The organism is Bartonella sp. B1098, from assembly GCF_944896145.1.
In the GTDB taxonomy this organism is placed as follows: Bacteria; Pseudomonadota; Alphaproteobacteria; order Rhizobiales; family Rhizobiaceae; genus Bartonella.
On the sequence record NZ_CALYLP010000003.1, the window covers coordinates 115,343 to 230,685 of the forward strand.

General features: G+C 37.0%; 85 protein-coding genes, 3 tRNA genes and 2 pseudogenes (1 of these 90 cut by a window edge). 40 read left to right on the top strand and 50 right to left on the bottom strand.

Going from position 1 to position 115,343, the window contains the following annotated elements; genetic code table 11:
* Positions 1–160 carry the end of a tyrosine-type recombinase/integrase gene (locus NNJ85_RS04900; protein WP_254472631.1) on the top strand. The gene continues 878 nt to the left of window position 1, outside the view, so the window shows 160 of its 1,038 coding nt (coding positions 879–1,038); its start codon lies off the left edge, out of view; it ends in the stop codon at positions 158–160.
* Positions 161–1,339: 1,179 nt separating this feature from the next.
* Here NNJ85_RS04900 and NNJ85_RS04905 read toward each other — a convergent pair.
* From NNJ85_RS04905 to NNJ85_RS04925, 5 genes are all read right to left on the bottom strand, one after another.
* Positions 1,340–1,416, bottom strand: a tRNA-Arg gene (locus tag NNJ85_RS04905).
* A gap of 46 nt (positions 1,417–1,462) precedes the next feature.
* Entirely contained in the window at positions 1,463–1,768 is a 306-nt protein-coding gene (locus NNJ85_RS04910) for an ETC complex I subunit (protein WP_254474868.1), read from the bottom strand.
* 88 nt (positions 1,769–1,856) lie between these two features.
* Positions 1,857–1,933: transfer RNA gene (locus tag NNJ85_RS04915), tRNA-Pro, on the bottom strand.
* Positions 1,934–2,369: 436 nt separating this feature from the next.
* Positions 2,370–3,059, bottom strand: a complete 690-nt coding sequence (hdaA, locus tag NNJ85_RS04920; RefSeq protein ID WP_254474098.1) for a DnaA regulatory inactivator HdaA — start codon at positions 3,057–3,059, stop codon at positions 2,370–2,372.
* Positions 3,056–4,267 carry an AI-2E family transporter gene (locus NNJ85_RS04925; RefSeq protein ID WP_254474099.1) on the bottom strand — a complete coding sequence of 404 codons (1,212 nt, stop codon included), beginning with the start codon at positions 4,265–4,267 and terminating at the stop codon, positions 3,056–3,058. Before NNJ85_RS04925 ends, hdaA begins: the two co-directional genes overlap by 4 nt.
* A 158-nt stretch (positions 4,268–4,425) precedes the next feature.
* Here NNJ85_RS04925 and purM point away from each other — a divergent pair, with 158 nt between their 5' ends.
* Together purM and purN are read left to right on the top strand one after the other, a co-directional pair.
* Entirely contained in the window at positions 4,426–5,517 is a 1,092-nt protein-coding gene (gene purM / locus NNJ85_RS04930) for a phosphoribosylformylglycinamidine cyclo-ligase (RefSeq protein WP_254474109.1), read from the top strand.
* On the top strand, positions 5,514–6,125 hold the full coding sequence (purN, locus tag NNJ85_RS04935; RefSeq protein ID WP_254474110.1) for a phosphoribosylglycinamide formyltransferase: 612 nt from the start codon (positions 5,514–5,516) through the stop codon (positions 6,123–6,125). The genes purM and purN overlap by 4 nt, the downstream gene beginning before the upstream one ends.
* 278 nt (positions 6,126–6,403) lie before the next feature.
* Here purN and NNJ85_RS04940 read toward each other — a convergent pair whose 3' ends face one another.
* Positions 6,404–8,941: a response regulator gene (locus tag NNJ85_RS04940; RefSeq protein ID WP_254474112.1), complete on the bottom strand. Its 2,538-nt coding sequence runs from the start codon at positions 8,939–8,941 to the stop codon at positions 6,404–6,406.
* A 214-nt stretch (positions 8,942–9,155) separates the two neighbouring features.
* Here NNJ85_RS04940 and NNJ85_RS04945 point away from each other — a divergent pair, with 214 nt between their 5' ends.
* Positions 9,156–9,632, top strand: coding sequence for a flagellar biosynthetic protein FliO (locus tag NNJ85_RS04945; RefSeq protein WP_254474113.1), 477 nt, complete (start codon positions 9,156–9,158; stop codon positions 9,630–9,632).
* A gap of 52 nt (positions 9,633–9,684) precedes the next feature.
* Here the strand turns inward: NNJ85_RS04945 and dksA are convergent, their stop codons facing one another.
* A complete protein-coding gene (gene dksA, locus NNJ85_RS04950; protein ID WP_139413328.1) occupies positions 9,685–10,101 on the bottom strand; it encodes an RNA polymerase-binding protein DksA in 417 nt (138 codons plus the stop codon).
* A 304-nt stretch (positions 10,102–10,405) separates the two neighbouring features.
* The gene (locus NNJ85_RS04955) at positions 10,406–10,939 is read right to left on the bottom strand and encodes a flavin reductase (RefSeq protein WP_254474114.1); all 534 of its coding nucleotides are present in this window, start codon (positions 10,937–10,939) and stop codon (positions 10,406–10,408) included.
* Positions 10,940–11,082: 143 nt separating this feature from the next.
* On the opposite strand from NNJ85_RS04955, the gene rpe reads away from it, so the two are divergent.
* The 10 genes from rpe to NNJ85_RS05005 all read left to right on the top strand — a co-directional run bounded on the left by rpe (position 11,083) and on the right by NNJ85_RS05005 (position 20,207).
* Entirely contained in the window at positions 11,083–11,769 is a 687-nt protein-coding gene (rpe, locus tag NNJ85_RS04960; RefSeq protein WP_254474121.1) for a ribulose-phosphate 3-epimerase, read from the top strand.
* Positions 11,769–13,076, top strand: a complete 1,308-nt coding sequence (gene purB / locus NNJ85_RS04965) for an adenylosuccinate lyase (protein ID WP_254474869.1) — start codon at positions 11,769–11,771, stop codon at positions 13,074–13,076. Before rpe ends, purB begins: the two co-directional genes overlap by 1 nt.
* Positions 13,077–13,144: 68 nt before the next feature.
* Complete coding sequence (locus NNJ85_RS04970; protein ID WP_254474123.1) at positions 13,145–13,693, top strand: alpha/beta hydrolase; 549 nt, start codon at positions 13,145–13,147, stop codon at positions 13,691–13,693.
* 171 nt (positions 13,694–13,864) lie between these two features.
* Complete coding sequence (gene purC / locus NNJ85_RS04975) at positions 13,865–14,629, top strand: phosphoribosylaminoimidazolesuccinocarboxamide synthase (protein WP_254474125.1); 765 nt, start codon at positions 13,865–13,867, stop codon at positions 14,627–14,629.
* Positions 14,630–14,734: 105 nt separating this feature from the next.
* A complete protein-coding gene (purS, locus tag NNJ85_RS04980) occupies positions 14,735–14,974 on the top strand; it encodes a phosphoribosylformylglycinamidine synthase subunit PurS (RefSeq protein ID WP_254474127.1) in 240 nt (79 codons plus the stop codon).
* A gap of 11 nt (positions 14,975–14,985) precedes the next feature.
* Positions 14,986–15,657 carry a phosphoribosylformylglycinamidine synthase subunit PurQ gene (gene purQ / locus NNJ85_RS04985; protein WP_254474129.1) on the top strand — a complete coding sequence of 224 codons (672 nt, stop codon included), beginning with the start codon at positions 14,986–14,988 and terminating at the stop codon, positions 15,655–15,657.
* Between the two features lie 289 nt (positions 15,658–15,946).
* Entirely contained in the window at positions 15,947–18,157 is a 2,211-nt protein-coding gene (gene purL, locus NNJ85_RS04990; RefSeq protein ID WP_254474131.1) for a phosphoribosylformylglycinamidine synthase subunit PurL, read from the top strand.
* Positions 18,158–18,218: 61 nt separating this feature from the next.
* On the top strand, positions 18,219–18,452 hold the full coding sequence (locus NNJ85_RS04995) for a BolA/IbaG family iron-sulfur metabolism protein (protein WP_254474870.1): 234 nt from the start codon (positions 18,219–18,221) through the stop codon (positions 18,450–18,452).
* Positions 18,453–18,546: 94 nt separating this feature from the next.
* Positions 18,547–18,879, top strand: a complete 333-nt coding sequence (gene grxD / locus NNJ85_RS05000) for a Grx4 family monothiol glutaredoxin (protein WP_254474133.1) — start codon at positions 18,547–18,549, stop codon at positions 18,877–18,879.
* A gap of 71 nt (positions 18,880–18,950) precedes the next feature.
* Entirely contained in the window at positions 18,951–20,207 is a 1,257-nt protein-coding gene (locus tag NNJ85_RS05005) for a multidrug effflux MFS transporter (RefSeq protein ID WP_254474135.1), read from the top strand.
* Positions 20,208–20,727: 520 nt separating this feature from the next.
* On the opposite strand, the gene parC is transcribed toward NNJ85_RS05005, so the two are convergent.
* Positions 20,728–22,977 carry a DNA topoisomerase IV subunit A gene (parC, locus tag NNJ85_RS05010; RefSeq protein WP_254474137.1) on the bottom strand — a complete coding sequence of 750 codons (2,250 nt, stop codon included), beginning with the start codon at positions 22,975–22,977 and terminating at the stop codon, positions 20,728–20,730.
* A gap of 1,060 nt (positions 22,978–24,037) precedes the next feature.
* Complete coding sequence (aspS, locus tag NNJ85_RS05015; RefSeq protein ID WP_254474139.1) at positions 24,038–25,831, bottom strand: aspartate--tRNA ligase; 1,794 nt, start codon at positions 25,829–25,831, stop codon at positions 24,038–24,040.
* A gap of 132 nt (positions 25,832–25,963) precedes the next feature.
* Here aspS and rnd point away from each other — a divergent pair, with 132 nt between their 5' ends.
* A complete protein-coding gene (gene rnd, locus NNJ85_RS05020; protein ID WP_254474140.1) occupies positions 25,964–27,118 on the top strand; it encodes a ribonuclease D in 1,155 nt (384 codons plus the stop codon).
* A 498-nt stretch (positions 27,119–27,616) separates the two neighbouring features.
* On the opposite strand, the gene NNJ85_RS05025 is transcribed toward rnd, so the two are convergent.
* Complete coding sequence (locus tag NNJ85_RS05025; protein ID WP_254474142.1) at positions 27,617–29,134, bottom strand: Ppx/GppA family phosphatase; 1,518 nt, start codon at positions 29,132–29,134, stop codon at positions 27,617–27,619.
* 6 nt (positions 29,135–29,140) lie between these two features.
* Entirely contained in the window at positions 29,141–31,321 is a 2,181-nt protein-coding gene (locus tag NNJ85_RS05030) for an RNA degradosome polyphosphate kinase (RefSeq protein ID WP_254474144.1), read from the bottom strand.
* Between the two features lie 325 nt (positions 31,322–31,646).
* On the opposite strand from NNJ85_RS05030, the gene NNJ85_RS05035 reads away from it, so the two are divergent.
* Together NNJ85_RS05035 and NNJ85_RS05040 are read left to right on the top strand one after the other, a co-directional pair.
* Positions 31,647–31,895, top strand: coding sequence for a zinc-finger domain-containing protein (locus NNJ85_RS05035; RefSeq protein WP_254474146.1), 249 nt, complete (start codon positions 31,647–31,649; stop codon positions 31,893–31,895).
* 46 nt (positions 31,896–31,941) lie between these two features.
* Positions 31,942–33,189 (top strand): FAD-binding protein, encoded by a 1,248-nt coding sequence (locus NNJ85_RS05040; protein ID WP_254474148.1) that lies wholly within the window; start codon positions 31,942–31,944, stop codon positions 33,187–33,189.
* A gap of 179 nt (positions 33,190–33,368) precedes the next feature.
* Here the strand turns inward: NNJ85_RS05040 and dnaE are convergent, their stop codons facing one another.
* Positions 33,369–36,857: a DNA polymerase III subunit alpha gene (gene dnaE / locus NNJ85_RS05045; RefSeq protein ID WP_254474149.1), complete on the bottom strand. Its 3,489-nt coding sequence runs from the start codon at positions 36,855–36,857 to the stop codon at positions 33,369–33,371.
* Positions 36,858–37,233: 376 nt separating this feature from the next.
* Here dnaE and recG point away from each other — a divergent pair, with 376 nt between their 5' ends.
* Positions 37,234–39,342, top strand: coding sequence for an ATP-dependent DNA helicase RecG (recG, locus tag NNJ85_RS05050; RefSeq protein WP_254474150.1), 2,109 nt, complete (start codon positions 37,234–37,236; stop codon positions 39,340–39,342).
* 400 nt (positions 39,343–39,742) lie between these two features.
* On the opposite strand, the gene glmS is transcribed toward recG, so the two are convergent.
* The 5 genes from glmS to NNJ85_RS05075 all read right to left on the bottom strand — a co-directional run bounded on the left by glmS (position 39,743) and on the right by NNJ85_RS05075 (position 45,299).
* On the bottom strand, positions 39,743–41,566 hold the full coding sequence (gene glmS / locus NNJ85_RS05055; protein WP_254474151.1) for a glutamine--fructose-6-phosphate transaminase (isomerizing): 1,824 nt from the start codon (positions 41,564–41,566) through the stop codon (positions 39,743–39,745).
* Between the two features lie 174 nt (positions 41,567–41,740).
* Positions 41,741–43,105, bottom strand: coding sequence for a bifunctional UDP-N-acetylglucosamine diphosphorylase/glucosamine-1-phosphate N-acetyltransferase GlmU (glmU, locus tag NNJ85_RS05060; protein ID WP_254474152.1), 1,365 nt, complete (start codon positions 43,103–43,105; stop codon positions 41,741–41,743).
* A 14-nt stretch (positions 43,106–43,119) separates the two neighbouring features.
* Entirely contained in the window at positions 43,120–43,914 is a 795-nt protein-coding gene (locus tag NNJ85_RS05065) for a cytochrome c biogenesis CcdA family protein (protein WP_254474153.1), read from the bottom strand.
* Between the two features lie 37 nt (positions 43,915–43,951).
* Complete coding sequence (locus NNJ85_RS05070) at positions 43,952–44,914, bottom strand: carboxypeptidase regulatory-like domain-containing protein (RefSeq protein ID WP_254474154.1); 963 nt, start codon at positions 44,912–44,914, stop codon at positions 43,952–43,954.
* A gap of 61 nt (positions 44,915–44,975) precedes the next feature.
* On the bottom strand, positions 44,976–45,299 hold the full coding sequence (locus NNJ85_RS05075) for an iron-sulfur cluster assembly accessory protein (RefSeq protein ID WP_254474156.1): 324 nt from the start codon (positions 45,297–45,299) through the stop codon (positions 44,976–44,978).
* 110 nt (positions 45,300–45,409) lie between these two features.
* On the opposite strand from NNJ85_RS05075, the gene NNJ85_RS05080 reads away from it, so the two are divergent.
* The 3 genes from NNJ85_RS05080 to NNJ85_RS05090 all read left to right on the top strand — a co-directional run bounded on the left by NNJ85_RS05080 (position 45,410) and on the right by NNJ85_RS05090 (position 51,061).
* Positions 45,410–46,612, top strand: coding sequence for a deoxyguanosinetriphosphate triphosphohydrolase (locus NNJ85_RS05080; RefSeq protein WP_254474158.1), 1,203 nt, complete (start codon positions 45,410–45,412; stop codon positions 46,610–46,612).
* Between the two features lie 30 nt (positions 46,613–46,642).
* Entirely contained in the window at positions 46,643–48,400 is a 1,758-nt protein-coding gene (gene argS, locus NNJ85_RS05085; RefSeq protein WP_254474160.1) for an arginine--tRNA ligase, read from the top strand.
* A 150-nt stretch (positions 48,401–48,550) separates the two neighbouring features.
* Complete coding sequence (locus tag NNJ85_RS05090) at positions 48,551–51,061, top strand: SPOR domain-containing protein (protein ID WP_254474161.1); 2,511 nt, start codon at positions 48,551–48,553, stop codon at positions 51,059–51,061.
* A gap of 195 nt (positions 51,062–51,256) precedes the next feature.
* Here NNJ85_RS05090 and NNJ85_RS05095 read toward each other — a convergent pair whose 3' ends face one another.
* Entirely contained in the window at positions 51,257–51,532 is a 276-nt protein-coding gene (locus tag NNJ85_RS05095; RefSeq protein ID WP_254474162.1) for a hypothetical protein, read from the bottom strand.
* A gap of 309 nt (positions 51,533–51,841) precedes the next feature.
* On the opposite strand from NNJ85_RS05095, the gene NNJ85_RS05100 reads away from it, so the two are divergent.
* The gene (locus tag NNJ85_RS05100; RefSeq protein WP_254474164.1) at positions 51,842–52,948 is read left to right on the top strand and encodes a branched-chain amino acid aminotransferase; all 1,107 of its coding nucleotides are present in this window, start codon (positions 51,842–51,844) and stop codon (positions 52,946–52,948) included.
* A 115-nt stretch (positions 52,949–53,063) separates the two neighbouring features.
* On the opposite strand, the gene glpX is transcribed toward NNJ85_RS05100, so the two are convergent.
* Positions 53,064–54,050, bottom strand: a complete 987-nt coding sequence (glpX, locus tag NNJ85_RS05105; RefSeq protein ID WP_254474166.1) for a class II fructose-bisphosphatase — start codon at positions 54,048–54,050, stop codon at positions 53,064–53,066.
* A gap of 133 nt (positions 54,051–54,183) precedes the next feature.
* Complete coding sequence (locus NNJ85_RS05110; protein ID WP_254474168.1) at positions 54,184–55,500, bottom strand: homoserine dehydrogenase; 1,317 nt, start codon at positions 55,498–55,500, stop codon at positions 54,184–54,186.
* 1,424 nt (positions 55,501–56,924) lie between these two features.
* Here NNJ85_RS05110 and NNJ85_RS05115 point away from each other — a divergent pair.
* The 3 genes from NNJ85_RS05115 (at position 56,925) to NNJ85_RS05125 (ending at position 60,530) form a co-directional block, all read left to right on the top strand.
* Positions 56,925–56,999 (top strand) — tRNA-Glu (locus NNJ85_RS05115).
* 769 nt (positions 57,000–57,768) lie between these two features.
* Entirely contained in the window at positions 57,769–58,983 is a 1,215-nt protein-coding gene (locus NNJ85_RS05120; RefSeq protein WP_254474171.1) for an NADP-dependent isocitrate dehydrogenase, read from the top strand.
* Between the two features lie 116 nt (positions 58,984–59,099).
* On the top strand, positions 59,100–60,530 hold the full coding sequence (locus NNJ85_RS05125) for an MFS transporter (RefSeq protein ID WP_254474173.1): 1,431 nt from the start codon (positions 59,100–59,102) through the stop codon (positions 60,528–60,530).
* 43 nt (positions 60,531–60,573) lie between these two features.
* Here the strand turns inward: NNJ85_RS05125 and NNJ85_RS05130 are convergent, their stop codons facing one another.
* From NNJ85_RS05130 to ssb, 7 genes are all read right to left on the bottom strand, one after another.
* Positions 60,574–61,773 carry an MFS transporter gene (locus NNJ85_RS05130; protein WP_254474175.1) on the bottom strand — a complete coding sequence of 400 codons (1,200 nt, stop codon included), beginning with the start codon at positions 61,771–61,773 and terminating at the stop codon, positions 60,574–60,576.
* A 1,228-nt stretch (positions 61,774–63,001) separates the two neighbouring features.
* Entirely contained in the window at positions 63,002–64,120 is a 1,119-nt protein-coding gene (tgt, locus tag NNJ85_RS05135) for a tRNA guanosine(34) transglycosylase Tgt (protein WP_254474871.1), read from the bottom strand.
* 1,444 nt (positions 64,121–65,564) lie between these two features.
* The gene (locus tag NNJ85_RS05140; protein ID WP_254474176.1) at positions 65,565–66,077 is read right to left on the bottom strand and encodes a peptidylprolyl isomerase; all 513 of its coding nucleotides are present in this window, start codon (positions 66,075–66,077) and stop codon (positions 65,565–65,567) included.
* A 17-nt stretch (positions 66,078–66,094) separates the two neighbouring features.
* Positions 66,095–66,697: a peptidylprolyl isomerase gene (locus NNJ85_RS05145; protein ID WP_254474177.1), complete on the bottom strand. Its 603-nt coding sequence runs from the start codon at positions 66,695–66,697 to the stop codon at positions 66,095–66,097.
* On the bottom strand, positions 66,687–67,205 hold the full coding sequence (gene coaD, locus NNJ85_RS05150) for a pantetheine-phosphate adenylyltransferase (RefSeq protein ID WP_254474178.1): 519 nt from the start codon (positions 67,203–67,205) through the stop codon (positions 66,687–66,689). Before coaD ends, NNJ85_RS05145 begins: the two co-directional genes overlap by 11 nt.
* A 24-nt stretch (positions 67,206–67,229) precedes the next feature.
* Entirely contained in the window at positions 67,230–70,013 is a 2,784-nt protein-coding gene (gyrA, locus tag NNJ85_RS05155; RefSeq protein WP_254474179.1) for a DNA gyrase subunit A, read from the bottom strand.
* 231 nt (positions 70,014–70,244) lie between these two features.
* On the bottom strand, positions 70,245–70,751 hold the full coding sequence (gene ssb / locus NNJ85_RS05160; protein WP_254474180.1) for a single-stranded DNA-binding protein: 507 nt from the start codon (positions 70,749–70,751) through the stop codon (positions 70,245–70,247).
* Between the two features lie 331 nt (positions 70,752–71,082).
* Between ssb and uvrA the strand changes: the two genes are divergently transcribed.
* The 4 genes from uvrA to NNJ85_RS05180 all read left to right on the top strand — a co-directional run bounded on the left by uvrA (position 71,083) and on the right by NNJ85_RS05180 (position 77,578).
* Positions 71,083–73,998 (top strand): excinuclease ABC subunit UvrA, encoded by a 2,916-nt coding sequence (gene uvrA / locus NNJ85_RS05165; protein ID WP_254474181.1) that lies wholly within the window; start codon positions 71,083–71,085, stop codon positions 73,996–73,998.
* Positions 73,999–75,074: 1,076 nt separating this feature from the next.
* A complete protein-coding gene (locus NNJ85_RS05170) occupies positions 75,075–75,413 on the top strand; it encodes a P-II family nitrogen regulator (protein WP_139413363.1) in 339 nt (112 codons plus the stop codon).
* Positions 75,414–75,469: 56 nt separating this feature from the next.
* Entirely contained in the window at positions 75,470–76,879 is a 1,410-nt protein-coding gene (glnA, locus tag NNJ85_RS05175) for a type I glutamate--ammonia ligase (RefSeq protein ID WP_254474182.1), read from the top strand.
* 228 nt (positions 76,880–77,107) lie between these two features.
* Positions 77,108–77,578 carry a hypothetical protein gene (locus NNJ85_RS05180; RefSeq protein WP_254474184.1) on the top strand — a complete coding sequence of 157 codons (471 nt, stop codon included), beginning with the start codon at positions 77,108–77,110 and terminating at the stop codon, positions 77,576–77,578.
* Between the two features lie 28 nt (positions 77,579–77,606).
* Here the strand turns inward: NNJ85_RS05180 and NNJ85_RS05185 are convergent, their stop codons facing one another.
* Entirely contained in the window at positions 77,607–78,389 is a 783-nt protein-coding gene (locus NNJ85_RS05185) for an ATP12 family chaperone protein (protein WP_254474186.1), read from the bottom strand.
* A gap of 265 nt (positions 78,390–78,654) precedes the next feature.
* On the opposite strand from NNJ85_RS05185, the gene NNJ85_RS05190 reads away from it, so the two are divergent.
* From NNJ85_RS05190 to NNJ85_RS05205, 4 genes are all read left to right on the top strand, one after another.
* On the top strand, positions 78,655–78,888 hold the full coding sequence (locus NNJ85_RS05190) for a hypothetical protein (RefSeq protein ID WP_254474188.1): 234 nt from the start codon (positions 78,655–78,657) through the stop codon (positions 78,886–78,888).
* A gap of 83 nt (positions 78,889–78,971) precedes the next feature.
* A complete protein-coding gene (locus tag NNJ85_RS05195) occupies positions 78,972–79,832 on the top strand; it encodes a DMT family transporter (RefSeq protein WP_254474873.1) in 861 nt (286 codons plus the stop codon).
* On the top strand, positions 79,829–80,152 hold the full coding sequence (locus NNJ85_RS05200; RefSeq protein WP_254474190.1) for a hypothetical protein: 324 nt from the start codon (positions 79,829–79,831) through the stop codon (positions 80,150–80,152). The genes NNJ85_RS05195 and NNJ85_RS05200 overlap by 4 nt, the downstream gene beginning before the upstream one ends.
* Positions 80,153–80,169: 17 nt before the next feature.
* Positions 80,170–81,069, top strand: coding sequence for an acetyl-CoA carboxylase biotin carboxylase subunit family protein (locus tag NNJ85_RS05205; RefSeq protein ID WP_254474193.1), 900 nt, complete (start codon positions 80,170–80,172; stop codon positions 81,067–81,069).
* Between the two features lie 531 nt (positions 81,070–81,600).
* On the opposite strand, the gene NNJ85_RS05210 is transcribed toward NNJ85_RS05205, so the two are convergent.
* From NNJ85_RS05210 to NNJ85_RS05255, 11 genes and pseudogenes are all read right to left on the bottom strand, one after another.
* Positions 81,601–84,351 (bottom strand): autotransporter outer membrane beta-barrel domain-containing protein, encoded by a 2,751-nt coding sequence (locus NNJ85_RS05210; protein WP_254474195.1) that lies wholly within the window; start codon positions 84,349–84,351, stop codon positions 81,601–81,603.
* A gap of 737 nt (positions 84,352–85,088) precedes the next feature.
* On the bottom strand, positions 85,089–85,400 hold the full coding sequence (locus NNJ85_RS05215) for a hypothetical protein (protein WP_371923327.1): 312 nt from the start codon (positions 85,398–85,400) through the stop codon (positions 85,089–85,091).
* A gap of 241 nt (positions 85,401–85,641) precedes the next feature.
* On the bottom strand, positions 85,642–86,049 hold the full coding sequence (locus NNJ85_RS05220) for a hypothetical protein (RefSeq protein ID WP_254474196.1): 408 nt from the start codon (positions 86,047–86,049) through the stop codon (positions 85,642–85,644).
* Between the two features lie 365 nt (positions 86,050–86,414).
* Positions 86,415–86,827 (bottom strand): annotated as a pseudogene (locus NNJ85_RS05225) (hypothetical protein).
* Positions 86,828–86,847: 20 nt separating this feature from the next.
* The gene (locus NNJ85_RS05230) at positions 86,848–87,081 is read right to left on the bottom strand and encodes a hypothetical protein (RefSeq protein WP_254474198.1); all 234 of its coding nucleotides are present in this window, start codon (positions 87,079–87,081) and stop codon (positions 86,848–86,850) included.
* On the bottom strand, positions 87,082–87,210 hold the full coding sequence (locus tag NNJ85_RS09660; protein WP_256481025.1) for a hypothetical protein: 129 nt from the start codon (positions 87,208–87,210) through the stop codon (positions 87,082–87,084). It lies immediately after the preceding gene.
* Between the two features lie 96 nt (positions 87,211–87,306).
* The gene (locus NNJ85_RS05235) at positions 87,307–87,663 is read right to left on the bottom strand and encodes a hypothetical protein (RefSeq protein WP_254474206.1); all 357 of its coding nucleotides are present in this window, start codon (positions 87,661–87,663) and stop codon (positions 87,307–87,309) included.
* Positions 87,664–88,213: 550 nt separating this feature from the next.
* The gene (locus NNJ85_RS05240) at positions 88,214–89,608 is read right to left on the bottom strand and encodes an amino acid permease (RefSeq protein ID WP_254474208.1); all 1,395 of its coding nucleotides are present in this window, start codon (positions 89,606–89,608) and stop codon (positions 88,214–88,216) included.
* Between the two features lie 452 nt (positions 89,609–90,060).
* Positions 90,061–90,423, bottom strand: a complete 363-nt coding sequence (locus NNJ85_RS05245; protein WP_254474216.1) for a hypothetical protein — start codon at positions 90,421–90,423, stop codon at positions 90,061–90,063.
* Between the two features lie 408 nt (positions 90,424–90,831).
* Positions 90,832–92,370, bottom strand: coding sequence for a histidine ammonia-lyase (gene hutH, locus NNJ85_RS05250; protein ID WP_254474217.1), 1,539 nt, complete (start codon positions 92,368–92,370; stop codon positions 90,832–90,834).
* A gap of 176 nt (positions 92,371–92,546) precedes the next feature.
* A pseudogene (locus NNJ85_RS05255) lies at positions 92,547–92,734 on the bottom strand (class I SAM-dependent methyltransferase); the annotation flags it as partial.
* A 394-nt stretch (positions 92,735–93,128) separates the two neighbouring features.
* Between NNJ85_RS05255 and NNJ85_RS05260 the strand changes: the two are divergent.
* The 4 genes from NNJ85_RS05260 to parE all read left to right on the top strand — a co-directional run bounded on the left by NNJ85_RS05260 (position 93,129) and on the right by parE (position 97,639).
* Positions 93,129–93,755: a LemA family protein gene (locus NNJ85_RS05260; RefSeq protein WP_254474218.1), complete on the top strand. Its 627-nt coding sequence runs from the start codon at positions 93,129–93,131 to the stop codon at positions 93,753–93,755.
* Entirely contained in the window at positions 93,755–94,606 is an 852-nt protein-coding gene (locus NNJ85_RS05265) for a YgcG family protein (protein WP_254474219.1), read from the top strand. Before NNJ85_RS05260 ends, NNJ85_RS05265 begins: the two co-directional genes overlap by 1 nt.
* Before the next feature lie 146 nt (positions 94,607–94,752).
* A complete protein-coding gene (gene lipB, locus NNJ85_RS05270) occupies positions 94,753–95,490 on the top strand; it encodes a lipoyl(octanoyl) transferase LipB (RefSeq protein WP_254474220.1) in 738 nt (245 codons plus the stop codon).
* Between the two features lie 82 nt (positions 95,491–95,572).
* Positions 95,573–97,639 (top strand): DNA topoisomerase IV subunit B, encoded by a 2,067-nt coding sequence (gene parE / locus NNJ85_RS05275; RefSeq protein ID WP_254474221.1) that lies wholly within the window; start codon positions 95,573–95,575, stop codon positions 97,637–97,639.
* A gap of 17 nt (positions 97,640–97,656) precedes the next feature.
* Here the strand turns inward: parE and recJ are convergent, their stop codons facing one another.
* Positions 97,657–99,441, bottom strand: a complete 1,785-nt coding sequence (gene recJ, locus NNJ85_RS05280) for a single-stranded-DNA-specific exonuclease RecJ (RefSeq protein ID WP_254474222.1) — start codon at positions 99,439–99,441, stop codon at positions 97,657–97,659.
* A 295-nt stretch (positions 99,442–99,736) separates the two neighbouring features.
* Between recJ and rplM the strand changes: the two genes are divergently transcribed.
* Both rplM and rpsI read left to right on the top strand, forming a co-directional pair.
* Positions 99,737–100,201 carry a 50S ribosomal protein L13 gene (rplM, locus tag NNJ85_RS05285; protein ID WP_254474224.1) on the top strand — a complete coding sequence of 155 codons (465 nt, stop codon included), beginning with the start codon at positions 99,737–99,739 and terminating at the stop codon, positions 100,199–100,201.
* A 2-nt stretch (positions 100,202–100,203) separates the two neighbouring features.
* Positions 100,204–100,689: a 30S ribosomal protein S9 gene (rpsI, locus tag NNJ85_RS05290; protein WP_254474226.1), complete on the top strand. Its 486-nt coding sequence runs from the start codon at positions 100,204–100,206 to the stop codon at positions 100,687–100,689.
* Between the two features lie 313 nt (positions 100,690–101,002).
* Here the strand turns inward: rpsI and NNJ85_RS05295 are convergent, their stop codons facing one another.
* From NNJ85_RS05295 to NNJ85_RS05325, 7 genes are all read right to left on the bottom strand, one after another.
* Complete coding sequence (locus NNJ85_RS05295) at positions 101,003–101,368, bottom strand: response regulator (protein WP_005773308.1); 366 nt, start codon at positions 101,366–101,368, stop codon at positions 101,003–101,005.
* A gap of 744 nt (positions 101,369–102,112) precedes the next feature.
* Positions 102,113–102,286: a hypothetical protein gene (locus NNJ85_RS05300; RefSeq protein ID WP_254474228.1), complete on the bottom strand. Its 174-nt coding sequence runs from the start codon at positions 102,284–102,286 to the stop codon at positions 102,113–102,115.
* Positions 102,287–103,675: 1,389 nt separating this feature from the next.
* Positions 103,676–104,461, bottom strand: coding sequence for an ABC-2 family transporter protein (locus NNJ85_RS05305; RefSeq protein ID WP_254474237.1), 786 nt, complete (start codon positions 104,459–104,461; stop codon positions 103,676–103,678).
* Complete coding sequence (locus NNJ85_RS05310; protein ID WP_254474239.1) at positions 104,445–104,897, bottom strand: hypothetical protein; 453 nt, start codon at positions 104,895–104,897, stop codon at positions 104,445–104,447. Before NNJ85_RS05310 ends, NNJ85_RS05305 begins: the two co-directional genes overlap by 17 nt.
* Entirely contained in the window at positions 104,858–105,034 is a 177-nt protein-coding gene (locus NNJ85_RS05315) for an ABC-2 family transporter protein (RefSeq protein WP_371923334.1), read from the bottom strand. Before NNJ85_RS05315 ends, NNJ85_RS05310 begins: the two co-directional genes overlap by 40 nt.
* Before the next feature lie 209 nt (positions 105,035–105,243).
* A complete protein-coding gene (locus NNJ85_RS05320; RefSeq protein ID WP_256481103.1) occupies positions 105,244–106,095 on the bottom strand; it encodes an ATP-binding cassette domain-containing protein in 852 nt (283 codons plus the stop codon).
* A gap of 954 nt (positions 106,096–107,049) precedes the next feature.
* The gene (locus NNJ85_RS05325; protein ID WP_254474242.1) at positions 107,050–108,033 is read right to left on the bottom strand and encodes an RluA family pseudouridine synthase; all 984 of its coding nucleotides are present in this window, start codon (positions 108,031–108,033) and stop codon (positions 107,050–107,052) included.
* Between the two features lie 203 nt (positions 108,034–108,236).
* Here NNJ85_RS05325 and NNJ85_RS05330 point away from each other — a divergent pair, with 203 nt between their 5' ends.
* Entirely contained in the window at positions 108,237–110,024 is a 1,788-nt protein-coding gene (locus NNJ85_RS05330) for a glucan ABC transporter ATP-binding protein/ permease (RefSeq protein ID WP_254474243.1), read from the top strand.
* A gap of 665 nt (positions 110,025–110,689) precedes the next feature.
* Here the strand turns inward: NNJ85_RS05330 and alaS are convergent.
* Positions 110,690–113,362, bottom strand: a complete 2,673-nt coding sequence (alaS, locus tag NNJ85_RS05335; RefSeq protein WP_254474877.1) for an alanine--tRNA ligase — start codon at positions 113,360–113,362, stop codon at positions 110,690–110,692.
* Between the two features lie 208 nt (positions 113,363–113,570).
* Positions 113,571–114,614: a recombinase RecA gene (gene recA / locus NNJ85_RS05340; protein WP_254474244.1), complete on the bottom strand. Its 1,044-nt coding sequence runs from the start codon at positions 114,612–114,614 to the stop codon at positions 113,571–113,573.
* Positions 114,615–115,343 lie beyond the last annotated feature (729 nt).

Genomic DNA, 115,343 nt, shown 5'->3' on the forward strand with positions numbered 1-115,343 from the left:
AAAATTAGCAGCAACACGCGCAGCTAATTCTGGGGCAACAGTATCACAACTGAAAGCACTCTTTGGCTGGACAAATGATGCTATGGCATCTCTTTACACAAAGAGCGCAGATCGTAAAAGATTAGCTCTTGAAGCTATAAAAAAGCTCCAAAAAAGTTAGGGATAGAGGAAAAAAAACGTAATAGAATCAAGATTCACCTATTCCCTTATATTAGACATAACTATTTTATTTTACTTGCTTTTTATATACATCATTCATGAGAGTCGGTGTGAAATAGGCTTTTAGGAGTTTTAAGGGCTGTCTCTTTAAAACCAACGCAATAAATATACCATACAATGGTGCTCTGTTCTTCACATGGTATTCCTAAAACAATGATCACCTTAAATTGTATGCGTTTGAGAACATTAGATCTTATCGCATAACATTTTAGTGTAATCGTTATTCAAGACTAAAATAGCTCTCGCATGAGGTACAAACGAGAAAAAACGTTTGAAAATATAAATGCGAAATCTAATAACTTAAATCTAAGATACCATTCATCTTCATTCATAATTCAAACGAATATCTACAAGATAACCTATAAATACGCAGCATAGATTCTTAAACCGATAAAACTAAGTAAACCATAAATTGCTGAAATCTATAGCCTTACCTTGAGAAAAAATGATAACCACACTCAACCAGATTGGCAATAAATGTATCGCATTGAAAAAATATCTTATCTGCGTAGCACCCACAGCCTCTTTTTATACCAAAAGACTCTAAATCGTAATGCGCTATAAGGTACAGCTTTCAATATAAGAAGACACCCTTCATCCCTAAGAATAGGTCTCTAAACTTCATCATAAACAGATAGCATTTTTATTCTTCAATATCCCATAAAATATTTCCAAATAGAATCGACCATGCCTTGAAAACCAATCTTACCAAAGATCATACTGAAAAACGTCATAATATTATTCATAAAAAAATTTAAAGTAGATATTTTTGCGCAATTTTACCGGTATTAGCCGCAACGCTTAAACCTCATCTAAGGAAAATAGTGCATTCATTTTTAGAAAAATGGAAAGAAGCCCATAAAAAGAAAGTTTTAGTAATCTGTTTTCTAAAGCATGGAATGCGGCTGTATTAAAAAAAAATCGGCAATGGGTAAAAAATGACCAGCAATACGTGGTAAGCAAATACAGGAGCTACTATATCACAGCTTAAAGTACTTTTGGTAGTCCATAAAATAGCATTAATAAAAAACATGAAAAAGGTTCAAGGTGTACAGAAAAATAAATTAAGAGAATTAAAGGAAAACTCCCAAACTTTTTTATCTATTAATTTTCTTAAACATGGTGATCCCGACAGGATTCGAACCTGTGACCCACGGCTTAGAAGGCCGTTGCTCTATCCAGCTGAGCTACGGGACCCAACACCCAACTGATTATTTTCTCAATTCAAAATAGCATCTTTAACTCAATGTGTCCAAGATTGCTGCCGATCACTGCGAAAATTATCAGAATAAGAAACAGCACGCCGAATCGACATATGTGTCTTTTCTACACGATAAGGGATAGCATTCTTGCGTGCAAAAGCAATCGCTTCTTCCTTTCTATTAAATCGGATTCTTACCTGACTATTCATATCAGATGTTGCTGTGTAACCCATAAGAGGCTCCAGCATTTTTGCTTTTATCGGCTCATACTGCAGAATCCAAAAGCCTGTATTCCCCTTCCCTGACTGCATAGCTGTTTTAGCAGGACTATAAATACGTGCGATCATGCCTTTTCCCTTCAAATTACATAATTCTTGAATGATCGTTTTCACCACACGTACCCAACTGGGTCATTTTCATACACCTTATCAAATATGGTCGGAGCGATAGGATTCGAACCTACGACCCCCTGATCCCAAATCAGGTGCGCTACCAGGCTGCGCTACGCTCCGCCATTTAACATTTATTTGATGCACATTTCCTAAAATTTTCACAACAGAAGTGCAAGAGAAAAACACACTTTTTTTCAATTTTGTTGCATTTCTTTACAAAAAAGAACGTTTTTAAATTTTTTCCTCCCCCCCATAACATATTTATTGACGAAAATAGAAAATAGCATCCGTATCAAAATTCCATCAATATAAAAAATAATAAGCCTCTTTTTAGAAACATTTTCAAACACAAAAATATATAAGCTTGTAAAAGTGATGAAAAGAATACTTCATCCAATAAAATCTCAAAGCCATTTCTGACACGCATAAAAAAGTAAAAATAATATCTTTCACTTTTAACAGATATTAAGAAAGCAGAAAATTTAAATGACGTATCCTTCCTTATATTCAAACAATAATAAAAAGAAATATCATGTGAAGTCATGATAAGAAGTGTTTACGTTTTTTTTCTATTCAAAACTTCAGCAATCACAGCACGCGTTATTTTTCTTTTTCTTTGTAACGCCAACTGATCAACAGAATCAATGACATGCTTCAATGAAAACAAAGAACGTTCACAACGGCTGATAAGATAATAAACTGTATCTGGATGTACAATAAGCTGTCTATCGGAAAAAAGCTTAAAGGCAACAGCTGTTAACAATGCATCATCAGGCTGATTAATTTCAACAAACATCACCGAATTAAGACGACTTTTTAGATCATTTAACTTTAAATTCCAAGTAGAAGGTAGTGTTCGTGCCGTCATCAATAAAGTAGCTTGTCGTGCATCAACATTTGCTTGCTTAACACTGTTAATTAGATGAAAAAGTTCTGTTTCACTAATTTCACCAGCATCAATATTTTCTATTAAAAATGATCTGCCTAAAGAAGCCATAGCAACAGCCTGATCAATTTTATTATGCTGAACCCTGAATGCATTTGCTTTTTGCAGCCATATACTCGAAAAGTGCGTTTTTCCAGATCCTTCTTTTCCAACCAAAACGGCAATAGGTAAGCTCCAATTGGGCCAATGATCAATAAGCTGAAAAGCCATACGATTGCTATCCGTCACAACTAAATCATCAAATTGAAAAATCGCTTCATAAGGAAAATTTAAAGATAATTGCGTTTCTCGCCCATTCATTTTAGTGGCTCCGACTTTCCGCTTCGCGAATACATTTGAGAACTAAGATAAGTATGAAGGGCAAAACGAACTAAAACGCCTACAGCCGCCGCGGCAGGAACAGCCACAAGCATACCAGTAAAACCAAAAAGTGAAGAAAAAGCAAAAAGCGAAAACATCAACCACACAGGATGTAATCCCACGGATGAACCAACAAGTTTTGGTTGAAGAATATAACCTTCAATAAATTGGCCAATTAAAAAAAGTATCATCACAATGATGATTCCCCCCCAATTATTGGGATAAAACTGAACCCATGCAATCCCAACAGAAAGAACCAAACCACTCATTGTTCCAATATAAGGAATAAAACTAATAAGGCCAATAAACATACCAACCAAAAGACCAAAATTGAGTCCTGCAATTGTTAAACCAATCGCATAATAGCCCCCCAATATGAGGCAAACGGTTCCTTGTCCACGAACAAAGCCTGCGATAGCTCTATCCATTTCATGAAAAATACTTCGAACGGTTTCAAGATGATCACGTGGTATTAACGAATCAATTGTTGTCACCATACGTGGCCAATCTAATAACATATAAAATGTCACCACAGGCGCCACAACAAATAAGCTAACAATATTAACAATAGACTTTCCTGATTTCAAAAGTGAATTCAAAAGAGATGTAATAAAATCAGAACCTTCTCCCAAAAGCCCTTTAATATTACTCCGTAATTCATTTGGATCACTTCCAAAATAGTGCCTTATCCAATCAAAATCATGCTCAACGAAAAAAGTTTGAATACGATTAATATAAACAGGTAAGCCATCACTCACAAATTGCTGTATTTGCGAACTAATAATAGGAATCAGAATAACTAAAGCAGCAACAAAGATAATAACAATAAATAAGGTAATAAGGACAGTACCAAAAACACGGCGAATACCAAACTTTTCAAGGAGTTGAACAATGGGATTAAGAAAATAAGCCAACACAATTCCTGCCACAAAAGGAAGCAAAATTGATCCAAAAACAAACATAAAAAAAATGAAAAAAATCAGCGTCCCCAGCCAAAAAAAGATTTGTCTTTTCATATTATTTGGCAACGGTAATTGTGTATATGCTGGCGTATAAGTTTTATAACGATCACGGGATGTACTCTCACTCACTTTCTTTTTCATAAGTTGCCAAGAAGACTGTCCGTGATTATCTGATATCTTGCTCATAAAATATCCTAAAAAAATTCTTCACAAAAATTATAAACATCTTCAAAATAAGGTACAAGTAAAGTTGCTTATTTTGTTATCAATATCTCTTGCAGAGAAAACTCTATCATGGCATTGCATAACGTCAAAACTCGATTTCCCACTAAAGGAAGGCTCCAATGAGCAATCAAGATCTTACAAATACTAAATCCAAGGCTGGTCTTACCTACGCAAAATCCGGTGTAAACATTGATATGGGTAATGCTATGGTAGAAAAAATTAAACCCTTTATACGCGCAACAAAACGAGCCGGAGCAGATGCAGAAATTGGCGGTTTTGGTGGCCTTTTTGATTTAAAAGCAGCCGGATTTACAAATCCTATCTTAGTCGCAGCCAATGATGGTGTGGGAACAAAACTAAAAATTGCCATTGAAGTAGGCTATCATCACACTATAGGAATTGATCTGGTTGCTATGTGTGTCAATGATTTACTTGTACAAGGAGCGGAACCTCTTTTCTTTCTGGATTATTTTGCAACTGGAAAACTTGACCCTGAACAAGGTGCTGCAATTGTTTCTGGCATTGCAGAAGGATGTAAACAAGCCGGCGCTGCTCTTATTGGGGGAGAAACTGCAGAAATGCCAGGAATCTATGCAGAAGGAGATTATGATCTAGCAGGTTTTGCGGTAGGCGCATGTGAACGCAGCGCGCTTCTCCCTTCAAAAGATCTAACAGAAGGCGATATTATCTTAGGTCTAAGCGCCTCTGGAATTCATTCCAACGGCTTTTCGCTTGTTCGACGAATCATTCAAGAAAGTCATCTCAAATGGAATGACCCTGCCCCTTTTTCCCCTAAAAACAGCCTTGGTACAGCACTCCTAACACCAACACGCATTTACGTGAAATCGCTTCTTCTTATCATGCGAAAATATGAAGGAATTAAAGCTCTAGCACATATTACAGGTGGAGGCTTTCCTGAAAATATTCCACGTGTCATTCCTTCTTCTCTCTGTGCTGAAATTAATCTTTCTACCATCAATGTTCCCTCCGTCTTTTCATGGATTGCCAAACAAGGTAAAATAGAAAAAACAGAAATGTTACGAACGTTCAATTGTGGTATTGGCATGATCATTATCGTCGCACAGCATGCAGCTGGAACAATTACGCAAGCTCTTGAAAAAAATGGAGAGACTGTGACTCCTCTTGGTATTTTAATAAAACGCCAAGATCAAAATAAAGGAATACTTTATAAAGGGGAACTGTATTTATGAAAAAACAAATCGTTGTTTTCATTTCTGGTAATGGATCCAATATGGTCGCCCTTGCTCAAGCAAGCCAGCAAAAGGAATATCCTGCTGAAATCACCGCAGTTATTTGCGATAATTCACGTGCAAACGGTATTGAAAAGGCACAGAATCACAACCTACCTATTCATATTGTTGATCGCAAAATTTACAAAACAAAAGAAGAACATGAAGAAGATATTTTCATGATTTTAGATCAATATAAACCGGATTTTATCTGCTTTGCGGGGTATATGCGCCTTATCTCATCGCATTTCGTAAAACGTTATGAGGGACGAATTTTAAACATTCACCCTTCTCTTTTACCCTCATTTAAAGGCTTAAATACGCATGAAAGAGTTTTACAAGCAGGCGTAAAAATCACGGGGTGCACTGTTCATCTTGTTACAGAAGACATGGATGCAGGCAAAATCCTTGCCCAAGCAGCCGTTCCAGTCTATCCTGATGATACCGCTGAGTGCTTAGCACAAAGAGTTCTTAAAGCAGAGCATAAACTCTATCCCGAAGCCCTAAAAGTATTTATTGAAGGAAAGAGCAGAATAGCCGATACGCAACAACAGCTCTTATCCTTTTGAATGTATCAGCAATCTTATAGCATTTTTTAACGTTGTAGATACAGTTTATCTTTAGAATCTATGATTAAAAAAAACTCTAAAGTTGACAGGGTAAAGCTATTTCTTCATAAATTTTTGCATAGAATGTGCAATTGTTTTGAATTTTAGTTAAATTTCCAAATCGTTCTTCTTCATTTCGTTTTCTGGACATTGCCACGAGCTCTATTGATTAAAATGCTCTCGTATTTCCCCTAAAAAATCTTAAAACACGCAATTTTTCTATTGCATCTATTTTTGTGTCATGACGCAAGTGTTTCTTTAACTGTTAGAGCTAACTGTTTGAGTGTAAAAGGTTTAGATAAAAAACCAAAAACAGCATCTTGTGGAAGATTCTTAGCAAAAGCATCTTTTGCATATCCAGAAACGAAAAGAAATTTGATATCAGGATAGTTTTTACGGACTTCCTTCAATAAAGTGGGCCCATCCATTTCTGGCATCACCACATCGGAAACAATAATATCAACAACGCCTTTTTTTTCCTCAAGAATAGAAAGGGCTTCCACCCCACTAGCTGCCTCCAAAACCGTATATCCTCTCATTTGAAGAGCTCTTACCCCCCCCATTCTGACCGCATCCTCATCTTCAACCAATAAAACAGTCGCAGATCCTGTTAAGTCTATATTTTTATCTTTCTCTTCCTCTTTTTCAATTTTTTGAGAAATTTCTCCTTTTATATCTGGGATATAACGGGGCAGAAAAATATGAAATGTTGCTCCTTCTCCCTCTTTACTTTCACAATAAATATACCCACCACTCTGCTTGATAATTCCATAAACCATTGATAAACCAAGGCCTGTTCCTTTTCCAACTTCTTTGGTTGTAAAAAAAGGCTCAAACATTTTTTCTTGTACAGCAGTAGATATCCCAGTTCCTGTATCTGAAATAGTCAATTGCACATATTCACCAATTGCTAAACCAAGATGATTAAAGTCAGCACTTTGTTGTTTTGTAATATTGTTTGTCGCAATCGTAACAATACCTCCATCAAACATAGCATCACGCGCATTAATAACCAAATTCATAATCACACGCTGAAAAGAGGCTTGATCGACTTCAACGCTCCACAAATCTCTTCCATGAATAATTTTTAACTGAATATTATTTCCCAAAAGGGGTAAAATAAGATTGCGGATATCTGATAAAAATTCAGTGAAATCAACCTCTTCAGGTCGAAGGGTTTGCTTTCTAGAAAAAGCGAGTAATTGCTGTACAAGAGCAGCTGCACGATTAGCATTATTTTTAATATTGATCAGATCAGCATGAGCAGGATCAGAGCTACGATGCGTATTTAAAAGAAGATCACATGACATTAAAATTGCTGTCAAAACATTATTAAAATCATGCGCAATGCCACCTGCCAATTGTCCAACAGCTTGCATCTTCTGGCTTTGCATCATTTTATCTTCAAGTGTTTTTTGTTCTGTTGTTTCAATGACAGAGATAATAATCAAATCTTGTAGTGTATCACCATGATAGGGTGGTACAGACATCACATGGAGGCGTAAATAGCGTTCTTCATTCTTTTCTAAAACCGTTTCCAGAGAAACAAAATAATTTTTATTGGTCGCAATTTTCTGAAAAGCACGCTCTAACTGCATACAATCACGACGAGAAATAATATCATAAAAGCTGATAGTCTTATCCATACATGCCGTAAGTGATGAAAAAACATTATTCATATGAATCAATTGCCCTTCCTGATTTACCACGGCTATTGCAAAAGGACTCGCATCAAAATATTCTTCTAATATACTTGGTAATTTTGATTGATCATCCTCTTCTTTTTGTATTTGTTGTGGAATAATCACAATACGATAAACGGCTTCCTCCTCTAAGAGAGAAGAAGCAGAAATAAAACAATGAAATATTTTCTCACCTATCGTCTGTGAATTTAAATACAATGAAAATCTATAAGGTAAAGAGTAACCTGAGTTTTGATATCTATTAGTTTGTAAACAAATATCACTCCATGAGCTTTTAGCGCCAGCGCTCTCAAATAATGAATCAAAATGATATTGACCAACCAAAAAATTTGCTAAATCAATAGAGAACCATTCGGCAAAAACCGCATTGGCATAAAGAAGTGTACCTTGTGTATTAACGGATACAAAACCAATAGGCGCTTGATCTAAGTGATTAATCGCCTCTTGAAGGTTAGAGAAAAAAACTTCTCGGTTTTGTTGTAAATGCGAAACATCGCTAATACGCCAAAATAAAAGCTTTTTTTTCCGTTTTGTAATAGGTTGAACAGAGATATTATACCAAACAGATTTTTTTTGTGTAGAATCGGTAAAGATTGGTTGCTCTACTCTTAGCTCTTCTTGCGCAGCAAAATTATTATAGGCTGCAACTTTTAAGCGATAAGAAAGTGCACCAGCTCCTGGAAGATCAGCAATAACTCTATAACAAGACTCTTCAGGCTTATAGGTTAGAATTTTTTGATAATTTTGATTAGAATAATAAACAAAACCAGAAAGATCAGAGATTACAATTGTATCATCGCTCCTATTAAAGATGCTAAAATCAAAATCTTCATGTAGCCACAATGCGTGGCATCTTAACATTCCCATTCCACTTAAAATGAGTGTTGCAACACCGATAGTTGCTAGAATCAAAAAAGAGGCTACCACAGCCTTTTGCAAATAACTTTGTGGATAAAAAAAATCTAAAATGCCCACAGTGAAAAGGAAAACAAAGATAAAAACAACACCTAAAATAACAACTCTCCGACGAACAGAAGACGCTGATCTTTCATTATTCTCAAAACCTTTATCCATCTTTCTTTGCCTTAGATTTAGCTGTCTCTTATGCTAAGAAACTTCCTTTATATTCATTGTTATAAAATATATACTATGATATCACCTTTCTAAGAAAGCTCACTTAATGTTAAAAAGTTTATTTCTTTGTCTTTAAGTGAAACTTTTAAGGGGATGTTTATAAATTTATCTCAATAAAAAACGATAGTTTCCATACCAAAATGGGAGAAAATCTATGGTTATCTGGTTATCAGACCAAATAGGTACATCTGCTGCAAACATAACGATAAGTTTTTTGCTTTTTATAATAACAATCACAGCTATTACCATAATTATCTTTTTTTTACGCCGTTTAAATATGGGAAGATTCAACACGAATAGAAAAAAAAATCTATCACGGTTAGCATTATGTGAAGCAATTTCTCTAGATCGAACACGCCGCCTTGTTTTAGTCCGTTGTGATAATAAAGAACATTTACTCCTTATTGGCGGATTAACAGATGTAGTTGTAGAATCCGATATTACCAGCACATCCAGAACACAAAAGAGAGAAATGCCCCCCCACTCCACCTCCTCCCTTCCAGAAAGAAACGAGACGACAAATAAAACCTCCTTTTCTTTTACGAATCAAACGGTACAAGATTCAGCCATCACAGCCGAAATTGAAGGGAGACAAGAACCATCTTTGTTTATTCCCACTCCTCCAAAATAAAATATACAATTTGATCACTTACGAACTTCGTTTGTTTATCGTTCTCATGACTTTAATCATCACGATAAACTTTTTCACGTCGTTCGTGACGTTCTTGTGCTTCCAGTGACAAAACGGCAATCGGCCGAGCCTCAAGACGCTTTATACTAATAGGTTCGCCAGTTTCTTCACAAAAACCATATGTCCCATTATCAATTCGCTCCAAGGCAGCATCTATTTTTGCAATAAGTTTCCTTTGACGATCACGAGCACGTAATTCAATTGTACGATCAGTTTCACAAGATGCCCGATCGGTCAAATCTGGTTGACCAACATTCTCTTCCTGCAAATTTTCCAAAGTCTCACGCGCTTCTTTTAAGATATCATTTTTCCAAGAAATCAATTTAGCACGAAAATACGCCTTTTGCCGTTCATTCATAAAAGGCTCATCTTCACTAGGGCGATATTGACCATCAATCTCTTCGCTCATGCAATAAAAAACCTCCACATCTGCTCTGTGGGGTCTATATATTGTGCAATACCCATCAACACAAGAATAAAATGTTCTTTCATAACAATCTACAAATATGTCTAAATACGCTGTTTGATCCTGATCGCTTTTTTGACTAAGTTGAAATTTTGATCAAAGATCACCCCAAAATCACCTTTCTCATTTATTAAGGAACCTCAAAAAGAAGAAAGTTCCAAGCAATCTCCCTCCTCCTTTTTCAGTGCACTAAAATTTAAATGGAACACCAATAAATCATTTCACCAATGCCAAAAAATAAAAATCTTTATAAAGGTAAAGTGTGATATCCACGATTTAAATACATCAAAGCATCTTTTTCTTGACTACGGTTGATCGCAACAACTTCACCAATCAAGACACAATGGGTTGCATGATCGTGCCAACAAATTAAACGACAATCAAAAGAGGCTAAAGCATCTGAAAGACTAGGCGCTCCCGTCTGCAAAGTTCCCCATTGAGTCCTATCAAAACGCTCATTTTGTGTGACATTGCAACGCCTTGAAAAGGCATCCGCTAATGGACGATGTTTTCCTGCTAAGCTATTAACACAAAAAATTCCATTCTCCATAAACACATGATTCTTCAGATTATGGCGCATAAGACAAACAAGAAGCGTTGGAGGATCATCTGATAAAGAACAACACGCTGAAACGGTTACCCCGCGCTTTCCTTTAATGCCATCTGTTGTCACAATATGCACAGCGCCTGCAAAATGGCTCATAGCATCTCGATATTCTTGCGAAGAAACGGTAATATTATCTTGAAGTTCAGGCTTCAAACATGTTTTATGATTCGACATATCTTTCACTTATCAAACTTTAAAATTTCAAGCGATCTTTGTATAAAAAATTTATAATACGTATTTTTCTTTTTCGTCATAACACAAAAGATATTTGTGTATACACAGCGACATGATAAAAACAGCCAATCAAGGAGATTTTTATGCCCCATTCTCATCTCATTTCACCTTCTCTCTTAGCATCTGATTTTTCCAAACTTGGGCAAGAAATATTAGATGTTGTTGACGCTGGTGCAGATTGGCTCCATCTTGATATTATGGATGGGCACTTTGTTCCGAACATCACCTTTGGCCCTGAAATCATCAAGGCTCTGCGTCCATTAACCAAAGCAATATTTGATGTCCACCTGATGATCAAACCAGTTGATCCTTATTTGGAAGCTTTTGCAAAAGCGGGTGCAGATATTATAACTATTCATGCTGAAGCAAGTCCCCATCTTCATCGCTCACTCCAAACAATCAAAGCAATGGGTAAAAAAGCAGGAATTGCACTCAATCCAAGCACCCCTGAACATGTCCTTGAATATTTGCTTGATCAATTAGATCTCATCCTCATCATGACGGTCAATCCAGGTTTTGGTGGACAAAATTTTATTCCAGAAATAAAAGATAAAATTAAGCGCGTTAAAAGCATGATTGCAAACCGCCCTATTGATCTTGAAGTTGATGGTGGTATCACCGTTGATACAATTGGAATAACTGCAAAAGCTGGTGCAAATGTATTTGTTGCAGGCTCTGCAATTTATAAAAACGGAAACAAAGAGCTTTACAAAGCACGCATGAGTGCATTGCGCCAAGCAGCACTCCTCTCACAACAAGGAACAAAATGATGATCGCACGTTATTCCCGCCCTGAAATGGTAGCAATTTGGTCACCCGAAACGAAATATCGTATTTGGTTTGAAATTGAAGCCCATGCCTGTGATGCTCTTGCTCAACTGGGAGTTATTCCGAAAGAAGCCGCCAAAGTCATTTGGAAAAAAGGGGCAGCCGCTAAATTTGATGTCAATCGTATTGATGAAATTGAAACCATTACCAAACATGATGTTATTGCTTTTCTAACCCACCTCGCTGAATTCATTGGACCAGAAGCACGTTTTATCCACCAAGGTATGACATCATCTGATGTTCTTGATACAACGCTGAGCATTCAATTGATGCGTGCGAGTGATATTTTGCTCAAAGATATAGACCAACTTCTTGAAGCCTTAAAAAAACGTGCTTTTGAACATAAAGAAACCATCACTATTGGGCGGAGTCATGGCATTCATGCTGAACCAACGACATTTGGAGTCAAATTCGCTCTCGCATACGCTGAGTTTTCCCGTTGTCGCAAACGTCTTCTAGCTGCACGCGAAGAAATTTCTACTTGCGCAATTTCGGGCGCTGTAGGAACTTTTGCCAATATCGATCCACGCGTTGAAGAACACGTCGCAAAAGCCTTGAGGATGCATGCTGAACCCGTTTCCACCCAAGTTATACCACGGGATCGTCATGCGATGTTTTTTGCAACGCTTGGTGTTATTGCGTCCTCTATTGAAAGGCTCGCGATAGAAATACGCCATTTACAGCGAACGGAAGTTCTCGAAGCAGAAGAACATTTCTCACCAGGGCAAAAAGGTTCATCAGCAATGCCTCATAAACGTAATCCAGTTTTAACAGAAAATTTAACGGGGTTAGCCCGTATGGTCCGTGCATTTGCACTCCCTGCCATGGAAAACGTAGCACTTTGGCATGAACGCGATATTTCTCACTCATCTGTCGAGCGTTATATTGGCCCTGATGCAACGATTACACTTGATTTTGCTCTTTCTCGCCTCACATCTGTCATTGAAAATTTAATTGTCTATCCAGAAAACATGCGAAAAAATCTCAATAAATTCCGAGGTCTTGTTCACTCACAACGGGTACTTTTAGCACTCACACAAGCAGGAATCAGTCGCGAAGATGCGTATCGAATTGTACAACGAAATGCGATGAAGGTTTGGGAACAAGGAAAAGATTTTTTAGAAGAACTGCTCAATGACAAAGATGTTAGCAAAGCTTTAAGTGAATCAGAGCTTCGAGAAAAATTTGATCTTTCTTATCACACCAAACATATCAATACGATTTTTAAACGTGTTTTTGAACAACAATAGAACAACATAGAAAGCCTAAATCTATTCCCTCTATGATCAAAAAACTATTGTAACAAAGAAAACAATTCATGAAAGCAAATCAACTCGATATTCTTATTGTTCCTGGCTACAAAGGATCTGGCCCTGATCATTGGCAAACACGTTGGGAGAAAAAACTGTCGACAGCCCGCCGCATAGAACAAGCCCATTGGTCAAAACCTGTTTGTGATGAGTGGGTTAATGAAGTTAAAACCGCCATCGCACAAGCTCAAAGGCCTGTTATGATTATCGCTCATTCATTAGGGGTTCCTACCGCACTTCATGCAACGGTACAAAATGCAGAAAAAATTTGTGGCGCTTTCTTTGTTGCGCCTCCGGATGTCGCTAATGAGAAAATACGTCCCAAACATTTAATGACATTTGGCCCCTATCATCGTCAAAAGTTGCCTTTTCCTTCTATTGTCATAGCCAGCCGCAACGATGAATTTTGTCAATTTTCAGTAGCAGAAAAAATCGCTCATGACTGGGGTTCACTCCTTGTTGATGCTGGGTGTTCCGGCCATATTAACGCAGAATCTGGACATGGACCTTGGCCTGAAGGACTTATGGTTCTCTCTCATTTTCTTGCAAAAATTTGATCCAAAGAGAGGGTCTTTTTCTCATTACCTCTGTATCTTTTCCTTTAGGCAGATGTATCATGACAAAAATTATAAAAGTATCATAGCAATATCATTGAGAATTTCGATCAATTAGGATAGTATCATTGACTAATGTTATTTAAAACCTCTCAAGCTAAATAGAGAATTATAATGAATCGTCGTCACCGTATTTATGAAGGCAAGGCCAAAATTTTATATGAAGGTCCTGAACCAGGAACGTATATTCAATTTTTTAAAGATGATGCCACAGCCTTTAATGCAAAAAAACATGAAATTATCGACGGAAAAGGGGTTTTAAACAACCGAATTTCGGAACATATCTTTAGCCATCTTGGGCGTCTGGGTATCCCAACACATTTCATCAAACGCATAAATATGCGCGAACAGCTTATTAAAGCGGTAGAAATTATTCCATTGGAAGTTGTTGTTCGCAATGTCGCAGCTGGCTCTCTTGCAAAACGTTTAGGACTAGAAGAAGGAACCCCACTTCCGCAATCCATCATAGAGTTCTACTATAAGAATGATTCTCTTGATGATCCGATGGTGACAGAAGAACATATCACTGCTTTTGGGTGGGCTGCCCCACAAGAGCTAGAAGATATCATGCAACTTTCAATTCGTATTAACGATTTTCTTTCTGGGCTTTTTGCCGGTGTTAATATCCAGTTAATTGATTTTAAAATGGAGTTTGGTCGCCTGTGGGAAGATGAAACAATGCGCATTGTTCTTGCTGATGAAATTTCACCTGATTCTGCGCGACTATGGGATATGCAAACACGAGAAAAAATGGATAAAGATCGTTTTCGTCGTGATATGGGGGGGCTTATTAATGCCTATCAAGAGGTTGCCAAACGCCTTGGTATTATGAATGAAAATGAACCAACTCGGCCAAGTGGTCCTGTCCTGGTAAAATAAAAATGTCCTGATAAAATAAAAACACGTCAAGGTAAAGTAATTACACCCTTCTATCAATACATCTCTCTTCAAAGGAGAGGTTCTTTAAAAAACAGGAAGCAAAAAATGAAAGCACGCATTACAGTTACTTTAAAAGAAAGCGTCCTTGATCCACAAGGAGAAGCAATTGTCAGTGCTTTAAAAAGTTTAGCTTTCGAAGGTATTCACTCCATTCGTCAAGGAAAAGTTTTTGATATTGTTCTTGATGATCAACCCTCTGAAACAGCAAAGAAAAAACTTGCGCAGATGTGTGAAGAATTACTCGCAAATACTGTCATTGAAAATTATACTATCGAACTTCTTTAAGTGAAACACCCATGAAAACTGCCATCATTCAACTTCCTGGATTAAATCGCGACCGAGATATGGTTGCAGCATTGCATCATATAACAGGAGTTGAGCCACTCAAAATTTGGCAAACAGAAACAACAATTCCCGATGTAGATGTTATTATTATTCCGGGTGGTTTTTCTTATGGCGACTATTTGCGATGTGGGGCTATTGGAGCACGAACCCCCGTCTTAAAAGCTATTCGTGAAAAAGCACAAAAAGGGGTTACGATAATAGGTATTTGTAATGGATTTCAAATTTTATTGGAAGCTGGATTGCTCCCTGGGGCTTTAATGCGTAACGCCTCCTTAAAATTTGTTTGTCGTGAAGTCAAACTTGAAGTCGTTAACGCCAAAACAAAATTTTCTCGATATTATTCTAAAGGACAAATTATTTGTTGTCCTGTTGCCCACCACGATGGAAATTACTTTGCTGACAGTGAAACATTAAAACAGATGGAAGATAATGAACAAATTGTTTTTCGCTATGCAGAAAATACAAACCCTAACGGCTCAATAAAAGATATTGCTGGTATTGTTAATAAAGCTGGTAATATTCTTGGTATGATGCCCCATCCTGAAAACTTTATTGAACCTGCTCATGGAGGAATTGACGGTCGTTTACTTTTTCAAAGCACTTTAGAATTAGTTAATAGGTGATGCTACAAAAATCCCTATACGCAATAACTTTAAAAACAAAAGTTTATATCATTTCTCACGTTGTAAATTTATAAACGGGAATTTTATACAAATAACAATGGATATTATTAAATACATAATTATTTCAGATTGTTTTTGGTCTTGAAATCCACCCAACCTAACAAACAAAATCTGCCACCTTACAGATGAATATTTTTTTATTAAACCACATACTTTTCCACAATCTAAACTGCTAGATTAAAAAAAAATTAAAATGCTGAATTTCGATTAATTTGACGGATAAATGCTCATGAATCCTTGCAATAACATTACGATTACACCAGAGCTCATTGCACAACACGGCCTAAAAGAGGATGAATATCAACGTATCCTAACGTTAATTGGGAGAGAACCAACATTTACTGAATTGGGAATTTTTTCTGCAATGTGGAACGAACATTGTTCCTATAAATCCTCTAAAAAATGGCTCAAAACACTTCCAACAGAAGGAAAGTGCGTCATTCAAGGTCCTGGTGAAAATGCTGGTGTTATTGATATTGGTGAAGGGCAATGTGTTGTTTTCAAAATGGAAAGTCATAACCATCCTTCTTATATTGAACCGTATCAAGGAGCCGCAACAGGTGTTGGTGGTATTTTACGTGATGTCTTTACAATGGGTGCCCGTCCTGTTGCAGCGATGAATGCATTGCGTTTTGGTGCTCCAGATCACCCCCGAACACGTCATCTTGTCTCTGGTGTTGTCTCTGGAATAGGTAGTTACAGCAATTCTTTTGGTGTTCCAACGGTTGGTGGAGAAGTCAATTTTGATGAGCGTTATAATGGCAATATCCTCGTTAACGCTTTTGTCGCCGGTATTGCAAAGACAGATGCCATTTTTTATTCTAAAGCACAAGGCATCGGACTGCCTGTTGTTTACCTTGGTGCCAAAACAGGGCGTGATGGTGTTGGTGGAGCAACAATGGCTTCTGCTGAATTTGATGATTCAATCAGTGAAAAACGCCCAACTGTTCAAGTTGGTGATCCTTTTACAGAAAAATGTCTTCTTGAAGCGTGTTTAGAGCTCATGGAACTTGGAGCCGTGGTTGCTATTCAAGATATGGGGGCTGCAGGCCTTACCTCTTCTGCCGTTGAAATGGGTGCAAAAGGAAATCTAGGAATACAGCTTAATCTCGATAAAGTTCCTGTTCGTGAAGAAAACATGACAGCCTATGAAATGATGCTTTCTGAAAGTCAAGAGCGTATGCTCATGGTCCTTAAACCAGAGCTAGAAAAACAAGCCGCAGCAATTTTTCATAAGTGGGGGCTCCATTTTTCCATTATTGGAAAAACAACTGATGATTTACGTTTCCGTGTCTTTCATCAAGGAAAAGAAGTTGTTAATCTTCCCATCAAAGAACTTGGTGATGAAGCACCTGTTTATGATCGTCCTTGGAGTGAGCCTGCAAAAAAAACACTTCTGAAAGCAGAAGACATCAAAAAAGTTGAAAATCTTGGTGATGTGCTTTTGACCTTATTGAATTCTGCTAATCACAGTTCACGACGGTGGGTTTATGAACAATATGATACGCTTATCCAAGGAAATAGCCTCATTTGTCCAGGAAGTGATGCAGGCGTTATCCGCGTCAACAATAAGAGTAGACGAGCTCTTGCTTTTTCTTCTGATGTAACCCCGCGCTATTGTGAAGCAGACCCTTATGAGGGAGGAAAACAAGCTGTCGCAGAATGCTGGAGAAATATTAGTACGACAGGTGCAATACCACTAGCTGCGACAGATAATCTCAATTTTGGAAACCCTGAAAAACCTGAAATCATGGGACAACTGGTTTTTGCAATTAAAGGCATCGGAGAAGCTTGCAGAATCCTCGACTTCCCTATCGTTTCAGGCAATGTTTCTCTTTACAACGAAACAAATGGAGAAGCTATTCTTCCTACCCCTACAATTGCTGGTGTAGGGCTTCTGAGTGATTGGTCTAAAATGGTAACAATAAGTGGTATGCAAAATGGAGATAGTATCATTTTAGTAGGGGATTGCGGCTCTCATTTAGGACAATCAATCTATGCACGTGACATTTTAAATATTGATGCAGGTGCCCCTCCCCCTGTAGATTTGCAACTTGAAAAAAAGCATGGTCAATTTGTCCGAGATGTTATTCATAACGGTTTTGTTCATGCCGCTCATGACATCTCTGATGGGGGATTAGCGATTGCACTTGCCGAAATGGTCATTAAAGCAGGGAAGGGAATCAAGGTAAAATTAAGCAATAAATCTTCCCACCATGCAGAACTTTTTGGAGAAGACCAAGGACGTTATCTCTTAGCCGTCAAACCTAATGCTCTCAACAGTTTTAAAAAGCATGCGCAAACCCATGCCGTTTCTTTAATAGAGCTAGGACAAGTTGAGGGAGATTCCCTTCATATAGATGGGATATTCGCACTTTCAGTAGAAAATCTCACACAAGCCTATGAGAGCTGGTTTCCACAATTTATGGGTAAAGAATAAAAAATTTATTCTTTCTCTTAAAACAACTCTTATAAAAAGTGAACGACATAGGAGAATAATGATGGCAATGAGTGCCCAAGCAATTGAAACACTTATTCGTGAAGGTATTCCCGATGCGACTGTAACAATTCGTGATCTTGCTGGCGATGGAGAACATTATGCTGCAGAAGTTATTTCTGAAAGTTTTCGTGGTAAAACCCGTGTTCAGCAACATAAAATGGTCTATGATGCCCTTAAAGGCAATATGGGGAATGATCTTCACGCCTTAATGTTACAAACAAATATCCCCAAATAGTCTAAAATTTCTTCTTGCATTCATTCATTCAATACGATTAGAAATAGTACGAACATTACACACTTATAAAAATCTGAGATATCGAGGAATGAAAATGACCACTGTTCATGATTTTATTGACAACGAGATTAAAACAAACGACGTCATTTTATTCATGAAAGGAACACCTGACGCTCCACAATGCGGTTTTTCAGGGCAAGTTGTTCAGATCCTCAACTATTTAGGATTGGACTATAAAGGGATTAATATTCTGACTTCTGACGAATTGCGTCAAGGGATTAAAGATTACTCAAATTGGCCAACAATTCCACAGCTTTATGTCAAAGGTGAATTTATTGGAGGGTGTGATATTGTTAAAGAAATGTTTCAAAACAATGAGTTACAGGAACTTTTGAAAGAAAAGAATATTCCCTGTAATCAATCATAGGTATCTTTCATTTTATTCAGACTCTTAAAGAGAGCTGTTTTTAGACGAAATTTTTATTTCAAGGATGCCATATGTCATATTCATTTGATGAACAAACGCATAGTGATGCGATTAGGAAAAAAATTGGCTATAAAGAATTTGTTATTCTAATTGCTTCACTCATGGCTATTAATGCTATAGCGGTAGATATTATGTTACCAGCTATGCCCAATATTTTGGAAGGATTAAATGTTCTCAACGAGAATGATCAACATTATATCATTTCGAGTTATCTTATTAGCTATGGTATTGCTCAAATATTTTTTGGTCCAATAAGCGATCGGTATGGACGACGCAAACTTATGCTTATTGGGCTTGCTTTTTATTCATTTACGGCGATTGGTTGTGTCTTTGTAACTGATTTTTCTCTCTTGCTTATTTTGCGTGTCTTGCAAGGGATTGGAGGAGCGTCTATGCGCGTTCTTACAGTTTCTGTCGTCCGTGATCTCTACAGTGGTCGGAAAATGGCAGAGGTTATGTCTATTGTTATGATGGTCTTTCTTGTTGCACCCATGGTTGGTCCCGCAACAGGACAGATCATTTTACTGCTCGGGCACTGGCAATTTATTTTTGTTTTCATGGCAATGATTGGTTTTGGGCTAATGATTTGGATTCTATTTCGCTTGCCTGAAACACTTCATGAACAACGCCCTCTTTCCTTTTCTTCCATTAAACACAACTTATGGGTTGTTGTGACAAATCGTACAACACTTTGCTACACACTCGCAACGTCCATTATTTTAGGCTGCATTTTTATTGCTGTTAATACATCACAACAAACCTATGAAGGAATTTATAACTTAGGCTTTTGGTTTCCGATAGCATTTGCCATCGGTGCTGCATTTCAGGCTTTCTCATCATTCATGAATTCTCAACTTGTTGGACGTCTTGGAATGCGGCGTATTGCCCATACGATGCTTTTGCTTTTTTGTGCCACTTCATGCATTTGGTTTATTGGATCCGTCTTAGCAGGTGGCGTTATCCCTTTCCCCTTTTATATGACATTATATTGTATATTAATGTTTACCTGTGGTGGTATAATGGCCAACTTCAATACACTCGCTCTCGAATCTGTGGGCGAAATTGCTGGTACAGGCTCTTCTGTCTCCGGATTTCTCCAAACATCTATCGGTGCAGGGCTGAGCTTTTTTGTAGCGCAACAATTTGATGAAACAACCATTCCAAACTCAGCAGGATTTTTCTTTCTCAGTCTCGTTGCCATCCTTCTTGTTTTATGGGCTGAACGCGGTCATCTCTTTAGGCAGTATCATCATAATCCTAACGAATAAGCATACTTAAAAGAAAATTAATAACATCTCTCTTGAGCAAGAAAGATATGCCTTTCACACAAAACAAAATACCTCCTAATAGGACACCCTTGACTTTAAAATTCATATCTCTTTTTTAAAGATAATACACTTCTCAAAGAATCAAATCAATTTATGACCGCACCCATGAAATAATATAATGGTAAAACAAAAAAAGTGTATAAGCCTATTATATTTAAGTTCCCAATGTTACAACAGCTCTTGGCACTTGAGGCAGCTCATAAAAGAAATTTTTAATTCTTTTCTTTATAAATTTCTACCTACAACACCACCCCACTTATAATGTGCAAGCAGACCATTTTAATTGTTTCAACATAAACAAGATTGAAATAAAAAAAACTATGGATATTAGAGCCTCTTATTTAACATAAGAATGATATTGAAAAACTATTCTTATAAATTGATATCTTATCGTAGAATAAAAATACGTAAGCAATTTCTTTTACGTTTTTATAGGCTTAAAATAAAAACGTTCTATTATTTAATTAGTAAGTTTTCCTGATTTTGGAAATCCTTTTGGAACCAGACGCCCGACACCCGCACGTGTTCCCATCCATTCAATAAGATCATCAGCTTGACGGTTAAAAATTCGTTCAGCGGTATCTTGCCAACTTAAGCCTTCTGATAAATTAAAAGTCTTGGCATCAACAATGCCTCCCTCTTTGTAACGTTGTAAACGAACCCCTTTACCACGATTCATTTCTGGTATTTGTTCAATAGAAAAAATAAGCATTTTGCGGTTTTCACCAACCACGGCAACATGATCACCATTGACTGGAACACAAAGCTTTACCTTATCAGGAGATTTCACATTCATCACCTGCTTTCCTTTTCGTGTATTGGCAATCACTTCTGCAGCAGGAACGATAAAGCCATTGCCCTGAGATGAAACCAGGAGCAATTTTTCTTCTGCATGATGCACAAAAGCTGTAAGAACATCATGCTCATCATCCATATCAACTAAAAGACGAATGGGCTCACCCTGTCCTCGTCCTCCAGGCAAACTATTTGCACCAAGTGCGAAAAACTTTCCACCATTACTTATCAGCACAATCTTGTCGGTCGTAAATGCCGGAAATGCCAACTTCAAACTGTCTCCTTCTTTAAAAGAAAGCGCTTTGTAATCGTGCAAATGCCCCTTCAAAGCACGCACCCACCCTTTTTCAGAAATAACAACAGTCACCGGTTCTTTTTCGATCATTGCTTGTTGAATATCATCAAGATCATGTCTTGGTGCTTCTTCAAATGTCGTACGCCTTTTCCCTAAGAGCGTTTCAGGACCAAAAGTGTTGCGAACTTTTTTAATTTCTTCTGAAATTATTTTCCATTGTTTTATAGGGGAGGCTAACAAATTCTGTAGTTTTTCTTTTTCAGCTTTAAGCGTTTCAAATTCCTTACGAATTTCAAATTCTTCAAGCTTACGTAAAGAACGCAAGCGCATATTAAGAATAGCTTCAGCTTGATTTTCTGTTAATTCAAAACGCTTAATCAACTCCTTTTTCGGTTCATCTTCTTCACGAATAATCTGTATAACCTCATCAAGATTCAAATAGGCAATAAGATACCCATGAAGAATTTCCAATCTGCTATCAATTTGATCAAGCCGATAGTGAGAACGTCGAATAAGCACTTCTTGACGATGTTCAAGCCATTGTTGCAAACTTTCTCGCAGCGAGAGAACATTGGGTCTTTTTCCCAAAGATAAAACATTAAGATTAAGAGGAAATCTGACTTCAAAATCAGTCAATTTAAAAAGGGATTCCATAAGAAGTTCAGGATCAACCGACCGGTTTTTAGGAACAAGCACAATGCGGATATCTTCTGCTGATTCATCTTGAATATCCTCAAACATTGGTAAGCGCCGCGCAAGCAACAATTCCGCAGTTTTTTCAATAAGGCGTGACTTTTGAACTTGATAGGGAATTTCGGTCACAACAATCACATAAGAACCACGGCTACCAGTTTCTTGATGCCAACGTGAACGTAATCGAAAAAAACCCCGCCCTATACGATAAGATTCCTCAATACTCTTTTTAGGTTCAACTAAAATACCACCGGTTGGGAAATCAGGTCCCAGCACAAATTGGTTTAAATCCTCATCACGCGTATCAGGGTGTGCAATCAAATGCAACGCCGCATCACAAAGCTCAGCAACATTGTGGGGCGGAATAGATGTTGCCATACCAACAGCAATACCTGAAGAACCATTGGCTAAAAGATTAGGGAAAGCACCTGGGAGAACAACAGGCTCTTCATCTTCTTCATTATAGGTCAAACGAAAATCAATAGCATTTTCATTAATTCCCTCAAGCAACAACGCAGCCACTTCAGTCATGCGTGCTTCGGTATAACGCATAGCCGCAGCATTATCGCCATCAATATTACCAAAATTGCCTTGTCCATCAACCAACGGATAACGAACCGAAAAACTTTGAGCCAAACGCACCAAAGCATCATAAATAGAGGCATCTCCATGAGGATGAAATTTTCCCATGACATCACCAACAATCCGCGCACATTTCGCATAAGATTGTCCAGGGTTCAGTTTGAGCAGGCGCATTGCATGAACAATCCGACGATGGACAGGTTTCAATCCATCACGCACATCAGGCAATGCACGATGCGTAATCGTAGAAAGTGCATAAGCCAAATAGCGTTCCTGTAAAGCAGAACGTAACTCTATTGGCTCAATATGTTCTTTATCAAAAGGTAAATTCATTTTATCAAACATAATATTAGAACAAAAATTCCCACAATAATAAGAAATTATTATGTAGGATTTATTTAATGCAAACTCTTATGAGTAAACTTTTTTATTAAAAGTCAACGACATAAAAATAAACATTGTAATTAGAACATGAACAGAAAATTATATCAATTTGAAAAATTTATATATGTTCTTCTCTCTTGTTCTAAACAATATATGAAAATCTTTAATAAATTATCGAAAACTTCTTTCAATATCCTCTTTAAAAGGTAAAAAACAAAATAAACTAAAAGAAGTAGAATATATTTTCATTGTTAAGGAAAGAAACAAGTATTTTTAAACAAATAAAAATCTCAAAAACAACGCTATTATTACTAAGCAAACTGGAGTTACGATATAACTTTTCGAAACAATGTAAAATAAATTTTTATCGTTTTTTCAACAACAACAATTTCCCCCAAAACATATTTTGAAAAAAGCACCTTTCAAACATCATCTTTTAGTATAAAGGTAAATTGTATAACAACTTCATCCTGTTTTTCTATGAAAAACTTAAAAAATATTCAAAGCTTATAGAATTCCCCAAGGTTCAGCCTATAGGAAGAAAAAATACATTATTTTCATAAACGCGAAAAGAGATAATTATCTTTTACAATGTTGTAAGAACTTCAACAAAATATAAATAACATATTGATATATATAACTTAAATAAAAACCCCCAGTATTCTAAAGTTTTATCATTTCCAATTTATTCATGATAAATCAATCACAATCATTTTCCTGCTTATCACAAAGGGAAGAGCAACTATCTAAGAAAGGAAAATGACAGCTTACTCTTTATTCAATAAAGATGGCAATGGTTTTCATAGCACTCATGAGGTTTTAAGTTATATCCTTCATGAGTGAGCATCATAACACGAGATAGACTACATTGAGAGATATTTTTTTATAAACAATGCCTCTGGAAGGATTAATACAATAGTATTCTTCACCTCTCTAAGTCGATAAACAACAGATATGCTCTTGAGAGGCATCAAAAACTTCACACTATGGAGAAAGAGACGACAACAATCTATAAATCACTTTATGAACTATTTTTGTGCGTAGGAGCCATACGGATTCCTAACTCACGTAATTGTGTAGAAGAAACATCAGATGGCGCACTCATTAAAAGATCAAGTGCCTGTTGATTCATAGGAAATAAAGCAACTTCACGTAAATTTTTAACACCTTGCAACAGCATAATAATGCGGTCAATTCCCGCAGCCATACCGCCATGGGGGGGAGCTCCATAATGGAATGCGCGATAAAGAGCACCAAAACGCTCTTTCACAACTTCCTTAGAAAATCCTACGAGTTCAAAAACTTTAAGCATCATTTCAGGCAAGTGATTACGAATTCCACCGGATGCAATCTCATAACCATTACAAACAAGATCATATTGAAAAGCTTTAAGCGTAAGAGGATCTTGACACTCAAGAGCATTTTCTCCCCCTTGAGGCATAGAAAAGGGATTATGGGCAAAATCAATCTTTTTTTCATCTTCATTCCATTCAAAAAATGGAAAATCAACAATCCACGCTAAATAAAAACCCTCTTTATCGACAAGGCCTAATTCTTCTCCTATCCGCGTGCGGGCTGCTCCAGCAAAAGATGCGAATTTTTTTGGATCTCCAGCCACAAAAAAACAAGCATCCCCATTTTCAAGTTCAAGTTGTCTACGAAGGGCTTCAGTTCGCTGCTCACCAATATTTTTGGCGATAGGCCCTGCTCCTTCAAATTTTCTTTCTTCTTCACGCCAGAAAATATAACCGAGCCCTGGTTGCCCCTCACCTTGTGCCCATCCATTCATACGATCACAAAAAGCACGACTTCCACCCGTTTTAGCCGGAATAGCCCACACTTGCGCATTTTCATCATTCGCTAAAATCTCAGCAAAAACTTTGAAACCAGAATTGTAAAAATGCTGAGAAACATCTTCCATAATGATCGGATTACGCAGATCAGGCTTATCAGAACCATATTTCCGCATTGCTTCATCATAAGAAATGCGAGGAAAGTTTTGTGTCACCGTTTTCCCATCTGCAAATTCTTCAAAAATAGAACGCACAATGGGTTCCATCGTTGCTAAAACATCTTCCTGCTCAACAAAACTCATTTCAATATCTAATTGATAAAATTCACCAGGAAGACGGTCAGCCCGCGGATCTTCATCTCTAAAACATGGCGCAATTTGAAAATAACGATCAAAACCTGACATCATCAACAACTGCTTATATTGCTGTGGTGCTTGTGGTAGTGCATAAAATTTTCCCTGATGAACACGACTTGGAACCAAAAAATCACGTGCACCTTCCGGCGATGAGGCTGTCAAAAGCGGCGTTGTAAATTCCGTAAAACCATTATTTTGCATAGCCCGTCTCATAGCCGCAATAATTTTAGTCCGACGCATGATATTTTTGTGCATAGTCTCCCGGCGCAAATCAAGAAAACGATATTTTAATCGGATATCTTCAGGATAATCAGGCTCACCAAAAACCGGTAAAGGAAGCTCTTCAGATTTTGAAAGAATTTCTACTTCTTGTGCAAAAATTTCAATCTCACCTGTTGGAAGCGTTGCATTGATAACCTCATCAGACCGTGCACATACCTCCCCATCCACACGAATGACCCATTCAGAACGCACTTTTTCAATAACTTTAAAAGCTGGCGAAGCAGGATCCGCAACAATTTGTGTGATTCCAAAATGATCACGCAAGTCCACAAAAAGAATTCCTCCATGATCACGAACACGATGAACCCATCCCGAAAGACGAACTTGTGTTCCTACATCACATCTACGAAGAGCCGCACAATGATGACTGCGATAACGGTGCATGTTTTTTGCCTTTGATTATAATATTCACATGCGCTACAAACGCTTTTTAATAACCATTTGTCAAGATATGAGAATAAAAACGCGAAAATAAAGTCAATAAAAGACAAATTTAATGTATAGAATGATAATAAAATGATGAATCTTATTACACAAACAACAGATCTTGAAATTGCACTTAACGCTCTACGGACCTCTGATTTTGTAACAGTTGATACTGAGTTTATCCGCGAAACAACTTTTTGGCCTCAACTGTGTTTAATCCAGCTCGCATCACCAGATGTTACAGTCCTGATTGATCCCATAGCACCAGATATTGATTTACAAGCATTTTTTGACCTCATGATCGATAAAAAAATTGTCAAAGTTTTTCACTCTGCTCGCCAAGATATTGAAACGATTTATTATCTTGGAGGCGTTATTCCTTCCCCTCTCTTCGACACACAAATAGCCGGATCAATTTGCGGATTTGGTGATTCGATCTCCTATGATCAAATTGTACAGCGCTGCACGGGGCATCATCTTGATAAATCTTCCCGCTTTACAGATTGGAGTTGTCGCCCCCTGTCTGAAAAACAACTACTCTATGCCCTTGCCGATGTCACTCATCTAAGAGATGTCTATCTCCTCTTGAAAAAAAGATTAGAAAAAAAACAACGGACTCACTGGATGGATGATGAAATAACTATCCTCTTAAATCCTAAAACCTATGATATGCCAGAAGATGAAGCATGGAAAAAAGTGAAAGGAAAAGTTAAAAAACCGCGTGAACTTGCTGTATTACAAAAGATAGCCGCTTGGCGTGAACGTGAAGCAAGAAAATACAATATGCCCCGTCGTCATATCATGAAAGATGAATGTCTCATAGAAATAGCAACCCAACAACCAAAAGATGAATCTGCGTTAAAACGGTTGCGCAGCCTTAATAAGAATTGGGATAAACGTTCAATGACGTCATCATTAATCAAGGCTGTCCACGAAGGCTTAGAGGCCGATCTTTCTACTTTACCCCCCATTCCTAAATATAACCCACTCCATGATACGACAGCCGCTGCTATCGATCTGCTCAAAGTATTATTAAAACTTGTTGCAGACGAAAACAGCATTGCCCCCAAAATTATTGCGACATCTAGTGATTTAGAAAAAATCGCCAATGGAGGAATAAAGAAAAATATCCCCGCTATGAATGGCTGGCGCTATGAAATATTTGGTCAAAAAGCTGAGCAACTGCTAAAGGGACAGATAGGTTTTTACTTTAACGATGGAAAAATAAGCACAAAACAGCTTTAATGTACATTTCTTCTACATCCTGAGATTCCCATAAATGCTTTTAAAGAGAAACTTGTGTTATGTCAAAATGAGTAGCAAATCAAAAGAGAAAAATTTTGTAATCGCACCTCATTAAATCAATTTTATTTGAAAAATATAAAAGAACTTCTGAGTAAATTTAAAACATTCTCATTTTTTAAAGATCCATTATGCTCCTTATATCTACATCAATTGGTATCGCTATAAGACAATACAAATAGGATAAATAAAATCTGCTGCTGACAAATTAAAAAAAACTTAAATCATAAACGCTTATTAAAGAGAACAGCTCAATCTTTTTCAGGTCAATCAACTAACAATTTTGTTAAAAAAATCTAAAAAACACGAAGCTTTTCATAAAAGTTTTAAAAGAAAAATTCTTAATCAAAATTGCAATGCAATCATTAAAAATGAATGAGCATAAAAACTAAAACATCTAATCTTTTAAGATCTGAAACGCGAATAAATGAGCAGGAAAAATCAAGAAATTTCAAAAGCAAGAGGTTGTTTTATTATTTTTGATAACTTCTTTAATCGCCCAAGAGGACGTTCTCCTAATAATCCAGCATAATTTTTTGGAATCTGCAAAACAATATGATCTTCTTTTTTAAGCCACAATAAATGAGGTAAAATCCCTGCAACAGAAGCGCTAAACAGATGAGCAATACACATGGTTTCACCAAGAATACGTGCTTTCTCAATGATATTTGGCGTTGCTAATTGAAAAATGGGAAGAGATTCTTTATCAACCAATACACTTGTATTGCGAAAAAAAACCGCAAGCGCTGCATAAAGGCGCCCCTCATGAGAAATTCCTGGATAAGATCCTAATGCTATCTGATTGGCTGCTTCATTGCCTCGATAATCTGGATGTATACGCCAACCAATATCTGCAAGAAGACAAGCCGCTTGACGATAACGGCATTCATTTTCAGTTTCTGAAATTCCAAAAACATCAAAGGCATTTGCCGTAAAATCAATAAGTTCTTCTGCTTGTTTTGGTGAACGTGCCCGTAAAATAGCCATTTCTGTACAGGCAGCAATGAGAGGGTCTGAAAGTCGAATCGCCTGCGGCAAACGCGAATAAAGAAAACCTTCACGAACACCAGCACCAGAAAAGATTATTTTTTCAAACTCCATACACTGAATGAGTTCAATAAGGACTATTGCCCCATACGATAAAAGTTTCCGACGATTCTGTGAAACCGCCGCAATCCCTCTCATATTATCAATATTACCACCTGCGACAAGACGTAAAAAACTCTCCATTTCCACGGCATCAACTTCATAGCCATGCATAACAGGAAGTCGATAGTGTTTCATTGCCATATGGAGTTTTGCCAAATTACGCCATGTTCCCCCTACGGCATAAAAATAACGTGCCATACCTCTACGTGTACGTGCAACAGAAGATTTATAAAATTGCTCATGTACAATTTTTGCAGCAACAGCACTATCATTATTTGACATATACTGTAGTCGTAAACCACCCAATGGAAGCGTTATCCCTTCATCAACATCAGAATGATCAATACCAATGAGTTCTAGACTTCCACCACCAAGATCTCCAGAAAGTCCCTTTGGTTGATAAAAAGTAGAAACAACCCCATAGGCTGAATACATCGCTTCTTCACTTCCTGAAAGCAGATATATTTTATTTTGTAAAATATCTTCAGCACTTTGAATAAACGCGACGCCATTTTTTGCATCTCGTGCTGCTGCCGTTGCTAAAGTATAGATCTCATCGGCCCCAATCTGGCGACAAAGCGTACGAAATCGCTTAAGCGTTTGCAACACCATTTTCATCGCTTTTTCTTCTAAAAATCCCGTTTTTGCCACACCATGACCGAGACCACACAGAATCTTTTCATTAAACAAAACCGTTGGTGAGCGAACAAGCCCCTCATAAATAACCAACCGAACAGAATTTGATCCAATATCAATAACAGCAACAGGCTTACGCCCTTTTAACCGGCCTTGAGCATCTCTATATGTCATTGGAATTCAGTCTTTATGCACTTCAGTTTGTTGCCGATGCAACGCAACCAAGCGCGAAATAGAAGATTCAAAAGACTCATTTTTCCCCGCAAAACCTGTATTGGCCATAAAATACTCCTGCGCATTAAACGGACTTTCACCTCTCTGCGGTATGATACGTTTTGATGTTCCATCCTTGAGTATATCAAAGCTTTGTTGATTATCAATGAGATTAGCCAGCATAATTTGTAAAAGAATCTTCCGCCGCACCATTTCATTAAAAACTGGAACTAATATTTCAATACGGTAGTCTAAATTACGAGGCATCATATCAGCAGAACCTAAATAAACAAGTGCATTTTCATTAGGCAAATCTTGACCATTCCCAAAACAAAAAATGCGACTATGTTCAAGAAAACGTCCTACGATTGACTTTACACGAATATTATCCGAAATTCCTGGAATACGAGGACGTAAACAACATATTCCCCGCACAACCAAATCAATCTGTACCCCTACTTGACTAGCACGATATAAAGCATCAATAATTTCAGGATCAACTAATGCATTTACTTTCATCCAAATAGCAGCAAGCTTTCCTTGTTGTGCATGAACGATTTCTTCTTCAATATGCTGAAGAATACGACCACGCAATGTTAAGGGCGAAAAAGCAATCTTCATTGTTTCATGTGGGCGCTCATATTGCACAATATAATTGAACAATAACACAACATCATGAGCGATATCATCGTCCGTGGAAAAAAAAGAAAGATCCGTATAAGTTTTAGCGTTAACAGGATGATAATTTCCTGTTCCAAGATGAACATAAGAACAAAGACGTTTCCCTTCACGTCTCATAACCAGAGACATCTTGGCATGTGTTTTTAAGGTAATAAAACCAAAAATAACTTGAACACCAGCACATTCAAGATCCCGTGCCCAACGAATATTTGCTTCCTCATCAAAACGTGCTTTAAGTTCTACCAAAGCCGTTACAGACTTTCCCCGTTTAGCAGCTTCAATCAAAGCGTTAACAATTGGGCTATCATTTGATGTACGATAAAGTGTTTGTTTAATTTCTACAACATCAGGGTCGCAAGCAGCTTGACGTAAAAATTGGACAACAACATCAAATGTCTCATAAGGGTGATGAATTACGATATCATTTTCACGAATAGCCGCAAAACAATCCCCATTATGTTTACGAATAGATTCGGGAATACGAGGAATATAAGGAATAAATTTGAGGTCATTACGGGGAATAGAAACAATTTCTGAAACCATATTAAGTGCCAAAGGCCCATCAAGAACATGAATACAATTATCAGGAACGGCAAGACAATTCGCTATAAATTGGCGTAAATTCTCTGGCATTTTTGCATCAAATTCAATGCGAATAACCTGCCCACGCCGCCGCCTTTTAAGCGCCTTTTCAAAAAAATGTACAAGATCCTCAGCTTCCTCTTCTACTTCAATATCACTATCCCGAATCACTCTAAATGTACCAATTCCATTAACTTCATAATGAGGAAAAAGATATTTGATAAAAAGGTAAATAACATCTTCCAATGCAATAAAACGAAAATGATTGCCCTCTTGAGGAAAAAGAATAAAACGCCTCAAAAGCATTGAAATGGGCAATAACACTGTACGTGCGTGTTGACCGGTTCCCTCAGACAATTGAAACGCAAGAGAAAGCCCTAAATTAGGGATAAAGGGAAAAGGATATGTAGGATCAACAAACAAAGGTTTGAGAACAGGTAAAATTGTATCAAGAAAATATTTTTCAAGCCACGATTTTTCAATGTCTGAAAGATCATCAGAACAAATAATTTCAATATTATTCTTTTTTAATTCGCCACGTAAAATATTCAATTCACGTAGTTGCTGAACCTGCAACTTTGAAATTTCAGCTAATACAATATCAAGTTGCTCCTGTGGAGTATACCCATCTGCACTGCGTGCTGTAACATGAGCACGAATTTGAGCCGCAAGGCCAGCAATACGAACCATAAAAAATTCATCAAGATTTGTTGCTGAAATCGAAAGAAATTGTAACCGTTCTAATAAAGGATGTTTCGAATTAGCCGCTTCCATCAAAACACGATTATTAAATTGTAGCCATGAAAACTCTCGATTAATAAACCGCACCGGATTTTTCATTGTTATATCCGATAGAGAAATTTTATCTGCCACCCTCTGTTCCATATATGCTCATTAATCTTCTTTTATACTGTCTAAAATCCTTGACGAAATACCTCACATAACATTCTATAATATGTTATCTTCCTCATAATACATCAATGTCTCATTTTTATTATTATGTTTCCATTTAATATTTAAAAATACTTAGAAAAAAGTTCCATATGCAAAGTGCTAAACACATGCCAATTATTCTATATAGCATAATAGAAGAGCATTTTGTCTTAAAAAGCATCTTGCATTATTATAAGCATTATTACAAACTCATGCTTGTAAAATGGAAGAGCCTCATCATAGTGGATGAGACAATTTTATTCTGGAGTTTATACCCATGGCTGATCATAACATTCCCCATTTCCAAAATGACCTTGGATATAAAACAATCGAAATTGGTGTGAAAGAGTTTATGTGCGTAGGCGCAACACAACCATTCGATCATCCTCATATCTTTATCGATATGGGAGCAACTGATGAGAAAATCTGCCCTTATTGCTCAACCCTTTATCGTTATGTTCCCTCACTCTCGTATGATCAAACAAACCCAACAGGGTGTTTATACCATCCAGACAAGCGAGTATAATGCGTTATCCGGCTTTCTACCACTCTTTTAATACTGCTTATTGAATATGAAATCATTTGTGGAGCAATCACCCATCATCGTTGGAGGAGGAATTGCGGGTTTAAGCACCGCTTTAGCGCTCGCTCATAAAGGAATTGCAAGCACCATTATCGAAAAATGTAAGCAACTTGAAACGATAGGTGCTGGTATTCAACTCACTCCAAATGCAACATCTATTCTTGCTCACTGGAAACTTCTTAACAAACTCACTGAAGTCGCAATAATCCCAGATTTTCTTGAGTTAAAAGATGGAATATCTTTAAAAACACGTCTACATGCTCATCTTATCAATCTAACAGAAAAATATTGGAAAGCCCCTTATATGACCATTCATCGTGCGGCTTTACAAAAAATTTTATATAATGCAGTGATTGAAAATCCCCTGATTAAATACAAAGCAGGCGAAACAATCATATCTTCTACCCACTCCGCAACCAACATTAAAATAAAGACAACAAAAACAGATACAGCAACAAAACAGCTTTATTCAACGTCCCTCCTGATCGTATGTGATGGCGTTTGGTCAACATTACGGCAACAATCTCCTTTTCATGAAAAAGCAAATTTTAGTGGCTTTATTGCTTGGCGTGCAACAACAGCATGTGATAATCTTCCTCAAAGCTTTCGTTCTTCGTTGCAAAATATGAAGACAATCACAGCGTGGATGGGACCAAACAATCATCTTGTTGTCTATCCCCTTCAGTCGTCAGAAAAAATTTTTAACTTTGTCGCTATTACGCATGGAGAAAATTTAAAAGAAGGATGGGCACATAAAGGAGATAAAGAAAAACTGAAATCTCTTTTTAAGGATTGGAATTCAAAAATCTTACAAATCTTTGATCATATTGATGAATGGAAATATTGGCCGCTCTTTCACATGAAACAAAATCGTTTTCTAGGCTTAGAGAGACAAGTATTTGTTGGCGATTGTGCGCATGCAGCTTTACCTTTTGCAGCGCAAGGTGCTGCTATGGCAATTGAAGATGCTGCCACATTAGCAGAAGCACTTTCATTGAAAGATCTTTCATTAACAAAAGCACTTTCGCTTTACGAAACAACACGCATCCCCCGTATCGCATCAGTCAAAAAACGTGGAGATTTCAACAGATTAGCTTATCATGCAACCGGTCCCATAGCCATTGCACGTAATCTCATGATGAAAATTCGCACACCTGAGAGCATTATGTCAAATCTTAATTGGCTTTATAGGTATGATGCGATGAATTCCATAAAAAGTAATGATAAAAGCTTATAAAATTCTTTCAGTACTTTGAATATCACCAAAGAAAGAAATTTTTTTGACTTTATGATACTAAAAGCCCGTCAATAATTTAACAAGATCTTTCAAAATCCCCTATCTGATTTTTAAAGCTCAACTTTTAACTTTTCCAAAAGCAAAAATCCCCCCAAATAGCCTCTATCTTTAATCTCGTTTTAACTCAATTCCACTTCGACAATACCCTGAATTAATTTCATAGCATTTGCAACATGTGAATTGACCTTATATCGCTTTGGAAGTGCAATTTCGACTTCTCGCAATCCCTCTTTTTGAATTAAAATAAGCCCAACCTCTCCATTTCCCCCAAGCTTTAAATTTTGTTCAATTTGTGGAAGCATATCAACTGTTTTTATAAAAAGACGCATCATTTTATGCTGCTGTAATGCTTCCTTTTCCAAAGACTGAATTGTCTCAATTCGCAAATTAACTCCTTCAGAGCGATTTTCTGCGCTCACTGTAATAATAAAAGATTTTCCAGGTTCTAGCATCTCCTCATAATCCGAAAGTGCTTCAGAAAAGAGAACGGCCTCATATTGTCCGCTTGTATCAGAAAAATGAATAATTCCCATTTTTTTACCGGACTTTGTTTTACGTACATTTTTTGCTACAACGGTTCCAGCAAGACGCGCAGCTGTTGCTCCCCCTTTAACGGCATTGGCAAAATGACTCCAAGTCTGAACGCGTTTTTTGGCAAGAATAACCTGATACTCATCCAATGGATGAGCCGAAAAGTAAAAGCCTATTGCTTGAAATTCTCGATAAAGTTTCTCAGCTGGCAACCAAGGAGTCGTTTGGGATAAAATCAATGGTTCTTTTAATCCACCTTCCATTCCAAATATATCAACCTGCCCGCTAGAGTTGTCATCGAGAATACGAAGTGCCCGCGCATGAAGTGTTCCAAGATTGGCTAATAAAACCTCACGCGCAATATTAAAACAATCAAAAGCGCCAGCACAAACTAAACTTTCCATTGCACGCTTATTAACAATACGAAGATCAACGCGTGCACAAAAATCTTCCAGATCCTTAAAAATCTTATTTCCACGACAAGCGACGATATGATCGACAACTGTTTCTCCTACCCCCTTAATGGCAGCAAGAGAATAATAAATACAGTTATCACCAACTTCAAAAACACGATGAGATGTTTGTATAGAAGGTGCAATAACTTCAATACCCAGCCTTAATGCCTCACGCCGAAAATCATTGAGCTTATCGGTATTCGTCATATCATGCGTCATTGAAGCAGCTAAAAACTCAACGGGATAATTGGCTTTCATATAAGCTGTTTGATAAGAAACAATTGCATAAGCAGCAGCATGAGATTTATTAAATCCATAATCGGCAAATTTTGCTAAAAGATCAAAGATAATATCAGCCTGTTCTTTATCAACACCACCAGCAACGGCTCCATTGACAAAACGTGTACGCTGTTTTTGCATTTCTGCATGAATTTTTTTCCCCATAGCACGACGTAATAAATCAGCTTCTCCAAGCGAATAACCAGCCAGCACCTGAGCAATCTGCATCACCTGTTCTTGATAGACTATAACACCTTGTGTTTCTTTAATCAGATGATCTATTTTAGGATGAATAGAAGCTATTTCCTCTTCCCCGTGTTTGCGTGCATTATAGGTTGGAATATTCTCCATTGGACCAGGACGATAAAGCGCAACCAGCGCAATAATATCTTCAATACGGTCTGGCTTCATTCCAATCAGCGCCTTGCGCATACCAGAACTTTCCACCTGAAATACGCCAACCGTTTCACCACGTGCCATCATAGCGTAGGTTGCTTCATCATTCAGAGGAATATTTGACAAATCTATTTTGATCCCTTGTCTAGCAACAAAATCAACAGCCATTTTCAAAACAGTAAGCGTTTTTAATCCAAGAAAATCAAACTTTACCAGCCCGGCCTGTTCAACATATTTCATATTAAATTGCGTAACAGGCATATCAGAACGAGGATCACGATACATCGGGACAAGCTCCCAAAGTGGACGATCTCCGATAACAATCCCAGCAGCATGAGTGGAAGCGTGACGATAAAGTCCCTCCAACTGAAGTGCTATATCTAATGTGCGTCCAACAACGGGATCTTTTTTCTTTTCTTCTTCAAATTTAGGTTCATCCTTAATCGCATCCGCTAATTCTACCTGACTTCCTGGTGTGGCAGGAATTAATTTTGTAAGATAATCCACCTGACGATAAGGAACTTCTAAAACACGCCCTACATCACGCAAAACCGCACGAGCTTGTAACTTACCAAAGGTAATAATTTGAGCAACTTGATCACGTCCATATTTTTTTTGAACATATTGAATAACTTCTTCACGCCGCTCTTGACAAAAGTCGATATCAAAATCTGGCATCGAAACACGGTCTGGATTGAGAAAACGTTCAAAGAGAAGAGAAAAACGCAATGGATCAACATCGGTAATCGTCAATGCATAAGCAACAAGTGAACCAGCACCAGAACCCCGCCCTGGACCAACAGGAATATCATGAATTTTCGCCCATTTTATGAAATCTGAAACGATAAGAAAATATCCAGAAAATTGCATACGCGTAATAACCGAGACCTCATAATCAAGCCGCTGTTCATAATCTGCGATCGTATAGCCTTCAGCCAATCCAATCGTTTTAAGTCGCATCTCTAAACCAGCTTTAGCTTGATTTAACAATTCACTATCTTCTGCTTCTAAAGTAGTTTCTGAATTAACAGATTGTTCTATAAAACGAGGTAATATCGGTTTTCGAAGAGGCGTGGCAATATGACAACGCAATGCAATTTCAACGCTATTTTCTAAAGCTTCTGGAAGATCAGAAAACAGTGCAACCATTTCATCTTGTGACTTCAAGTAATGATCTGGCGTCACCCTTTTGCGATCAGGGTTAGAGACGATCTGCCCTTCTGAAACAGCCATTAATGCATCATGCGCTTCATACCCTTCTCTCTTCAGGAAAAAAGCTTCATTCGTTGCAACAAGAGGAACTTCATGCGTATAAGCCAATTCAATAAGATCTGCTTCTACTCCTCGGTCATAAGAGCCATGCCGTTGTAATTCCATATAAAGACGATCAGCAAAAATTTTTTTTAAATAAATTAAGCGCTCAACAGCGCGTTCTTTTTTTTCTTCTGCCAAGGAAAGATTAATAGGTCCTCCCTTGCCCCCCGTTAAAGCAATTATGCCTTCACTGTGTGTCGACAACCAATCAGCTTTAATATGAGGAGGATCAGTATCACATTTATCAAGATAAGCACAGCTTACAAGACGAACCAAATGAGCATAACCAGTTTCACTCGCAGCCAACAGAATGACAGAGCAGAAATCAGAAGCATGACGTCCTTTAACCAAACGTGAATGATCATTTTCATCACAAAAATCAACAGTAAGCTGACAACCAATAATAGGTTGAACTCCATGAGAAAGACAATACTGCGAAAATTCCAAAGCCCCAAATAAATTATTGGTATCGGTAATAGCAACCGCTGGTGCATGATCTGAAATCGCCTGTTGAATAATTTGTGGGATTTTTAAAGCCCCTTCAAGCAAGGAATAAGCAGAATGCACTCTCAAATGAATAAAGCGAGGAAGAGAATTTTTGTCCTCTTGTAGTTTATTTTTATCTTTGATCACTCTCACAATTTCCCACTAAAAACTAAATGCTAAACAACACCCTTTAAAGAAAAAATTCCACGCTAACATAACTTTAAAGCTATAAATTTATCATCCTACATAGGAAAATATCCCAATTTTATTGATATTTATAAGAGAGTTCCATCAAGAAAATGCTTCTATTCACAGCAAATAAACGCCTAAAATAAAAAGAAACCAAATATAGCTCATATAAGCCCTTTAATTTTAGTATTCTTTTATTGTATTTCTCTTTAAATATTCATTTTTCTTCCTAACACTCAATAAGTTAATAAAACAATTTCCTCTTTATGAATTTATCCCCAAAAAGCTCTTCTAAAGGTCTAGAAAAAACAAAAAGAGCAGGTTAAATTTCCTCATGCTTCCAAGTCTTCTTACTCCTCTTTTTAATTCTATTCGAACCCTTTCTGGCATTACACCTAAAGTCTATGGTTTACTGACAAAACTTTTAAATGTGAACCCTACACAACGTGAAGCAACCCTTATTGATCTTCTTCAATTAATGCCTCATTCTGTTATAGACCGCAGAATGCGTCCCAGCATTGCTTATGCAAAAGAAGGAGAGACTGTTACGCTAGAAATTGTCATCGATCAACATCAACCACCCCCTCGTGGTCATAACAAGATCCCCTATCGTGTTATCGCCCATGATCAAACAGGAAAAATAAATTTAGTCTTTTTTCACGCTCAACCTCTTTGGCTCAAAAAACAGCTCTCTGAGGGAAAAAAAGTCATTGTATCAGGGAAAGTTGAATGGTTTAATGGGCAACTTTCAATGGCGCATCCTGACCATATTATCCCGAGTGAACAATCAAATCAGATTCCTCTCATCGAACCTGTTTATCCCTCTACCGCCGGACTCGCTTCAAAGACGTTAAGACGTGCTATACAAAACGCTCTCGATTTTATTCCTCTCCTCCCAGAATGGATAAATGAAAATGTTAAAAAGCAACAAAATTTTTCTTCCTTTTCTGTTGCTTTACGCCGTATCCATGCCCCTATTAATCCCGAAGATCTATCCTTAGAAAGTACAGCACGTAAACGTCTTGCCTATGATGAACTGCTCGCTTGTCAATTGGCGCTAGGTCTTGTGCGTTTGAAAACCAAATCTCTTGTTGGGACTTCTCGACCATCAACGGGAATTTATACGAAAAAATTGCTTAATATTCTTCCCTTTCAGCTCACAAAGGGACAGATAAAAGCGCTAGAGGATATCGCCAATGATCTTGCTTCACCAGAACCGATGCTAAGACTGCTCCAAGGTGATGTAGGCGCAGGAAAAACAATCGTGGCACTGATGGCAATGGCACAAATTGCTGAAAATTCAGGACAATCAGCTTTAATGGCCCCCACAGAAGTGCTTGCTCGGCAACATTTTGCAACCATCACTCCTCTTGCCGAAAAGATAGGCTTACAAACAACGCTTTTAACAGGACGAGAAAAAGGAAAATTTCGGACAAATATTTTGAATGATATTTTATCAGGCCAAGTTTCTATCGTCATTGGAACCCATGCTCTTATACAAGACAGCGTTACTTATAACAATCTCGCTTTAACCATTATCGATGAACAACACCGTTTTGGTGTGCATCAACGTATTGCCCTTACAGAAAAAGGCAATAAACCGGATATGCTGGTCATGACCGCCACACCCATTCCCCGCACACTTGTCTTAACAGCTTTTGGTGACATGGATGTATCTAAAATTACAGAAAAACCAATGGGACGACAACCCATTACAACCGCAATGCTTTCTTTGAAACGTATGCATGAGCTTATAGAACGAATCGCAATTGCACTCGAAAAAGGAGAAAAACTCTATTGGATTTGTCCTTTAGTGGAGGAATCGACAGCTCTTGATCTTACTTCAATTGAAAATCGTTTTGCGTTTCTCCATGAACGCTTTGGAGCTCGCGTTGGGATGATCCATGGCAAAATGTCTACAGCAGAAAAAGACGCTGCTATGGCATCTTTTAAATGCGGAAATACACGTATTTTAGTTGCAACGACCGTCATTGAAGTCGGCGTGGATATCCCAGACGCTTCAATTATTATCATCGAACATGCAGAACATTTTGGTCTTTCACAATTGCACCAATTGCGTGGACGTGTAGGACGAGGTGATAAAAAATCTTCCTGCATTTTGCTCTATAAAGATCCACTCACCAAAACAGCAGCAAAACGCCTAAATATTATCCGTAATACAGAAGATGGTTTTGAAATTGCCGAAGAAGATTGGCGCTTGCGAGGCGAAGGAGAACTTTTGGGAACAAAACAGTCCGGCGTCCCTGAATTTCATATAGCAAATCTTGCTGTTCACAGTGATCTTTTGTCAATAGCAAGAAAGGATGCACGCTTATTTTTACAACGCGATCCTCATCTTTCTTCTGAGCAAGGACAAGCTTTACGGTTGCTCCTTTATCTTTTCGGACACGACAATGCTACACGTCTCTTACGAGCAGGATAATGATAGAAAAGAACCTTTGATAAAAAATAAAAATATCTCCTCTATGCAAATAAGCTATTCTTTCTTGGGATCACTCATAAATGATCTAACACACTCCCTACACCATTTATGCTTCATGAAAGAATAAACCAACAGCAGCATCTTTTCTCTCGATCTGAATTACTCTTGCATTAAAAGAGGAAAAGCATAATGCGTTTTTTTTACCCTTATCTTCATAGATCTGATCCATTTTTTGATCGCTTAAGAGAATATTTTTTATTCTGTCATTAAGGATTTGGAATGAAAAATTCTATCTTTGATATTCTCATTCAACAGAAAAAATGAGAAAACAAACTATCATTATAAATCAATTTGTTATACCTTATTATTCTCCTAAAATTCAGAAATATACAATCTATTTTTATTCAACGGTGACTGATTTTGCTAAATTACGCGGTTGATCAACATCTGTTCCTAATAAAACAGCCGTATGATAAGCGATTAACTGAATAGGGAGTGCATAAATAATAGGAGCAATAAATTCTGGAACAACGGGCAAAGTAATCGTTGATAAAGTCTTAAGACAAGCTGCTTCTGCTCCTTTTTTATCGGTTATCAAAATAATACGACCATTGCGCGCTCCTACTTCTTGCATATTAGACAAAGTTTTTTCAAACCACCGATCATAAGGAGCTACAACAATAACGGGGATTGTCTCATCTACCAGTGCAATTGGTCCATGCTTCAACTCCCCCGCCGCATAACCTTCAGCATGAATATAAGAAAGCTCTTTCAGTTTTAGAGCTCCCTCCAAAGCAATCGGATAAGAAGTTCCACGTCCCAGATAAAGAACACTTTTTGCATTCACCAAATCACGACAAAGAGATTCAATTTTGCTTTCTAATTTTAAGACCTCATTTAAAATACGGGGAACTTCTGCCAACTGTTGAACCAATTGCTTTGCCATTTGAACCGTGAGATAACCACGTTGTTTAGCCGCGCTAAGTGCGAGTGAAGCAAGCGTTGCCAATTGGCAGGTAAAAGCTTTTGTTGAAGCAACACCAATTTCCGGTCCGGCAAGTGTTGGGAAAATAAAATCAGCCTCTCTTGCCATTGTTGATTGCTCAACATTCACAATTGTAGCTGTTTTTACACCCCGCTCACGACAATAACGCAAAGAAGCCAATGTATCAGCTGTTTCACCAGATTGAGAAACAAACAGGGATAATACATCAGAGGTTATAGGGGGTTCACGATAACGAAACTCCGAAGCAACATCATTATCAACACTCAAAGCGGCATATTTCTCAAACCAATAGCGGGCAACTAAGGTTGAATAATAAGCCGTTCCACAACTCGCAAAAAGGAGACGATGAATATTTTTCCAATCAATCAAATTCTCGAAAGATCGAACGGTATAATTTCCAAGATCAAGATAATGCGCCAAATTATGAGAAATCACTTCAGGTTGTTCAAACATTTCCTTGTGCATAAAATGACGATGATTTCCCTTAGAAATCAATAATGCTTCTTCAAGTAAGGTTGTCACAGAACGTTTTACCAGCCGATTGTCTCCATCATAAATTGTGACGCCTTCCCGTGTGAGAACAGCCCAATCCCCATCTTCCAAATAACTAATATGATCAACGAATGGGGACAAAGCAATAGCATCTGATCCTACAAAAAATTCATCTTTTCCATAACCAATTGCCAACGGTGGGCCAGAACGAGCCGCAATCATAAGGTTATCTTCACCTTCGAAAATAAGAGCGAGTGCAAAAGCCCCTTGCAGCCTTTTCCAACTATTACGCATAGCTTCTTGCGGAGAAAGACCATTTTTTAATGCACGCGTTATTAAATGTGCAATAACTTCCGTATCCGTCTCTGTTTCAAAGATATAACCATCTTCGATGAGTTCTTTTTGCAATTCTACAAAATTTTCAATAATACCATTATGCACAACCGCAAGCTTTTCAGTTACATGGGGATGCGCATTGCGCTCAACAGCAACGCCATGTGTCGCCCAACGGGTATGTCCAATCCCTAATTTTCCCTCCAGAGGAGTTTTTTTTAATTTTTCTTCTAAATGAATAAGCTTCCCCTCAGCACGTACACGATAAAGATGCCCATTATAAACTGTTGCCACCCCAGATGAATCATACCCCCTATATTCAAGACGTTTTAATCCCTCAACCAAAGAAGATGTAACACACCTCTTTCCAAGAATTCCAATAATTCCACACATTAAAAAGCTCCAACCCACATATCTTAAGATTTAAATCTCATAAAACAATCTAACAGTTTTTATTTTAAACGATAAATAATAAAATAATTCAAACATGGAGTACGGCAATCTTTAAGAATAAACCTCCTCTCCATCGTTAGATCAGTACAAAACAAAGGAATAGACTAAAAATAATCATTTTTTCTGTTTGTTTTTTGACAAGTTATTCTCTAACAAGCGCGCCCGAAATTTTGTTGCATAGCCTTCTTTTATAACCTGTCGTGCACGCCCAAAAGCCATACTGTTCACAGGAATATTTTCAGTAATAACACTTCCTGAAGCGACATAAGAGCCATCCCCTATCACCAATGGAGAAACGAGCGCCGTATTAGACCCAACAAAAGCATGATCACCAATCGTGGTCTTATATTTGTTAAACCCATCATAATTGCACGTAATCGTACCGGCTCCAATATTAGTATGTGCACCAATTTCGGCATCACCAATATAACTTAAATGATTAATTTTAGAAGATTCTCCTACCTTAGCTTGTTTGACTTCACAAAAATTTCCAACCTTTACGGATTTTGCCAACTCTGTTCCAGGACGCAAACGTGCATAGGGACCAATCTGCGCATCCCTACCAACCACAGCACCTTCGAGATAACTAAATGCATGAATAACAGCACCAGAGTGTACTTTCACGCCTAATCCAAAATAAACATTTGGTTCTATCACCACACCTGGTTCAATTTCTGTATCATGAGAAAAATAGACTGTTTCTGGTTTTAAGAGTGTAACACCCGATAACATTAAATCGCGCGCTTTACGTTTTTGCCACAAAGAATCAGCCTCAGAAAGCTCAAGACCGTTGTTAATTCCTACAATATTTTCAAAAGGGACTTCAACAACACGTACATCCAATCCTTCGCGCGAAGCAAGAGAAGCAATATCGGTTAAGTAATATTCCTTTTTCATATTGTTATTATCAACCTTCTCTAAAAGAGAAAGGGCATGTTTTCCACGCATAGCGAGTATTCCCCCATTACAAAAAGAAATCTTTTTTTCTTCATCGCTTGCGTCTTTTTCTTCCACAATTGCAATCAATTGACCATTTTTCTCGAGAAGACGTCCATAACCTGTTGGATCTTGGGTATGAAAGCCTGCAAAAACAACATCTGCTCCATCAGCAAGCTGTGCACGTATTTGGTGCAAAGAATCTTTTTGAATGAGAGGCGTATCCCCAAAAACAATGAGAACATCATCCACTCGCCTTTGCAAAGCTAAACGAGCCGATAAAACAGCATGCGCCGTTCCTAAACGCTGTTTTTGCTCAAAAATCATCACATCTTTTACAAATGACTGAACAACATGTACAACCTCTTGAGTACCAAATCCCACAACGACAGCCAATTGTGAAGATCCTGCCAATTCTATTTGTTTTAGAACATGGCATATAAGAGGCAGTCCAGCAATTTTATGAAGCACCTTAGGCAGAGACGATTTCATACGCGTCCCCTCACCTGCAGCAAGAACAATAGAAAGACAACTTCTAACCATAAAAACACATCAGACTAACGAGAAAATCCAAAAAAGTTCATAATATCGTACCAACGAATATCTTCAACATAACTCAATGAAGGATAATGCTCTAAAAGCCAAAATGAAAAATCCTGCATAGAGCCTGTTAAAAACAAAATCCCCGTAAGAATAAGAAAAACACCAATAATTTTTTCAACTTTTCCTAAATGAATACGAAAAGCTGCTAAAAACCGCATAAAACGACTGGAAAATAAAGCCGCCAATACAAAAGGAACAGCAAGACCTAATGCATAAACTGCTAATAGAATAGCACCCTCACCCACAGTTTCTTTTGTGCCAGCAAGCGTTATAATAGGCCCTAAAATGGGACCAATACACGGTGTCCAACCAAAGGCAAAAGCTAAACCAATAACATAAGCTCCTAAAGGACCAGCAGGTGTTTTATGAGTCTGAAAACGAGCTTCACGAAATAAAAACGAGATCTTGAAAAGTCCTAAAAAATTTAAACCAAAAATAATAATGATCATTCCAGCAGCAAGAGCAAACCAATCACGATAATAACCGATGAATTTACCAATTGTACTTGCACTAGCACCTAAAGCAACAAAAACAGTGGTAAATCCAAGAACAAAAGCGATAACAGAAGACAATAAAGCCCACCGTATAAAGACTTTCTCATCACGCTTTTCTGATCGAAAGTCATCAATACTAATCCCTGCCATATAGCATAAATAAGGGGGAACTAATGGCAAAACACATGGCGACAAAAAAGAGAGAGCCCCTGCAAAAAACACACTAATTGTTGAAATTTCAATCAAAACGCACATCCCATCTTTCATCACGGTTTAGTTCTATGAACAACGATCAATCCATATCTTCATCAATTCGTTGCATATTTTGTTCATTCGCCACCACACTTATATCTTCATCATGACCAGAAACGACAGAAAAAACCTTTTGATAAATTTTATCTTTATTTTTAGCAATGGCAATATACTCTCCCTCTGCTAACACGAGTGAAACATAAGCCCCAACTGTTTCATAAACAATATCACCAGAATCATTGGCAAGAGACCAACTTGTGTCTGCAAGCGCTTCTCCTCCTTCTTGTCGTACCAGCTTTAACACAATTTGAGCCGCCTGATGTTCAAGAGTAACTTCCGTTATTTTACCAGCCTCTACTTGAATATCCGAACGCGCCGTCGCATTAATGGAACCATAATGGGAAGCAACATGGTAGCGGCCAGCTTTTAAACGCACAACAGATTGAGGTTTAACATTTGATAAAATGATCCCCGTATCATCATTTTCTTTTTCATCCTCATAGATCGTGAAACGTAATTCCTTTTCACTGATTACACCATTGAGCAGTGTCGCATTTAAAATAAGACCACCTGCCTCAAGATGAAAGTTTTTCACAAGACTCTGCCCATTTTCTAGACGAATATGGCGCATAGCACTCATATGACCAAATGAAACATGAACAAGATAACTTCCTGGCTCTAAATCAAAACGCGCACTTCCCCCCTTATGGGTTGCCACTAATGGTAATTTATTATCAATCCCTAGAATAGGAGCATAAACCCGCCAGACAAGCCCTTTCTCAATATCTTGACGGCTATTTGTTAATCGAGCATTCAAAATGAGTTGTGCTTGAGATGCTAAGTTCTCTTTTTCCTGCTCTTGGGACTTTAGAATAAAACTCCGTGATGGTTCCTGCTGCTGATCTACTCCTTCTTCACAAAAAGCACAGTGGCTCCAGATCAACAAAGTAAGCACCACGCATAACCGCACACATCGGTGCACTATTTTTATAAGACTAGCCATTTTTACATTGTTAACCAACATGATATTTTTTTCAAGAAACAATATCACAAAGTCCCTACTCTCAAATTGAAAAACTTACACCACAACCACATGATGAAACGGCATTGGGATTATGAATTTGAAAAGACTGTCCCATAAGATCATCAACAAAATCAATCTCAGCTCCTTCCATGAAAGGAATCGATAGTGAATCAATAAGCACAATTGCCCCATCTTTTTTGAAAACGAGGTCATCTTTACACATTTCAGAAACCAAGTCATATTTATAAGAAAAACCAGAACATCCACCACCTTCAACAGAAATACGTAAGGCTATTTTATCAGGTTCACGCAAAAGTATCTGTACAATTTGCTGAGCAGCAGCCTCTGAAATTTTCACATTCATTTTATATATCCTTGCATTAAACCATCAAGAAAGAGTATCCCACACTATTAAAGAGAAAATTTATTCACATAAACCACTCTCAATTTTAAGATGATAATGGACAGCTTGCAATGGATATAGGCACGATCAACTTCAATTACCAATCTCGAGCCGTCTACAGTGCTCACCCGCAAACAAGCCGCGGCCGATTATTCCATGAAACGATGAGCTCTACACGCTCAGCCTTTCAACGAGATAGAGATCGTATTATCCATTCTAATGCATTTCGACGTCTTAAACATAAAACGCAAGTGTTTATTGCTGATGAAAGCGATCATTATCGTACCCGCCTTACCCATTCCATAGAGGTTTCTCAAATTGCACGAACACTAGCCAGGGCCCTGTATCTTGATGAAGATCTTGCCGAAGCCATTGCCCTTGCTCATGATTTTGGGCACACGCCCTTTGGCCATGCAGGGGAAGAGGCTCTTAATGAAGCCATGACTCATTATGGCGGCTTCGATCATAATGCACAAGCCTTACGCATTGTTACAAAACTAGAACAGCGCTATGCAAATTTTGATGGACTCAACCTTACATGGGAAACTCTTGAGGGCCTTGTAAAACATAATGGTCCCCTTTTAGGTCCTCACGCGAAGGAGAAAAAGGTTCCTAGCGATATTTTACAATACAATGCAAAGCAAGATCTTGCACTCGATTGTTTTGCAGGACTAGAAGCGCAATGTGCTGCGATTGCAGATGATATCGCATACAATGCCCATGATATTGATGATGGTTTACGATCGCAATTTTTAACCCTCGATCAATTTGAACACGTTTCTCTAACAGCAGCCATCTTAAAAGATATAACCGATGAGCATCCCCAGCTCGACCAAGCACGACGTGGTTACACACTTGTACGAAGACAAATAACAACCATGGTCGAAGATGTTATCCAACAAGCGCAAGAAAACTTAGCACGCATCAAACCAACCAGCATAAACGATATTTACCAAGCAAAACAAACAATTGTGACCTTTTCACCATTCATGACCGTTTACGAAAAAGAACTAAAAAACTTTCTCTTTAAAAATCTTTATTACCACGAACAAGTTCTCAGTCGTCGCAATGCAGCAAAATGCATTGTACAAAAATTATTCAATTGTTATTATGAAAATCCAGATACAATGCCTGAAAGTTGGTGCAAAAAAGCAGGGCACTTAAAAAATCAAGAGTTAGCACGTCTGATTTCTGATTTTCTTTCAGGCATGACTGATCACTATGCTCTACGTGAATATCACCGTTTATTTGACCATACAGATCATTTCGTTTAATGGCTTTTGACATCATCATGGAAGCTCAATATGAATATCTTTAAAAACTTCGAAAAAAAAATTAAAAGATCCATTGAATTATCTGATATAAAAGGAAAAAATGGAGAAGATCTAGATTTATCAAAAATCACTGTTGATCCCCCACGTGATTCCTCCCATGGTCATTTATCAACCAATGCTGCTATGGTGCTTGCAAAATCTATTGGGATGGGGCCCCGTGCGCTTGCCGATAAAATCATAGAACTGCTTAAAAATGATTCCTCTATTAAGAATATTGATGTTGCCGGCCCTGGTTTTATCAACATCAAGCTTACAGAATTATTTTGGCAAGATGCTATAAAATCCATGCTTGAATTAGGCCTTTCTTATGGTCGCATCCCTATAGGACAAGGAAAACGTGTCAATGTTGAATATGTCTCAGCAAATCCAACAGGCCCTATGCATGTAGGACACTGTCGCGGAGCCGTTGTTGGAGATGTTCTCTCCAATTTGCTGCAATTTACGGGCTATAACATCACGAAAGAATATTATATCAATGATGCTGGTCAACAAATCGAAGTCCTCACTCACTCCGTACTGTTGCGCTATCGTGAAGCTCTTGGACAAAAAATCAATGAAATTCCAGAGGGACTCTATCCTGGAGAGTATTTGATACCATTGGGTCAATCGTTGGCTCAAGAATTTGGTGACCAACTCCTCACCATGGATAAAAATGAAGCCTTATCTATCGTGAAAGAGCGGGCAATTCAGGCAATGATGTCTATGATTCGCGAAGATTTGGCGGCTCTTAATATTTATCATGATATCTTTTTCTCTGAGCGAATGCTTTACGCAGATAATGCCCGTGCTATTCGTAACACCATTAACGACCTCACTTTAAATGGTTATATTTACAAAGGAAAACTTCCCCCTCCCAAAGGACAAAATATAGAAGATTGGGAACCAAGCGAGCAAACTTTGTTTCGTTCAACAAATGTTGGTGATGACCAAGACCGTGTTTTGGTTAAATCTGATGGTTCTTACACTTATTTTGCCGCTGATGTTGCTTATTTTCGGGATAAATTTAATCGTCATTTTGATGAAATGATTTATATTCTAGGCGCAGACCATGCTGGCTATATAAAGCGGCTAGAAGCCATGGCAAAAGCAATTTCTGGGGATAAAGCCAAATTAAGTGTTTTCTTATGCCAATTGGTAAAACTCTTTCGCGATGGTCAACCTGTACGCATGTCAAAAAGAGCAGGGTCATTTGTCACTCTAAGAGATGTTGTCGAAGAAGTTGGTCGTGATCCAGTGCGTTTTATGATGCTATACCGCAAATGTGAAGCACCTCTTGATTTTGATTTTGCAAAAGTAACAGAACAATCAAAAGATAACCCCATCTTTTACGTACAATATGCAAGTGCACGTTGTCACTCAGTCTTTCGTCAAGCACAAGAAGTACTTCATATTGAAAGCTTTTCAAAGGACACATTGATCTCCCATCTTCATCGACTAACAGATGACAATGAAATATTATTAATACGCAAACTTTCTGAATATCCGCGTATCATTGAACAAGCCGTCGTTCATAAAGAACCCCATCGATTAGCGTTTTATCTTTATGATCTTGCTTCCTGCTTTCACACCCATTGGAATAAAGGGAGTGAAAGTCTTAATTTACGCTTTATTCAGCCTAATGATAAAGAGTTATCCTTTGCAAGATTGGGCTTGATACAAGCTGTTATCAATATTTTATCATCAGGACTTAGCATCATAGGAGTCGAAGCCCCAATAGAAATGCGTTGAAAAAGTTCTATAAATACATACAATAGATACTTTATTGGTAAACTTTTTCATGTATCCTTGCATGAGAGGGGGAAAATTTATAATTTTATATAACAAATCAAAATTAACCATTGATTGCACGTCAGTGCAAATCATTATGTGAGAAAAGCTATGAGCGATAACGATCGCAAAAATCTGCACGAAACAAAACAAGATCATGAACACCATGATCCGTTAGAAAGGCTTACGCGCATTTTTAATCCGACCAAACAAAGCGGAAACCAAAATGAGCACTCTTCTTTAGAGACAGATCGCTCGACATCTCATTCCAAAACATCATCTCCTGATGATTTTGATTTGTCCTTCCTAGAAGAAGAACTTGAAAACAATTTAACACGCGACTTACCGTTTGATGATCAAAAAAAACCATGGAACTCGCCTGCAAGCAGCACTGCAACAGCCTCAGATATTGCACAAACTGGTTCTTTCAACCATTCAAAGCAAAATAATTTATCTGAAGAAAAATATTCTTCACCGACCAGTCATGATGAAGAACAAATTTTAGACGCGCTTTCTCCATTACCAATCCAAAAGAATCAATTGTCTCAACAGAAAAAGACAGCAACACGTGCTCATCCTTTCTTTGAAAAAAGGAATTTTATCTCACAATCAGAATCAGAAAATATCTTTTTTAATGAATCTGGAAGACGCGAAAATAAAAGAGATGAGACAGAAACTGTTGAAAGAACCGATCGTTTTTCACAAACAACTTCACAACAGCCTGAGACTTCGAATATACAAAAAGCTTATGATGACAATCAAAACTTCTATGATCGTTCCATAAATCATCCCTATAAAATTTCAGCGAACCAAGAAAATTGGACCCAAGAAGATTATACGAATGTCTCCTCTTCTTCAAAAGAAGATGAATTTTTCTCATCTTCCAACCTTGTGTTGGAAAAACAAAACATGCTGAGAAATCAAACAACAAATGGCTTCTCTTCTCCTTTGGATTCTACACACGTTGACCGACAATCTTATTTAGAGAGATCTTCACAAGAGGATCATACAACCAATTACCCCTATTTTTTTGAAGAAAATCCCTCACAACAAGAAACTTATAGTGAAAAATTCCCAATATACAATGAGGCTCAAACCCAATCCATCAATAAGCCTGAAAATGTCTCTAACCCAAATAGAGAAATTTCATATAACCAAAATAATTTAGATGAGTTTCTTTTCTCATCAAAACCTCTTAATACAAAACAAACAGAGAGCTTTTTTACCCATAATTATACACACAGAGATACGCCCCCTCCCAATGTTGATACTTATAATTTTTCAGAAGAAATCGTAGAAAAAACTGGTCCTATTATGGTTCCAGAAGTCCCGTATGAAGCCCCAGAATATGACGTACCAGCAGGTGGTTTAGAAGAAGAATTTGCAGATGTACTCAATGTAGGAAATGTTCCAACAGATAATTTTTATCAAAAACAACAGAACAATGAATCTTTCACTGAAATTTTTCATCAAACTATGCAAAATTCAAAAGAAGGTGGTTATATAAACTCTAAAGAACAAAATGCCGACTATTTTTCTGCTGCCAATATCGAATATAATTCTCCCTCCTTGAGTGAGAATTCACCATACACAAGCTCAGATGGAATCCCTATGCCTCCCCCCTTTAAAAGTTCTGTTTTGGGGAAAGTTTTCATCAAAGGTATTTTTCTTCTTATTTTAATAGCCATTGGGTTTACTGGTTATTCTTATTTTTTCATGCCATCACAGAAAAATGAAGAAAGGGTCATTATCCACGCTGATAATACACCTTTTAAATTCAAACCAGAAACAACTGAAACGAAAAATGATATTGCCCATAATTTAGATGTCTATAAACAAACAACTGGACAAAATGACAAACAAGAAAATACACAACAACTTCTTATTGATAGCTCTGAAAAACCTGATAGCTTAGAGGGATTAAATCCAGAAGAGGCTCCAAACGTTTCATCATCTTCTTCGACTGAATCTGATGTTGAAGATGCAGTCACTGAAGCTATCAATCATACTATTCCAACGCGAGAAGTACAAACCGTTATTGTCAATCAAGATGGTACAATTACACTGGCTCCTGTACATCAAACAGAGAGCAAAACGACTGCTCAATCTACACAATCCATCGATCAAATTCCTGACGAGATTCAAGAGTCATCCTTTGTTTCGTCGCATAATTCCGATAAAAATGACCAAGAAAGTGATTATGATCTCAAAAATAATATTGATAAAATAATCGCTGAAAATACTTCTAATACGAGTATTGAAGAAAAATTTATCCCAATTCCATCTCATGCAGAGAGAAATGTAGAAGTCGAAACGAACGCCGCATCTCGCCCCACATTACCAAACAAAGTTGCACCACAAAATTCAGAAAGTTATGCAGAGAGTTATTATGTGCAACTTTCCTCTCAACCAACGCATGAATTAGCGAGCGATTCTTTAAAAAAGGTGAAATCCAAATTTGGATTTCTTATCGGATCCCGCCCTTTAAATATTCAACCAGCTTCTATACCAGGAAAAGGAACCTATTATCGTGTTCGTATTCAAACGCAAAACCGTAATGAAGCCATAATCATTTGTGAAAGTATTAAAGATTATGGTGGGAATTGCTTCATCACACGCTAAACCGATCATGCAACGATTTTAACGACCGTTGCATTGTTTATTTCAAGATCAGTTATTTCAGTAGCATTTAATGATTTATCGAAAACTTCAGAAATTAAAATCATCTCAATCTTTTCGCTTATGGATTTACGCTAATTTCATTCTTTAAGTGAGATCGATTTTTACCTTATTAAAAAAACTATGTTTACGAAAAAATCACTGCGTATTCTTATAGGTATAAGGTACAGGAGGGGATGAATTTAAATCTTTTTGGGGCGTTGTTATGCTCTGGTTTGTTTCTGGAGTATTATAATGTGAACTATGTTCAGGAGATCTAGCAAAAAAAGATCCTAAAAAACCAAAAATAAACCAAATAATAACCAGAGCAAGAAGAATAGCAAAAATACCCTTAGCGATTGAAACATGCTGTTCACGATCTTTTCTTTCTTCAGCCATACGTTCTTCATATGTGTGATAATTTTTATCAATCATAGTAGATTCCTTTTCTCAATCCCCTTAACCTTCAAATTTTTAGAAAACATGCATATATGAAATTATTCAAATACTTATTTTGAGAAAACGATAAAGAAAGATAAAGGTTCCAGATACCTTCATAAAGTGAGGAAAGAGAACCGAGAATAGAATGAAAATATCTACCATAACCTTTGAACTCTATAATAAAACCCTTTGAGTTCTACAATAAAACATTGACACAAAGGATTTGCTAATAATAGAGTTATGATCAAAATATCTTATTATTTTTATTAATAAAAAATAAAACAATCTCAAAAGGTTTTTCTTATGAAATCTCCCCTATCGTCACTTCCCTTTAAAATAGAAAAGCACCCATCACCTCTGTCAGAAGAAAAACGTGAAGAAATTCTAAAAAATCCTGGTTTTGGTCAATTCTTTACAGACCATATGTGCACTATTCAATGGACGGAAGACAAAGGCTGGCATAACGCCGTTATTTCTCAATACAAAACTTTAGAAATTAACCCCGCAAGTACCGTTTTGCATTATGGACAGGAAATTTTTGAGGGTTTAAAAGCATATCGCGCAAAAGATGGACGCATCTTGCTTTTCCGTCCTGATGCCAATGCACAAAGGTTTATAGAGTCAGCAAAACGGTTAGCCATGCCAGAATTACCAAAAGATATTTTTCTAGATGCCGTTCATCAATTAGTAAAAACTGATCAAAAATGGGTTTCGGATCATCCTAACGCCAGTCTCTATATTCGTCCATTTATGTTTGGTAATGAAAACTTTTTGGGTGTTCGTCCTTCTCAAGAATATCTTTTTTGTATCATAGCCTCTCCAGTTGAATCCTATTTTAAAGGAGAGGAAAAACCTGTCAGCGTCTGGATTGAAACAGAGTATAGTCGTGCTGGTCCAGGAGGGACAGGTGCTGCCAAATGTGGTGGAAACTATGCAGCCAGCTTACTTGCACAAAAAAGTGCAATTGAAAACAATTGTAGCCAAGTGCTCTTCCTTGATATGGTTGAACATACATGGATTGAAGAACTTGGCGGTATGAATGTCTGCTTTATTATGGACAGTAATACACTCGTAACCCCTCCCCTTAATGGAACGATTCTTCCGGGAATAACACGTCATTCAATTTTACAGTTGGCTCAACAAATGGGGTTAAAGATAGAAGAGCGTCCTTATTCTTTTGCATCGCTTCAAGAAGATGCAAAGAGTGGACACCTTAAAGAAGTTTTTGCTTGTGGTACAGCTGCCGTTGTCACATCAATCGGCCGTTTTAGATATAAAGGCGGAGAATTTACTATTGGAAATGAAACAATTGGAGAAGTTACAAAGCAACTTCGCACACAATTGGTTGATCTTCAAAAAGGGAATATAGAAGATAAAAATGGCTGGGTTTATTCTGTCCAGCTCTCATAATAAGACGATATTCTCATATCTATAAACGCTTCCATGAAGGCATATCGACTTTCATGGAAGTTACACACTTAAAATAATCTCTCTATTTCTTTAAGGATGACAAAAAAGAAAATACTTAATCAAATTTCGAGTGATCTCTATGCTGTGCTTTAATATTACGAACTGTCCCCGTATGGGAACGCATGACAAGAGTTTCTGTTTGAATGTAGCGAGGCGTGAATTTAACACCAGAAAGCATATTACCATCTGTCACCCCTGTCGCTGAGAACAAAACATCACCCTTTGCCATTTCTTCCATTGTATAAACCTTATTGGGATCACTAATCCCCATTTTGGCTGCACGAGCAATTTTTTCTTCTGTATCAAGCAACAAACGACCTTGCATCTGTCCTCCAATGCAGCGTAAAGCAGCAGACGCTAAAACACCCTCTGGAGCTCCACCAATTCCCATATAGAGATCAATACCTGTTTCTTCTGGATCAGTTGTATCAATAACAGCAGCGACATCTCCATCACCAATCAAGCGAATCGATGCCCCTGTCGCTCGCACTTGATCAATCAAATTTTGATGACGAGGTCTATCCATAATACAAACAGTAATCTGATTAACAGCCACTCCTTTAGCCTTTGCAAGAGCATGAATATTATCGATAGGACAAGCATCTATATCCACCACTCCCTTTGGATAACCAGGACCAATAGCAATTTTGTTCATATAAACATCAGGGGCATAAAGGAGGTTACCCTTTTCAGCAATGGCAACCACTGCCAAAGAATTGGCAAGATTTTTAGCACAAAGTGTTGTTCCTTCCAATGGATCAAGTGCAATATCGATCGCCAATCCGTTTTGAAGACCTACTTTTTCTCCAATATAGAGCATAGGTGCTTCATCCCGCTCACCTTCACCAATCACCACGGTGCCCTCAATAGGCAATCGATTAAGTTCCTGCCGCATTGCATCTACAGCAGCTTGATCGGCAGCCTTTTCATCGCCTCGTCCCCGCCAGCGCGCAGCAGCAACAGCAGCACGTTCAGTAACACGCACCAATTCAAGTGTCAAAATACGATCAAGTCCATTTAAAGTCTTCTGAGTCGTGGGCATATGAAAAAATCCTACCGAATAAATACCAGAAAAATATGAGCCCTATTAAGCTCTAAAAGTAAAGCTTTTGGCAAAGATGAAAACTTTCCACAAGAGATAAAAGTATTCCAACTTATCAAATCAATATAAGTTATCAATTCTCTGCCATACGTTCAATACGAATGAATTGAGATTTTGCAATAAGATGTCCATCTTTTTCAATTTCTGCAAGAGCCTGTCGTACATTCACTTCTGTTGTCTCATGTGTGATTAAAATAATCGTTTTTTCAATCTGGTTTTCTATAAAAGGTCTTTGAACAATCGACTCTAACGAAATATGATTATCAGCCATATGCCTTGCAACCGTGGCAAAAACACCAGCACGATCATGAACATTTAAACGTATAAAATAGCCCCCTGCATGATTTGAAATGCGTGCTTTTTTATGAGGTGTAAGCTCTAAAGCTGGGCGTCTTAAAACAGGTGCATAGTGAAAACCAGAACTTGCTTTTGCTATATCAGCCAAATCACCAATAACAGCTGATGCTGTTGCCATTCCTCCAGCGCCAGGACCAGAAAACAGTAATTCACCTAATAAATCACTTTGAATAGAAAGGGCATTGGTTACACCATTGATCTGTGCAATCATTGAAGATGTTGGGACCATTGTCGGGTGAACGCGTTGCTCGATTCCAGAATCCGTTTTTAAAGCAACCCCTAAAAGCTTAATTCGATAGCCCAATTCATCAGCCGCCCGAATATCAATTTGCGAAATATTATGAATTCCTTCAACATAAACATCATCTAACGAAACAGCTGTTCCAAATGCTAAGCTTGTTAACAAAGCTAATTTATGAGCCGTATCATTTCCCTCAATATCAAAAGTTGGATCTGCTTCAGCATACCCCAGTCTTTGTGCATCTGCTAAACAATCTTTGAATGAAAGACCTTCTGTAAACATGCGTGTTAATATATAATTACAGGTTCCATTGAGAATACCATAAATCCGCGATATGTGATTACTGACAAGAGATTCCCTCATCGCTTTAATAACAGGGATTCCCCCTGCAACAGCTGCTTCAAAATGAAGAAAAACGCCCTTTTGTTCTGCAATTATAGCTAGCTCTACTCCATGTCGAGCAAGAAGAGCTTTATTGGCTGTCACAACATGATGTCCTGCCTCAAGTGCCCTCTTAACAGCAGTATATACAATATCCAATTCCCCACCAATTAACTCAACAAAAACATCAATCTCATCAAAGGCAGCCATCTCCACAGGTGAATCAAACCATCTTATATTACTGAGATCAATTCCACGGTCACGGCCTTTATCGCGTGCACTAACAGCAACGACTTTGATGGATCGCCCACATTGACAAGCTAAACTATTCGCTTTTTCACATAGAGCTCGAACAACTGAAGTACCAACCGTACCAAGTCCTGCAACGCCAACTTTTAAAGCTTCTGCCATTATCTAACCACTGATCCCTATCTTTATTGAAAAATCGTTTAAATGATGTGCCTATCGACACAAAGAATGCTTATATCCCCCAGGACAAAAAATCCCCTGCTCTTTTCACTCTATTTTTTCTAATAGAATTATCCCCGCTTGTTCAATCAAAATTCCTAAAAATACAAATATTTATTTTCTTGTATTTATTTTTTCAAAGATTTCATAACCTTTATAAAAAATTTAATTCAAAATGAAAATCTGCAAAACGGATAAATACAGGTTTCCTTTAAAAATTTCTTTATTTTTAAATAGGTAAAAACCTTCTCATAAAAACTCAACTCTATCAACAAAGGATAGAAAAAATCTCTCAAAAAACAATCAATAACAAGCAAAAAAATACTGAAAACTTAGTAAGAAAACAAAAACACAACTCTTCTAAATCAACAAGTATTAAACAAAAAACATTCTTTCATATGATACGTAAAGAGAATGGAAAAAATAAAGTAGATGAATAAATAATACCACATTCTTTCCTACCATTATATAGCTTAAACTCGTTCTTTAATACAAAAATCTTAACGCTCTCCTATATCAAAACAGAACCTTACATTAAAGTAAAAAGCAAAAACTCATGTGTGTACAGCATAATTCTGAAATATTATAAATATGGAGAATAAATTTGCAAAATTTGAATATTTTATCTCAATTTATTGGCACTCTTTTGAAAAACGAACAAATTGAAATGACAAGAACCTCAATAAATCCTTTATCTGTGCTGATTCACTTTCAAATAAAGAACTTTCTAAAGATGTGAGAGAACAAATAAAAAGTCTTTAATTTTCTTTACAGCCATGTAAAAATAAAGTTAAGAAAAATAATTTTTAAATTATTTCGTAAAAATTTCCTCAATATTTTTTATTTTTATCATATATATTTCTTCTTATGAAATTAAAAGGAATCTACGGCTTATGCTTCAAAAGAAAACTTTTGTGTGATTGTACTCTTTGTTAACTTGTTCATAAATATTGGCTTTCTCCTTCATAAATTATATGGTTTTTCTTTATGATAAGCTCAAATAAACAGCTTTCTGTATCAAAGCTCTCTCAAGTAAGTTACAGAATATTCACGTGTACAAGCATGAAACAAAGATGAATAAAATATGCAAAAATAAATATCTTTAAAATGCTGTTATGATCATTTTTATCTATGCCTCAAACTGAAAATAAACAACAAATATTATTCACTCAATATGATGTTCGCAGTAAAATTTTCTATCCATCATGATAACTCTGTATTTTTTCTACAACAAAACTTAGAAAATAAAACGATCCAAACAAAAGTCACATAAAAAATTATTCAATAAAACACACTTTTTTCAAAAAAAATGACACAGAGGGCTTGCGAAGTAAAAAGATCCTCTCTATAAGCCTCATCATTGGTTTGCGCCCATCGTCTAGCGGTTAGGACATCGCCCTTTCACGGCGGAAACAGGGGTTCGATTCCCCTTGGGCGTACCATTCCTTATTTCTATACGTGTAATATATTGATTTTATGTATATTTTAATGGGTTAGGGACGCTTCAATAAACGTAAGGGAATAGGCTTTTACAAGGAGTCTTTTCGTGAAAAAGGTGCAAAAGTTGCCTTGTGATACATTTTTTGTTTCTTTTCAGAAAAAGCACTCTAATGTAGGTCTTAACAACAATAAAATCTAAGTTAGAGAAAGAGCTTTCTCTCATGATAGGGTGGTTTATAAGCCTATTTATACGTATGATGTTAATTTTTGAATTAAAACCAACCATACCCTTTATGCATTTCTTTTAACTTTCAAAACTGAAATTGACTACTAAAAACGCATTTTAGATGAATCATTTCTCATTACAGGACTTTATATCACATTAAATTTTCTATAAACAAACAGGCTGTAATTTTAGATCAAATGGCGATATAAAAATAGATGCTTACTCACGCAAAAAACTCGGAAAACCATCACTGAGAATACAATCAACTTATCAAATCGTTAAATAGAAAATTTGATAATAAAAATGTATCTCCCTATTCCCCAGAAATCTCCTTAATTTATTGATTAATTAGACTTTTTATCAGTTACACAATGATGATAGGTTTGCAAACACATCACTTCTTTTCAAAAATTAAACTCTTCAATAAAAGTTTACACTCTATTGATCATATATTCTAACACCCATATTGACTTGCCCTTTTTACTTTTCATTATAAACCTGAAGGTGCTATAAAGTAATCTCACTTAAAAGAAAAAGGACTTCTAATGGCAAAGATCAAAGTAGAAAACCCCGTTGTTGAACTCGATGGGGATGAAATGACCCGTATCATCTGGAAATATATCAAAGATAAATTAATCCATCCCTATCTCGACATTGATCTCAAATATTATGATCTTTCCGTCGAAAACCGTGATGCAACCAATGATCAGGTAACGATTGATTCTGCCAATGCTATCAAGAAATATGGGGTTGGTATAAAATGTGCAACCATCACACCTGATGAAGCACGTGTCAAAGAATTTAACCTAAAAAAAATGTGGAAATCACCCAATGGTACTATCCGCAATATTTTAGGAGGAGTCATTTTTCGCGAACCCATTATCTGTAAAAATGTCCCTCGCCTTGTTCCTAACTGGACAAAGCCAATTATTATCGGACGTCACGCTTTCGGTGATCAGTATAAAGCAACAGATTTTAAATTTCCAGGCAAAGGGAAATTAAGTATTAAATTTGTCGGCGATGATAATCAAGTTATTGAGCATGATGTTTTTGATGCCCCAAGCGCAGGGGTTGCCATGGCGATGTATAACCTTGATGAGTCAATTCGTGATTTTGCCCGCGCATCTTTTAATTATGGACTACAGCGGAATGTTCCGGTTTATCTTTCAACCAAAAATACCATTCTAAAAACTTATGATGGTCGTTTTAAAGATATCTTTCAAGAAATATTTAATACGGAATTTAAAGAAGAATTTGAAAACCGCCAATTATATTACGAACACCGTCTCATTGATGATATGGTAGCTTCTGCATTAAAGTGGTCTGGTGGATACGTATGGGCATGTAAAAACTATGATGGTGATGTTCAATCCGATATTGTTGCCCAAGGCTTTGGTTCTCTTGGTCTTATGACTTCCGTTCTCATGACACCAGATGGTAAAATTGTTGAAGCAGAGGCCGCACACGGCACCGTAACACGCCATTATCGTCAACATCAAAAAAATGAAGAAACATCAACAAATTCTATTGCATCTATTTTTGCATGGACCCGGGGATTAGCGCACCGCGCCAAACTAGATAACAATGAAAAATTAAAAAATTTTGCCACCACATTGGAAGAAGTTTGTATTAAAACCGTTGAAGAAGGTTTTATGACGAAAGATCTCGCACTTTTGATTGGGCCTAAACAAAAATGGCTTTCTACAACAGGTTTTCTTGATAAAATTGATGAAAATCTCAAAAAAGCAATGGGCAATTAAGCAATAATTTAATTAAAATTCAAAGCTCTATTGAGAGCTTTGAATTTTTCTTGGAAAAATTAAAGAACTACCTTATAAGTAAAAAGAGAATAAACTTTTATTAAATAGCAAAAACAGTGAAAAAACAAAGCTGGTCTACGCTTTTATTGGGTAAAAATGGTCTTTGCTTTTTAACGTTTACAGGCGGAGTTGTGTTACACGCCACCAACGTTTATATTGTTATTACTATTTTACCCTCTCTTATAAATCATATTGGCAATGAAATATATTATTCTTGGGTGGCGACTGTCTTTATTACAGCTTCTCTCGTAGGAACTTCCCTTGCAACAAAAATATTAGGGAAATTAGGTCCTCGTAACGCTTATGTTATCTCTGGACTTATCTTTACCCTAGGGACTTTCCTGTGCAGCATTTCTTCATCTATGCCATTATTTTTAATAGGACGCTTTATTCAAGGATTTGGAAGTGGTTCTTTGTTATCCTTATCTTATTCCATGGTACGTATTGTTTTCAGCCCATCTTTATGGTCACACGCATTAAGTGTTATTTCTGGAATGTGGGGAATATCAACCTTGTTAGGACCAGCGATCGGGGGGCTTTCTGTATATTATGGCCTATGGCGAGCATCCTTTTGGATCATTGGTGTATTCGCTATATTTTTCTCACTCATCGCCTTTAAATTTTTACCCAAAAAGAATGAAAATGATATTCCAACATCCTCTCTCCCTCTTCTCCAGCTTTTCATACTCACCTTATTGATTTTTATCATTTCGGTTGGAGGGGCTATGGAGTCGACAATGGCAAAAATCTGCGGACTCGTTATTGGACTTAGTCTTCTCTTTGTTCTAGCAAAAATCGAATCATCTAATCTTCACCCTATGTTGCCGCACAAATCCTTTTCTTTTTCTTCTGAAATTTTTCCTGTTTACGCATTGATCCTCGTTATGACAACAGTCGTATACAGTATAGAACTTTATTTTCCGCTTTTTCTTCAAGAGCTTCATGGGCAAACTCCACTTATTGCTGGTTATATAGCAGCACTCATGAGCCTAGGGTGGACATGCGGAGCCCTCTCAAGTGCTGGTATATCTGCAAGGAAAATTCGCAACATCATTGTATACTCCCCCTTATTAAAACTGTTAGGCATCACCATTCTTTTATGGCTTATTCCAACAGAAGTTTCCACACTTGAATATATTTTTATTATTTGCTTAGCACTATTTTCTATTGGAATAAGTGCAGGCATAGCATGGCCACATTTGCTCACAAGAATCTTACAATGTGTAAATGATGAAGATGCTCTGCGTGCAAGTGAATCCCTTACCTCTGTACAACTATTTTCAGCGGCCTTAAGTGCAACTCTAGCGGAAGTCATCACTAATCTTGCTGGCCTTTTTAATCCTGGAGGGAAAATAGGAATGATCTTAGCAGCAAAAACGCTTCTGATCGTGCTCATGGGGCTTTTATTTTTTTTTGCTATTCCATTAGCGCTGCGCATTTCCTACTGCATATTAAAAAATCCAATAGGACATTCCAATAATAACTAAAAATAAATATAAAAATTCTCTCTCCACTCAAAAAAGAACAATATTAAGCACGCTTTTCCATAAACCATGAGACGCAAAAAACCATTAATCCGCAAAAAGTTAGAATACTCCCTAAAACAGCTGTATATTCATAACTATAGCCTAATTTTAAAACCAATGCTCCAGATTCTGCACCAAGAGCGTTGGCAATATTAAAAGCAGACTGCATTAATGCTCCTGCCAAAATCTGTCCCTGTAGTGCAACATCCATAATTTTTGTTTGTATAGAAGGCATCGCCGCAAAAGAAGTCCCAACAAAAAAGCATCCTATTGCAGCTGTTAATGGAGCACAGGATAAAAAGAAAAAAAGAAAAAAAACAAATACGCTCCAAAGCATAGAAAAAAATATCATCGGCGAAATGCCTATTTTAACAGCCAATTTAGGCCCCAAAAGATTTCCACCCACCATTCCCAATCCAACTAAGGGCATGATAAAGGGTATCCACTCAAGCGGCACACCAGAAATATGCATTAATGTTGACTTAACATAAGTGAAAACAGAAAATAATCCTGATGCTCCCACCGAAACCATTGTCAAAAGAAGCCACACCTGCTTTTGCTTTAATGCACTCATTTCACGTAAAGGGCTCGTTCTTTGAATCCTTGAATCGCAAGGCAAAAAATTCCAAATAAGCAAACAACACAATAAGGCAATCATACCCACAAGGATGAAAGCAATCTGCCAACCAATAAGTTGACCAATCCAAGTTGCACTTGGTGCTCCTAAAACGGTTGCAATGGTTAAGCCAAGCATAACATACCCAACAGCTTTAGAACGTTCATTCATTTCCACCATTGAAGAGGCAACCATAGCTGCAAGTCCAAAATAGATTCCATGGGGAAGACCACTGAGAAAGCGTAATGCAACTAATATGCTAAAATCAGAAAAAAAAGCACTCGCAATATTTGCTAAGGCATAAAAAAACATCAACCCTATCAAAACAGCTTTGCGTGAAAATTGAGCAGTTGCAACAGCCAAAAGAGGGGCTCCAATCACAACCCCTAATGCATAAGCAGAAATATATTGACCCGCAGTAGGAATATCAACAGATGAACTTCGTGCCATTTCTGGTAGAAGCCCCATTGCAACAAACTCTGCAGTCCCAATAGCAAAACTCCCCACCGCAAGGGCTAAAATTGCTAAACATCGTATTTTCGAATCAATCTCCAATGCAAAAATGTTTTGTTTATGAGAATCCATCATATCATCACTTCTGGATAAGCGTTTTTGCTGTAGATATCTGTAATACGTAAAAATAAAAATTCAAAACATTGTTACATGCGTGCCAAATCGTCTCCAATAAAGTTTTAGAAACATTTTGATATATAAGCATTTTATGAAATTTTTAGTAAAATTCTTTAATGGAAGATCTTTAAAAAAGCTAACGATTATAGATGTATTCAACTATTTTTATAAGCCTTTCCAGAGAATAAACCCATGATCATAAATTTCGTTTTCTTTTTTCAGCAGTTTCAATTCTACCCTAAAATCTTTATAATACAATGCACTACACACGATAAAAAACTCAAAATTTATCGAAGGATACATTCCAAACAGCTAAACAATATCTCAATTATCTTGATACAAGTATAAAACTTCTTCCCAATTTATTGTTTCTTCATTTTTATGACCTGAGTGCACCTCCCCAAATCGATAAGCTATAATTTCAACGAGTACACCATCCTTATGTGTTATTGGAGAATCTTTTAAAAATTCTCATGATAAGAGTGTTTGATTTCTCCATTGATTAAATAATCCTATTTAGAAACATTTACCCTATCTCATCTCATAGAAAAACAGCATAAGATCGTTTTTGATCTAATTCACTATCTGTAAATTTGAAATATTCACATAATATATTATGATTTTTATATAAATATAATATAAACTAAATTGGTAATTTGTGTTATAAAGATATTTATTGATCCTTTATAAAAGTATAATTATATTGTAAATAGTAATTATATTAATATATAAAAATAATAAAAACATAAAATGTAAAATTATAAATTTTAAAGATTATAATATTACTTTGTTATTATTTTAATTTTCTAAGAGTTTATCTGTTCTTCTGCATGTAACATATTCTTTACCTTAATCAAAAAAAACACAAAAGAACCCATAAAAATACAATTTTCATACTTCTTTAAGAGTTCGCTAACGCCTCATTAACATTGTTGTTTTAGACAGTCATCAGAAACAGAAATAAACTGTTTTTCTCCGGATCAGGTAGCGCGTACCGGAGTAACAGTTTCTGTTTTATATGATAATTATAAAAAATATGTGCCTCATAAAATAGCACTTTTACATTTTAAGATAGTGCAATTTTATATTTTTAAAAGGTATTTATAATTTCATTTTTTTAGTAAAATTTTTAAGTAAAAAAATAAATTCAATAAAAAATAAAACGCTATATTAGATGAATAGTTTTTTAGCGTCCTTGTGCCCATAGAGCACGTGTTTCAGCGCAAAAATCAGCATAACAGCCCTCTTCAATGGCATCACGAATTCCTTGCATCAATTGTTGGTAATAAAAAAGATTATTCCAGGTCAACAACATCCCCCCCAGAGATTCACCAGATTTGATCAAATGATGTAAATAAGCACAACTATAATCATTTGCTGCTGGACAAAGTGACTGTGGATCAAGAGGATGGGGATCTTCTGCATAACGCGCATTGCGTAAATTAATTCTACCAAAGCGCGTAAAAGCTAAACCATGACGTCCTGCACGCGTTGGCATAACGCAATCAAACATATCAATACCACGCGCAACACTTTGTAAAATATCATCAGGTGTCCCCACTCCCATAAGATAGCGCGGTTTATCCTCTGGCAAAATCGGACAAGTAATATCCAACACTGATGTCATAACACTCTGCGGCTCACCAACAGCAAGCCCTCCAATCGCATAACCTTTTAAATCCATTTCTTTTAATGCTTGAGCAGAACGTTCACGCAGTTTCATATTATCACCCCCTTGAACAATCCCAAACAATGCTTTATCTGGCTGTTCCCCAAAAGCTGTTTTACAACGTTGTGCCCACCGCAATGAAAGTTCCATAGCTTCTTCCATCTCTTTTTCAGTGGCTGGTAATGCAATACATTGATCCAACTGCATCTGGATATCCGCATCAAGAAGTCCTTGAATTTCGATAGAACGCTCTGGACTCATTTCATAGTAGACTCCATTAATGTAAGAGCGAAAAATCACACCTTGTTCGTTAATTTTACGGATGTTCGCCAATGACATAACCTGAAAACCACCAGAATCGGTTAAAATAGGTCCATTCCAGCGTGAAAATTTATGTAATCCTCCCAAACGGGCAACTCGTTCAGCGCCTGGACGCAACATTAAATGATAAGTATTCCCCAAAATAATATCCGCCCCAAGATCACGTATTTGATCCATATACATAGCCTTAATGGTTCCTGCCGTCCCAACAGGCATAAAAGCAGGTGTGCGAACACACCCACGTCCGGTAATAATTTCGCCTCGACGTGCACATCCATCTTGAGCAATTTTTCTATAATGAAACGTTTTTATCATCACTGTTATCTTCTTTGATTTGATTCCAATCAATGCATACTTCTATAGAAAGAAAAAAGATATCTTCCTTACAAGCATTGCCATAAATTTTATGAATTAATTTTTGATTCACTCAAACCAGTATAAAAAGATAAACGAGATAAAAGAACATTTACTATCAAGAAATCACCATAATAAAGAAATAACCTAGCTCCAGAAAATAACAAAAATATCATACCTCAAAATATCGATGCTTAACGCACCAAAGCCTTAAAATAGAACTGTGAAATTATTATCTCAATAATCTCGTCTTTACGTCCTTTCATAAGCAAGAATTTTGTACACATTCGCTTCCGATATGCTTCAATTTGAAAAATAAATTTTTTCATCTATTGTGCAACAGATTGATTTATAGAGATAATTCACTTTTTGTATATTGAATGAAAGAGCCCAATAGCGTAAAATTGTCTCATTCCAAACCTAAACCATCTTGAATTAATCACTTACTTATACATTGCAAGCAACTAGGCCCTGTAGTAGTGAAACTATACAATAAAAGACTAAAAATAACTCTTGTGAATGCTCTCAAGTGCCAAGAGCTTGAGTTACAACATTAGGAACTGGCAAAGTGTGTGATAGTGCCAGCTTGCTCTTTTATTAAGCTATTAAGCATCAAGATAGTGCTACTCAATAAGTTTTATATGACTCATAGCGACTTTACCGTTAGATTATCCACGAAATGGACTTAGATGTGCTAAGAGATGTTTCTTTAAAACAAACGCATAAATATGCAACACAAGTATATTTCATTTAAAGTATTCCTCCATAAAAGAACGAGCAAAACAAAAGCGTAAAGCATGCATAATCTCTGTTATCTAAAAGATATTGCTTTAAATGATTTTGAAAAAAATAAATCTGAATTAAAAAGGAGATGACAAGATCAACTTTTTGTGTTCACCTTTACATCTTTATATTCTTCCCAAATTAGATAACCTTCCTGTTTTAGAGATTATACCAATAAGAATATACACAATACGCTCGCGCTTTCACCTTGCCTATGAAGATTGAAACAGACAGGCTCTTACCTACCTCAATATGTTTTTCAAACATGCTGCTGCATTAGGATTGGATGTTGATATACAAGCAGCAACAAAAGCACGCTCTTTTTCAGGAAAATAACAAAACTATTAAGAGACCAGCAATGAATCGAAGAGAAGTACCAGCTTTTTTATAAAACACTTTGCAAAACAACAATCCTAATACACATGGCTTTTCGTTTTTTGATCTTGACAACTTTGTTGGTAAAAAATCTTAACGTCATCTTCGTGAAAATCCAGATTGAAGGGAATCTATAGAAAATTTTTGGTCAAGAAAAAGGTAAGCATGATAATACAAAAGCATATTGACCAGAAAAGAGTATTTCCTTTTATAGCAATTTACAATTGAAACACGTATAATATTTATACTATTTTACATCCACAGCAATAACAGCTTTGGTAATTGCATCAGGATCGATAACAGGTTCACCACGCTTAATTTTATCAACATTTTCCATACCTTCAACCACCTGCCCCCATATGGAATATTGACGATCAAGCCACGGAGCATCTGCAAAACAAATAAAAAACTGCGAATTAGCAGAATTCGGATTCTGACTCCGCGCCATAGAAACTGTACCACGCTTATGAGAAAGATTTGAAAACTCTGCCGTTAAATCTGGTTTTTCTGAACCACCCATCCCCGCACGTGATAAATTAAATTTTTCACCATCCTTCTTTCCAAATTGCACATCACCAGTCTGCGCCATAAAACCATCAATAACGCGATGAAAAATAACATTATCATAAGCGCCTTCACGGACAAGTTCTTTAATACGTGCAACATGGCCAGGCGCTAAATCAGCAAAAAGTTCAATAACAACTCTGCCCTTCGTCGTTTCAAGAATTAAGATATTCTCTGGATTTTTATTCTCAGCCATATGAAAACTCCTTTGATTTATCTTTCAATTTGCAAAGTAGCAGCATGAATAACATCAGGATTTATTACAGATCCATTATTACTTGTGGTGCCTTTTTTAAGTTTATCAACAATATCCATCCCCTTTATGACCTCCCCAACAACCGTATACTGACCATTTAAAAAAGGAGCATCATCAAAACAAATGAAGAATTGAGAATTCGCGGAATCTGGATCTTGTGAACGTGCCATCCCAACAGTACCGCGCCTAAACGGCTGCTTTGAAAACTCCGCCGGTATATTGGGATAACTTGAGCCTTCCATACCAACGCGTTTCAGATCAAAATCTCTACTGCCTTTTTTTCCAAACTTTACATCACCAGTTTGTGCCATAAAACCAGGAATAACGCGATGAAACACAACATTATTATAAGCTCCCTCTTCTGTTAGTTTTTTGATTTGCGCAACATGTTTTGGTGCCAAATCAGAACGCAGACGAATAATAACATCACCGTCTTTGAGAGATAAAACAAGCAGTCTTGCATCACTTGTTGTGCTTACTGAGCTGAAATTATCAGCAACAGCGTGCAATGAAAAAAAACAAAAAACACATATTAAAACAACAAGAATTCTACGAAACACAATTATTCTCCCCTAAAAACTGGAATTTCGAACGTAAAGCTTGTGCAATATTGGGCGGCACAAATGGTGTCACATCCCCTCCTATAGAGGCAATTTGACGGACCAATGTAGATGTTATCGCACGTCCACAAACGCTTGCTGGCAAAAAAACAGTTTGCAATTCAGGAGCCATAATAGCATTCATCCCAGCCATTTGCATTTCATAATCAAGATCAGTACCATCACGCACCCCACGAATGAGAAATGAAGCACCAACTTCACGCGCCTTCTCAATGAGAAGGTTATCAAACGAAAGAACCTGCAACCGATCAGAATCTACCCCCAACAAATCTTTCCCTACCTGCGTAATAAAACCAACGCGTTCTTCAAAGCTAAAGAGTGCTTTTTTGTCTGCCTGTATACCTATAGCAACGACCACCTTATCAGCTAACACAAAACACCCTTTCAAAACATCAAGATGACCGTTTGTAAGAGGATCAAAGGAACCTGGATAAAAAGCAATTTTCATAATTGTATTCCACCCTTTTCAAAATTACTTTTCTTCGCTCATATCAACTGTATCAGAATGCTTCTCACCTTCATTCTCTAATGAACGCGTATCATCTTCAGGTTCAGAAATACGCTCAACCGATACGACTCTTTCACCTTCAGCTGTATTAAAAATTGTCACCCCCTTCGTTGAACGCCCAGCCGTACGAATTCCCTCAACAGGGACGCGAATAAGCTGTCCCCCATCTGATACCAACATAATTTGATCTTGTGCCTTCACGGGGAAAGCCGCTACTAATTTCCCAATTTCAGCTGTTTTAGATGGATCTGTTGCACGAATCCCTTTTCCACCACGTCCCGAAATCCGAAACTCATAGGAAGAAGAGCGCTTACCATAACCAAATTCACTCACGGTTAAAAGCATTTGTTCACGTTCATGGAGTTCTGCATAACGCTCATCTGTTAACTCTGTCTCAGCGCCCCCATCTTCCTCATCAAGCGTAACAATATCTTCAACATCAGCATCTGCACCATCAGCACGCCGTTCATTCATCACACGTTTAATGTAAGCAGAACGCTCAATGGACGTGGTCTCAACATGTTCTAAGATTGTCATCGAAATGACTTTATCGCCTTGAGTCAAATTGATACCACGAACCCCTACAGAATTACGCCCTACAAAAACACGAACATCTACCACTGGAAAACGAATACATTGCCCATTCGCTGTTGTGAGAACCACATCATCATATTCCATACAGGTCTCAACAGAAAGAATTTCATCTTCTTCATCAAGTTTCATGGCAATTTTACCATTACGATTAACCTGAACGAAATCTGATAACTTATTACGACGCACAGTTCCACGTGTTGTCGCAAACATGATATCCAATGCACTCCAACTTGCTTCATCTTCTGGCAAAGGCATAATCGTGGTAATGCGTTCACCTTGTTGTAAGGGAAGCATATTGATCAAAGCCCGTCCGCGCGATTGCGGTGTACCCAAAGGTAGTCGCCAAACTTTTTCCTTATAAACAATCCCCCGTGATGAAAAGAAAAGAACCGGAGTATGCGTATTGGCGACAAACAAACGCGTAACAAAATCCTCATCTTTTGTAGACATCCCAGAACGTCCCTTACCACCACGACGCTGTGCACGATAGGTATTAAGAGGAACGCGCTTAATATAGCCACTATGGCTCACCGTTACCACCATATCCTCTGGTGCGATCAGATCTTCACTCTCCATCTCAGCACGACCAAAACCAAATACGCTCCGTCGCGGCGTTGCAAATTCCTCACGAAGAGCACTCAACTCATCTTTAACAATACCCATAATGCGTACACGCGATGCCAAAATATCAAGATAATCAGCAATATCCACGCCAATTTTATTCAATTCATCGGCGATTTCATCACGTCCAAGGGCTGTCAACCGTTGCAAACGCAATTCTAAAATAGCACGCGCCTGTTCTTCAGAGAGATTATAAGTACCATCCTCATGAATAATATGACGGGGATCATCAATAAGTTTAATTAAAGGTGCAACATCCACCGCTGGCCAGCGTCGCTCCATTAACTGTGTACGTGCTGTTTGCGGATCAGGCGCTTTGCGAATAAGGGCTATGATTTCATCAATATTGGCAACCGCAAGGGCAAGACCAACCAAAACATGGGCCCGCTCACGGGCTTTACGCAAAAGATATTTTGTTCGCCGACTAACAACCTCTTCCCGAAAATTAACAAATGCACGAAGCATATCAAGCAACGTCATTTGTTCAGGTTTTCCCCCGTTCAACGCAACCATATTACAACCAAAAGAAGTTTGCAGCGGCGTATAACGATATAATTGGTTTAAAACAACTTCCGCAACAACATCTTTTTTCAACTCAATAACGACACGATAGCCATCACGATCAGATTCGTCACGCAAATCAGAGATTCCCTCAATGCGTTTATCACGCACTAATTCCGCCATTTTCTCAATCATCGTTGCCTTATTAACCTGATAAGGAATCTCACTCACAATGATTGCCTGTCGACCACTGCGAATTTCTTCAATTTCAACTTTAGCACGCATAATAATTGAGCCACGCCCTGTTTCATAAGCTGAACGGACACCAGAATGGCCCAGAATAATCCCCCCTGTAGGAAAATCTGGCCCAGGAATAATTTCAATGATTTGATCGAGTGTAATACTAGGATTATCAATTAAAGCGATACAACCATCAACAACTTCACCAAGATTATGGGGCGGAATATTGGTTGCCATTCCCACAGCAATCCCCCCTGATCCGTTAACCAAAAGATTAGGGAAACGCGCTGGTAAAACAACCGGTTCACGTTCACGCCCATCATAATTATCCTGAAAATCAACAGTATCTTTATCAATATCAGCTAAAAGCGCTTCTGAAACCTTTTCTAAACGACACTCTGTATAGCGCATTGCCGCAGGCGGATCACCATCAACAGAACCGAAATTCCCCTGACCATCAATCAATGGATTTCTCAAAGAGAAGTCCTGCGCCATACGCACCAAAGCATCATAGATTGAAGCATCACCATGGGGATGGAATTTTCCCATAACCTCCCCAACAACACCAGCAGATTTACGATACGGTTTATTAAAAACAAGCCCCATCTCATTCATAGCATGAAGGATACGTCGATGAACAGGTTTAAGACCATCACGGACATCAGGGAGTGCACGCGAAACAATAACGCTCATCGCATAATCGAGATAAGAGCGTTGCATTTCATCAATAATGCTGATTGGTTCAATACCGGTTAGCACATCACGTTCTAGCTGTGGAGTAAGATCGGTCACAATTTAAAAACTTTCAAAAAAGAATCATTTCATTTTGTTTATATCGAAAAATACACCAGAATGCTAATTTCTCGCCCATAACAAAGGAGAAATTTAACAATATTTTTCAAGATGTTATTAATTTCTATCAAAAATTACTCCTAATAATAAACAATTTCCACTTCGCTAAACTTCAAAAATCTAAAACAAATAAACCATAAAGAAATCGTAATACTTTAAATTTAAAGGCTTTTAGAAAGGAACGTCATCATCTAATTTGTGAGAAAAACTTTCTCCCATTTGGCTATTGTTTTGACCAAAAGTATTTCTCTGATTTGAGCTACTATCCGCAAAGCCACCACTGTAACTGCCCCCTTGACTTGCTCCTTGCTCTCCACTAGCTCCCCCACGCCCATCAAGCATTTGTAATTCACCACGGTATTTTTGCAAAACAACCTCCGTTGTATAACGATCATTTCCATTTTGATCTTGCCATTTCCGCGTCTGTAACTGTCCCTCAATATAAATTTTGCTGCCTTTTTTTAAATATTGCTCTGCAATTTTGACAAGGTTCTCATTAAAAATAACAATATTATGCCACTCGGTGCGTTCTTTTCGCTCATTTGTATTCCGATCACGCCAACTTTCTGAAGTAGCAATACGCAAATTTGCCACTTGATCTCCAGAATTCAAACGGCGGATTTCGGGATCTGACCCGAGATTACCAATCAAAATAACTTTATTAAGGCTACCAGCCATCGCATAAACTCCAAAATTTTAATTCGTAAAATACTGTTATAGAACAGTTATAACCATCTTGACCTTCAATTTACACGTTTGTAATTGACCTTCACTATGGATATTGCTACCCTTTCCCAATATTGGATCCAATGTGATTATAACAAAATATGATAACAACGCATAGTTTATTCCATCAATAGAGAATAAAAAGCTGCTCATTTGTATTTTCTTTTCATAAAACTTATACCTTCTCTCTGCGTTAAAGCAGTTAAGCACGTTGTAATTCTAAAAAAACAGTTTTATTCCATTTTAGAGGCTCAGTTTTTGTCACATATGCTAAGGATAAAATATGACTCATCAAAAATATATCTCCATTCGCGGTGCACGTGAGCATAACCTTAAAAATATTGATCTCGATCTTCCTCGTGATCAACTCATTGTTATAACAGGACTTTCTGGATCAGGAAAATCATCTTTAGCTTTTGATACAATTTACGCTGAAGGACAACGCCGCTATGTCGAAAGCCTTTCGGCTTATGCACGCCAATTTCTCGAAGTCATGCAAAAACCCAACGTTGATCGTATAGACGGCCTTTCTCCAGCCATCTCCATTGAACAAAAAACCACCAGCCGCAACCCACGTTCAACAGTCGGTACCGTCACTGAAATCCACGACTATATGCGTCTCCTCTTTGCTCGTATTGGTATTCCTCATTCCCCTGCGACAGGACGCCCCATTGAAAGTCAAACGGTAAGCCAAATGGTTGATCAAATTATGGCCTTACCAGAAGAAACGCGAATTTTTATTATGGCCCCCTTGGTGAGAGGACGAAAGGGAGAATATAAAAAAGAGCTCACAGAACTTTTAAGAAAAGGATTTCAACGCGCTAAAGTCGATGGAGAATTCTATGAAATCCCTGATATTCCACCTCTTGATAAAAAATATAAACATGATATCGATGTCGTGGTAGACCGTATTGTTGTCAACAAAGATATCACCTCTCGCTTAGCGGATAGTATAGAAACCTGTTTACAGCTAGCAAATGGACTTGCCATTGCTGAAATGGCTGACCAACCCTTGGCACAAAAAGAAACGACAAAGGAATCAGCTCATAAGTCAAAAAATGACACACATAAACGGCTTCTTTTTTCAGAAAAGTTTTCCTGTCCTGTATCAGGTTTTTCTATCCCTGAAATTGAACCACGTCTTTTTTCGTTCAATAACCCTTTTGGAGCCTGTCCTCTCTGTGATGGACTTGGCATCAAAAAGGCAATGGACCCACTGAAAGTTGTACCCAATAAAAATCTTACCTTAAAAGGCGGAGCCATTGCACCTTGGGCTAAATCAGATTCACTTTATTATAACCAAACCTTAGAAGCATTAGGAAAAACTTATGGTTTCAAACTCACAGATCAGTGGTGTGAACTCTCTCATGAAGCACAACAGGCTATTCTCTACGGTACAAAAAGAAATGAAATTTCTTTTATCTACAAAAATAATTCTGGTTCACATAAAATGACTCAACCTTTTGAAGGAGTCATCCCCAATATGGAGAGACGCTGGAAGAAAACTGATTCTGCTTGGTCGCGTGAAGAAATTGAGCGTTATATGTCTTCTTCCCCTTGTTCAGCCTGTCACGGTTATCGTTTAAAACCAGAGGCACTCGCTGTAAAAATCCATGGGATGCATATTGGGCAAATATCAGATCTTTCTATTCTCAAAGCAGATGATTGGTTTGCCAATATTCATCAATATCTCACGGAAAAACAACGCAATATTGCGGTACGTATTTTAAAAGAAATTCGCGAACGCTTAGCTTTTTTAAATCATGTAGGATTGGAATATCTCACCTTATCTCGAAATTCAGGGACGCTTTCAGGGGGAGAAAGTCAGCGCATTCGATTAGCCTCTCAGATTGGTTCTGGTCTTACAGGAGTCCTTTATATTTTAGACGAACCATCTATCGGTTTACACCAACGTGATAATGAACGTCTTTTGGAAATGCTGCGCCATTTACGCGATCTTGGTAATACAGTCATTGTCGTTGAACATGATGAAGATGCCATTCGCACAGCAGACCATGTTGTCGACATGGGCCCTGCTGCAGGCATTCATGGTGGTGAAATCATAGCGCAAGGAACACCACAAGAAATTATAGAGAATCCAGCTTCTCTCACAGGCCAATATCTTTCAGGAAAAATGGTGATTAGACTACCGACAGAGCGACGCAAAATATCAAAATCGAAAACCCTTAAAGTCATCGGCGCCAAAGGCAATAACCTTAAAAATATCAGTGCAAATATCCCTCTTGAAACCTTCACATGCATCACCGGTGTTTCTGGAGGGGGAAAATCAACATTTCTTATTGAAACGCTTTTTAAAGCAGCATCCCATCAGATCATGGGTAGTCATCACAGTCCTGCCAGCTATGATAAAATTGAAGGCTTAGAATTTCTTGATAAAGTCATTGATATCAACCAATCCCCCATTGGGCGCACCCCACGCTCTAATCCCGCAACCTATACAGGTGCTTTTACACCGATTCGTGACTGGTTTGCCGAACTTCCAGAATCAAAAGCCCGTGGTTATAAAGCGGGGCGTTTTTCATTTAATGTTAAAGGAGGACGCTGCGAAGCCTGCCAAGGTGATGGAGTCATCAAAATTGAAATGCACTTTTTACCAGATGTCTATGTAACTTGCGATGTCTGTAAAGGAAAGCGCTATAATCGAGAAACACTAGAAATAAAATTCAAAGGACAATCTATCGCCGATATTTTGGATATGACAATCGAAAAGGCTGAGGAATTTTTCCACGCTGTTCCGGCTATTCATCATAAAATGGAAACCCTCATGAAAGTAGGATTGGGTTACATAAAAGTAGGGCAGCAAGCGACCACGCTTTCTGGTGGAGAAGCACAACGTGTCAAGCTTGCAAAAGAACTTTCACGCAAAACAACGGGACGTACACTTTATATTTTGGATGAACCGACAACAGGTTTACATTTTCATGATATTTCTAAACTTCTTGAAGTTCTCCATGAACTAGTCGAGCAAGGCAATACTGTCATCGTCATTGAACATAACCTTGACGTTATCAAGACAGCCGACTGGATTATTGATTTAGGCCCAGAAGGTGGAGATCGTGGAGGTGAAATCGTTGCAATTGGACGTCCTGAAGACATTATTAAGGTTCCCGCTTCCTATACGGGAAAATTTCTAAAAGATGTTTTACGGCGCCAATCTTTCTACAATTCCAACTTTTAAAAAGGCTTACCCTTAAAAATACAGCATACGAACAAAACCTGTACTTTTATTGTTGCCTCTAAATTAATGTCTTATGCCAGTGCAGCAGCATGTTTAAAACAAAGACTGAAATGTTTTTTAGCGCTTTATAAGCTGTTTCGGTTTTCGTATTATCAATAGGAACGCGCGCATAATGGCATATCTTTTCTCCTGTTTGTTTATATCTGAAACGACCAGACAGTCTAATTTGGGAAGAATACAAAGTCTTAAGGATATAAAAAAGTTTTCATCTTTTCCATCTCCTTTTAATTCATCTTGATTTTGACGATTTTCAAAAGCATCCACAGCAAGATCTTATAATGCAGATTGCACATCGCTTTACACTTTTGTTTATCACGTTCTTTAATAAGATCAGGCTCCTCACGAAGGGATAGAACGCCCCAAACGGAATAATTTGCGTTGCCACTTCCAGACGCTTATTTTAAAAAAATATTTCTCAATGCTCTAAAGCCCATTTCACGACATCCCCTGAAATGGCATTTTGATACATCAATTATTGTACACCAACATCTTTATGCTTATAGCAGGATAAATCGTCGCTATCATGATATTTACCAATATTTGCTACTCTCCATTGCTACCTCAAAGCCCTTACATTTGAAATGTCATTCATTATCGGCATTTTATTTCTCTCTTAACCGTTTTTATCCGCACACTCATACGATTAGGATATATAAAGATATTGTTTTGATTGATTGACAATAAAAAGATCTAAAATGAGAAAATCTCATGCGATTAAAATTTCTCATTCAATATGAGAAACGTTTAATTATCTTTATAAGTCAATGTATTATTCAATAAAAAAGAAAAAACTCTCTTATTATATTATTATCTTAATTCTATACAAAAAATTGTAAGATTTTTTTCCAAAACAACAGCATTGCGCTTTATTCTACAAAAAACTCTCCTTCAAGAGCATAGAGTAGTATCATTGTTTTCGAGTTTTTGTGCACAAAGTATCTGTTGGACATCTTAGAGTTGTCAATATAATGTGATCCAGTCTAAAAAGACAAAATAACGTTGGAGATAATTTCAGCATGAAAAAAATTGAAGCCATTATAAAACCTTTCAAACTTGATGAAGTAAAAGAAGCGCTTCAAAAAATTGGATTACATGGTATTACAGTAACAGAAGCGAAAGGTTTTGGTCGTCAAAAGGAACATACAGAACTTTATCGTGGTACGAAATATGTTGTTGACTTTCTCCCTAAAGTAAAGATTGAAATTGTTGTATCCGATGAAAAACTGGAACAAACTGTTGATGCAATACGCAAAGCAGCACAAACAAAACATATAGGAGATGGAAAGATATTTGTCTTTTCCATTGATGATGCCATTCATATAGGCACTGACGAAACTGGGATCGATGCTCTTTAATAAACAACGAAAAATTCACCTTTATTACCCTCAACGCCATATTAAGGAAATTGAATATGACAACCGCATCAGATATTATCAAACAGATTGCAGACAACGAAATCCGTTTTGTTGATTTACGTTTTACTGATCCACGAGGAAAATTGCATCACATTACAATGGATATCGCAGAGATCAGCGAGGATACCTTTAGTGATGGTGTTATGTTTGATGGTTCTTCAATTGCTGGTTGGAAAACAATTAATGAATCTGACATGGTTTTAATGCCTGATCCCAAAACAGTGCATATTGATCCTTTTTTTGCTCAGTCTACTTTGGTCATATTTTGTGACATCGTTGATCCTGTCTCTGGTGAGTTTTATCGTAGAGATCCTCGTTCTATCGCCAAAAGGGCTGAGGTTTATATGAAATCTTTAGGTATTGGAGATACAATCAATATAGGCCCAGAAGCAGAGTTTTTTATTTTTGATGATGTGCGCTATAAAACAGACCCTTACAATACAGGATTTAAACTCGATTCAAGTGAACTTCCTTCCAATGATGATACGGAATATGAAACAGGTAATCTAGGACATCGTCCACGAATGAAGGGAGGCTATCTTCCTGTCCCACCAATTGATTCCTGCCAAGATATGCGTTCTGAAATGCTCACAGCACTCAAAGATATGGGGGTGCAGGTTGAAAAACACCATCATGAAGTAGCAGCGGGTCAACATGAATTGGGGATTCGTTTTGATACGCTTGTTCGCGAAGCTGATAAGATGCAAATTTTTAAATATGTCGTGCATCAAATAGCAAACAGCTATGGAAAAACAGCAACTTTTATGCCAAAGCCTATTTTTGGTGACAATGGCTCAGGAATGCATGTCCATATGTCCATTTGGAAAGATGGAAAACCCATTTTTGCGGGAAATGAATATGCCGGACTCTCAGAAACATGTTTATTTTTTATTGGTGGTATTATTAAGCACGCAAAAGCAATCAATGCCTTTACCAATCCATCCACAAACTCCTACAAGCGCTTAGTTCCTGGTTATGAAGCTCCCGTCCTTCTTGCCTATTCGGCACGTAATCGTTCTGCTTCTTGCCGTATCCCAATGAGTTCTTCGCCAAATTCAAAACGCGTAGAAGTTCGTTTTCCAGACCCAACAGCAAATCCCTATTTAGCATTTGCAGCCCTCTTAATGGCTGGTCTTGATGGCATCAAAGACAAAATTCACCCTGGACATGCTATGGATAAAGATCTTTATGATCTTCCCTTAAAAGAACTTAAAGAAATCCCTACCGTTTCGGGAAGTCTGCGTGAAGCGCTTGAAGCGCTCGACAAAGATCGTAGCTTTCTAAAAATGGGAGATGTTTTTGATGATGATCAGATTAATTCCTTTATTCAAATAAAGATGCAAGAAGTCTTGCGTTACGAAACAACGCCTCATCCTGTTGAATTTGATATGTACTATTCTGTTTAAACAATCAATACGTATTCTTTTGATTTTCAAAATGGAGGAGAAAGCCTCCATTTTTGTGGATATCTGTCTCATGCCAGAGCATAAGAAGCTTTTTTCTCATCTGCTTTTCCTTTATAATCATTTTGGATTTTTTCAAATTAATTAATAAGGTTTCTAATGCGAATTTATTTTCTCGTTCCCGTTTTTTTATACATGATAACTATCGCACCGATAGCGCAAGCGAGTCCCATGAAAAACCCAATATTTCGTCTCTTTGAAGAAGAGATATTAGTTTACAGTGAAGCTCTTCAAAACGCCGATGCGAATGTTATTTTAAATGCTATCCCTCCCGAAATCATCAACAGCTTAACCGCTCAAAAAAATCTTAGTCAATCACAATTTCGGCTAATCATGAAAAGCCAAATTGAACAGTTGGCAGAACATTATAAAATTGAAAGTGTACACATCAATCAAGAGCAAAGACGTGTAGGCGAACTTGATAATGGTGTTCTTTATTTTGTTATACCGGTAGAGTTTGTAACGACAACGAATTCTGGACAGAAATGCTCTATTCAAACTGAGATTATCGCCCTATTTGACCATTCCCAATGGTATTTTATCCATGGGAATGAAGAAGCACTCTTAAACATAACAACTGAGGCATTTCCTGGACTTGAAAAAATTAAAATCAACCCTCTAAAAATTACAAAAATACTGTAATGGGAATAAAAACACACTGAAAAAAAAACTATAAACAAGTTGTAACAATTGTAGCAGCAGCTTTAAATTCAACTTTTTTATGAGCACGACACACCATTGCTTCCTTATCCGTTCCCCATTGTTCCATCATCCAATCTTCATCTAAATGGGCAATAGACCAAGCATAATCCGAATCAATTTGTCCCGCAGCAACCGCAAAAGCAATAAGAGCAGATCCCGTTAAAGTTGTCATCGTATGAAGTGCAGAAAGCATATAAGGAGACTCAACGCGACGCAAATAATGACTCACGGCTTGAATGGCTTCTGGTGATTGTTCCACATGCATCAGCCCTTCTGTCAAATAAAAGCGTGCGCCTAATTTTTCTTCTGCCCAATCCAATAAAGGATCCCATTGCTCAGATTGTTTTTGCACCAACTCTTTAGGGGTTTGTGCACGATAAAAGATCATATCACAAGCAACAAAACGCAATAAATCTTCAAAAACAGCCTGCATATCATCAGCGATACCATCAATAACAGTATTAACCAGACGCGTCATCGGCATTGTTGCTGGATCAATAACGTTCTTTTGGCTCTCAAATTCTTGAGCAATGAATTCAGCAAACACTTGCGTTGGTACAAGAAAATGACGCTTTGCGGGTGTTTTAACGGGACGTTCATCTAATAAGATCGTAAAGCCTCCCTCCTCACAAGAAATTTTTACTTGCTGATAAAACCGTTTAGGATGAGGTTGGCATGAAAGATTTTGAGTCTTTTGGACAGAACTATTTTTATTCAAAGGACTATCAAAATAATTCAAAATTTCACGCATATTGTTTCACCTCTGATATTTCAAAAAAAATGACTTGTTTTCAAAGCTCTCTATATCTGATTTAAGATTTAAATTGATTTTTTCCCTATCTTACAAAAAGAAAAAAGATCTCACCCATCCAAATCTGATTTTAAAATATATCCTTTATTGGACAAACAAAACAATCATCTTCTCCATATATTCTAAAAACAGTTGTTAGAATAATTTTTTAAAAGAATTTGTTTTCTTATACCTTGCCTTTAGAAATATTAATTCGAAACAAACATTGATTAAAACGATTCAAGATTATATTCAATTTGACTTAAAGCATCTTAAGCAAGTAGTATCGCTGGTAATTGCAGATATAGAAGCGCTTGAAGCATTAGGTGTTGACGCTTATTTGGCAGGGGCTAAGGATTATATCCAAAATAATCTTGGAAAACCGAAAACCTCACAGTCACGATTTAATTTTTCAACATCACATTATGCACAGCGCGTTATTGGGGGATTAAATCGTTGAATTTCTTAAAAGGACGGTTATTCTTATTTACCTTTGCCATTCTCGCATTGTTTTCCATAAGTTGGTTATTATCTAAGAATTTGGTGAGCAATATACCTGTCATGCATGCGGTTGGACTGAGGTTGTGTGCGACTGCTGCTGCCTTATGGTTGATGGCATTTTTTCGTGAGAAAGCTGTTTTCAGATCCCTCCCCTTGCTTTCCGTGATACCTTCTTTTTTAATTCTATCGGTGTTAGGATTTTTGCTATATTTTATCTGCAGTTTTGAGGCATTAAAATCACTCAAAGCCAGTGATTTAACCATGGTTTTAGCCACTATTCCAGGCATTACCTATCTATTGGGAATACTGACGAATAGCCTTATGTTCTCATGGTTCAAGCTTATCGGTATGATCATTGTCAGTGTAGCAGCTATCGCATTTAATATAAACAGTGTAGAGAGTGAATCTTACAGCCTAATAGGAATAGATCTTGCTTTAATAGCAGCTCTTTCTTACTCTACATACGGTTTATTGTCTAAACGTTATCTTAAAAATTTACCTTTGCTCACCTCATTGGCTTGGATCACGACAATTTCTGCAGCATCGTTTATGCCATTATTCATTTTTGATCCCACCCCACTCTTCTACCTTAAGTTAGAAGATATATTGAAAATATTGATTTTAGCAACTGTTTGCTCAGCACCCGTTTACGTATTGTACCAAAAAGTTTTAGCTGAGGGAGGCGTATTATATGCCAACACTATTGGCGTATTATCTCCTTTTGCAGTGGTTGCATGTGAATGGATCATCGGCTCAAGCCCTTCTCTCAATATGATCAAAATAATTGTTATGATGATGGCTGTTATAGGGATGTTACTCTTATTTATAGATGCATCAAAGGTATCTAAATGGCAACAGAAACGCCATTCCCAAAATTCCAAATTTAATGAGGAAATAAAATGAAAAAACTCGCGTTAGTTTGCCAACGCAATGCAAAACTACCCTTTATATTTGAAGCAGCACAAGCCGCTAATATCGAATTAGTCATGATCTATGATACCGCTGAAAGCGCTCCTATTCAGCTACCTGCAGCAGTCACTTCAACTTGGCAACTTCCTATTTTTGATAATCCAGAGGCAGCTCTAGACGCTTTTGCATCAGGTGTCAAAGAACGCAATATTCGTGGGATTATGACCCTGCGTGAAGAAGCCATCCTATGGATCGCTTTGGCTGCCCAAAAAATCAATGCTCCAAGTATTGAACCAGAAGTAGCGGCATTATAACCCGAAACAAATATCTCATGCGTCAAGCTTTTGCTAAAGCAGGGCTTAGAACACCAAGATTTCTTTATATAGATAATCCAGAAGACCTATCACAAGCGCATGCCTTAGACTATCCGCTCGTCATTAAACCCATCTCTGGATGGGCAAGTACAGGCGTAATGTTAGCTAAAAATTCCCCCGAACTTCCTGATCTCATTAAAGCAGTATGGAATGTTCAGCATAAAGACATGGCACGTTTTAACAATGCAAATAAACCTTTAGGTTTAGTAATAGAACAGTATTTGCCAGGAAAAGAGTTTGTCGTAGAATGTTTTGTTGATACAGCAGGTGTACATGTTCTAGCAGTTGGCGACAAAGGACAACCTGAAGGACCATGGTTTGAAGAAACAGTTTATCGTCAACGCTGTGATCTAGATGATCCTATCGTTATTGCTTTATGTGAGGTTGCATGCTCTGGGGTGAAAGCTCTTGGTATAAATATGGGTGCTGCCCATGTAGAGTTACGCCTAGATGCCAATAACTTACCTTATATCATTGAGATCGGTGCTCGCATCGGTGGATCGGGTGTCTCCCATTTTATTGTGGAGCAAGGTACAGGAATTTCATTTGCAAAACTTTGTATGAATGCCGCTTTAGCTGAACAAACCCCCGACCTTCCTGATATACTCCCAGCTAAAAAAGTGGCTGCAAATTACATTATTCCTCTTCATGGGTATGGACGCTTTTCTGGATTTTCAGGTCTCGATAAGGTTGCACAACATCCTCAAACCGCCAGAACAATAATTTTCTTTGAAACTGATCATATCTCACCACCTCCACTCCACCAGCATTTGGTGGATATCCTGGTTTTATTTTCTCTGTTCATGCCTCAGATCAAGAAGCACGCGATTACCATAAATGGCTTGATGATACCTTAAGTATTATATGGAAAACCGATATTTAAACAACCTAATAAAGATATTTCTACTTACTCTTAATGTTGATATGAATCTTATCAATACAGGAAAAATCACAATGCGCTTTCCTAAAACTTCGCAAAAGCCTTCTCCTTAAAGGAAATGTTGAACTTGATAGTGATAATTGATCCATAACTTTCCACACTCTCCCTCTAAAAGAGAGGTATTTACACACACTCACATGTTTTTAAAATGCTTCTTACAGTCTATAAAGCGAAGTGGAAATCTAAAGCTGTGCATTTTACGCATCACCCTTCTTTGCTTAACAGCAAAAGCCCCCAATTAAAAATCAATATCCTCCTTCCTGTTATACTTGATGTTCACCTCCTCAAACCACGGTGTTTTACAGCATAATAGGATAACAGTACTACTATTTTAAAAAGCTGATGACGAATGCACCTCATATATTTGTAGCACAAAAAACACAAACAGATTTAGAGTTTCATTGACAATTTTATGAAAACACATGGATTATTAAAAAAAAAGATTTTATTAAAAATGATAACGCAATCCACCAGAAAAGCAAACGCCAGAAAAGCCTGCCTTGGTTAGCTTATGCTGATAGCTAAGATTACTGTGAAGTGTAACTTTAGAAGAAAATTGTGCATTAATCCCCAAACCTGCTTCTAAAGAAGAACCAAAAGCCCCTAACTGGAAAACATCTTTTAGATGAACAAACTGCTTTTCACCAAAACGATGGGCAAGATGAATATTGCCATTTAAAGAAATAATACGATCCTTTTCATATGCCGTAAATGTTTTTCTTAAATACCCTCCAATACGCATCAACCATTGATCTGCTTTTTTCATCTCAACATCAACTCCATCAATATCACGAAACTTATCAAATTGAAGATGTTGATAAATAAGCTGGATCTGCGGATCAAAAAGAAGACCTTCCTGTCCTATCATAAACACTTTACCAGCAGACAACGAAACGCTCAGAGGATTTACTTTTAATGTCGCCGTCTTACCCCAAGCATGAGTAAGCACATCGCCTTTAAACAAACCATAAGATAAAAGACCATCTCCATAAAAACCCGTATTGTGTTCCACACTACCGTATACCGTAAATGTCCATTTATTAAACGGACTCTTTTGACTTTGTTCCACGTTACGAGGTTGTAAGGAAAGCTTTCCATAGGTTCCCATAATCCCAAAAGATATCGTACTATATGCCCTCTCTATTGTTTTGAGTAAAATATCTGTTTCTATAGCGTTATAATCAACATTCCCATCATACCCGTATTCCAGGAGAGACAAATCTGTGACATAACGATAACTCCCACCGTAACCATAAACAGATAATGCAAAATTCTCTTTAACTTTTAACAACTTACGAGAAATAGACCGCGTAGCTTGCAACTGCTTTTGTTGATTACTAATATCCATCATCCCAACATGAAACAAAGCATTTTGTAACAGAAGATAGGTCGGAACTTGTGGAACAACTTCTCTGATCTTTAACTTAGAATGAGGAAGATTAGCCTCCCCTAAAGCAGGCTGAATATATTTACTTTCAAGGCGGAAATCCCAAAAATCTCCCTCTCCCTCCACCAATCTTTGAGAAGTTTGTGCTTGTCCAAGAGAAGAATCTGGACCATAGGCATGAAGATAATATTGGTAAGGCAACCCCTCTACTGCAATATAAGCACGATTTAACTGAAAAGAATCCTCTGTTGCTTTTCCAGAAACCTGAATAAGTGAAATACTCTGAGCATTTTCACTGGTTGCCATTTCTCCCTGATTTCCTACAATAAATTGCACATAAACTGTCGTTTTTCCAGAAACATCACCCTGTATCAAAAGCCGATCAGTCTTTTTATTATCAAGAGAACCATCACGCCTGAGATAGGTATTGAGATAAATATCCGCACTATCTTGCGCACTATAAACTTCTTTCTCTCCCTTTCCAATATAAAGTGTCTGATACATGTGAAACATTGGTTTTTCAAAAGCAATAAAACTATCAGAAAGTTTTACAAATGAAATAAATGAACTCGTATGATTTGCAACGTGCGAATCTATCTCTCTTCTTCTTGTCAAAAACCATTTTGATCCTTTTGTCAAATAAAGCTCAGCAATAGAATTGTCGGCAACACGAGTCCCTCCTATCAATGAAGAAGAAGCAGCCAAAATCGCGACAGCCCCCTCTTTTTCAGCTGTTAATAATAAATCACCAGAAATTTTAGTGCCTTCTGTTACAGCAATATAACTCCGGCTATTATTATTATGAATAGCTGTTCCAGCAGGAACCTCAAAAACCGTCCTTTTCAAAAAAATAAGTCCTTGTTCGTATGCATTATTTTCCCCTCCCGTTTCAAAATACATACCATGATTGTTCCCTATTACCTTAATCGTTGTATCTTCAATATTAACCCGCGAAATTAAAATATTTTCTCCCCAGCCAACACCAGATTGTGTGTTAAAATCCTGTCCAACTGTTAAAACACGAACATCCGTAGAAACAATATTCGTATTTTTTAAATAAACAGAGCCCTGCTGTTTCACATTCAAAACTGTATGCGCAATTTTTTCATTTATATTTTCTCTATCTTTTGTTTTCTGACGTTTTGAAGTAATGGTAACACCATCTAAAGTTGCACGCCCCCCTCTCCCCACATAAAGCGCAGCGGCATCATTCACATCAATAAATCCACCTTTCATCTGAATACCCGCATCAGCCGTAACGAAAAGAGCACTCTCTTGACCAATCCCCTGACCTTCCACTTTAATTTTTGTATTCGTCAACCTAACAGATGCTCCTACCTTCTCTGCATAAGCAGCGACCTGAGTAGCTTCAATTGTTCCATGATTGACCTCAATTATTCCACGATCAGCTTTAAGACCTATTGACACATTTTTAAAAGCTGAATCGCTCAAGACAATTTTTCCTCCTCGTGATACAACAGCCCCATAAATATCTTCTATACTCGCAGTACCTTCAACCTCTATACGCATTGCCTGAATAACTGTATTAAGCTCCTGTACACTTATAGCAGCAGGCAAAGTTAGAATCCCCTCCTCACTCTTTGGTTGAACAGGTGCCGTGAATTTATATATTTTATTACTAATTGTATGCTTTGCACCATCACTGCATTCATAAGGTAATTTGCTTTCGTCACATGAGAGTGATATAAATGAGCGAGAATGTGCCTTAATATTTGTGTTTAACAAAAAAGAAAAAATAGCTGCTGTAAAAACGCACGAATACAAGCGATTATGAAATACCTTGATTATCATTGCTTTTCAAAACTTTCTTTTTTCAACAAAAACGCGGGCAAAACAATAAACAACAAATTAAGCACAATAAGAACAAAACAAACAAAGTTATTTTGTTTTTTTCTGATAAATGATAGCATTTTTATAATATGTTTTGTATTTTATGTAAAGAAAGAACAAAAAATTTAAAAATATCATTGAAGATGGCAATTTCTTTAAAGATTCACCCCCCCAAATGCTGAGAGCTATGGCACAAAGCACCAGAAAATTAATCTCAAAAAAACGCGCCGAAATGTAAACTTTAAGGAGATATAATATTCAATTTATCTCATTTTCCAAAAATAAAAATACAACAAAATGAGAATAATTTTTAAGATTAAAATGATCAAAATATATTAATAAAGTATCACGCGATGAGATACAGTAAAATCTATAACTGCATCATTTTTTCAACCACAATAAAAATCCAAAAAAACTTTCACTGAAATATAAGCGAATGTACACAATTTCTACATTAAATCAGTACTATTGAAAAAAAACTATTTATTATCGTTAAAGTAGCTATGTTAGCAAAACCATTTTTTGCCACTTTTTATATCAAAATAAATTTCTAAATATTCCCCGATATTATCATCTGACAATAACACTATTGCACTCTCAAAGCCGATGAATATCACTATATCAAGAGGTAAAAGAACTGTATTTTCTCTCGCTTCTCCATAATATTTCATTCAATTATTGCTTTAAAGATGAAAATTTCACTTTTTCAGAGCTTTTTTTATTTTCTGGCATTTTTTATCATTCTCAAGTCGTAACATCAAATCTCGCTCTTGCTTTGTCGAATTGGTTAAAGCAAAAGTATCATTGTCCATAACCTGTCCCGCTACCATTAAATTAACTAAAAATGAATCACTTCTCGGCACTGATGAAAAATAAATTCCCTTTAAATCTTGCAATTTGTACCGATAACCTGCTTTAGTCATGCACTCATAAACTGCAGTAAACTCATTTGCACGCGAATCCATATTTTCAGAAGAAGCATAGATTGGTTTCCAGCCACATTTTGACAATACTTGTTAGACCACAGACTTATTAACACTGGGCTTTCCCATAATGTTAGCGTCGATGGAGGAAGTTTGCTAACACATCCAGCAAAATTTTATAAAACTATAGCACTTAATAATTTCAATATTTTTTTCTCGTACGTAAAACAACTTTAGAGAGCATAGAGATCGTACATCGAAAAAGCAATCTCGCCTCGCCCCCCTGCGAGAATAAGAAATATGAGGATTTGATTATAGCAACCTCAACTTAAGGCTGACATTCGGGTTGTTCTTTGTGCTCTTCACAATGTGGACTATTCAAACGCCTCTCTACACTTCGCTGAGGAATAACAGCATCCGGCTGACAAATTGGAAGATTTTCATATTTCTCTTTCTCACACCATTTTACCCTTCCCACTTTATCCTGAAAACCCGCTTGTATCATGCATACACTGACAGTTTCCTCTTCATTGAATCGCTCATTCATACTTTTGTCTGTATTAAGACGCCCATCTAGATACTGCATTCCACACTCCAACAAAGCTTTTTTAACCTCAAGTTGATCTGCACCAGACTTTTCCCATGTATCTACAGCCGTTCGCGAAGGCTGTTCTGGGTAACACCCAGCCATAACAAATAAGGTTATCCCGCTTAATAATTTTAAAATCTGCTTCATTTTCCTATCCTTGAATAATTTTAATATCACGAAACAATCTATAAATTATTTTACATGCTGCGTTTTCATTTCCAAAACAATGATAGACATTCTCACTCTTTTATCTTTTTCTGATGATTATGCCACTTGGTATTGTATCAAAAATACAGTAAAATTACTACTAAAATCATATTCTATCAATGTTATGCTTATAATTACTCTCAATATTTTAATTACAATTAAAATAGATATTTTTATAAATTGTTGCACCTACATTTATAGCTCCCATAGATAAATAGCGTCGGGATAATTGGTTGAGAAAACAATCTCGCACAAGCATGGGAACACATGGAGGTGGGGATTGTAATTTCCAAAAACAGCAAAACTTAAGGTTGGCATTTACGGCTATTTTTATATTTTTTACAAAACGGGCTGGTTAAGCGCTTCTTGACACTACGCTGGGGGATGACTGCATCTGGACGACAAATGGAAAGGTTTTCAGCTCTAAAAGTATAACATGGTCCTCTCGCTCTTGCTACCTCTTCATCTTTATAGCGGAACCCTGCTTGGAGCATGCAAGCATAAATTTTTGCTTTTGCATTAATGCTATTTTTTCTGTTTTCTGGATCGACATTATAAGGGGCTGGCATGCCACATTCTAGCAAAGCTTTTCCTATCTCAATAAAATCTGCTCCTGGCTTCTCCCACGCACTCAAATACCCTCCAGGAGTTTTATTAAACTAACATCCTGCAATACCTACAAAGTTACAGCACCTAATAGCTTTAGAATTTGTTTCATTTTTTACTCCATGATCTAATTCAAGGTTTTTGTTCTAGATGAGATGAGCCGTAAAGTATCCTACACTTATTTCCCGCATCTCCAAAGCAAGTATGAAGATTGTAAGAATCTGTGAACATTTTCCATGGTTCTTTCCACCAGTTGCTGCCACCAGGTATTGTCTCGTAAGTATAGCCATTGCCGCCAATCCATCGGCTTACAAAATCATATTTATTCCCATCAAAGCCAACACTGATTTGTTTGTCATCACTCACCTAACCTAACAGACCTGCTGCAACCAAAGCATTCACCGCTGGTCCATAGAAACTGATATTCGTGTTTTCGTTAGTTATCCCGTGAACACCTTCTTGTTTGAAAGAATACAGCGCATTAAAGCCTGTCAAACTGCCACGACTATGGCATCAAAATGCGATCCTGTATTACCGTAGATATACACCAGATCTTTTGCTTCTTGTGTTGAATTGCTCACCCCCCCAAAGTTATTTTTCAAAAATTTTTGGTATCCCGCAACCATAAACCGTTATATCGTCTTTTTTGGCGATGATGGTAATATTTTTCCCATTGAGAAAAGGTCCTTGATGTTCAAAACCTTCCTCATTTTGTGATTTCCCCTCACTCCCGTATATCGAAACAAAATCCCTTATCCAAATCAACACAAAACCCTTTTCATACGTCTGTAAATGGCTGCTATGATGGTCTGTCATGTCATCAATCGTCACGCTTTGTCCTGTCTCGTTGATATCTTGATCTGCAATCATATGAGAAGCAGTAACTATAGCTTCTTTTCTTGCATCCACGCCAATATTGCCCGTCGCTCCAAGAATGGAGGAAAACATTGTAGTATGCGATTGAAATGTATTGGAAGATTTCTGATGCAAGAAACAATTTTCTAAGGATTGTTCTTGCTGATCATACTTCTTTTGTGCACCTTTGATGATAATATTGCATAATTTTTGACCTCAATACAGTTGCAAAACGCATTTGGTCCTCTATCCACTTATGATAAAAATTAGCCCTGTATCGATATTATTAATTTTGTAACAAAAATCCGCAAAAAACAGTCAATGAAATATAAGTTTATAAAAAAGTAAGGCTTGCTTCCTACTATTTTGATAGCCATAACAGTATCGTGAAAAAATAGTCACACACCCACCGTTTTCTTAGATTGACTCTTCTATGAGATTGTATTGTGATACCTTACTGCTTCTTTATTAAAGCTTTTGCAAACACAATAGTACAATGCCCCAATGACTCTGTTATCTGCATTTTCTACCTACACCAATTCTCTTTGAGAAAACGAGCAGATTGTTTTCAGTTTAGATTATCCCAATCTTTGGAAGATAACAATCGAATGCCCGTTCTTCTGAAGACGTCCATTCTTTCTTTTTAATTTATAATCTTTGTTTTATTGCAGTTTTTTTGCTTAAAATTGTAAAGCTTAAGGACATAGAAACAAATAACAAGCCAAGCAATCCAACCAACACCAACAATTAAAACTGGTCGCGTCTCATCAAAGCACCATAAGAGAATAAAAATAAAAACCATAAATAAAATAGAAAAAATTGATCCCATCGGCCAAAATGGAATGGGAAAGTTTAAAGCATTCTGTACTTCTTTAGGCATCTTAATTCGCATAAAAATTTGCGAAAGTAGAATCATCATCCAAACAAAAACTGTCGCAAATGTTGCCATTGCTGCAATAAGAAAAAAAAGCTTTTCATGATAAAAATAATTAAGGACAGCACCAAGAAGAAAAATAGTGAAGATCATCAAAATAACAAAAACTGGTATACCGTTTTTTGATAAATATTGAAATTTCTTTAAAGCATAACCCTCCTGCGATAAACCATGGATCATACGACAAGCACCATACATTCCACTATTCATTGCCGAAATAGCCGCTGTAACAACAACAATATTTAAAATATTTGCTGCATATGAAATCCCAAGATTTTCAAAAATGGATACAAAAGGACTATCCATAAGACCAATCTCATTCCAAGGATAAAGAGACATTAAAATAGCTAATGTCATGATGTAAAAAAGCAAAATACGAAATGGAGTAGAATTAATTGCCTTTGAAATCGTTTGATGAGGGTTTTGAACTTCCATGACTGCCATGCCAATGATTTCTATACCACCAAAAGCAAAAACAACAACACTAAAGCAAGCTAAAAAACCAAACCAACCATTGGGGAAAATACCACCATTCTTCCATAAATTATGAACAGTAACAGTAGAAGAATGAGCATCTTCACCCCACCCCCAAAAAATAATTGCTATGCCTAAAATAATCATCGCAATGATAGCGATCACTTTAATAGAAGACAGCCAAAATTCTAGCTCACCATAGACTTCTACAGCAGCTAAATTAATACCTGTAATGATGAGTGTAATACTCAGTGCCCATACCCAAGGAGCAACATCAGGGTACCAAAACCCCATATAAGTGGCAAAAGCTGTAATATCAGCCAAACCAACAAGAATCATCTCAAATACATATGTCCACCCCGTTAAAAAACCTGCCAATGGCGATATGTAATTTGCCGCATAACGCGCAAAAGAACCAGGTAATGGGTTATGAAGGATCATCTCTCCTAAAGCCCGCATAACCATAAAAATAGCTAAACCAGAAATACAATAGGCAATCAAAACACTGGGCCCCGCAAGCTTAATTGCTTGGGCTGATCCATAAAAAAGACCTGTTCCAATAGCAGAGCCAAGAGCTAAAAAAATAACTTGGCGCTTACTCATCCCTCGTTTCAGTTCATTTCTTGCCATTACTTTCCTTCTTTATTAAAATGTTGGTGAAAATCCACACCACAATAAACAGCTTTATGATAAATAAAGTCTCATGTTTCTTTCACGAATATATTTCAAAAAACATCAAAAACCAGCCAGTCAAACGCTTTGCTCTAAACAATAAAAAATACTTATATGGCAAATTATACAGTTTTTATAATCTGCAATTTCGTATTATTTTATTGAAATAAAGTGATAATGAATTTTTTTATAATTGTCATTTAATTCATTTTGTATTCTCTGGTTTTTTACAAAGAAAATTAGCCTTAATGTGTAGTGTGAACTTTTAGGCTTCATTTCAGAGCACCGAAATAGAAGCCTAAAAGTTCATAACAAGCGCATTAACTATGCATACAATTAATTTTTGTGACTTTAAGCAAGTTCTCTTTGAGCCCATAAAACAAACTTTTTACGCCAATTGAAGAACTCAATCAATGATAAAGCGAATCTCGCCAATTTTTAAAAGTATGAGAAAGTGAATCTACAGCCCATCTTCTAAAGGCTCCAACAGCCTTAACGACAAGCTTTCCGATGAAAAAAAAATATACGGCAAAAATAGCATCTTTAACTGTTGGTCCAATAATATCTCCCTCCTTTCCTCTGGGAATTTGCCCTGAGATATTACTAAAACCTTTGTTTTTAGCCAAAACAAGAGGCTCTTTCTCTTGAGTCACCATCATAATAAAAATTTCCTCTGGAAAGCTACCTCTCCTAAAATTTGCATGAACCTCAAGAGTTTGTGAAAAACAAAAAAGAATTGTTATTAAAATACATAATCTAGTACTTTTAAACATTTATTTCTCCTTTTTTACTTAAAATACAAAAAATTAACTATAAAACTCATAAAGTATTAACAAATAAGAAGAATATAAAATTAAATTTTTATTTAATATAATGCATATAATATAATTTATAATTATAAAAACATAATATTACAATATATAATTTTTGGATATTATTTAAATTAAATTAAAAATCTCTGATAGAAATCATAAAGTATATTTACTTCAATTTTATAGATTATAAACTTATGATGATAAATTTAGATCACTATAAAGTAAAATATATATAGTTGGTTACAAACAGCAGATATATACATAATCGATTAAGTAATTGAAATATAGTATTGATTTTCTATATTTTTATATGAGGAAGTTTTAAAATATAATACCCACCCTTCCTCATTGACCTTAAAACAAATATCATTGAAAACTTAATGAAGGAAAATTTGTTTCTGGTAAAACAGATAATAAAGTCCCCTCACGCACAAGTATATGCGCTCGCTGAAGATCTGGAGCCAGATAGCGATCTTCCTTAAGTGAAGCAATATTTTTGCGTAAACATTCCATAACAGACTGCAAAAGAGTACTTGTTTTTAAAGGTGCACGATATTCAATTCCTTGTGCTGCAATAAGCGTTTCAATGCCAATAATTGTAAAAAGGTTTTCGCTCATTACCAATAACCGACGAGCACCATGGCAAGCCATTGAAACATGATCTTCTTGATTGGCTGAAGTTGGTGTTGAATCAACGGAAGCAGGATGAGCCATTTGTTTATTTTCAGACATTAAAGCTGCTGCTGTTACTTCAGCAATCATAAAACCTGAATTAAGACCTGCATTGTTGGCTAAAAAAGCTGGAAGACCATAAGAAACTGCTGGATCAACCATAAGAGCAATACGCCGTTGAGAAATAGCCCCTATTTCACACAAAGCAAGAGCAATCTGATCAGCAGCAAACGCTACAGGCTCAGCATGAAAATTGCCACCTGATACAACTTCACCATTCCTTAAAATTAATGGATTATCTGTAACAGCATTTGCTTCAATAATCAGTGTTTTTGCTGCTGCTTGCAAAATATCAAAACATGCCCCCATAACCTGTGGCTGACAACGTATACAATAAGGATCTTGTACACGCTCATCACCCCGCAAATGTGCTGCACGAATTTCTGAATCCTCTACAAGCTTTTCTAATGTTTTTGATACGGCAATCTGCCCATAATGTCCTCGTAAAACATGGATATCAGGATGAAATGGCGCTGTTGATCCCATGGTAGCATCTGTCGTTAAAGCCCCAGCCAACAATCCACCACACAATGCCCGATAAGCTCGGAAAAGGTTGGCAAGTGCAAGTGCTGTTGATGTTTGAGTCCCATTAATAAGAGCCAGACCTTCCTTTGCCTCTAAAATAATAGGGGATAATCCTGCTTTTTCTAAAGCAAGCGCTCCACTCATACGAATATTTTGAAAAAACGCTTCTCCTTCTCCTATCATAACAGCCGCCATATGAGCAAGTGGTGCAAGATCACCTGAAGCGCCAACAGAGCCTTTTTCAGGGATAACAGGAATAACACCCTTTACAAGCATATTTTCCAACAAATTTACCAATTCTAGACGAACTCCAGAGGCTCCTCTTCCCAAAGAGATAAGCTTTAAGCTCATCATCAAACGCACAATATTTTCAGCAAGAGGATCTCCTACCCCACAACAATGGGACAAAATAAGATTTCTCTGTAAAACAGTGACTTTGTCTGCACCAATTTTAATGGAAGCCAACTTCCCAAAACCAGTATTAATACCGTATACAGGCTCGCTTCCAGCAGCAATTTCAGCAATGCGCTGCGCTCCTTTCTCGATAGCTAAATGCGTGTCATGATGCAGCTTACTGATTGCACCATCAAAATAAATAGCTTCAAGTTCGCTAAGCGTTACCTCACCTGGTTTTAGTATAATCGTCATAATTTTCTTTCTTTATTTAATTAAAGTATAATTCTTAACATTATTAACCCTTCTATAAAATCTATAAAATAAAAAAATAATCATTCTTTGAATGAAAATGCTTTTTAAAGCCATTCCTTAGGATAAAAATAGCATGATATTGCTGCTATTCCCTAAAAATTAACAATTCCCTCTCATGCAATGCCTGTTTCAGTCCTATCTACGACGGACAAATACTTTTTATTCTTAAAAGGAAAAAACATGGTCTTCACAATAAGGTAAGGGGAGAGTGAAAACGATAGCGATCATAATCATCAGCTAATCCGTCAAACTTTTCACTTTGCCGTTGAACGTTTTGCAATGCAGGAATTCCCCCCTTCTTCATAATTGTTGATACCTATAATTCAAAAGCTTTTTATCCAATAGGTTAAGCATGACTTTTCAAGGAGGCTAAATGTGAACTGCCTCTTCTTTTTATAAGCTTGATACCGACACTCTTCTTTTCCTCAATTGTTATTTTCTACGTTCTGAAATAAAAAAATCCTACGAAAATAATATAATTTTCTGTAAAGAATAATTGATATGAATAGTGTTGATCTTTCATAAGATGACATTTATACTCTCGCTATTATTTTCATATCAACAAGTCACTTAAGCGTGCTAAAAACACAGAGAGATGTCAATCTATTAATAATAATAGCTGTTTATAAAATTCAAAATACTTTCCACCAGTAAGTTAAACCCTATATGATACATAAAATATCTGTGGAGACATCTTTATGTTAAATGTACAAACTTCTTCAATGTTTAAAATATTAAAAAAATTTTCAATCATTATTTTTTTGGCAGGGTTAATACCATTTTTAAGTGGCTGCGGATTTAACACGATACCAACAAATGAAGAAAAAGCACACGCCGCATGGAGTGAAGTACTCAATCAATATCAACGCCGTACAGATCTCATTCCCAATCTTGTAGAAACAGTTAAAGCTTACGCCGCCCATGAACAAAGCGTTTTCACAAATGTCATTGAAGCACGTGCCAAAGCAACACAAGTCAACATTAATGCAGATATGTTAAATAATCCGGAAATTATGCAGCAATATCTCAAAAATCAAGCCAATTTATCAAGTGCACTTTCGCGACTTATGGCAGTTGTCGAAAACTATCCAGATCTTAAAGTAAACCAAAACTTTCTTGCTCTTCAATCACAGCTAGAAGGAACTGAAAACCGTATCTCCGTTGCACGCCGCGATTATATTGAAACAGTTCGTGCCTACAACACGGCACTCAAAACAATGCCAACAATGATTTGGGCAAAATTATGGTTTCGTGACGCTAAACCGATGCCAACTTTTACCATCGATACGGATAGCCAACAAACTCCAAAGGTTAATTTTAATTAATGAAACCATTTCAACACTTTATACAACGTCGTTTTTTTCGACGTTTATGGGTTCCTTTAAGCATTCTATACTTAATCATTGCATTGGGGAATGTCTCTTACGCATACACTCAATTTCCTCCCTTAACCGGCTATATCAACGATATAGCTCATTTACTTGACCATGCAACAAAGAGAAATTTAACGGAAAAGCTTGCTACACTTGAAGAGAAAACAGGAGATCAAATTGTTCTTATAACGCTCCCTACTCTTTCGGGAAATGATATAGAAACTTACAGCAATTCTCTTTTTCGCACATGGAAGTTAGGCCAAAAACAAATCAATAACGGCGTATTAATCGTCATTGCGCCCAATGAACGTGAAGCACGTATTGAGGTAGGCTATGGTCTGGAAGGAGAACTAACAGATGCTATTTCCTCTGTCATCATTAATAGCTTCATGATTCCTCATTTTCGTGAAGGAAATTATCAAAAAGGAATTGTTGAATCGGTTCATGCAATTATCAAAGTAATCACACAAAGTGATGCAGATTTTTCTTTTCGACTCAAACAAAAAGCTAAAGCTGTTGAAGAACAACGTAAACAAGCTGCAAAAGAAGAAATGATTATAAATACAATCATGTGTTTCATTCTCTTTATAGCCATGGGGTTGCCCATTCTTGCTATGATTTTTGGTCAAAAAATAGGTCCACAAAAGTATCTTTGGATGGGTATTGTCTTCACACCTTGGTTTTTAAACTTAAATACGAGGGGTAGAGGTTCTGGTGGAATCTTTGGTGGACATTCAGGAGGAGGAGGATTCAGAGGTGGTGGTGGATCATCAGGTGGTGGTGGTGCAACAGGAAGATGGTAAAACGAACATAACGCGTTTTTTTAATAAAATTCATTACATTTCTCATTAAAAATTCATTGCATTTCTCATAAAGTGTCTCTTAATCTTACGCTTTTGTTATTTTTCTGATTACAATACAAACTCAAACATTAAGATAAATATTGCCAATGACATTTGAATTGAAACATAGGGATCGTAGTCACTTATCACATCATTTTAATGCAATTCTAGGGAATCCACCCGTTGAATGGAAAATAAGTGATTATTTGGTTGAATATCCTGAAGCGCTGCGTTACATGCAGGAACGTGTGGAAAAAATTCTTGCAAAAACGGCCCATGAACAGGTTTGGCTTCTTGAACACCCTTCCCTTTATACTGCGGGTACGAGTGCAGATAAAAAGGATCTTTTAGCGCCTCATTTATTTCCTGTTTACGAAGCAGGACGTGGAGGTGAATTTACCTATCATGGACCAGGACAGCGTATTGCTTATATTATGCTTGATCTTAAACGCCGAAAACAAGACATTCGTGCTTTCATTAGTGCATTAGAAGAATGGATCATACAGATGCTTGCAAGCTTTAATATTAAAGGCGAACGCAGAGAAGATCGCGTTGGTGTCTGGATTAAACAATCTCATAGCCCATCAAAACAAAATGATCTTTCTTCCGAAGATAAAATTGCGGCAATTGGCATTCGAGTGCGAAAATGGATAAGTTTTCATGGAGTTTCTATCAATGTTAATCCTAATTTAGCCCATTACTCAGGAATTGTTCCTTGTGGAATTACAAACCACGGAGTAACAAGCTTTCTTGATTTAGGGTGTCCTGTAACAATGCATGATATTGATATTGCTCTCAAACAGGCTTTTGAACAAATTTTTGGTCCAACAATTGATGTTTCCTAACTGCATTGATTTTTAAATAAAAAACAGGCATAAAATTTATTCTAATAAATATTTTATTTCATGAGGTAGATAGTTAAACGCTATGAGCGATAACAACAAGGATCTTTTTAGTGTTTTAAATAAAGCCCAATCTAGGGTGAATACAAAAGAAAGCACTCTGCAATCTCCAATGAAATCAAAAGCAATGATTTCAAAAAAAAGTGCAAAAAATACGCAAGAAGACGACTATAATGCCCTCTCTATTCGCGTGCTTGAGGGTTTAGAGCCTGTACGTTTACGCCCTGGAATGTATATTGGTGGAACAGACAGTAAAGCACTTCACCATTTATTTGCCGAAATTATTGATAATGCGATGGATGAAGCTGTTGCTGGTTATGCAGACTCCATTGAGGTCTCATTAGATAAGAACGGTTATATAACAGTTACAGATAATGGACGTGGTATTCCTGTCGAAAATCATCCTCAAATGCCTGACAAATCAACTCTAGAAGTTATTATGACACAACTCCACTCCGGAGGAAAATTTGATGGAAAAGCTTATCAAACTGCGGGCGGACTTCATGGAGTAGGAATTTCTGTCGTCAATGCTCTGTCAGATAATATGGAAGTTGAGGTTGCACGAGAACGAAAACTTTACCGACAACGTTTTTCACGCGGTATTCCTCAATCTGGATTAGAAGATTTAGGAGATGTTTACAATCGTCGTGGTACACGTGTTCGTTTTCATCCTGATGGTGAAATTTTTGGTGAAAAAGCAGCTTTTGATCCGGAAAAAATTTATCAGATGGCGCGCTCAAAAGCCTATCTTTTTGGCGGTGTAAAAATTCGCTGGACTTGTGATCCCGTCATACTTGAAGGCGTAAAAAATATTCCTGAAAAGGCTGTTTTTCATTTTCCCTATGGGCTTAAAGATTATTTACTCGCATCATTAAAAGATGAATATCGCGTCACGTCAGAAATTTTTTCTGGAAAAACACAACAAAATAATGGTCATGGCTGTGTTGAATGGGCCATCGCTTGGCATGGTGGAGATCCTTGTGTGCAATCTTATTGCAATACTATTCCCACCGGAGAAGGAGGAACGCACGAAACAGGACTGCGTCAAGCTCTTTTGCGTGGCTTAAAATCTTACGCTGAGTTAACGGGAAACAAACGCGCAGCAATCATTACATCAGACGATATTATGATTTCAACGGCTGCAATACTTTCAGTTTTCATCAAAAATCCTGAATTTGTTGGACAAACAAAAGATCGACTAGCAACAATCGAAGCGCAACGTATCGTTGAAAATGCAATCCGCGATCCTTTTGATCATTGGTTAGCCAATTCCCCTCAAGAAGCAACAAAACTTCTTGATTGGGTTATTGAACGTGCTGAAGAACGTGTTAGACGCCGCCAAGATAGAGAAATCAGTCGGAAAACAGCTGTCCGTAAATTACGTCTGCCCGGTAAACTTGCAGATTGTAGCCAAAACCATGCTACAGGTGCTGAATTATTCATTGTTGAAGGGGATTCTGCAGGGGGATCGGCTAAACAAGCAAGAAATAGAGCAAACCAAGCAATTTTACCTCTTCGTGGTAAAATCCTCAATGTTGCCAGTGCTGCCCATGAAAAAATGAACTCAAGCCAAACAATTAGCGATCTTATTCTTGCTCTTGGATGTGGAACACGCTCTAAATATCGTGAAAAAGATCTCAGATATGAACGTATTATCATCATGACAGATGCAGATGTTGATGGCGCTCATATTGCGTCACTGCTCATTACCTTCTTTTTTCAAGAAATGCCTGACCTTATTCATCAGGGACATTTATATCTCGCCGTTCCTCCCCTTTATAGAATATCGCAAGGCGGAAAAGTTGCTTATGCACGTGATGACATCCATAAGGATGAATTGCTCAAAACTGAATTTACAGGAAAAGCGAAAATTGAAATTGGTCGTTTTAAAGGGCTGGGTGAGATGCGCGCGGAACAACTTAAAGAAACGACGATGCATCCCCAAAAACGTACATTGCTTCGTGTTTCTATTGATGCTGTGGAAATACAAGAAACAAAAAAGACTGTAGAAAGTCTCATGGGAACAAAACCAGAGGCACGATTTCGTTTCATACAAGAAAATTCTACTTTTGCTTCTAATTTAGACATCTAATGTAAAAAATATCTCTTTTAAGCCACTGCAGCAGCGTCAATCACACGCAGTTGCGGATTGATTGTTCCATTCCAATAATTCAAACTAAGATGACCAGCTAAATGAATCATTTCGCCAATATTTCTCGACAGAAAATCACCAAGCGCTGTGCCTACAGCACGAAAAGCTATTCCTTGTAGTTTTTTGCCTTCCACATTAGATACAATAAGGCGAAGATGTCCTTTACCAACTTCAGATAGGTTCATTAATCGATGAGAGGGAAGAACAAAAACAGGTGTTGCATTCCCTGTCCCAAAAGGCCCTGCCTTTTCAAGCAACTCAAATAGTGCTTGATTAACACCAGAAGCAGAAAGAGAGCCATCTATACTAAGAGACTTTCTTGCATGCAATTGCGAAACCATGACAGAAACTTTTTCTTCTAACCATGTTCGAAAAATTTCAATTTTTGTCGATTGAATTGTAATGCCTGCTGCCATACTATGTCCCCCTCCTTTTTCTAATAAATTGAGTGTAACAGCTTCACGAACGAGTGCCCCTAGATCTATGCCGCTAATTGAGCGTCCTGACCCTACGCCATTTCCATCTTCTCTCAATGCAATAGCAAAAACAGGACAAAAAAAACGCTCTTTGAGGCGGGAAGCAAGAATACCAATAATTCCCGGATGCCATTCTTGATGAGCAATAACCAGTGACAATGGTGTTTCTTGATCTTGATAAAGAGAAGCAATATAAGATTCCGCCTGAACTAATTGAACATTTTCCATTTCTTGGCGTTCTTGGTTGAGTTGATTTAATTGTTCTGCTATTCTGTTCGCCTCCTCTTTATCCTTACAGCTGAGCAAACGTGCCCCCAAAGCTTGGTCACCAATACGCCCTCCCGCATTAATTCTAGGACCTAACAAAAAACCTAAATGAAAACTATTAAGTGGTTCGCCTATTCTTGCAACTTTTGTTAAAGCTGCAACCCCAGGATTATGCATAGAACGAGCAACTTGAAGTCCTTTTACCACAAAAGCGCGGTTAACCCCCTGCAATGGCACAACATCACATATGGTTGCCAAGGCAACAAGATCAAGCATACTGAGAAGATCAGGCAATGGCCCTTCGAATTTTTTTTGCCGCAGTAAACGATGGACCCAAGCTAACGTAACAAAGACAACACCCGCCGCACATAAATGCCCTTGTCCAGAAAAATCATCAGGGCGATTAGGATTAACAAGAGCAACAGCTTCTTGATGAACTTCTGACATTTGATGATGATCTAAAATCACAACATCAGCACCAGCAAGTCTCGCCGCTTTTACAGCATCTGGACTATTCGCTCCACAATCAACAGTAATAATTAAACGGGCACCTTCTTGCACAAGCATTCTCATAGCTTGTTCATTTGGCCCATAGCCTTCAACAATACGATCAGGAATATAAATTTTGACTTCAATCCCAAAATAACGAAAAAACCGCGCGATAAGTGCTGATGCGCAAGCGCCATCAACATCATAATCACCAAAAACAGCAACCTGTTCTTGGTTGAGAAGAGCCTTAATAATACGCTCTGCTGCGCATTGCATATCAACAAAACTTTCTGGATCAGGCATGAGCATGCGCAATGTTGGATTAATAAAAGCAACAGCTTCAGTTTCATCCACATCTCTTGCTGAAAGAACTCGTGCTAACTGATCAGGAAAACCAAATTTTTGAGAAATCGCACGCGCATTACTTACTCCTTTCACATCAAGGGCATCTAACCAAGCCTGACCACAAGCAGAAGATTCAACATTGAGAAAATAACGAGACAGCTGCATTACTATTTATTTTATAATGAAGATTAATAAAATACAATCATGCTTTAAAGATAAAATTGTCTTTTGCCCCATTTACCCCAATCATAATGTACATAAAGACCTCTCATGCAAGGTATCATAATACCTCAACAATAACATGCTGTTTTATAAAGTTTTTATTTTCTCTTGACGTCAATCAAAAGACATTATATCAGAGCAAATAATACGCGTTAAATACTTCGCTATGAGAACAATTTTCAACGCAAACAATGAAAATGCCTTCATACTACAGGGGCTTTAATTAAAGGATACTTCTATGGCAACTTTTTCACAAAAGCCAACTGAAGTGGTGAAAAAATGGGTTATTATTGACGCAGAAAACCTTGTTTTAGGGCGTCTTGCTACATTTGTTGCGAACCGCTTACGGGGCAAACATAAAGCTACATTTACGCCACATGTTGATGATGGAGACAACGTTATTGTCATCAATGCTGATAAAATAGCTCTTACCGGTAAAAAATATACAGATAAAAAATATTATTGGCATACCGGCTATATTGGTGGAATCAAAGAACGTACAGCGCGTCAGCTTCTCGAAGGACGTTTTCCCGAACGCGTTGTTGAAAAAGCTGTAGAACGTATGATTCCGCGAGGTCCCCTTGGTCGCCGTCAATTGAAGAATCTCCGTGTTTATGCTGGAAACAAACATCCGCATGAAGCACAACAGCCCGAGTCTCTTGACGTTAGTGCTTTAAACCGCAAAAACAAAAGGATTGCTTGATTATGGCTGAAATTAATTCTCTTGCTGAGCTCAGTGTCGTAACAAATACTGTGGAAGCTCATGAAAATATTGCCCCTGTCCATGTGCAAAAGCTTGATTCACAAGGGCGTGCCTATGCAACAGGGAAACGTAAAGATGCTGTTGCGCGTGTATGGATTAAACCAGGTTCTGGAAAAATTACCATTAACAACAAAGAATTTGACAAATATTTTGCTCGCCCTGTTTTGAGAATGATTCTTCGTCAACCAATTGTTGCAACAAATAGGGATACCCAATTTGATATTATTGCAACGGTTGCAGGTGGTGGTCTTTCTGGACAAGCTGGTGCAGTACGTCATGGTATTTCCAAAGCTTTAACTTATTATGAACCAGAACTTCGCCCAATTTTGAAAAAAGGAGGATTTCTTACCCGCGATAGCCGTATCGTTGAACGTAAAAAATACGGTAAAGCAAAAGCGCGTCGTTCTTTCCAGTTTTCGAAACGTTAATTTCAATATTTGTGCAATATATAGAGCCCCGTTTTCATCGGGGCTTTTTTCGCCCTGCTAAAACAGACTTTTAGATGAATGCAGGAAAAAATCTTATACCACTTAGAAGAGAGTAAGGGTATAAAACAACAACTTCTCTTAAAACAAAAACTAAGAAACATAAATCAAAAAATAAAAAACTCTTTTCAATTTTTAAAGTCTGTTTTGGAAACTAAAATATATTCCCGCTAAAACACAAAAATATTTGCACGATAACTTTAGCAATCCTATAAACCTTTCAATGCCTTTTTCTATCATCATTTAACAAAGAGCTTTAATCCACAAAATGTTTCACCATTGTAATAAAATGAGGAACAGAAATAGGCTTTGACATATATTCTTCACATCCACTTGCTCGAATTCGCTCCTCATCCCCCTTCATAGCAAAAGCTGTTACAGCAACGACAGGGATTGATCTCAGTTCCTCATCTTCTTTTAATTGTTTAATAACATCTATTCCAGAGACCTCTGGCAACTGAATATCCACAAGGATAAGAGATGGCATCGATGAACGCGCCAAATCTAATGCCATAAGACCATTCCGTGTTTCAACAGTTTCATAGCCACTCGCTTCTACAAGATCACGGAATAACTTCATATTAAGCTCATTATCTTCCACGATCATGACTTTCTTTGACATTCGTATAACTCCGCCCTTCTCAGATAAAATAAAGAAATAGAAATGAATCCACATTCTCTTTGCTTAAGATAAAATGATAAAAAAAATTGTAAACCACAAAGAGACGAAAAGCTTCCAATAAAAGAATTTTTGCAAAGATTTGTAAGACACATCACTATGCTTTTTCAGTTCATTAAAAAGAAAATCCACAATAACCATGATTGTATGACTCTGTGTTTTTTAAGTGGATACACAAAGTTTATGGGTATCTCAATTAAAGCAGATGATAACCCTGTTGCTTTTGCAAAAAGATATGTATTTTCATCATAGAAAAAATATCAACGACAAACTTAATTCAAATGCATATTTTGAAGAGAAAAAAATTTAATTAACTTTAGAAGACAGCTGATTATTTAAATTTAATGCACCCTATTCTACCATCCTACAAACAATATCTTAATGATAAAAAGGATAAATTTATCAATAACACTAAAAGTAAAAAAATACATAAACCGTGATTTGAAATCACGGTTTGTTAAATATATAATATTTAATAACAGAATAATTTAAAGTTCATCAAGAATTAATAGCCCCAAGTGCTTCGAGCATAAGAAGTAAATGCTCTTTGACCTGGTGTTTGGTGATGGGGCTCTCTAGTAAATAAGTATATAAAATACGCAACTAAACCAAAAATCTCTGCCTCCATTCCCATTAACCCCGCTACTTTCTGGACATTTTTTTCAACGCTTTGTCCTACAAATTGACTCATAATTGCATTAATAGTTTTAATAACTCCATTTTTTCTTGTTTCATAGCAGAAATAAAACCAGCGTTTTGAAATCCACCATTCACAAAATGAGCATTTTCTCCTAAAACCTGTGAAAAGAAAATAGCCACCTCAACAATACATAATATACAATTTTTAAATATTTTCATCATAATATTTAAATATTTTCATCATAATAACCTATTACAGTAATTTAATAAAAGAATTTTCTTTACCTTACCCTCTAAACAGAAAACACCACATCATCCATAGATAATGCATATTTTTCTGCTGAGAATAGGATGATTAATACAAAAAAGTAAATAGCGTTTTGTATTATATTAATTTCATTTCAAATTTAATCTATTTTGTCAATTGTTTTTTTAACTAGCTAATTAAATGATAAAATTTTATTAAAATAATATAATTAATATATTGTTTTAATTATATTTTTTTCTTCAAGAAGATCGGTTTTCTTAATTCCAATATTTTTACATCACAACGTAAAAAATATTACTCAATTGTCTTTTTTTTATTGAAACATAATGGATTTTTTATTTAATATCATTAAAATAATGATAATTTTTTTCTTATTGTATGTCGAGAAGAAAGAGCTAACCAAGTAAAAGTTAGCGTAAGCACAAGCTTAACTCTTTGATTGGAAAAGCAAAATCAGATGAGATAATAATGGCATTAATGAATAAACCAATTTTAATCCACAAAGCTATTAAAACATTTCAACGATTTTACGGCCTTTTGTTTCTAAAGAATCGCGGAATAACCTCAGTTTAAGTTCGTTATCTTCCACGATCATGATTTTTGATATTGATATAACTTCACCCTTCTCAGATAAAAGAGAGAAATAGATAATGAATACATTCACTCTCTACCCAAAATAAAATAAATAAAAATATAAACCTATCCATATTTTCATCGTAGAAAAGCTATCAATCACAAACCTTAACTCAAATGCATGTTTTGAAGAGGAAGCAACTTAAGTAACTTTGATATACGTAAATTTTTTGATCTGTAAGTAATCCGTAGTTTATATGCCCAATCAAAAATTTATTCTTGTAATTTTATGTTGTCTCGAATGCCTTTGTTTTACATCAATACGAGCTATGCAATAAAAAATCAAAAGAGAGATTAACTAGGTAAGTCTATATGAAACTTTAAAGCAGATCTGCATGTTATTCTTGCATTGTTAAAAGCAAAAGTAGTAACAAAACTGAAGAATAAAAGGGGCGTTATAAATACGAATATCGCCACAGCATCTATTTTTTCTGCCTTATACAATTTTCAAAAAGTTTGGTAAAAAGATATGAATGATACATGAAAAAGTTCTCAATCTTTTCAATCTCTATATCACAAATGCACTATTTAGTACTGATCACCAGAAACATATGACAGCTGATTTTATGCATCAATATATCTAAAAAACCATGTACATGTTTTTACATGTTTTCCCTACATCACACAGCCAGCGTAAATGATAATATTTTACAGCACAATAGAATTATTCACTCAATTTTTTATTTTTATAAATTAGGCAAATTTTTATATCATTCCCCTAATCTATTAAATTTACGCATTGCTTTCTTATAACTTATGAAAGTCACGGCAATAGAAAGAAAAGTGCTCAACAGAAGACCAATATTCCATTCATTTTTACCAAGCAGGAATGATATAGGGAGGGAAGCAGAAAAAGCTAGAGGCAGCAAAAACAGCAGCCATTTTACAAGATTTAAGGGATAGATAGTTATGGGGATAAAGGAAAGTTGGTAAAGCATTGCATGAAAATAAGCGACGGGCATCTTACGACTGGTTATGAATGTTATAAAGTTGAACATCATGAAAAAACACATGTTTACGATAAAGACACAACCAATTGCAACGATAAAGGAAAACCATTTCAGCTTTATTTCTGACATATTTGGTAGCAAGACAAATGAATAAGCACTCACACAAACAATAAAGAGCTTAATCAAATAAAGAGGTTTACACCAGCCAAACAGGATTAACAGCCAAACTGAAACAGGCTTTGTCAGATATCCCTCAATTTTCCCTTCGGCTACTTTTTCAAAAAATGTTTCAATAGAGGTGGTAAAAATATTCAAAAATATCCCAAGCAAAATGAAAACAACAAAGATAAGATGAATTTCATCTCTGCTATAGTTTCCAATATTTCCTGAAAAGCAAGAGATTTTATCAATAAAGATAAACTGAATAAAATAATAGCACAGAGAAAGAATAAATTCTCCAATGAAGTTTTTACCGTAAACAGTTTGTCGGCGCACATTCATGCTAATAAAATAAAGGATTGTTTTCACCTCATCCCCCTGCTCCATGATAGACTTTCATTCCTTTTTTCCAAGCAATATGAATGAAGAATAAAAAACACAAAATATAAAAAACACTCCCCACAATAAATTGCTCGAACACTTTCAGATCATGCGTTGAAAGAAATTCGGCAGGAACTGAGATGGTAAAACGATAAGGATTAAACTGCATCAATGGAATGAGCCATGTTGGCCAAAAAGAGGGAAGCAGAAGAGTGCCACCAAGAAGCGCTGAACTGAGAACACTAAAAGAGAGCAAAATATTGTATTCAATCACCCAGAAACTCAATAAAGCAATAGCAAAGGAAAGGAAAAAGCACAGCAATTGTGAGAAAACAATAATGAAAAAAAACAACAGGAAAGCTATAAGCAATGCTAAAATATTCTCAGAGGATAAACTAAGCTTTACAGCAAAGATAGCGAGTAAGGGCATGGCATAGAGCATACTTTCACCAAAAAGGTAAACAGCATTTGCATCATGTAACTGAATGGTTTGGTGAGATAGACTTCTAACTTCCCTTCTTTAACATGCTGAGAGAAAGATTGAATGAGACCATAATCATTATTTAAACGTGAGAAAATTAAGGCAAAGGCATAATAGTAATATCATATCATGAAAGCCAAAACCGTTTATACTATCGCTTGTATCAGAAAAAAGTGCATTCCACAACAAAAGTTGAATCACAAAGGGTGAGAGCGTCCCCATAACGATATCGGTAAAAAACATTGCTCTGTCACTAAGGATCGTGAGCAATCCATTCTTGGCAAAGAGAAAGAGAGCAAAGAAATGGTTAGAGAAATTCTTTAAATTTAACACGGAGCATCTCTTCAAGTGAGGGAGTGGATACAGAAAAGGGACAGTTAAGTTCTGTCGCGATTTCTCTGATAAAACGTAGCACATCTTCACGCGGGAGTGAAATCTCCAATGTACATTGTTCATCATTAAAGTGTTTCTCTTTTAAAGGAGTGGACAATTTTATCGCCAGTTCATCAATGTCCTTTATAAGCGTTGAAACTGTTGGTAAATGTTCACAAAAAAGCGTTATTCTCACACTTGAGGGGATCATCTCTTTTAACGTATCAATAGCGCCATGAAACTGCTTTTTTCTTTTATGTAAAAGAAGAATATCATCAACGTAACCATCGATATCTCCCATATCATGGCTGGTAATAATGTATCCCATAGCTTGCTCTTTTTTGAGTTTTTTAAGCAGCTCCCTGATTTCATGTTTGGAGGTAATATCAAGACCAATCGTTGGCTCATCGAGAAACAATAATTGAGGTCTAAAGGACAAATTAAACGTTAATTCGCTTTTTACTCTCTCACCAAGGCTTAGCATACGCACTGGCTTATCCACGATATGCTCAATATTCAAGAGCTCGGTAATTTCTTTAAGATCACGGTGAAAAGAGCTTGGCTCAAGGTTATATAAGGGGCGCGCCATTTCCAGACTATAGCGTAGGGGTAAATCCCACCATAAACAATTTTTGTGACCAAAGACCACGCCCAGAGACTTGAACAGAGTTTTTTTGGCATTATAGGAATTAACGCCTAAAACTTTAACATCTCCCTCATCAGCAGCTTGTATGCCAGAAAGTATTTTAATCAATGTTGATTTTCCCGCTCCGTTAGGACCAACAATTGCGAGTGCTTACCCTGAACACAAGGTAAAACTGATCTCTTTTAGCGCCTGATATTTTGCATAAGTAGGCTTGAAAAGAGAAAACACTTTATTGGTAAAACCCGTTGCATTGTTTATGCTGCGGTATATTTTTGAGACGCTCTTAACGTCAATCAATAATGATCCCATTAGTCATTCCTCATTTCAACTTATCCCCTCTTGGAACATTCCCATACTCTTTGAATATTTGTTTTTTCCAGTGAAAAAACAAATATTCAAGCCATCTTTAGAGCACTAAAACGCACCTGATGCTTTCTCACCAATTTCCAATATGACACATATGATGAATTCACTTCAATGAAGCGCTAAGACTCTAAAAATTTGTTTCTTCTTTTGTGAAAGATAATCTTTCAGACAAATTCAAATAAATTAAATCAGTAAAAGAATTAGTAGCCATTGAAAGGAGTACTTTGCTGATAAGTTTCATTGTATAAGCAAAGGTACAAAGCATAAATCTATAAATATATCAAACCCCACTGCTAATAGAATAAACTTCCTTGAAAACAATAATTTGTTGAAAAGTTGCTCTCCCTAAGAGTTCCTGTAAAAGTCTTCAATTATTTCCCATGAAAAAATCAAAAATTGCCATTACTTTTTCAGTCAATATCCTTCAGATTTTATCTCATTCATCTTCCTTAACAAACATGCCTCCCCAATATATGACCTCTGTAGATAATGCAAAGGAACAGCTTCATAAGCCCAGATTATTAAAGGTGCACCTTATCTAGAAATAACAATACAATCAATATGGACAAAGAACTGTAGAAATAAAATTTATGATATTTGAAAATTCATTACTCAAAAACACAATTTTCTTATAGCGATTACTAAGGCTCTTTACAAATGATACCCTATCCATCTTAATCAAATTTATAGACAAAATTTGCACCAACCAAAAAAACAAATGAAGTTTTTTTATTCTGTTTCAGCATCACGCTCATTAAAAGACAAAAGATTAAAACTTTGGACCATATGAGGTGGTAAAGGTGCAACAATATCCAATATACCTCCTGAAGGATGAGGAATACGAATACGACGTGCATGAAGGTGAAGGCGATTTTGAATGCCTCCTGGTAATGTCCAATTACTATCAGAAAAAAAATACTTTGAATCGCCAATGATAGGATGATCCATATGGGCAGCATGCACACGGAGCTGATGTGTTCTCCCCGTATAAGGTTCCATTTCAAGCCACGAAAGAGCCCGCCCACGCGACTCTAAAACGCGGTAGTAGGAAACTGCATGATATGAATCGGGTTCCCCATGGTCACAAACACGCATTTTATCACCTTGTGCCGTCATTTCCTTAACCAGCCACGTTGAAATTTTATCCTGTTTTTTTTTAGGAACACCCCGAACCAACGCCCAATAAGTCTTTTTTGTTTCCCGCTCTCTAAAAGCAGCTGTTAAGGCCTGTGCAGCTCCCCTAGAGCGGGCAACAATAAGCACTCCTGATGTTTCGCGATCAAGGCGATGAACTAAACGCGGCTTTTCACCTTTTTTATTGCGCCATACCTCAAGCATACTGTCTATATAACGTGTTAAACCAGAGCCTCCTTGTACAGCGAGACCTGCTGGTTTGTTAAAAACAAAGACCTTTGGGTCTTCATAAAGCAACATTTTTTTCAGAACAGTTCCATCATCCTGCCCACGAAGTGTTTTATCGGTTATTGGTAAACTTTTCTTGTCATCAAGAGGGAGAGGTGGAATACGAACAGACTGCCCCATACAAAGACGCGTATCGGCTTTAACACGTCCACCCTCAACCCGTATCTGACCAGAACGCAACAATTTTTGCAAAGTTCCAAACCCAAGTCCTGGATAATGCACTTTAAACCAACGGTCTAAACGCATTCCATTTTCGTCTGTTTCAACCTTTTTTATTTCGACACCTGCCATGAAAGTTCCCTTACCTGATAATTTTATTGATCTATTTTTGCGCCTTTATAAACACAAAAATTCATATTCTCGTTGGCTTTATCACACCATATTACAATGAGTATCCAAAATTGCCTTTTCTTAACGTTCAATTTTTATTAGTTAGAGATTCAAGTGATAAAAACTAACAGCCTGCACGCTACAGCGAATGGAGATCATTAATAGTGTCCTTATTCAAAACTTATGCACGTGTTCTCACTTACTTAAAGAGAGAAAAAAATGCATCTCCTTTAATCTGTAACGCTAATGTTATGTTAGCGATTATCACCATTGCAGAACCCATTTTATTTGGACACGTTATTGATTCCATTACAGAAAAATCAGGGATCATCCCTAACCTTGCCATTTGGGTTTGTTTTGGTTTTTCCCATATTATCGCTTATGTCCTTGTTGCTCGTGGTGCGGATCGCTTAGCCCATAGACTCCGTTTAACGGTTTTAACAGAATCTTTTGAACGTATCATTGCCATGCCTTTAATTTGGCATCAACAACGCGGAACGTCCAACGCACTCCATACACTTTTGCGTGCAATAGACGCCATGTCAACCATATGGCTTGATTTTATGCGTCAACATCTTTCAACACTTGTCGCCTTATTGGTTCTCATCCCCACAGCCTTTAACATGAATTGGCGTCTTTCAATAGTCTTAGTTGTACTTGCCATCATCTATGTCTTAATTGCCCGTTTAGTGATGCGAAAAACAAAAGACGGACAAGCCGCTGTAGAGTGCTATCATCATAACCTTTTTAAACATGTTAGTGATTCAATCTCTAATGTTTCTATTGTACAAAGTTATAATCGAATAAAAGAAGAAACGTCCATACTGCACCAACATACAAATGCTCTGCTTAAAGCACAAAACCCTGTTCTCAATTGGTGGGCGCTCGCCAGTGGCTTAAATAGAATGGCTTCAACAGTTTCAATCGTTTGTGTTCTTCTCCTTGGAGCTTTTTTTGTTGCAAGAGATCAATTAAGGGTAGGTGAAGTCGTTGCTTTTGTCGGATTTGCACAACTCATGATTAACCGTCTAGACCAAATGAGCAATTTTATCAATTGCGCGATATCCTCACAAGCAAAACTGCAAGAGTTTTTTGAAATGGAAGACTCAACTTTACCTATCAACGAACCACAAAATCTTCCTTCCCTTCAAAATGTTAAGGGTGCTATACAATTTCACCACGTTACCTATAAATTTCCAAATTCTTCTCAAGGTGTTTTTGACATTTCCTTTGAGGTTGAAGCAGGGCAAACTGTTGCGATTGTAGGACCAACAGGAGCTGGGAAGACAACATTAATCAATTTATTGCAGCGCATATACGACCCTACCTTCGGACATATCTCCATTGATGGAATAAATATACGCTCAATCAACCGCGAATCTTTACGACAATCTCTAGCGACAGTGTTTCAAGATGCGGGTCTTTTCAATCGCAGTATTCATGACAATATCTCAATAGGAAAAGCAAGCGCAACAAGCGAAGAACTTTATGAAGCAGCAAAAATAGCAGAAGCTCACGATTTTATTCTAAAAAAAGCTGATTGTTATAACACAATGGTGGGCGAACGAGGAACTCGATTATCAGGTGGAGAAAAACAACGGTTAGCAATTGCACGTGCTGTTTTAAAAAATGCCCCCATTCTCATTCTGGATGAAGCAACAAGCGCTCTTGATGTTGAAACAGAAGCACGTGTCAAAGATGCTCTTGAGAGCATAAGCCATAACCGCACCACTTTCATTATAGCTCATCGCCTTTCAACAATACGCAATGCTGATGTAGTACTCTTTCTAGAACAGGGTTATTTAATTGAAAAAGGAAGCTTTCAAGAATTGATCGATAAAGGGAGGCGTTTCTCTAAATTTTTAAAAGCAAGCGATTTAACAATCACGCCACCAGAAAGAGAAAGAGAAAATGAAAACGTCATCCCCTTACATGAAGCCATAGCATCATAAAAATAATACTCTTCACAAATCTTATGCAAAAAAATATCTCAATGCAAAACATTGCAAAAATGCTCTGTTCGTGGGTAAGCAAAAAATTTCTAAGAATGCTATAATCTATTTTAAATGCAGCAAATGCACAGAGAAAAACTTGAATTAATATAAATATTTAGTTTTGTGCAGTATTTATCTGATTTATATGATTAATTTACGTTCCATAACTTGCAAGAAAAATCTGTTCTCTTACACATGAGCCGCAAAGGAAACCAATAAAACAGCTCTAAAAAACGAACCTCTTATGAAGAGCGAGCAATAATTTAAGCAATTTGAAAGCGAAAAAGCGATAGCTTATAGTCTCATAGGCTTAAGAGACTGTTATGTAATAAATCTTGCGTTATCCTCTTCACAATTCCTATTGTAAAATAGGATAGAGATGTTTCTTTTAAAATCAATATAATAGCATATCCTTCATGAAATATATGATCCGTCAGCTCATAAACAAAAGCATGAAGCACAACACAATCTTGCTAACGCAACTCCCTTTTTTATCTTTACAATGTTATCTCTCTCTCTCAATAATACTGTATCTATATTTCAGTAACACACTCGATAGATATTCGTGATTTTTATACGCCAATTCAACATACAAATACAAAAAATACCGATAAGGAAACTTTTTACTTTTTAAATTTTTCTAGAAAATCTTTTAGTACTGCAAATGCCTCATCAGCCTTGTTCCCCTCAGGACCACCAGCCTGCGCCATATCAGGACGCCCACCACCGCCTTTCCCACCAAGAATAGCTGAAAGAATACGAACGAGATCAACAGCATTTAACTTATCTGTTAAATCATCCGTAACACCAACAACAGCACTCCCCTTGCCATCCTCCGAAACACTAATAAAAGCAACCACTCCAGATTCAATTTGTTTTTTCCCAGAATCAACAAGTGCTTTAAGATCCCGTGGTGGAATATTATTTACAACACATCCCATAAAAGAAAGTTCATTGATAATAGTAATATTACTTTGACCACTTTCTGTTATTCGCCCACTCAACACCATTTTCTTGCGTACATCATTCAACTCTTTTTCAAGTTTACGACGATCATCAAGCAAAACTCTCACCCGTTCTTCTAAATCAGAAGAAGAAGTTTTTAAAAGATCAGCAATTTCACGAATACGTATATCTTGGCGGCTAAGATAAAGACGCGCTGCGGCACCTGTTAAAGCTTCAATACGGCGCACTCCAGCTGAAACAGAACTTTCAGAAACAATATGAATCAGACCAATATCCCCTGTTCTTTCCACATGTGTCCCTCCACAAAGCTCAATGGACCAACGCCTTTTTAAATCTCCCTTTTCAAGCAACTCTCCCATAGAAACAACGCGAACTTCATCTCCATATTTTTCCCCAAAGAGTGCCATTGCTCCTTCAGAAATTGCATCACCAATAGCCATAAGGCGCGTTGTCACTTTATTATTTTGCAAAACAATCTCATTTGCTAAATCTTCTATTTTTTTCAATTCTTCTGCCGAAATAGCTTTGGGATGAGAAAAATCAAAACGTAACCGTTCCGGCGATACAAGAGAGCCCTTTTGAGTAACATGAGATCCCAATACTTGGCGTAAAGCCTCATGTAAGAGATGGGTAGCAGAATGGTTCGCACGAATTTTTTTACGACGAACACCATCAACAGTTAATTCTACACAATCAGAGATCTTAACATGACCAGATTTAACTTCTCCAAGATGAATAAAAACACCATCAGCCTTTTTCTGCGTATCATGCACCTCAAAAATAAAACCTTCATTAGAAATGATACCGCTATCACCAATTTGCCCACCAGATTCACCATAAAAAGGAGTCTGATTTAACACAAGAATGGCTTTCTGCCCTGAAGAAACCTCATCAACAATTTTACCATCACATACAAGAGCTGTAAGAATACCTTTAGCTTTTTCTGTTTCATACCCTAAAAATTCTGTACTCCCTACCTGATCACGAACAGAAAACCAAATTGTCTCCGTTACAGCTTCACCTGAACCAGACCAATGAGCACGAGCTTCTTCTTTTTGACGTTCCATCGCCTTATCAAAGGCATCAACATCAACAGATATTCCATGACGCCGAAGCACATCTTGCGTCAAATCAAGTGGAAAGCCATAGGTATCATAAAGCTTGAAAGCAACTTCACCATTTAAATGATCCCCTTCCTTAAGCTGAGCACTTTCTTCATTTAACAAACCCAGTCCCCGTTCAAGCGTTTTACGAAAACGTATTTCTTCTAATTTTAAAGTTTCCGAAATCAAAGGTTCAGCTCGCACCAATTCGGGATAAGCTTGTCCCATTTCGCGAATGAGAGCAGGCAAAAGCTGCCACATTAAAGGTTCTTTAACACCAAGAAGATGCACATGACGCATAGCACGTCGCATAATGCGACGTAAAACATATCCCCTTCCCTCATTGGAAGGAAGAACACCATCTGCAATCAAAAATGCGCACGAGCGAAGATGATCAGCAATAACACGATGGCTGGCAATAAAATCACCCTTTGCTTCAATCCCTGTGATTGCTTCTGATGCCTCAATTAATGCACGAAAAAGATCAATGTCATAATTATCATGAACACCCTGTAAAACAGCCGCAATACGCTCTAATCCCATACCGGTATCAATAGAAGGATGAGGTAAATCAACACGATCTTCCTTAGAAAGCTGCTCATACTGCATAAACACAAGGTTCCAAATCTCAATAAAGCGATCACCATCTTCATCCACACTTCCAGGGGGACCACCCCAAATTTCATCACCATGATCATAAAAAATCTCCGAACAAGGGCCACAAGGACCTGTATCGCCCATCGCCCAAAAATTATCAGCTGTCGCAATACGAATGATTTTTTCATCTGGAAGACCTGAGATTTTACGCCATAATTCAGCAGCAACATCATCACTTTGATAAACGGTTACCAACAATTTATCTTTTGGTAGACAAAATTCTTTTGTTAAAAGATCCCATGATAAAAAAATGGCCTCTTCTTTGAAATAATCGCCGAAAGAAAAATTCCCCAACATTTCAAAAAACGTATGATGGCGTGCCGTATAGCCAACATTATCAAGATCATTATGTTTTCCACCCGCACGAACACATTTTTGTGCTGTTGTCGCCTTTTTATAAGGATACTGTTCAAGTCCCGTAAAAACATTTTTAAACTGCACCATCCCTGCATTTGTAAACATGAGTGTAGGATCATTGCGTGGAACAAGTGGGCTAGAAGAAAGAACTTGATGCCCATGATGATGAAAATAATCCAAAAATGTTGACCGGATATTATTAACACTATTCATATAAACACCTGCAGCATACAGCACCAAACCATAAAAGAAAAATCCCCCCATTAAATATCCTCTTTGCCACGCATGGAGTCAATTTAATCAAAGAACGGAATATTTATTAAAAAAAATTGAGAAAAAAACGACTGTATATTTAAAAACTCAAACAAATAAAAACAGAAAAAATCTTAAATAAAAAAATTATAGACGAAAAAACGGTTTATCAAAGAACTTCATCACTTTCCGTATTTTCAGACCCTGCGTTTTCTAACAATTCAATCGCAATCAAACCAGCATTTTGACGCAAAGCCGTTTCAATTTCTGCCGCTATTTCTGCATGCTCGCGTAAAAACTGTTTTGCATTTTCACGTCCCTGCCCTAAACGTTGAGAATTATAAGAAAACCACGAGCCAGATTTTTCTACGATACCCACTTTGACTCCTAAATCAATCAATTCACCTATCTTGGAAATCCCTTCCCCATAAATAATATCAAACTCAACCTGTTTGAAGGGAGGAGCCAACTTATTCTTCACCACTTTAACACGGGTCTGATTACCAACAATCATATCGCGATCTTTAATAGACCCAATACGGCGAATATCCAAACGAACAGAAGCATAAAACTTTAAAGCATTCCCACCTGTCGTGGTTTCAGGCGAACCAAACATCACACCAATTTTCATGCGAATTTGATTAATAAAAATCACCATACAGTTAGAGCGAAAAATAGAAGCCGTGAGTTTCCGCAAAGCTTTGCTCATCAATCGCGCCTGTAATCCTGGTAAAGCATCGCCCATTTCACCATCAATTTCCGCTCGTGGTGTTAAAGCTGCAACAGAATCCACAACAAGCACATCAACGGCCCCAGAACGAACCAACGTTTCCGTAATTTCTAATGCCTGTTCACCGGTATCTGGCTGAGAAATGAACAAATTCTCTAAATCAACACCAAGCTTACGCGCATAGATAGGATCAAGCGCATGTTCAGCATCAATAAAAGCACAGATTCCTCCCCCTTTTTGAGCCTCAGCAATAGCATGCAGAGCCAATGTTGTCTTCCCAGAACTTTCTGGTCCATAGATCTCCACAATACGCCCCTTAGGTAACCCACCAATCCCTAAAGCAATATCCAAGGATAATGATCCTGTTGGAACGGTTTCAATTTCAACAACTTGCTCTTTTTGCCCAAGACGCATAATCGAGCCTTTACCAAAAGAACGTTCAATTTGTGAGAGAGCAGCATCGAGAGCTTTTGTTTTATCCACGATTATATCCTTGACCGATTCATAATAATCTAACACTTAAAGTGTATATTGCTCTTTTAATTTAACTAAAGCCTTGAGTTTAAATTTTCACAGACTATTTTCATCCTTACTCTTACGTTATGTTTATAACATATCATGACCAGTAAAATAAAGAATTGGCATTCCCTATCTTATGACACAACATAAACTCAAAATAAAATAATACTTTAATATAAGAGAGTAAGTTAACATATTCATCTCTCTCTAGAAAAGCAACAATTTAAATTTCAACACAATGTTTAACCTTCCTGCTTACCCCTATGATTAAGTCCTGAAAGAAAAAATTCCCCCTTAAGCACATAAAAACGCTTCATCAATCAAAACCACCCCCTACTGCATCAAAGAACAGAACACCTTTGTGTTTGCATATTAAAGCCATTTTTAGTTTTTTCCTGTGCAGCTTTTATCACATATTAATCCAGCATGTAACATACAAGCGAATGGTTGTGATTAATGAGATTTAGAATGAGAGAATCGTACGGTATTTGGAGCTCTCATTCAACATACAAAACAGTTAATAATGATTATTAATCAATATCTTAGTCAATTAAAACCACAAAAATAAAGTAGCTTTAAGAGTTGAACGACATATTTCTTAAAACGGATAATGCAATAAGTGTTTAAATATAAACTAAAGTTCATACAACGACATGAGGAATAAAAAATAAATTCAAAATCAATAAAAAATGT

Bases quoted from the DNA above. Each gene is read 5' to 3' on its own strand.
- NNJ85_RS05080 (WP_254474158.1), top strand. From the start codon at position 45,410: ATGGATATAGGCACGATCAACTTCAATTACCAATCTCGAGCCGTCTAC.
- NNJ85_RS05065 (WP_254474153.1), bottom strand. From the start codon at position 43,914: ATGTGCGTTTTGATTGAAATTTCAACAATTAGTGTGTTTTTTGCAGGG.
- NNJ85_RS05095 (WP_254474162.1), bottom strand. From the start codon at position 51,532: ATGATTGATAAAAATTATCACACATATGAAGAACGTATGGCTGAAGAA.
- NNJ85_RS05005 (WP_254474135.1), top strand. From the start codon at position 18,951: ATGTCATATTCATTTGATGAACAAACGCATAGTGATGCGATTAGGAAA.
- NNJ85_RS05090 (WP_254474161.1), top strand. From the start codon at position 48,551: ATGAGCGATAACGATCGCAAAAATCTGCACGAAACAAAACAAGATCAT.
- glmU (WP_254474152.1), bottom strand. From the start codon at position 43,105: ATGGTTAGAAGTTGTCTTTCTATTGTTCTTGCTGCAGGTGAGGGGACG.
- NNJ85_RS05200 (WP_254474190.1), top strand. From the start codon at position 79,829: ATGAAAAAACTCGCGTTAGTTTGCCAACGCAATGCAAAACTACCCTTT.
- NNJ85_RS05070 (WP_254474154.1), bottom strand. From the start codon at position 44,914: ATGGCTAGTCTTATAAAAATAGTGCACCGATGTGTGCGGTTATGCGTG.
- purB (WP_254474869.1), top strand. From the start codon at position 11,769: ATGATCGCACGTTATTCCCGCCCTGAAATGGTAGCAATTTGGTCACCC.
- NNJ85_RS05220 (WP_254474196.1), bottom strand. From the start codon at position 86,049: ATGAAGCAGATTTTAAAATTATTAAGCGGGATAACCTTATTTGTTATG.
- NNJ85_RS05025 (WP_254474142.1), bottom strand. From the start codon at position 29,134: ATGACATATAGAGATGCTCAAGGCCGGTTAAAAGGGCGTAAGCCTGTT.
- NNJ85_RS05325 (WP_254474242.1), bottom strand. From the start codon at position 108,033: ATGGCAGGTGTCGAAATAAAAAAGGTTGAAACAGACGAAAATGGAATG.
- NNJ85_RS05210 (WP_254474195.1), bottom strand. From the start codon at position 84,351: ATGATAATCAAGGTATTTCATAATCGCTTGTATTCGTGCGTTTTTACA.
- NNJ85_RS05260 (WP_254474218.1), top strand. From the start codon at position 93,129: ATGTTAAATGTACAAACTTCTTCAATGTTTAAAATATTAAAAAAATTT.
- hdaA (WP_254474098.1), bottom strand. From the start codon at position 3,059: ATGAATGGGCGAGAAACGCAATTATCTTTAAATTTTCCTTATGAAGCG.
- purL (WP_254474131.1), top strand. From the start codon at position 15,947: ATGAATCCTTGCAATAACATTACGATTACACCAGAGCTCATTGCACAA.
- NNJ85_RS05040 (WP_254474148.1), top strand. From the start codon at position 31,942: ATGAAATCATTTGTGGAGCAATCACCCATCATCGTTGGAGGAGGAATT.
- NNJ85_RS05240 (WP_254474208.1), bottom strand. From the start codon at position 89,608: ATGGCAAGAAATGAACTGAAACGAGGGATGAGTAAGCGCCAAGTTATT.
- ssb (WP_254474180.1), bottom strand. From the start codon at position 70,751: ATGGCTGGTAGCCTTAATAAAGTTATTTTGATTGGTAATCTCGGGTCA.
- grxD (WP_254474133.1), top strand. From the start codon at position 18,547: ATGACCACTGTTCATGATTTTATTGACAACGAGATTAAAACAAACGAC.
- hutH (WP_254474217.1), bottom strand. From the start codon at position 92,370: ATGACGATTATACTAAAACCAGGTGAGGTAACGCTTAGCGAACTTGAA.
- NNJ85_RS05075 (WP_254474156.1), bottom strand. From the start codon at position 45,299: ATGAATGTGAAAATTTCAGAGGCTGCTGCTCAGCAAATTGTACAGATA.
- NNJ85_RS05170 (WP_139413363.1), top strand. From the start codon at position 75,075: ATGAAAAAAATTGAAGCCATTATAAAACCTTTCAAACTTGATGAAGTA.
- NNJ85_RS04970 (WP_254474123.1), top strand. From the start codon at position 13,145: ATGAAAGCAAATCAACTCGATATTCTTATTGTTCCTGGCTACAAAGGA.
- NNJ85_RS05185 (WP_254474186.1), bottom strand. From the start codon at position 78,389: ATGCGTGAAATTTTGAATTATTTTGATAGTCCTTTGAATAAAAATAGT.
- coaD (WP_254474178.1), bottom strand. From the start codon at position 67,205: ATGAAAATTGCTTTTTATCCAGGTTCCTTTGATCCTCTTACAAACGGT.
- NNJ85_RS04910 (WP_254474868.1), bottom strand. From the start codon at position 1,768: ATGATCGCACGTATTTATAGTCCTGCTAAAACAGCTATGCAGTCAGGG.
- parE (WP_254474221.1), top strand. From the start codon at position 95,573: ATGAGCGATAACAACAAGGATCTTTTTAGTGTTTTAAATAAAGCCCAA.
- NNJ85_RS05180 (WP_254474184.1), top strand. From the start codon at position 77,108: ATGAAAAACCCAATATTTCGTCTCTTTGAAGAAGAGATATTAGTTTAC.
- purC (WP_254474125.1), top strand. From the start codon at position 13,865: ATGAATCGTCGTCACCGTATTTATGAAGGCAAGGCCAAAATTTTATAT.
- purQ (WP_254474129.1), top strand. From the start codon at position 14,986: ATGAAAACTGCCATCATTCAACTTCCTGGATTAAATCGCGACCGAGAT.
- rnd (WP_254474140.1), top strand. From the start codon at position 25,964: ATGATGAATCTTATTACACAAACAACAGATCTTGAAATTGCACTTAAC.
- NNJ85_RS04995 (WP_254474870.1), top strand. From the start codon at position 18,219: ATGGCAATGAGTGCCCAAGCAATTGAAACACTTATTCGTGAAGGTATT.
- tgt (WP_254474871.1), bottom strand. From the start codon at position 64,120: ATGATAAAAACGTTTCATTATAGAAAAATTGCTCAAGATGGATGTGCA.
- NNJ85_RS05030 (WP_254474144.1), bottom strand. From the start codon at position 31,321: ATGGAACAGAGGGTGGCAGATAAAATTTCTCTATCGGATATAACAATG.
- NNJ85_RS05100 (WP_254474164.1), top strand. From the start codon at position 51,842: ATGAAATCTCCCCTATCGTCACTTCCCTTTAAAATAGAAAAGCACCCA.
- rplM (WP_254474224.1), top strand. From the start codon at position 99,737: ATGGCAACTTTTTCACAAAAGCCAACTGAAGTGGTGAAAAAATGGGTT.
- alaS (WP_254474877.1), bottom strand. From the start codon at position 113,362: ATGAATAGTGTTAATAATATCCGGTCAACATTTTTGGATTATTTTCAT.
- glmS (WP_254474151.1), bottom strand. From the start codon at position 41,566: ATGTGTGGAATTATTGGAATTCTTGGAAAGAGGTGTGTTACATCTTCT.
- NNJ85_RS04955 (WP_254474114.1), bottom strand. From the start codon at position 10,939: ATGTCGAATCATAAAACATGTTTGAAGCCTGAACTTCAAGATAATATT.
- glpX (WP_254474166.1), bottom strand. From the start codon at position 54,050: ATGCCCACGACTCAGAAGACTTTAAATGGACTTGATCGTATTTTGACA.
- NNJ85_RS05140 (WP_254474176.1), bottom strand. From the start codon at position 66,077: ATGGCTGAGAATAAAAATCCAGAGAATATCTTAATTCTTGAAACGACG.
- rpsI (WP_254474226.1), top strand. From the start codon at position 100,204: ATGGCTGAAATTAATTCTCTTGCTGAGCTCAGTGTCGTAACAAATACT.
- NNJ85_RS04945 (WP_254474113.1), top strand. From the start codon at position 9,156: ATGGTTATCTGGTTATCAGACCAAATAGGTACATCTGCTGCAAACATA.
- argS (WP_254474160.1), top strand. From the start codon at position 46,643: ATGAATATCTTTAAAAACTTCGAAAAAAAAATTAAAAGATCCATTGAA.
- NNJ85_RS05035 (WP_254474146.1), top strand. From the start codon at position 31,647: ATGGCTGATCATAACATTCCCCATTTCCAAAATGACCTTGGATATAAA.
- recJ (WP_254474222.1), bottom strand. From the start codon at position 99,441: ATGCAGCTGTCTCGTTATTTTCTCAATGTTGAATCTTCTGCTTGTGGT.
- aspS (WP_254474139.1), bottom strand. From the start codon at position 25,831: ATGCACCGTTATCGCAGTCATCATTGTGCGGCTCTTCGTAGATGTGAT.
- glnA (WP_254474182.1), top strand. From the start codon at position 75,470: ATGACAACCGCATCAGATATTATCAAACAGATTGCAGACAACGAAATC.
- NNJ85_RS05295 (WP_005773308.1), bottom strand. From the start codon at position 101,368: ATGTCAAAGAAAGTCATGATCGTGGAAGATAATGAGCTTAATATGAAG.
- NNJ85_RS05130 (WP_254474175.1), bottom strand. From the start codon at position 61,773: ATGATGGATTCTCATAAACAAAACATTTTTGCATTGGAGATTGATTCG.
- NNJ85_RS05235 (WP_254474206.1), bottom strand. From the start codon at position 87,663: ATGTTTTCCTCCATTCTTGGAGCGACGGGCAATATTGGCGTGGATGCA.
- NNJ85_RS04940 (WP_254474112.1), bottom strand. From the start codon at position 8,941: ATGGATAAAGGTTTTGAGAATAATGAAAGATCAGCGTCTTCTGTTCGT.
- NNJ85_RS05265 (WP_254474219.1), top strand. From the start codon at position 93,755: ATGAAACCATTTCAACACTTTATACAACGTCGTTTTTTTCGACGTTTA.
- parC (WP_254474137.1), bottom strand. From the start codon at position 22,977: ATGTTTGATAAAATGAATTTACCTTTTGATAAAGAACATATTGAGCCA.
- purM (WP_254474109.1), top strand. From the start codon at position 4,426: ATGAGCAATCAAGATCTTACAAATACTAAATCCAAGGCTGGTCTTACC.
- recG (WP_254474150.1), top strand. From the start codon at position 37,234: ATGCTTCCAAGTCTTCTTACTCCTCTTTTTAATTCTATTCGAACCCTT.
- lipB (WP_254474220.1), top strand. From the start codon at position 94,753: ATGACATTTGAATTGAAACATAGGGATCGTAGTCACTTATCACATCAT.
- rpe (WP_254474121.1), top strand. From the start codon at position 11,083: ATGCCCCATTCTCATCTCATTTCACCTTCTCTCTTAGCATCTGATTTT.
- NNJ85_RS05310 (WP_254474239.1), bottom strand. From the start codon at position 104,897: ATGCTCTATGCCATGCCCTTACTCGCTATCTTTGCTGTAAAGCTTAGT.
- NNJ85_RS04925 (WP_254474099.1), bottom strand. From the start codon at position 4,267: ATGAGCAAGATATCAGATAATCACGGACAGTCTTCTTGGCAACTTATG.
- NNJ85_RS05305 (WP_254474237.1), bottom strand. From the start codon at position 104,461: ATGGAGCAGGGGGATGAGGTGAAAACAATCCTTTATTTTATTAGCATG.
- uvrA (WP_254474181.1), top strand. From the start codon at position 71,083: ATGACTCATCAAAAATATATCTCCATTCGCGGTGCACGTGAGCATAAC.
- NNJ85_RS05120 (WP_254474171.1), top strand. From the start codon at position 57,769: ATGGCAAAGATCAAAGTAGAAAACCCCGTTGTTGAACTCGATGGGGAT.
- NNJ85_RS05300 (WP_254474228.1), bottom strand. From the start codon at position 102,286: ATGATGAAAATATTTAAAAATTGTATATTATGTATTGTTGAGGTGGCT.
- purS (WP_254474127.1), top strand. From the start codon at position 14,735: ATGAAAGCACGCATTACAGTTACTTTAAAAGAAAGCGTCCTTGATCCA.
- NNJ85_RS05245 (WP_254474216.1), bottom strand. From the start codon at position 90,423: ATGTTTAAAAGTACTAGATTATGTATTTTAATAACAATTCTTTTTTGT.
- NNJ85_RS05110 (WP_254474168.1), bottom strand. From the start codon at position 55,500: ATGGCAGAAGCTTTAAAAGTTGGCGTTGCAGGACTTGGTACGGTTGGT.
- NNJ85_RS05205 (WP_254474193.1), top strand. From the start codon at position 80,170: ATGCGTCAAGCTTTTGCTAAAGCAGGGCTTAGAACACCAAGATTTCTT.
- dksA (WP_139413328.1), bottom strand. From the start codon at position 10,101: ATGAGCGAAGAGATTGATGGTCAATATCGCCCTAGTGAAGATGAGCCT.
- purN (WP_254474110.1), top strand. From the start codon at position 5,514: ATGAAAAAACAAATCGTTGTTTTCATTTCTGGTAATGGATCCAATATG.